Source organism: Ochrobactrum sp. RH2CCR150, from assembly GCA_014138095.1.
Taxonomy (GTDB): domain Bacteria; phylum Pseudomonadota; class Alphaproteobacteria; order Rhizobiales; family Rhizobiaceae; genus Brucella; species Brucella gambitense.
In genome coordinates this window covers 1-95,012 of the sequence record JACGXE010000017.1, presented here as the reverse complement: position 1 = coordinate 95,012, position 95,012 = coordinate 1, and the positions used below count along the sequence as shown (strand labels likewise).

The following is a 95,012-nucleotide window of genomic DNA, read 5'->3' as shown; positions in this document are numbered from 1 at the left end:
TAAAAAAACACACCCTGGCGCGGGGTGGAGCAGCCCGGTAGCTCGTCAGGCTCATAACCTGAAGGCCGCAGGTTCAAATCCTGCCCCCGCAACCACTGATACCGACAAACCCGTAGCATCTGCTGCGGGTTTTGTTATTTTTACAGACTTTCCAATAGCTTGCCGCTCCGTCCAATTGAGGATCGTGCCCAGTTCTCCATGCAGGGTCGCGTAAATCTCGCCCCGTTCAGGCCCCGGCGTCAGCGAAATCTTCTCAATCAGGCCGCGCAATGTCTCCGCCGCTTCCTGCCGCTCTTCCCTGCGATTGAGCGCTTTGACTAGGGCAGAAACCTTCTTCGCATAAATCGCCGAGGCGCTCGGCAGAATGTCCGGTGTGTCCTCTGGCGCGTCGGCAAGAAGCTCGGTCAGCTCGACCTTACGAGCCTCCAGCGTGTCCATCTCCGCCTTCATGCTCTCCTGGAACATGCCGGCCTTGATCGCCTCGATCATGCCGCGAATCTGCTTCTCGATTTTTACCAGTTCTGCTTTCCAGGTATCGCCGCTGGAGCGTCGCTCCCGGTTCAGACGGTTTGTCTCCTCGGCATAAGCGCGCATTGCCTCCTCGACGATCTCCGGCGCCATCATCCGGTCCTTCAGACCGGAGAGCACGCGGGATTCCAACTCTTCACGGGGGATGGTGCGGCTATTGCTGCATGCGCCCTTGCTGATGTGGTTCGAGCAGGCAAATCGATCAGCGCCGCGCAGCGAGTAGGGGCCTCTACAGCAACCACAGAACACCAGGCCGGACAGAAGGGACTTCGGCCGACGTGTGCCGTTCAGGCGGTTCTTTTTGTGGTGCTTCCGCACGGCTTCTGTGACGTTGGCAAACTTCTCGGCGATCTCGCCTTGTCGGACACGAACTGAATGCCAGAGTTCCTCATCAACAATGCGCAGCTCCGGCACATCCTTGATGATCCATTCGGATTCCGGGTTCAGGCGTGACACGCGCTTTCCGGTCGATGGATCTTTGATGTAGCGAAGCCGGTTCCATATCAGGCGACCGATATAGAGTTCATTATTCACCAGCCCCGTGCCGCGCTTCACATGGCCACGGATGGTGGTGTCGCTCCAGAGCTTGCCAGCCGGACCGGGGACACCTTCCTCGTTTAATGTGCGGGCGATTGTGCGCGGACCTACGCCCGCGGCGAACTCGCGGAAGATGCGCCGGATAACATTCGCCTCGGCTTCGTTGATTTCCCGGTCGCCGCGAATGGAATCACCGCGCGCATCGAGCTGCTTGACGACATTATAGCCAAAGCACAGTCCACCTCCTGACTTGCCGTCCTCGACGCGGCCACGAATGCCGCGATGGGTTTTGGCTGCGAGGTCTTTGAGAAATAGCGCATTCATCGTGCCCTTGAGGCCGACATGCAGTTCGCTGATCTCACCTTCCGATAGCGTGACAATCGGAACACCTGCGAATTTTAGGTGCTTATAGAAGGTGGCGACGTCAGCCTGGTCGCGACTGATGCGATCCAGTGCCTCAGTAAGCACGATGTCGAACTGTCCAGCCTGCGCATCCTGAAGAAGCGCCTGAATGCCGGGGCGCAGGATCATGCTTGCGCCTGAGATGCCAGCATCCTTGTAGGTTCCGACGATCTTCCACTTCTCGCGCTTCGCCTGTTCGCGGCAGATGCGCAACTGGTCCTCGATCGACGCCTCGCGCTGATTGTCGGAAGAATATCGGGCATAAAGCGCAACGCCGGTCATCAGCGGTCTCTCCTAAGCTACTTTATCCATCCGGCTTGGCCGGATTAGCACCTCGGCCGAGATGCCGAGGCGGATATGCAATTGCCGGATCATGTCGATCGATAGGCTGCGCTTGCGGTTGAGCACGTCTGCAACCCGATTGCGGGGGCCGATCATCGGCTCCAGATCTTTGCGGGTCAATCCCTGTTGCTCCATGCGGAAGCGGATCGCCTCTATCGGATCAGGCGGATCTATAGGATAGTGCTTCGCCTCATAGACGTCGATCAGCGTTGCCAAGACATCCAAGCGGTCGCCTTCTGGTGTGCCGCTCTTGGCGCCCCATAGCCGTTCGACATCGGCTAACGCTTCATCGTAATCCGATTCCGTGCGGATCGGTTTCAGATCAGTTGCCATGGTCGGTCTCCTTCACGTCGATCCTGTCGTAAGCCTTGTGCGTGCCGAGCCACTTGATCCAGACGATACCCTTCTCGAAGTCCGCCGACACGATGAGGCGAAAGTCATTGCCCTTGATGTTGAAGACGATCCGCTCGGCGCTGACGAGGCTCGCCGTCGCATAAAGTCGCTTCACATCGGCGGTGCTCGCCCACTCCGCCTTGCTGACTTCGTCGAACCAGGCATCGAGCGCGGCCTTTACGGCCGGCTGCTCTTTCTGCCCCGCGAGGCTTTCGACAAATTCGCGCAAAGTACGGCGGGCAATAATCCTCATCTGTAACCTATAGCATGGGACCAAAACGGTCTCAAGGGAAGGTTGCAAAAACCCGAAACGGGAAGCCCGCACCGGGTGAAACTCGCGCAAATGTCGTGTGCACGGCGAGGTCGGCTATTAGATCATCAGGGCGAGGGGAGAGTTTTGGTGTGATGCTGTTTCTGCACCTTTCGTTCCATCGCGATCTTGCGCTCGAACTGCTCGCGGGCGATCTGGCGGCCGATCAACCTGGCGAGGGATCGGACCGCTGCATCGGCACGTACAGGATCGTTCCGGTCCGTTTCCAGTCCGGTCGAGGGCGATATAACCTCGATGCTGATCCTGTCCCGTTTAAGCGCCATCGTCTACGACAATCCTGTGCCCAGAAGGGGCAGGGGATATGGAAGCGTGGAATGCCATGGTCGGGAAGAGCGCACGGCTCTCCGTGCGGTGAATAGGATGCCTTGGCGTACGAAAGGGATAGGTCACTCAGAGGCCGGGAGAGGGTAGTTGAACGGCAGATATAAATTGGCCGATCGAAATCCCAAATTTTTGCTGTTGGCCACCCGTGATGCAAATATGCCATCTTTGGAGACCAGCGTTTCAACTCTCCTTAGTTCCGTTCCAGACCATTCTATCGACCTCAGTGAAACGTCTGGCCCGCGTCGCCAGCGACGCCGGAAGGCTTTGGGGCCAGAAGTCGACGCTTTAAGGTCGATCAGCGAATAGCTGTTCCGGACGAAGAAATGTTCTCTTGCCTCCGGCGGGGTCGAACAAAGGGTTAGGAGATGTGCTAAGCTCGGACCGCAGCGAGGAATTGTTGTTCTGAGAGTAGGGAGACCGCGAACTCGCCCTTTTTCATCATCGGCATTATCGAACTGCAGGATCTGCTAGTTGCCAGATACATTACCGTATTCCGGTAGCTTAGGAAAACGTGCTCACCGGAGCGCTTCCACTTCTCAATCCACTGGCTGCTGCGGCCCACCCAGCGCATTATGTGAAATTGCCTCCCGCTGCATTCAACCGGTCTGCTCTTGAAATCCAGTGACATTCCAAAATTGATCTCGCGAAAAGAGCTTTCGTCCGCAAGATCGAGCAGCCAGAACATACGGTGTTTTCGACCATAAAATGTCTCTCTTGCCCCGCGTTCCTCTTCCGATATGGAAGAATGTTGTAACTCAACGATGGTACGATAATGGTGTCCGTTGCATAGAATGTCAGCACGGTGCCTTTCACCAGTGTGATCATCCGAAAGCGTAACCTCACATTCATCTAGGCTGAAAAAAGACTTCCAGCGCAGATGCCATTCTCCTTCGGGTTCACTCCAGGGATCACAATCGCCCTGCTTATGGCGCCAGTGCGCGACGTTCTGGATTGGTAAAACTGCGATAAGTTCACCGCCGCAGTCCCTGCAGATTGTCCATTCGCCCTTTATGAGGGGGCGACGTTTTTGAGCGCCAGTCCAAGCGAGAAGCATCAGGCCGCCTCGCCAGTATTTTCCGGAGGTGGGACAACCATAGCCGCTGCCGGCTCATTCCTTATCGTGCGAACCTGTTCACTCAGATGGACCATAAGGGGCCTTCGCGAACGAGAGGCCTTGCCTACAAGTAGGCAATGCCGTGGCTTAAGATTTGGCAAGGCGCGTACATGGTACGGTCCCATGTAGTTTCGCAGAAAATCAAAGCCTGTTTCGTCGAATGCCTGAAACGACACAATGGTGTTGCATTGGTTCAGAACGCTTTTGGTAACATTGGCGGTTCGTTGAGAGACGATGAGAAAGCCAAGGCCATACTTGCGAGCCTGCAAGACAATCTGTGCAGTTTTATTTACAGATGCCTGTAGATTTTGTTGCGGATTGAAGTTCCACTCGGGCACGAGGAGATGCGCTTCTTCCAGCACAATCATGACTCGGGGAACGGGAGTAAGAACTTGTTCTGGTGATCTTGTCTCTTTGCACCAGGTAAGGCAGACTTGCGCCGTTGTATGCGCTAGGTCAACCGCCGCTACCTGGCCAGATGAAGTTTCGACGATACCGATCATGTGATCGGGTGACTGCAGAAACGCTTTTATCGCCGCTTTATCAGCAAGTATTACTGCGTGATGCAGATATCTTTGATAGTCGCCAGTGGGATCCACGCAGACTACCTTAATGCCTTTTGCGCAGCACTCTTCGATCATCGCGAAGGTCAGAAAGGACTTTCCGGCACCCGTCACGCCGAGAATAGCCGAATGGTAGAGCACGAAATCGTGGACATCAACATTCACAGGGTAAGTGGCCTGGGGGATCGTACCGATAGTCGCCTCGCTGCCCTTAAGGACATATTCTGGTCCGGCAGTTTCCTCATCTACAAGAAAAACGGGCGCACGTTCGCGAGCAACCCAGTCATGGCTTTCGAAGCCGCCCCTTGCATTATCCCATCTCCCGATCTGTTCGGCATCTCCCTCAACGAAGGCGCGTGAGCTCTCGCTTAATGTTTTTTCCTCACTTATTATCCCATCGAAGACTTGGTAAAACACCGGCTTGGACTGTTCGCCGACTTGTAACATTGACCCGGCACGAACCGATGGCGAGCCGAACAGCTCGAATTTTAGCTGCGCAATTCCGGAACCCTTAGAAACAGTACCGATGACTTTCGCAAGTCGCTGAAGCTCCTCATCATCAATCGCGGGTTCGTAAAGAGATAGTTCTTCGGTACTCATCGTCACGAGCAGAGAGTTTTCGTTAAGCTGGGACTCTGAGATCGACATCTCAATCAAGGCAACCGCAATCCTTGTTTCGTTCGCAGATGAGCGTTCGCCAATAACGATCCCAACGCAGTGACACGCTCCCACACTACTTTGGCAAAAGCCGACAAGTTCATGTAGTTTTGGCTTGGCCTCAGCCGTATGCGTGCAGAAAACGATCGAAGGCGCGTTAAAGGAGTGCGCTACGCCAATGATTTTCCGGTCCGGATAATCGCGGCTGCGGCGGATAACTTTTCCGATAGCAGGTAGATTGATGTTTGAAACTAGGAGGATCAGTCCCCATGCCACTACAAAGACAGTCGTATTCGTGGTTCCCAGCTCGAAATAGCTGAGCAACGCTAGCACAAACACAATCGAGAACAGGACGTCAGCCCGGCCAAGACCAATGGCAATCTGATAGAAAAACGAACGCCACGGCCGCTTTTCACGGCGAAGATCCGCTCCACGGTCCCATGACAACGCAACCGCCGTGCCTGCCAGAAGTATTGAGCCCCAACGCAATATCTCCCACCAAATGGCGAGGGGAGGACTAGAGAGGGTTGATGTCGCAACGAACACAGTTAAGCAATTAAGCAGGACATCGTTTGGCTTCGTAAAGCGGTACTCAGTGATGAACCTGCCAACGAACAAAGTGAACAGGCCGGCGTGAAACCAGATGGAATCGCCGCCGGACGGAGGAACGAAAGAGCCGGTGTGAAACCATACAAGCCCCAGAAGCGCAATCATCCCGATACAGAATGCGACAAGCGCATAATTTTTAGTCAAAGTTCCCCCAATACGTCTTTAGTCCTTTTGCAGAATCCGCGCGATGAGTTCATTCATTGCGGACCCATTTTTAAAGTAGTCGAGCAGATAGTTTCTTGCCTGCTTGTCCATCGCGACAGAGCCCACAGCAGACGCCCATGCCAGCCAATCTGAGCGACCTTCACGGAGAAAGCCTTCCCGCATTTCCGGGAGACCAAATCTCAGATCCTGTATCTCTAATATCTTGGCCCTAGTGATATCCGTGGCGCAAGGGTGATTATAAAGCGCGTTTATTATGAGCGGAGCGTTTTTGGTGTTCATGAGATAAGTATCGAGCATGACACCAAACCAGAAAAGTTTATACTCGCTCAGGTACTCGCCCTCACTGGCGATCTCCAGAACGATTCCTGCCACCGCGTCCTTGTCTTCCGCGTCAGTACAAAGCCCATAGAGGTTCTTGGCGAGATGGGAAATCCCCTCGCAAAAAGCCCTAGATGCTCTTCGATCTGATCGACGTGATCGCGCATAACAACAAGAATGAGTTCGGCATCGTCCTCGGAGAGGTTTCCTGCGGTTAGCAGGGATAAGATGAACTCGATTTCATCATCATCAAGCTCCGCTACGCCCTCATCGTCAATTAAGTCGACGTCATCATCAAATGGATCTTCGTAATGTGAAAGAATGAGGTAGCGTCTCCTTTTCAGGAGGCGCTTCTTAAGTTGGCCAATCTGCTCGTCTGCTTCGTCCGTCGAAGGCACGCCGCCTGTGCGCGTCTTACTCGCGTTCACCGACAGACCCTTTAGGCCTAGCAGGCGCTGCGCCTCAGCAAAGTCTGACTGCAACACCCGTGCGTCGTTATCGAATAAATATACATCGTCCATAAACCGGACGATGCGATCTGCACGGATCATAGAGGACTCTTCAATGAAACGAAGGAAATCGTTTCCGATCATCTTGGCGGGGTAGAGGCCTTGAGGGAGGCAGTCCAGTGATCGGCCGGCATTGATCTCCCGAAAGAATTTGCCAAAGGCAATAGTGTCTTGGGGATCTTCGGGCCTCAGCGCGGCGAACCAGGCGTGCAAGTCATGATGGTACACGCCGTTGAAGTACGCTGACACGTCAAAGCTCGTGAATTCTTCAGTCTCGAAGGTGCCGGTCCAAACTGCAGCTTTGAAATCTGAATAGCTTCGAGAGGGCGAGATTGGCTTGCCGTCTTCGAACCTGTAGCCGAAGTGCTGCCGCTTCTTTGCGTGTGGTTTTCTGAAGCGCGTCCTATTCCTGTATACTAGGTCATAAAGAAAGAATTCTGCCACGGCATCGAGTTTTACGGTCCGTCTCAGGTGTAATGCGTCTTTATTGGCATAGACCCGACGTTGCGGAAGGAATGAGCCTTTACCACTCACGAGATCGTCGGTGTACGCGATGATCTCAGCCGCGCCACGCTCGATGAGGATCTTGTTGGTATCAAGCGGGAATAGGGTGCGAGGAAAGTCGTCAAGAAAAAATTCCCGGCTGCTATACGTCGCTTGTTTGGATTTCTTTTTCAAAATATACGATCACATCTTAAGGTTGTTTGCATCCTATATCTTGCGAGCGACCAAGTGAAGAGCCTTTTGAATGGTGAGCAGAACACTTATGGATCATAATAATTGCTGAACCAATGGACTTAATCGTCCATCCGATCATCCGGCGGTTTCGGACGATCATGCTCTTAGCTTCGGAGATCTTCCGCGTGGCGATATTCTAATGTACCGCGCCAAAAGCCCAAGTTTATTTGCTAGAGGAATATCCGTTGTAACCGGCAGTCCTTATAGTCATGCCCGGATTGTTCTTGGAAACGGCATGGTCGCGGACCGAATTTTCCCGCAGGGAACGCAAAAAATATATCTAGAAGAATTTATGGCGGGAGCAAGGGCCGAAGCCGACCTGAGGAGTCAGCTTGGCTTCGGCAAAGACCGGGTAGGGAAGCTTAGCAAATTCGTATCAAATGCAATAGAAAATGCCAAATATTATGACGCTGTCGCCGCGGTGAAATTTTAGTGGAATAGCGATAAATACTTCGCAAACAAATTTGAGTTCATTGAGAAAAACTACATAAAAGCAAATACTGTCGATAAATTTTCACAGAAAATCTTCTTCTGCTCGGCCTTCGTAATCGCATGCTACTCGGTCGTTGAAATTATTGATACTAGTGCGCAGATTGCATCTCAGCCGGAGCATTTCTCTCCGGGCCATTTCTTTAACGATCCCACGTTTCTATAGCTGGCCGGATGATGCGGTATTCTATGAAACTATGCATTGGGCAGACGCCGCGGATGCCAAGTGGTAGTAATCCTGCTGTTAGAACTGCACGACTTCGCTGCGGTGATACATCTGCTTAATTTCCTTGTGCCGAATCCGGAACTGACTTCTGCGTTTGATTGCAGGTGCTGTTGATGACGCTTTCTCCATTTTGATGGCAGGATCGTAGTAGACCACGCCGCTCGTGAAACCCTTCAAAAACAGCAGGAAGTCGGTCTGCTCACAAAGATGAATGCGGGGTCCATAAGAATATTCCGGCGGCGGTGTCCGGAAGAGGGATGGCACATACGCCGCTTGAGCATGCTTCCGGTTCCAGTGTGCCATCATGCCTTTCAAAGACCAGCTTGCCGCAACGTCGTCATCGCTGTTGATAAGGGCAATACTCCCGTCGATGTTGGTAATGGTGCCGCTCGCGTTATCAAAGCCATCGACAACGATTTTCAGGCCGGTGTCGGCATGATAGGTCTTCGCACAGGTGTAGATGCCGCCAAAGTTCAGACGATCAGGCCTGCCCATCTTGTCCGCATAGCCGAAGCACCTCAGAAACTCTGCAACTCCGTGATCTCTGTAAATTCCGCCGGTCGGTTCAGGCGTCATGAGCGTGACGGGTGTTTTTGGCAGGAAGGCCGTGAAATTGTTCACGCCGTACTGCTTTACTTCCCACCCCATGAAGTCAGGCTCGGAAACACCGTTTGGCGTTATGCCGAGCTCGGCTTCAAGTGTGTATCCGCCGCCATTCTGGGCAAGATAGGGGAGCTTGCGCCCATCGGCGGCCAGCTTCTGCGACATTATCCATTCCAGCTCGTAGATGCGACGCAACTCGGCAAGGAGAATTTCTTTCGGGCTTCTCTTGCTTTCAGGGGTAGTCGGGAGTTCGAGGAACACTCCCACCGATTGCCACTGGCCTGCATTGATTTCATTCGCGATGGCGTGGTCCGGCCCGACGACGTAACCGAGAACATCATTCTGCCGGGTGATACCGAAGAAAAGGATGCGCCCCTCAGTCCTGACCGTCATAAGATCAGACGGAGCCTGCTTACAACCGAGCAGGAAGCCTGACATCCGCACCTCCGGATAATCAGGATAGAGGATTAGCTGCGCGTTGGGCGCGAGATGCTGCCCGTTCTCATCAAGCCAGAAAAAGCGAACCGATGCTTTGGGACGATCCTGCTTGCTTCCCGCCATTGGCCGCGTGTCTGTGTAGATTTCGCCGTGCGGGATGATGTTCAGCGCACCGAAGCCGCCACCGAGATAAATCTGGTTCTTCGAATTATCATTGGAAGCCAGCTTCTTCGCATAGATGCGATCTGCGCCGTGATCGACGAAAAGTCGGAGCAGTTCGGATAAAGATGAAGCCAAATTATTCCCCCCTGATTGTAAGCATAGATTCTCCGGATTTTACCCAGTCGGCCAGCTTTTGCATAGCACTGGTAAAATCCAGTCTGGTGCGACCCTTGAGGGCGCATTCCCATACTGTGGCAATCCGCCAGCCATTTTCCCGCAGTTTTGACATCGAGAGATCATCGTTGAGAACATTGCGCGAGATTTTTTCCGCCCAGAACTCCGGGCGGGTGGATGGCCATTTGAATAGGTGGCAGTCATGCCGGTGCCAGAAGCATCCATGCACAAACACGACCGCGCGGTACTTCGGGAATACCAGGTCTGGCTTTCCAGGCAGGTCTTTGGAGTGCAGCTTGTAACGGAGCCCTTTCGCGTGGAGGGCATGGCGGACCATAAGCTCGGGCTTTGTATGACTGCCTTTGATAGCAGCCATGTTGCGGCTTCGCGTTTGCGGATTGTGGACATCCGCCACGACTATGCTGCCTTTCGCTGGCTCCGCTCGCTGATGAGCGCCTGTATGTGCGGCAGCATTATCCGTGCAACTTCGCAGAAGACAGGCACTGCAACCGAATTGCCAAACTGCTTGTAGGCCTGTGTGTCAGAAACAGGAATCCTGAAGTCATCCGGATAGCCCATGAGACGCGCGCACTCACGAGGTGTAAGGCGGCGTGGGTTCTTCTTCTTTCCACGGCTCACAAGGATTTCCGAACCATCTTTGTAGTATCGGGCAGACAGCGTTCGGGCCACGTCATCCGGTGTGACGAGGCCAAAGCCGAAGCCATTGCCCTTTGCCTTATGCTTGGCAGAATAGTCCTGAAGGTACTGCCACAGCTTGTCTGTCAGCGTGTACTTGGGATTCACAAGGCTTTTCGGGCCAGTCGTGTAAGGTTCTTCCAGCTCTTCAAAGCCATCTTCGGGATGCAGGATGTCACGAAGGCGTACAGAGCCTTTTTCCGGCAAGACCAGATAATCCCACGAGAATTCGACGGCATCGCGGAAGCCGACGATCACAATGCGCTCCCGATGCTGGGGGACAAAGTGTTTGGCGTCGATGATTTTGTAATAGACGTGGTAGCCAAGCTCTTCGCGCAAAGTTTTGATGATGACATCGAATGTCCGGCCACGGTCATGGCTCTGGAGGTTCTTAACATTCTCCAGCAGGAAAGCGGCGGGTCGCTTGGCTTGCAAAATACGGGCGACGTCAAAAAACAGCGTGCCCTGAGCCTCGTCCGCAAAGCCGTGGCTGCGCCCGAGAGAGTTCTTCTTTGATACGCCTGCGATAGAGAAGGGCTGGCATGGAAAGCCAGCGACCAACACATCGTGATCCGGAATCTCGTCCGTGGAGACTTTTGTTATGTCGCCTTCAATAGGGCGGTTGTCCCGAAAGTTGGCGGCATAGGTCTGCTGCGCAAACTTGTTCCATTCGGAGGTGAAAACGCAGTGGCCCCCGATAGCATCGAAGCCGCGTCGAAGGCCCCCGATGCCAGCGAAAAGGTCGATGAATGTAAAGCGGGTCTGGGCCGGCTCGGGTCTTCCCATAATTCGCAGCATATCTAGGACATGTTTCCGAGGCTCTGCTTCGCCCGTCTCGAAGCGATAAATCTGCCGCTCCGTATAGCCAAGCTGTTGTGCTGCATCGCGAATTGTCAGGCCAGCCTGGAGGCGGAGGTCGGAAAACGTAGACATGAAGGCCTTTCTTGATCGCGAATCGCTGGGTCGATTTTTGACATGATGTCATGCGAACAAAAATGGAACAACGGGCAACAGTAAAAATCCACATATAAGGCGTGGTTTTCGATCTGTCTGACCAAACACGGCGGCAGCGGTGGCATCTCAAGGAAATCTCGTCAGGCAATGGTCACGTCGCGATTGACCTTCGAAGGCGGGATGTAGTTAATTGAAGCTGCCGGTTGTTCTTTAGAAAATTGGCAAACAACAACAAGTCTTTGCATGGAGGGCGGGGCAGTGATGTCTGCCGCGCAAAGGTGAGGATGATCTTTCGATTCTCTCTCCGCGTAAGGGTCCGGTAATGGACGCAAGCGCTGGGTTCACTGTTACAGATTGGGACGCCTCGCAGCGCGCTGTGATCGGTGCCGGTGAGACACGCCGTCTTATTGTCGATGCCGGCCCTGGTACAGGCAAGACTGCTGTCGCCTGCGCACGCCTCAACTACCTGGTGTCGGAGTGTGATGTTCAGCCTTCCAGAACATGGATGATCAGCTTCACGAGAACGGCTGTCGCCGAAATTCGTGCACGGCTTTATGCGTATCTTGGACAGGACGCAGCTGCTGTGCGAATAGCCACACTCGACTCTCACGCATGGTCAATACATTCAGGTTTTGAGGCGAATGCCAAATTGACTGGCACCTATGAAGCCAACATCGAGCATGTACTTGAGCTTGTGAGAAGCAGCGATGAAGTCGCCGAGCATCTTGATGATGCCGAGCACGTCATCGTTGACGAAGCACAGGACCTTGTCGGCATTCGCGCCGACCTTGTTGAGGCAATCATCACAAAGCTTCGGCCAAGCTGCGGTGTCACTGTTTTTGCTGATGCTGCGCAGGCTATCTACGGATTTTCGGAAGACGAAAAATTAGAGATAGATTCAGCTGATAAGCCGTTGCTGGAGCGCATCGGCCCTGGTTCCTCGTTGAAGTTCGAGTCCATTGCTCTCGACACAATTCACAGAACGAAGTCACCTGGTCTGATCTCGATCTTCTCTGGTGTTCGCTCGACCGTTCTTGGAAAAGGTAGTGGGCTTTTTGGCAAGGTTCGCGAGGCTATTGAGAAACATGCCAGTGCCAATGATGTCGACGTCAAGAGTCTCGGGCTTGAGACTCTTGCACGGGGCTCTCTTGTGCTGTTTCGCAGTCGGGCGGAGGCTCTGATCGCCTCGCAGTTTTGTACCGTGCCGCATAGCCTTCGCCTGTCTGGATTTGGCGTAAGCCTCCCTCCCTGGCTTGCGATCTGCTTTCATGATTTCACAGTAAGCCACATGGGTAAGGATGAGTTTGTGCGGCGCTGGCTTAGCCGCGTCGAAAACTCTTGTCCGCCTGATTATTGTGCCGAGGAAGCGTGGCGGCTTTTGACACGCTTTGGCGGCGCGGCAGATGGCTCGCTTGAGATGATCCGCCTTCGCCGGCGACTTGGCAGAACCGCGCCGCCAGTCGAACTTGCCACAAGAGAATTTGGTCTGCCAGGGCCGATCATCGGTACCATTCATGCAAGCAAGGGGCGGGAGGCGGATGATGTTATTCTGCTTTTGCCGGAAGAGTCTGAGTTTGAAAATACAGCTGACGAGGAAGAGGAATCTCGTGTTCTCTTTGTTGGCTCGACGCGTGCGCGACAGTCTCTGCGCGTTGGGAAGGCCGCAGGAACGAACAATTTTGGCTCGAAAGGTCAACGGGCATATCGCGGCATTGCCGCGAAAGGAAAGGATGGCTCTCCGTCCGCGATGATCGAGATTGGACGCGGTGAAGATATCAGCGCAACCGGGCTCGTTGGAACTGCATCCTTAAGTCTTGAAGAGTGTACTGCTGCACAGGCGTGGCTTATCGATCATGCATGTAGGCTGGCGCCGCTTAAGCTTCAGCTCTCGGCCAGCCATGGATGGAAATATCAAGTAGTAGAACCAGAGACTTCAGCGCCTCTTGGCCTGCTTTCAAACGCCTTTGTCAATGACATGTGGGATATTGCCAAGACGATGGGCGCGTGGGGCAAAGGGCGTAAGCTCAACATCCCGTACTCTATCAGATACGTCCGTAGCTTTGGTGCGCGCACCATGGTGTTGCCGCCTGATGATCCGCAGCTAGAAAATCTGCATGCACCGTGGCAGCAATCCGGCTTCATTCTGGCACCGCGGATTGCCGCCTATACGAAAGGGTTCTTCAATGTCGCAGGAGCCTGACAGCTCGATTGATCGTACAAGCCTCGCTCAGCGCCTGGCCGAGGACCTGATTGGTCCGCGCAGCGACGAAGAAGTGTTGATTAAAGATCGTCCTACAGACGTCTACCTGACCGGCATTCTCTGGCCACAGAGAACGCAGATGGCGGGTGAGGATGACGACACGCTGGCAACCGGCAGCGCAGCCAACTCTTCCGACAGCGATGATTCAGGAGAGGCCGAGGCTGTTCCAGCGGCGTCATCGCAAAAGCCATCCGTTGCCGGTTTATCGTTCTCGGTATCGCTAAGTGGAAATCCGAAGATTTCTGCACGCATAAGGTTCGCGCGATATCGTCTGGTGCCTCCCAAAACTTCTGAGGATGAAAAATCGTGGGTACGCGAACCAGTTGATGTTGTCAGGGAAATCCAGCTTTCATCTCCGAACCCGTGGATTGATCTCGCTAAAGGTTCGCCTGAGGCAGACGGAGCTAAGCTTCATATTCGCTGTGTAAAGGCATCGGACAGACTACTTGTTACGCTCTCGCTTGTGAATGTCGCGCCCGCTGGCGAAGGGCGTGATGAAATGGAAATGGCCTGTTTGTTTCAGACATCCATTAATGTTGAGCCTATGGGTGAAACAACTCTCTTGCCAAAGCCGGCATGGCGCGGCGAGCAGGCAAAAACGCCGGGTGATCCTGACGAGCGCTCGAATCTCCTGCTCTTCCGGAACGTGTATGAATTCGCAGCCGGTCACATTTGCTCGGCAAAATGGGGCGCGGTTACGGCGGTCAACGAAGGAGAGCTTCCAACAGTTTCTTGGGTGGCAACCAGCTGGCTTCCTGCTGCGACGGTGCCTGGTGTCGATGCCGCAGGCCACGATGTCTTCAAGAAACTTCCTGCCGCTGCGCTGTCAGCAAAAGCACTTGCCTTCGCCGATGAGTCTTCGCTTGCCTCATCCCTCATGGCGCTCAGTAATGCCTATGGTGAGTGGCTTGATGACCAGAAAAAGCTGGTGAAGGGTTTGTCCGCGGCGAACGCAAAGACGGCCGAAGAAAATCTCAAACAGTGCGAAGACGTGCTTTCGCGCATGCAGATATCAGCGGGACAGATTTGCTCTGATCCTGCTCTGCGCAGAGCATTCCAGCTTGCCAATCTTGCGATGCATATTCAGCATGAATGGGATAAGGAGAAAGCCGCTTTTGGCGATCTTCAGTGGAGACCATTCCAGCTCGGCTTTCTGCTCTTGAGTGCTGTCTCCTCGGCGCGGCGCGACGATGATCACCGTCGCACGATGGACCTGCTCTGGTTTCCAACGGGCGGCGGCAAGACAGAAGCCTATCTCGCGCTCATTGCCTTCGTTGCCTTCTTCCGTCGCTTGTCTGATGATCCGGCTGACCGGGCCGGCGTTGCGGCGCTTATGCGCTACACGCTTCGACTGTTGACCACTCAGCAATTTGCACGCTCGGCCGCCATGATGCTGGCTTGCGAGCTGATTCGGACCGACAAGGTGGATGTGCCCAAGGGGATGGCGCTTCTTGGCGATGAGCCTTTTTCTATTGGTCTTTGGGTCGGCGGCGATGCAACGCCCAACCGTCTCGCCGAGGCGTTTATGTCGCTGCAGGGATCGCGCGAGGTATCCTCACCAAAACAGCTGGCTTTATGCCCGATCTGCCACAACAAGATTTCTTGGAACCAGGCGTCCGTTGTCTCTCCAGTTATTGCCAGCTGCACTACCGGCGACTGCGTTGCACGAGGCCATATTCAGGTCTGGACCGTAGATGATGATGTTTATCGTGTCCGCCCGACACTCATAGTGGGAACCGTCGACAAATTTGCCCAGATCGTGCGCCGTCCCGAGACCAACGATCTTTTTGGTATCTCGCGTAACGCGCCGCCTGACCTCATTATACAGGACGAACTGCATCTGATCTCCGGGCCGCTCGGCACCGTTACCGGCACCTACGAGGCGGCCTTCGATCTACTTTTTTCGAACGGACAGCGTTCACCGAAGGTGATCGGATCAACGGCGACGATCAGGCGCGCCTTGGAGCAGGTAAAGGACCTCTTCGATAGAACCGCCTGTCAGTTTCCGCCGCCGGCCATTAATCACAACGATTCCGGCTTTGCTGTGCTTGATCCGAAGTCAACTGGCCGGCGATATATTGGCGTTAGCACTGCGGGCCGATCGGCAAAGTTTACGCTTCAAGCAGTTTCGGCCTCCCTTCTTCAGTCTGCTGCGGCTGCTTTCTCCACGAAGAAGCAGCGTGATCCATACTCGACGCTGGTTGGGTATTTTAACTCGCTCCGAGAACTCGGCGGCGCACTCGTCCTGATGCAGGACGACGTTGCTGACAGTATCGATATTTATCGCAAGGCCAGGTACGAGAAGCCACGTGTCGTTAAGGAGGTCGAAGAACTCACATCACGTCGCACCCAAGAAGATATCTTGGCGATGCTCGGCAAGCTTGCCATCGAGGCGGACGATCCGGGATCGCTTGATGTTGTTCTGGCCACAAACATGGTCAGCGTTGGAGTTGACATCCCGCGCCTTGGTCTGATGATCGTCAACGGTCAGCCAAAGACCACGGCCGAGTATATCCAGGCAACGAGCCGTGTTGGCCGCGGCAAGGTGAGCGGACTCGTCGTTGCGATCTTGAACAATGCCAAGGCTCGCGACCGCTCTCACTTTGAAACCTTTCCAGGATGGCATCAGGCGCTGTACCGCGACGTCGAGGCGACAAGCGTCACGCCGTTTGCATCCCGGGCGCGTGACCGGGCCCTACACGCAGCGCTGGTGGCGGCCGTCCGGCATCTGGCGCCGGGTATGCTGGATCGTCCCGGCCTCGACGATCCAGCAATTGCAAAGGCGCGCGAGTTGATCGATCTGATCGTCGCGCGGGCAGCGCGCATTGATCCAGAGGAGCGGGATGTCCGTGCCGAACTCGAGCGAAAGTTCGAGCAATGGAGTGATCGGGCGCCAGCTTACTACTGGCAGGACTACAAGGTGAATGCATCACTGTTGCAAAGTGCTGAGCGCGTTGCATGGAAAAAAGCACTCGGGCGTACACCCGGGTCTGCCTGGTCAACTCTTAATTCAATGAGAAACGTGGAAGCCGGAACACCCTTCCGCATGGCAAAGCGGCTTAGGGCGAAAGAGAAAAAAGATGTCGAATAACGATTTGCAGGAGCTGAGACGCAGCGCTGTTGCCTCGCTTTTTGGCCCGGGGGCCATTGTCGACTTCAGAACCGAGAAGGCTCCCGTTTCCGGGATGGCAGCTGGGCTGGAGGCCTGGGATGAATCTTTTTGGCCGGCAGGCCTTGCGAATTCCCAGACCATCCGGGAGACTCGCCTTGAGAAAAAGCTGGGAGTGCACGGATTTCGTCTCCCGCCGGTTATTGAACAGCGTCCTAAGGGAGAAGACCCGGACCGTCGTCGTCTCGTAGCGGTGCGGTTCCCCCAGTGGCTGCAATGCCCAGTGTGTGAAGAAATCGGGCCTGAACGCACATGGTCCTTTGATGATGGCGAGGCCTACCGCTTTTGCGCGCGTTGTACGGACAAAAATCCTGGGCAGCACAAGATTTATACGATCCCTGTTCGCTTTGTCTTTGCCTGCACCAGGGGACATGTCGACGAGTTTCCATGGGATTACTGGCTTGGACATTTGCCCACTTGCGAACGAAAAAAAAGAATGACCCTCAAGGCTGAGGGGGCGGGTCTTGCTGGCTTGGTCCTTCGCTGTCCTGACTGCCATCAGTCGCGATCAATGGATGGAATTTTTTCGAAGGGTACTTGGGAACATCTGCACTGCAACGGCAAAAGGCCGTGGCTTCCAGATGCTGATGAGATCTGCACGGAACACCCAGTAGGGGTCCAGCGTGGTGCTTCAAACCTTTATTTCCCAATCACGCAATCGGCTCTCAGTATCCCCCCATGGTCAGACCAGCTCCAGGTTGTGCTTGGGGATTTCTGGGCTACGCTTGTTAATGTCGTCGACCCGGCGAAGCGTGTCATCTTTATCGAGATACATGCCGAAGGTGAGCTGGGTCCGCATTTGAAAGAATTGAAGATGACGCCGGAGCAACTAGCCGATGTCATCGAGCGTCGACTGCAAAGCTATAAGGAGATCGCGACCGATGATCTTCGCCCGGCCGAGTTCAGACAGTTTGTGGAGGAGCCTGGCGATCACGTTGATAAGGACCTCGAATTTGAAATCAGGCGCGAGGATGTGCCAAGCGATATCAGCGAGAAGGTATCGACCGTCGTTCGTGCGGTCAGGCTCCGCGAGGTTCGGGCGCTGACCGGCTTCACGCGCATCAACCCGCCCGGCGATCCTGATGCACCCGAAGTTGCAAAGCTTTCTGTGACGAAGCTCCCCTGGCTGCCGGCGATTGAAGTGCGCGGTGAGGGTATATTCCTTGCTCTTAATGAAAAGACGCTCGGGGCTTGGGAAGGGCGCGATGATGTCCGTGCTCGTGCTGCCGAATGCCACGAGATGTACCGGGCAGACTGGCAGTCGCGATATGGCTCCGCTGCCGAACCCGACAAGACTATCACAGCGAGATACATGCTGTGTCATACACTTGCGCATGCCCTGATGCGCCAACTGACGCTGGAGTGCGGATACTCAAGTGCATCTCTGCAGGAGCGCATCTATGCTGACTCCGGCGATGAGAAGATGGCAGGCATTCTTATCTACACGGCAACGACTGACTCCGATGGCACACTCGGCGGTCTGCAGCGTCAGGGCCAGGCAAAAAGAATTGCCGGCATTCTGAGTCGTGCAATCGCCGCTATGGAGTGGTGTTCTTCTGATCCGCTCTGCATCACGGAAGCAATGGGTTCGCACACGAGCTTCTCTCATGCCGCCTGTCATTCGTGTGTTCTGTCACCGGAGACTTCCTGCGAGAGCTTTAACTGCTTCCTTGATCGTGCGCTTTTGGTTGGTACGCCGGAAAATTCAGATATCGGCTACTTCGCCGACTTGCCAAGTGGTGTGTGATGGCAACGCTCTGGCCGAGAACCCTACCACTATCGATAAGGAGAGACCGTCGCCGCAAGGCCGAGGTCCGGGTCTATGACCGGCTCGCGAGTGAGCTTTCTGATGATTTTCATGTCTTCTATTCCAGTCCTTGGCTTGGCATTGACCAGCTCGGACACGAGAGGGACGGCGAGTGCGATTTTCTCGTTGCTCACCCGGTGCACGGGTATCTGGCTATTGAGGTTAAGGGCGGTGGTATCGACTACAATCCGGCAACCAAGCAATGGACCAGCACCGATGAGAATCACATCGAGCATTCAATTAAGGACCCTGTCGAGCAGGCCCGCAGCGCTAAGCACGAGATACTGAAAAAGCTGAAGAGGTCGCGACTCTGGAGAGAGCGCTATATACACATCGCCCATGGCGTGGTGTTTCCAGGCGCCTCGAAGATACCAAAAGACCTCGGTGCCGATCGGCCATCGCGGATTTTTTGCACATCGGGTGAATTCACAAACGGATTTCGCAATTGGATTGCCGCACGCCTCCAGGAAGGCAATGCGCCTGCCGACATCAAGCCGCTTGGAACGGACGGGATCGCTGCCCTAGAAGGTTTTCTAGCGGTGCCGTTTTCTCTTAGCTTCTCTATTGGCGCCTTTATGGCAGAGTCAACGGAAGAGCTGGGGGTACTCGAACCGCGCCAATACCAGATACTTGAGAACATCGCTGACCTTCCGCGCGCTGAAATGAGAGGCGCTGCAGGTACAGGTAAGACTGTTGTTGCAATGGAAGAGGCGAGTCGCTCTGCAGCTTTGGGCAACAGGACGCTTCTCACCTGTCATAACGGACCGCTGGCGAGAGAGCTCGGGAGAAGGCTCGGGCCTCGGGACAATCTCCTCGTTCAAGGTTTTCAGGATTTTTGCCTTACTTGCGCGAAAGATGCTGGGCTTTCGCTTCCTGTTACAGAGGAGACGATGCGCTTTCAGGAAGAAACGCTTCCTGAGCTCCTCATTGATGCAATAACGGCGAAGCCGGATCTGAAGTTCTCTATGGTCGTCGTTGATGAGGGGCAGGACTTTCCACAGAGCTGGTGGATTGCGCTTGATGCCGCGATAAGGAAGGACGGAAGGCTTCGCGTCTTTTCTGACAGCAACCAGCGTGTCTACGATGGCCGGCGTGTCCCGAGAGAAGATCTTCACCTTTCCCCGATCAGACTTTCACGCAATCTGCGCAACACCAAAGCCATCCACACAGCTGCCTCAGTTCACTACGAGGGTCACGAGATTATCGCGGAGGGCCCCGATGGAAAAGCTGTCACCTGGATTGAGGCCTTGACGCACGAGGAAATGATAAAGGCGGCCTACGCCGAGCTTCGTCGGCTCGTCTACAAGGAGGAGGTGGCACCTTCAGATATCACGGTTCTGCTGCCTGGGGTGCAGTGGATTGAGAGGTTTCGACTGGCAGCAGCGCAATCGCAGCTGGAGTTTACCACGTGTGATAATCTTATGAGCGAGCACGTGATCCTTGACACTCCAAGAAGGTTCAAGGGTCTAGAAAGACCCGCAATCATAGCCGTCTTGGACGATACCAGCCTTGAGGGGAGTGAACTGCCTTACGTCTGCCTTTCGCGCGGGCGAGTTTACCTCGCAGTGGTTGCTTCCTCAGCTGGGTTCAAGAAACTTTCTGCGGTTACAGCCGGCTGAAAGTAGGAGGACATGCAGAGATGTCGAGGTTTTCGACAGGCTTTGTCGCTAACATGATCCGAACCCGGTTCGACGCAAAAATCATGCCGGCACCGCGCATGCCCGCGAGAAGGCCGCGCTTTCGCTGCGCCGGAACCACGCAATCGCGCGTTTCCGCCATTCGGCTTCAATCACTGACACGGAAATGTCGTCAGAGCATCTCTCACACGACGCACAACGATGATAGCGAGAGAGTGTTGAATGGATTTATCGGGTTAGGCGATCCACTTATCGCATTAGGCACGCTACCGCAAAACCATTCAATACCGCAGCCTTTTCAGGTCGGACGTGGCCTTGTGCCGTCCGGCTTTGGGAGGACGCGCCATGCAGAGCATAGATTGGCGTACTCCGGCGGCCTATAAACACGTCAAAGACCTTCCTGCCGCCGGTTTCGCCTGGGAATATCTTCGTCGTAACGAAGACTACCGCAAAGATGTAGAGCGGCTCACCCGTACGGGAGGAGGTGCCGTAGAAGAACTGGACGCCTTTGCTTCCCGCTGGGGGGTGCGATTTTGCACACGACCCCGACGCGCAGCCTGACGGCGCACCGCTTTTCTGGTCGCCGCATTTCAATCCGCAGGCCATTATTCTGTCTCCAGTGGAGCGGAACGATGCCGATGGCGGGCGGCTTGTCGCTCTTGCGCATCTCGATGGCCTGATCCTGCGCCGCGCGCCGGATGGCTGGCACGCAATCTGGCGTATCGGTGGGATGGAGCATCAATTCTGGCTGCCGCAGGGCGCGATCGATGCGGCAGCTTTCTATGCTGCAATCCTGCCTATGGACGAGTTCATGGAATTACGCGCCCATGCGGCGCGCCGCCTCTGGCGGTGCCTGACCGGTCGCTCTCCGGGGCCGGATACTCGCGCCATGCCAGCGCAGCTTCGGCAATGGCACCTTCTGTCGTTGCGCGCCCTGGACGCACGGCTACACGGCGAAAGCTATCGCGCCGTTGCCGAAGTCCTGCTCGGCTTCCGTGGCAACAAGGAAGATTTCGAGACTGATCCGCGCAAGAACAAGGCACGTCGTCTTGTTGCCCACGGCATCAGGATGATGCGCGGAGGCTATCGGCTGCTTTTGCATTATCCGGTCAAGCCTATTCCACGATCAAAACGCAAATGAGGCAATCTCACCGATTCCTGTTTGCCGCAGCCTGTTCCAGTATTTGCCTGTAACCTTCCCGCGCCAGCCATTCGGCGCGCTCCAGATGGCTTTGCCAGCATCTACGAGTTCGTACTTCGTCTGATGCTGGATCGCGATGCAGAACGATCTGCGCTACTTCCTTCCAGTCCGCATCTTCAGCCTCGGCGTCGAGAATGCGCAGATAGGTCACAAAGTGCTGCTCGTCATAGGCGGTTATGACATCGCCGGACGGCGCCAGATCATCCACATCGGGATCAAGTTCGACGGGTGGTTTCACGGTTATTCCCCTTCTTTCAGAAGAGTTTCTGCGGTTCGCCCCCGCAATAAAACTCTCTGACTCCTGGTGATCGGGGAGTTAGTAACCGTGTTGAACGGCCCCATGGCCTTTAGCTGGAAAGCCTGTTGCATACGCCACAGGCTCCCCGACCATAGGGTCAAGGAGTGTGGTGCCGTCACGGCCGACACCAACCGTCAACAGGGGTTACTAAGCCCCGGAGCAGTGCGTCTGCTCCATCTCTATTCATAGCCGAACTGCGTGAGGATGTCTTGAGAGAATCCGCGTCGGCCACCTTGAGTTGCCGAAATCTCACGTCTTTTCGCGCTGACCCAGCCCCTATCAGGGGTGCCGTCTGCGCATAGGTGCAAATGCGGCACGCTACACGCCGCCGATCACTTCCCATGGTTCGCCATAGCGCACTGCCGTCTCCGGCAGCCGCATCAACCTGACGAACCGGAGGTGATCTCATGGCCGAGCGCCGCAACACGGAAATGCCACCGCGCATGCTGCGCACTCAGGAAGCTGCACGTTTCCTCGGTATTTCTCTTCGCACACTGGAAAAGCACCGGACCTACGGGACCGGTCCGACCTATCGCAAAATCGGTGGCCGCGTCCTCTATACCGTCGAGGATCTCCAGTCCTGGGCCGACATCGGCGCGCGCAAATCCACCAGTGACGAGGGTGCCGGCACGGTCTTTCCGGCGCGCCCCCTGACGCCTGAAGAGCGGAGCAAGCTCTGAATGCGGCGCGTCGATCACCCTGACGGCTTGCGGAGAGAAGGCGGCAGCGAGCGCAACCACCTCGATCCGTTCGTGGTCGCAACTGGCGATGCCAGTCCGCGCGACCAGCGCGATCTGATGGAACGGCCTTTCTTCTCGCTGGCAAAGACGCCGCGCACGAAGCCCATCCTCTACAAGACCGCCGATGTCGAGGTGCATGTGTTCGGGATGCCCGAACATGGAATGGCGACGATCTGGGATGCTGATGTGCTGATCTGGGCTGCAAGCCAGGTCGTTGCCGCAGAAAACAACGGCATCAAGACATCCCGCTTCTTCCGCTTCACGCCTTATCATCTGCTGCGCGCCATCGGGCGCGACACAGGAAACCGGCAATATCTTCTGTTGAAGGCAGCGCTTGCCCGGCTGCAATCCACGGTCGTCGCCACGACGATCCGTAACGGCAAGCACTGGCGCCGCCGCCAGTTTTCCTGGATCAACGAATGGGAAGAGATGACTACGCGCGACGGTCGCGTCGAGGGCATGGAGTTTGTCCTGCCCGAGTGGTTCTACAACAGCGTCCTTGACCGTTCTCTGGTCCTCACCATCGACCCGGATTATTTCCGGCTGACAGGCGGTATCGAGCGCTGGCTCTACCGTGTCGCCCGTAAACATGCCGGACATCAGCCGCATGGCTGGCTGTTCGAGGTTGCCCACCTCCACCAGAAATCCGGCAGCATGGCCCGGCCATCGGACTTTGCGCTGGACCTGCGTCGCATTGCTGCTCGCCAGCCGCTGCCGGGCTACAAGCTCAAGATCCTGCGCGAAGATCGCCGCGAACTGCTGCGAATCCGCCCTGAAAATCTATCCACAGTGCCTGTGGATAACATTGTGGATGCCCTCGGTACATCAGGCGCAAAGCGTATCGGTACATCAGGCGCAGCACTATCGGCACATCAGGCGCACGAACCCCAGTTAAGTCTCTGGAACGAAAAACAGAATCCGACTGCTAACTTAGAATATAACATAGAATCTAACTTTTCTTCTTTGACGCGCACGCACGAAAGGCACGGTGCCAGTGCCACTTTCCGCCGACCTGGGCGGGGTACGCCATGATCGTCGCGCTCCTCAATCAGAAAGGCGGCGTGGGCAAGACCACGCTGGCGCTGCATCTTGCTGGAGCTTGGGCTGCGCAAGGCAAGCGCGTCATCCTGATCGATGCCGATCCGCAAGGCTCCGCACTCGATTGGTCGCAGCGACGTAGCCATGAAGGGTTGCCGAGGCTGTTCAGCGTCATCGGCCTTGCCCGTGATACCCTTCACAGGGAAGCGCCGGAACTGGCGCGTGACGCCGATCATGTCGTCATTGATGGTCCGCCCCGTGTCGCTGGTCTGATGCGCTCAGCGCTGCTTGCAGCCGATCTGGTGCTGATCCCGGTGCAGCCATCTCCTTTCGACGGCTGGGCCTCGGCCGAGATGCTGGCGCTTCTGAACGAAGCGCGAATCTATCAACCGGAGCTGTCCGCCCGCTTTCTGCTGAACCGATGCGGTGCGCGTACCATCATAGCCCGCGAAACGGCCGAGACACTGGCGGACCATGATCCGCACTTGCTGGCCACGACGATCGGCCAGCGTGTCGCCTTCGCCGAAGCCGCACAGACCGGGCGACTGGTCTCCGAGACTGATGGCGGCGAAAGGGCCGCACAAGAGGTCACAGCGCTGGCGGCCGAAATCGATGGCCTCGGTATCGGGAGGATCGTGCAATGACACGGCCGCCCGTCAAATCCGGCTTCGCATCGCGTCCAGGCAATCCCGATAGCTGGGTCAGAGCCGCCGATGCGCCGATAACCGGCAAGACGGCGACGGAGGCGTTCACCGCCCGCCTGACCATCGACATCACGCCCGAACTGCGCGGGCGCATCAAGGTTGCCGCTTTCCGGCGTGGCGTCACCGTCGCCGTGATGTTGCGCGAGCTGCTGGTCCGCGAGTTTCCATCCATTGAAGGAGATCAGCCATGACCGGCAAAACCGTGCGCGCTGCGCGTGAACATCCGCAGGCGGACGGGCCTGCACCGTTCACAACATTGGTCGAACTGACCTTCCAGAAGAAGAAGGTCGAGCACTGGATACGCTTCGGCCGCAAGAGCTTTGAGCAGATCATCGACCGCCGCCGCAGTCGGATCGGTTTTGCGCCCGAAAGCATCTTCGCCTTCGTCCGTTGGGCCTCCAACGATTACGGCACCATCGTTTCGCAGCTCGACATCCTGCGCGCTGTCGGGCGTGGCGAACCGTACCAGACCGTGCCCTTCGTTCGTCCTGGCGGCGAGATCCTGCTGCGTATCGACGGCTGGCCAAAGGTCCAGCGGGTGTTTGCCCTGATCGACGCAGTGGACGCGCTTGGCGTCGATCCGGCCGATGTTGCGCCGGAGCATTGGCGACACGTCCACAATCGCTTGAGTGCTGGTCAGGAACCCAATCCCTACACGCCGGAGCGCCATGCCGCGTGGGTCAACCGCCGGAGGATTGCGCCATGAGCCGCCGTCATATCCTCGTCGTGTCCATGCTGGCCGTCGGCACGCTTGTCGCCACGGCTTTTGCCGATCTGCCAACCCGGCTGGTCTGGAATGCGACTGCCAGCGCGCCCATCGGCCTCTACACGGTTGCTCCCGCCGATGGGCTACAAGTTCCCGAACTGGTCGCCATCACGCCGTCTGAGCCGCTGGAACGGTTCATGGTCGAGCGCGGCTATATCGGACGCGGTGTGCTGCTGCTGAAGCGCGTCCTCGGCCTACCGGGACAGCGCGTCTGCCGCAACGGTGCGACCATTACCGTCGATAATGTCGAGATGGGGGACGCGTTGGAGCGCGACCGCATGAGCCGCGATCTGCCGGTCTGGCAGGGCTGCCGCATCATCCGCGAGGGTGAACTCTTCCTCATGAATTGGGACATCCGGGACAGCCTCGACGGCCGTTACTTCGGACCTGTTCCCGCCAGTTCCGTCATCGGCCGGGCGCTCCCGCTCTGGACCGATGAGGAAGGCGATGGCCGCTACGAATGGCGGGCGGCCACGCATTGATCTGACGCCAAATCCACCAACACAGGAGATGTATCATGCCACAGATCGGTCAATTCGCGCGTGACGCATCCGGCTTCGCCGGTCAGCTCGTCACGCTCACCATGAAGCGCGATCTTGTTATCGTGCCCACTGAGCATTCCGATACGGAGAATGCGCCGGACTATCGCGTCCATTACATTGAACATGACGGGCCGGAGGTCGGTGCAGCATGGAAACGCACCGGCGAAAAGGCTGGCGAATATCTCTCGGTGCTGCTCGACGATCCCGCCTTGCCGCAGCCGATCCGCGCCAACCTGTTCCGCGACGACGATGCAGGAGCGTCATGGTCGCTGCACTGGAGCCGCCCGCGGCCCCGCGAAGATCGGGACTGAGATCATGCGATCCCGCGCCCTTCTTCTCTTCACGGCCCTTCTGTCGGCTGGCAGCGGATTGACGCCTGCATTTACGCAGGTCACGCCGCAACCCGCGCCTGTTACCGCGCATCCCCATGCCGCTTTCATTGCCGCGGCGTCACAGCGTTTCGGCATTCCAGAGCACTGGATTCGGGCTGTGTTGCGTGTGGAAAGCGCGGGCGATGTGCGCGCCATCTCATCGGCGGGTGCAATGGGACTGATGCAGGTCATGCCCGATACCTGGGCGGGCCTGCGAAGCCGCCATGGTTTCGGGCGCGATCCTTACGATCCGCGCGACAACATCCTCGCAGGCACAGCGTATCTGCGCGAGATGTGGGACCGCTATGGCAATGTCGCCGCCATGCTGGCGGCCTACAATGCCGGTCCCGGTCGCTATGACGAGCATCTGGCGACCGGCCGCACTTTGCCCGCAGAAACACGCGCCTATGTCGCTACGCTCGCACCGCTTCTCGGCGGTGCGACTGCGCCTGATGTGCCGATGATCGTGCCGCCGCCATCGCCGGATTGGCGCGAAGCTCCGCTTTTCGTTGCGCAATCCAGCGGCAATTCGGCAGCGGCCAATCAGCCGTCGAGCGACGTCCGCGCAACCGTTCCGATGCGCGTTTCCGTCGATCAGGAACCGCGGGACGGCGGCATAATCGTGGCCCGTGCAAGCGATGGAGATGGGCCATGAGCATGGCGTCTCCACGCACCTTCGGTCCGCTTCCGGTGTGCAGTCAGGCAAGGGGTCGCCTGGCTGCATTCCCCACAGGAAGGGCAAAAAGGGCAGGGAAGGCGGAGGGCAAGATAAAGGAAACCGGCACCCTGTCGGGCCGGTTTCTGGGCAAGTCCTTGTCTGCACACTGTTTTGGGGCGCGGCGCACGGCACCCTGTTTTAGGGTCTCGCGTGCCGCGATATGGCGCAAAGCACCGGCTTTGCTGGGTTTTGACCGGCACTATAGCCGAATATCTGCCGTTTGCGTGCCTAAACGGCATGGAATGCGCTCATGAGCGCCGACGACGAGAACCGCTTTCGCCCCAGGCCAGGTCGGATCAAATCCGACGTGCCGAAAGCGGGCAGGGCGAAGAGTTTTCTGACGGAGGCGAAGAAGCTGGCGCGTCAGCATAGCAACAGCCCCGGCAGATCATCATCATTCGTATCACAGACGTCCTCGTCGTCTTCATCTGGTTCGGCCGGAAAGAGCGGGAAGGCATCGCGCGGTGGCAAAGGTCCGGGCCTCAAGCGTGGCCGTGGTGCGGCATTTGTCCGTGCGCGAACCCTGTCGGGCGGGTGGCGGCACAGTGCGGCCGGAGTGCGCCGCGTCGTCGTCAAAACCCGGTACGTTCAGAGCGCGGGGAAGAACGGCAAAGGGGCGGCCCATCTGCGCTACATCCAGCGCGACGGCACCTCGCGCGATGGCGAACGTGGCCAGCTCTATTCGGCGACCGACGATCGCGCTGATGGAGATGCCTTCCTTGATCGCGGCAAGGATGATCGCCACCAGTTCCGCTTTATCGTTTCGCCCAAAGATGCCGCCGATCTTTCTGACCTCACCGAACACACCCGCGATCTGATGAGCCGTATAGAGGCTGACCTTGGCACGAAACTCGATTGGGTCGCGGTCAATCACCACAATACCGGCCATCCCCATGTCCATGTCATCGTTCGGGGCAAGGACGATCTGGGCGAGAACCTGGTCATCAATGGCGACTATCTCGCCAATGGTATTCGTGAGCGGGCGAGCGAACTGACCACGCTGGAACTCGGCCCCGTGACCGAGATCGAACACAGCCGCAAGCTGTCTGCCGAAATCGATCAGGATCGCTTCACGCGCATCGACCGCGCCATGACCGAGGAGGCCGATGAAAGGTTCCTCGATCTGCGCCATGAACCGACCGATGCACGCCGCCAGTTCAACCGCACGCTTCGCCTGCGCCGTCTCGCCAAACTCGAAAAGATGGGGCTGGCCACCGAACACGCGCAGGGCGTCTGGGAGCTTGGCGCGAAGATGGAGCCGGCGTTGCGTGAACTGGGTGAACGCGGCGACATCATCCGCAACATGCACAAGGCGCTGAAAGCCGATGGGCAGGAGCGTGATCCGATGACCTTCCAGCTTCACGATGCAGCACCTGCGGTCCCCATCACCGGCCGCGTCGTGGACAAATATCTCACCGAAGAGATTGGCGAGAAGCTGACGCTCGTGGTGGACGGCATCGACGGGCGAACACACCATATTCCCGGTATTGATCCGGCCCACGTCGAAGACGCCCGGATCGGCAGCATCGTGGAAGTTGGTCCCGCCGATACGGCGCAACGTCCCTCTGATCGCACCATCGCTGCGATCTCGGAGAATGGTATTTACCGACCGAGCCGCCAACTAGAACAGGCGAAGTTCGAGGGACGTGTGCCTGGCGGGGATTACGAAGGCTATGTTGATGCCCATGTCCGGCGACTGGAGGCGTTGCGCCGCGCCGGGATCGCTGAGCGGATCGAAGCCGATCAATGGCGCATCCCCGATGATTTCGAGAGCCGCGCCGCAGACTATGATGCCGGTCGCAACCCGCAGGCCAGAATCCGGGTGGTCTCGACCTTCGACCTCGAAAAGCAGATTGGCGCCGATGGTGCGACCTGGCTGGACCGGCGACTGATTACACCGGACGCTTCGGACCTTACCCCGGGAGGGTTCGGTCAACAGGTGCGCGAGGCTATGGACCAGCGGCTTGAGCATCATATCGCACAGGGCGATGCCACGCGGCAGCAGAACGGACGCATCCTCTACCGGCGCAACCTGCTCGCCAATCTGCGGGAACGGGAAGTGGCCCGCGTCGGTGCAGAAATGGTCAACAGCAAAGGCTTGCCGTTCCGTGCGGCTGCCGATGGCGAAAATGTCAGCGGCAAGTTCACCGGGACAGTTCAGTTATCGAGCGGCAAGTTCGCCATCGTGGAGCAGAGCCACGAGTTCACCCTGGTTCCATGGCGGCCGGTCATCGACCGCGAGTTCGGCCGCGAGGTTGCGGGCGTGGTGAAGGGTGGATCAATATCGTGGCAAATGGGTCGGCAGAGAGGGCTTACGCTATAAACGCTGTAAAACGTAACGAGATAGGGGCTTGAACCGCCAGCTTTTGTCGGGAGGGGGAGGAGTATTTCGCCCTGTCGGGCGCGCCATGAAATTCGGTAGACCTGAGTTCCCTTGCACAAGAAAGAGCCCCCCGAGCGCGACCTGTGCGAAGAGTTGAGCTTGGATCTTGTCTAACTGAACTTGCACTTGATGACACGGCACGGATGTTTGACGTCAGCAAGCACCGTGGCGATGTTCGGTTGCCCGTTCGTCAAGAAGATGCAGGATTTGCCAGCTTTAGAAGTTTTGCGCTTGGCATTGGACATAGCCCTATCGGCCCAGTCCGGTCTCCTCGTCAAACGGTAATTCATCCCAGCTATCGCCCCAGGGTGCGCCTTCGTCCCGAGAGATCAGTCGGTGCCCTTCTTCGCGGAAGACATCTCAGGATCGCGCGTTCTGAGAGACTTAGCCAATTTTCAATGCTGCCCGATATCCATGCGAGCCGTCGAGCCATCGCCGTAAATGATTGGAATTGGACTCTCATCACAGAACCGTATTGAGCTCCGTCGGCTTCCCTTCATGTTGGTAGCTCGGCTAATCGGCATTGGAAGCATCTAATCATGGCGCACTCAAACACCTGTGGACGAACGCGATCGACATAGCCCCTTCTCCGGCTGCAGATGCGACCCTCTTGATCGAATTATGCCGAACATCTCCAACCGCGAATGACCCAGGTATGCTTGTTTCAAGGAAAAAAGGCTCGCGTTCGAGCTGCCAACACTCAGGCGGCCTCCCGTTCGCATTGAACAGGTCGCGCCCGGTGATCAGATAGCCAGATTCATCGCGGGCGATTTTAGAATTTCTGGCCCATTCCGTGTTAGGTCTTCCACCGATGCAAACGAAAAGGCGGTTTGCTTTCAATACTTCTTTCGAACCCGACCCATGGGAGACAATTATCTCGTTCAGTTCGTCTTCGCCTTTCAATTCCGTCACAATTGTACCGGTTCTAACCTCGATGTTCGAGGTGTTTTGGACCTTTTCGACCAGGTATTGCGATAGGGTGTCAGCAAGTCGTTGTCCGCGGACCAGCATTACGACCCTCCTTGCATACGCAGAGAAATGCATCGCAGCTTGTCCTGCCGAGTTCCCGCCGCCAACAACATAGACGGTTTTTCCATCACAGAGCGGAGCTTCGCTCGCCCCGGCACCATAATACAGACCTCTGCCGAGCAGTTGCTGCTCACCGGGAAGACCTAACTTTCTCCATTCGACGCCCGTCGCACATACATTGGTCCTCGCGATCAGGCTGCCTCCATCCGCGAGATCTACATGGATGCGGCCCGTTCGAAATTCGGCGTTAACTCCCTCCCGCATTTGCAGGAACTCGGCTCCAAACTTCACTGCCTGTTCGCGGGCTCTCTCGGCAAGCTCGGATCCACTTATACCTTCGGGAAAACCCATGTAGTTTTCGATAAGCGATGAGGACCCGGCCTGCCCACCCACTGCGTGTCGTTCGATCACGACTGTCTTAAGACCTTCTGATGCAGCATACACCGCAGCCGACAGCCCGGCCGGACCAGCCCCGTAGATGGAAACATCATATTCCTGTTGGCGAGGCTGCTCAACGAAACCTAATTTCTCTGCGATGGATCTGACTGTTGCACTATAAATCCTTGTCCCATCGGCCAACTCGACCAGAGGCAGGCTTACATCTCCTAACCCGCTTATTCCCAGCAGCCGACGAGCTTCCTCGTCTGACGCCACTTCGTTCCATTGATAATTGATTACCGACCGCGAAAGGAAATCCCGGATTTCGTATGCCTCCGAGGAGCCTTTAGCTCCCCAGAAATTGATTATTCCGGTACGACCAGCTCGATTGATCATTGGCACACCACTTGCAATTCCCTGACGGGTAATCCGAGAGCTGGCTTGGTGTATTGGATGTACGTGCCCATCAGCGTCAATGCTGTAAGCAGTAGTCCAATTCCGACAAGCGCGTCAGTTCCAGTCATCGTATCCTTCCTTCACCGCTCCCACGAGTTCTGGTACACGGAGATGCCGGAACGGCTGGGAGGCGACTTTAGTCGCTTCCTTTGGCCCATTTCTTCCCGCGTTGACTCCCCCGCCATAGCGTCACCCCAAGGCTAACGGGGGATTAGCGCTGTCGAGGAACTCGACGGTGGTAAACACCAGTTCCGTGTCACCAATGTTCTCAAGATCATGGGTCATGAATTCGCCGCTTCCGAACTCGAAATGTTTTGTATCGCCGGCCGCGTAGGCCGTTTCTGCGGTCCGTCCGTCCGCATAGTGGGAAAGGGCTTTACCCGGCGTCAGAACCGTCCAGAAATAATCGAGGACATGCGTGTGAAACCCGATTCTTTCGCCGGGCTTGAGCGAAAGATACCAGACGCGCACGCGGTGCGACTGAGATACAAGCTTGCTTCCCACGTACCCGTTGCCCCGGTGAGCAAGATATTCGTCGCGCAGTTCAGGCGACCAGTTCTGGGGTGGAGCAGGATATTTGATAGAGGTGGCAATAGTCATTGATATCTCCTTTGCTGTGTTCAATGGCCTGTGAGATTAAGGCCCGTCTGAGCTTTGATCTGCTGTGCGTCAAAACCAGACCGCACGGTCTGCGCCGAAGGGGATCGATCTAGGGTGGAAACGAGCCACGTCGTCAGGAATGCGAGCGGGACTGAAAAAAGGGCTGGGTTGTCGTAGGGAAACGGCGCAGGACCGAGGTTCAGGGTCGAAGTCCAAACGCTTGGGCTTAAGAGAACCAGAACCAGCGATGATACCAGGCCGACCAGAGACCCGCTCACAGCACCGCGCGTCGTCAGGTTTCTCCATTGAACGGATAGGAGCAGGACCGGAAAGTTTGCGCTTGCTGCAATCGCGAATACCAGCCCGACGATAAAGGCGATGTTCTGATTTTCGAACAAAAGACCCAAGGCCATCGATGCCAGACTGATCACGACGGCCGAGACCTTGGAAACCTTAACTTCAGTTTCCTCGCTGACATTTCCGCGCTTGAACACTTTGGCATAGAGATCATGGCTTGCCGCAGAGGCCCCCGCAATCGTCAAGCCGGAGACGACGGCGAGGATCGTGGCGAAAGCTACGGCTGAGATGAAACCCAGCAGTACAGGGCCGCCCAGCGCGTTGGCGAGATGTAGCGCCACCATGTTGGAGCCTCCGATGATCTTTCCAGCCGCATCGACGAAAGCAGGATTTCCCGAGACCAACGCGATTGCACCGAAGCCTAGAACGAACAACAGAGAATAGAAGATCGTGATAAAGCCTGTGGCGACAAGTATTGACAGCCGCGCCTGCTTGCTGTCGGCCACGGTGAAGAAACGCATCAGGATATGCGGCAGGCCAGCCGTTCCGAAAATCAGGGCAAGCCCAAGGGATATCGCCGAGATCGGGTCCTTGATCAGTCCCCCCGGCGCCATGATCGCCGCGCCTTTCGCATGCAGTTGGATCGCCGACGAAAACAGCGTCTCGAAGCTGAACCCGAAATGGGCGAGGATCAGCAGTGACATGATGACCGAGCCGGAAAGGAGCAGGACAGCCTTGATGATCTGCACCCATGTCGTGGCCAGCATTCCGCCGAAGGTGACGTAGAGCATCATCAAAATGCCGACGAGGAGAACAGCAACCGAATAGGGAAGGCCAAACAGAAGTTCAATCAACTTCCCTGCACCCACCATCTGCGCGATCAGGTAGAGCAGCACGATGACGAGAGAATTAATCCCCGCCACGGCTCGGACGGGTCGTTCCGACAGGCGGCTGGCGGCGACGTCAGCGAATGTGAAGCGCCCCAGGTTACGCAATGGTTCGGCGATCAGGAAAAGGATCATAGGAAATCCGACGAGAAAGCCGATGGCATAGATGATCCCGTCATAACCCGAGGCGAAAATGAGCGCCGTCACGCCGAGAAAGGTTGCCGCGGATGTATAGTCGCCAGCAATCGCAAGTCCGTTCTTAAATCCGCTCAGTCCGCCGCCGGCTGTGTAGTAGCTGCTGGCGGTCTTCGTCCCCTTGCGCGCAGCCCAGAAAGTGATGCCGAGACTGACGGCTACGAAGGCGAGAAAGAGCCCGATTGCCAATGGGTTTACGTTCTGGCGAGTGACCGTGCCGGTCAAGGCGTCAGCGAAAGCCGTCGATGAGAGCAGCAGACAAAAGACAGCGCAAACCGCGGTCCTGGAAAGGAATCCGGTCATCAGCGAACCTCCTGTTCGAAGCGGTTCGTGAGGCTGTCCAGGCGGACATTGGCGAACACCACATAGATCGCTGTCAGCAGGAAGCCGAAGCATAGGATTCCGACCCCGACCAACACTCCCCAGGAAATGACCGAGCCTTGGTGTATGGGCGTCCCAAGCACTCCCGGTCGAAAAGCGACTGTCAGGATGAATGCAAAGTACGCGATTGCCATCAGTCCTGCCAATGACATGCCTGCGAGGTTTCGCTCGAAGCAGAGCCGACGAAACGTCGGACTGCTGGTGAGATGTTCTATGGTGGGCATTGTTTCCTCCCGAAATCCTGCCGTTGTATGTTTAGTCATGCGGCGATGCCGGTAGAAACAGCTGTTTCGGCCATGATCGCTTCCGGTCGACGATGCTGTTCGGCCATGATGCGTTCCTCGTCGGTCAGCGCCTGCGCTTGCATATACGCTCCAAGATGTCGGGCGCGCCGGATGACAGCGGCCCCGAATACCGTGCGCCGTGCGCTGAATTCATCGAGTGCAGCCGAGAGGTCGGCGGGATAAAGTTCAAGAGCGTCAACAAGCGCCTTCGCATCGCCAGCCGCCTTCGTAACTCCCATCCCGACATGGGGGCGTGCAACGAAAGCAGCATCGCCCAGCACCACAGTCCGTTCGCCCAACCGCATGCTTTCGACCTCGAGGTCCTGGATCGCCTGAATGAAAGGTTGCTCGGTTCGCTCCACGACCTCCGCGAACTGAGGCGCGAGAAGGGCTCGTGCGCTTTCGCGTATACTGGCAATAACCTCGAGACGGATCATATGCGGGGGAATGGAAAGAGGATGCGTGACGCCATCTGTATCGGTCAGCAGTTCAGATAGATGCGCGCCCTCCGACGCTGGCCTGTACCATACGAAATTGTACCTGCGCTTGCCGATCTCGACATTTCCCTCGGCTGAGGCGACGGGGTAACCCAGCATTTGCTCACCGGCTGGCAGCGAGAATGAAAAGTGATGAAAGAGCATGTCACGCGTCTCCTGCGTGAGTGCTGCTTCATCCACCAGTCCTCGCCAGGCGATGTAGCCGACGTAGTTTGGCAACGCCGCCGGACGAAACTGCCGGCGCACCGTGGAGAAAAGTCCGTCGGCGCCGACGAGCAGGTCACCCTCTATCGTTTCGCCGTTGGATAACGTCAAAACGACCGATTTCGCAGATTCTGTAAAACTGGCGACGTCGCAACCCTGTCGATAACAGCCGTCCGGTAGAGCCTCCCTTAGCAGTGCATACAGTGTGCCCCAGGATGTCAGAACCTGCGGCAGGTCCAGCTCCCCGACAATAGAGCCATCGGTGGCGAGTATCCGTCGCCCCGCGACGGTGACGCCAACGGAAGCCGCATGTCGATCTATTCCGGCAGCGTCGAGAACCTCGAAAAGTTCCGGATGAGTGACGATGCCTGCCCCTCGCTTCGAAAGATCGGCATCTACCCTTTCGTACACGTTCACGTCCCACCCGGACCTGTGGAGTAAAAGAGCAGCAAACATACCCCCAAGTGACCCCCCCGCAATAAGGGCGCGAGGGCGCGATTTCTGTATTCTCATGGGATCCTCCAACTCGGAACGCGCTCCACCGCGATGATTATCGATCGATAAATTAACCACGCAAAATGTGATGTCAATCATTATTTATCGATTGATAATTAATGTCTCTGGAAATGCATTTGGAGGAGGTGCCTCATCAGGTCTGGAAAGCCTGGGGGGCGCCTTTCAGGAACGCTCTGACCCGCAAAGAAATATCCGCATCGTGATCTTCGGGGATCGCCATGCCATAGATGAACTTGCGAACACCGAGATAGAAGATCGAGGCATGCAGGCTCCAGACAAGTTCTGCTTCCTCGTCGCTTGGCGGATCAGATCGCTTGATCTGATAGGCTTCGCGGATTTCATGCACGACGAGATCGAACGCGGCCTCTCTTAAAAAGCTTAAGTAACGGGCGTTGAAATCAAGCCCCTTCAGTCCGGCGAACATGAATAAACGGACCCATTCGTAACTGAGGATGACGCGGGAATATTGGCGATAGAAGCGGCAAAGACGGTCTTCGATCGGCAAACCTCGATCTCTCAGTTGATCTTCCCACGCCTTGTTCCAAGGGTTGACGAACACTTCTTCGTAAACGCGATCCAGCAAGGCGTCCTTGTTCGGGAAATATCGATACAGCAAGGGTTGTGTGATGCCGATGCTGTTCGCAAGCTCGCGTGTCGAACCATCAAAGCCATGTTGTGCAAAAAACGATATCGCGGCTTTTACAATAGCTTGCTCACGCTCCAGCGGATCAAGACGCGTTTTTTCGGAAGCTTTCGCCATAAACAATACTCACATGCTATTTATCTATCGATAAACGACTTTGTAACATGTGGCCAGTCAATAACGATTGAGACTGAGACGTCGACGAATCCCATCCATTCGATCACACCGGTGGAAATCCGCAACTACGCTGCACGTGTAGCCGCCCATGGGAGCATATCGATCTGGCGCAGAATCCGCCGTCAACATTCAGGCGTCAGGTACTTCGACGCACTACGGTCCGCACTGCTATTAAGTGCATTTGCACGACCCCTGTGACCAAAGCTGTATTCCGTCTACGGAGCTTGCGGTCTCAGGGGCAACGCTATGATCGAAGTAGATGCAGAATGTGCTCACCGGAGTTTCGCCCAAAGCCTGGCTCATTGCCGATTCGGGCGTGATCTAGAGGAACTGGTCCCTGTTCAACCGGGGGCACGCGAGAGAAGGTCACATCAGCCCTTTAGCTGATATGTGCGAGTGTCTCGTCCAACCAGTCAAACATCGTTTGGTTGGCAAGCCGCATCGCGCCCATGTGGCAATGGGTTGACGCCCCTACGGCCCGGGTCAGCGTGACCGTTTTATTTTCTGCTTTAAGACCGTCGGCAACCCGCGTGGCCTGACCTTTCAGAAACATATCCTCCTCCGCCTCAAGAATGAGCGTCGGGGCCTCGATCCGGTCGATGATGCCGTCGAGTGTATAGTCGGCGGTTTTGCGCAGATAGTCGGCGATCGAAGTCGCACCGGTCGTCCAGACGCCGTTGCGGAGCGCCCAACGGGCCGAAGTGCTTTGCTTCATGAAAAGGCGCAGCACCTGCTCGACTTCGTCGTCCTTGTCTCCCTGCTTTACCCATTCAATGAGGAAAGGGGGCAGCAGCGCGGCATTGGCGCCGAAGAAATCGAACATGCCGTCGTCGAGCAGAAGTGCGGCGGGACGGTTGTCAAAGGCGGCAGCGCGCGCAATCAACAGGGCTCCGAGGCTGTAGCCGAATGGCACCAGCTTGTCAGACGCGAACTCCGGGCTTCCCTCGGCATAGTCGAATACCGATGCCATCACCGTTTCCCAGTCGGGGCGGAAGACGAGCCCATCGTCACGAAGCGCGCTGCCCTGACCGGGTCCGTCAAAGGCAATGACATTGTAGCCGCGTGCAATCGCGGCAGCACCAATTACGAACCAAGCTTCCTCCCGCGTTGAATCGAAGCCATTGACATAGATGATGGTCGGGCGCGGCGCACCGCTATCGTCGACCAGAAAGACGTAGGCGGGCAGGCTGCGGTCGCCATAAGGGATGCGGACATCCTCGACGGGGGTCTCGAACAGCGTGGCCGCTTTCAGGAAGGTCGCACGTGATTTGGCCGTAAGCCCTTTCACTTCTGGATCATTGGCAGCATCGTCGCGGCGATAGAATTCTGCGACGCGATAATAGTTCGAAGAACGCAAGAAAGCCTCACGTGCGCTGACACTGTGATGGGCCGCAAGCGACGCTTCCCCTATAATCTCGATCCGTGCAGCAAGCGCCTTCCATTCACGGTGCCAAGTAGTCTCGTCACCCTCCGGTATCTTTTCTGCAGTCACAATGATCTCGCCGAGATCTGCGCCGCCATCGGCGGCAAAACCTGCTGCGCGGAGCGTTTCGAACGAGAATGATTCATCTTCAAACAGGAATTTCATGGGGCTGGTCCTTTCAGGGGGAAGTAGGTTGAGAGAAAGCGTGCGGCGGACCGCATTAGTCGGACGGGAAGACGGGCAGGACGTGTTCGGCGAGTTCGGCCATCACTTCACTGGCAGGTCGTTGTGAGTGGCGAAGATTGAACGTTACGTGGTGCACGCCGGCTCTAGCGAAGCCTTGCAGTTCTTCGATCAGACTGTTTCGCCCGAGGCGATAACCGAGGAAGATCGGTTCAGGTGCGGCGTTAGGCTCTTCGGCCAGATCAATAAACATCGACTGGGCGAAAGGGCGAAAAGCATCGGCGGCTTCTGTTTGTGCAACGCGCTGCCAGAGTTGGAGCCGTGGCATCTGCTCAGACAGGGGACGGAAATAGCTGACCCAGCCGTCCATGTTGCGAGCGATCCATTGCAAGCTCTGCCGCGCGCTGCCGACCGCAAGGAGAGGTAGATGCCGTCCGATGGGTTTTGGGAGAAGATCAAGCCCATGAAGAATGCCGAAATTTCCGTTAATCTCGGGATAGTCTTCTGAGGTGCTCCGACGGATCACATCGATGGCCTCTCGATACGCCTCACCACGTGAGGCATGATCGAGACCGAAGGCCGGGTACTCGGTCGCGCGGTCGCCAGATGCCGCGCCAAGCAGGAAGCGCCCGCCGCTTATAACATCGACAGAAGCTGCCGCCTTGGCGGTATGGAGCGGATGTCGTAGCGGCAGGACAATCCCGGCCGAACTGAGCGCGGCCCTTTTCGTGACTGTTGCCAGTTGACCGAGCCAGACCCATGGATCGTAGATCTGGCCGGCATCATTGAAAGCCGGATCAAACAGAGGCACGTCGCGCACCCATAGCGCGGCAAACCCCAACTGATCAGCGTGAGCGGCCAGATCGAGTTGACCCGCCATGTTCGGCACGCCGTTCACCAACGGCGCCATCGGAAGCATCATTCCGAGCGTCAGTTTGCTCGGCTGGAACATCCGGTTGAAGCCGGCGTGATTGATCGCTGGTGTTACCGACATGGTGGGTCTCCTTTTTGGAAACAAGCTCAGGCAACGGTGCAGACACCACCGGCACATTCACTGGCAAATGACGCATCTGCGGCGGCGCGCTCGACAGCGCGTCTAAGTGCCTCGTCAAAAACCTGCTGAGGCTGGGCACCGGAAATGATTTCTCCGTCGATGTTGAAGTTCGGCACACCTGAGACCTGCAATGACCGTTCAACATCCCGGATCGCGTCGCTTTGTTCATCGCTGGCGAGGAAAGCCGCGGCCCTCTCGCGGTCGAGGCCATGTTCGGCTGCAATATCCGTCAGTGTCGCGATATCACCGACATCCCGGCCAAGTTCGAAATAGGCCGATAGAAGTGCATTGCCCAAAGCGTTCGCAGCACCGAACTGCTCCGCAAAGCGCATCAGGCGATGCGCCTGGAAAGTGTTTGGGGTTTTCTCTATGGCGTCGTAAGCGAATGCCACATCGTCATCTTCTGCCGCAGCAACAGTCTGGGCGTCCAGCATTCGGCTGCGCTCCCAACTGCCGAATTTCATCGAGCGATAGATTTTGCGGTTCATACCCTCGGTTGGCATCGACGGGTTGAGCTCGAACGGCTGCCAGCGCAGTTCGACGGATGTGCCTTCCGGAAGCTCCTCGATTGTCTTGAGGAGGCGACGCTCGCCGATCAGGCACCAGGGGCAGATGAAATCGGAAGTAATCGTAACGGGAATGGACATGATGTGTCTCCTTTCGGAAACTAACTTCGCTCTTTCCGTGCGATGTGATAATCAGGCAAATATAGAGATGTTCATTGCGTCATGCGCAAAGGTGAAAGATGGATCGGTTCGCGGCGTTGAATGCCTTCGTAGCGGTGGTTGAACATGGTGGATTCGCTCCGGCGGCAAGGCGTCTGGGACAGGCGCCCTCATCACTGACTCGACAGTTGAACGTGCTGGAGGAAAGCCTCGGAACGCTTCTGATGAACCGATCGACCCGAAGTGTGACACTGACCGAGGCAGGCCAGCAATATTATGAAGAGGCCCGTCGCATTCTTGAGGATCTCGTGAATGCGGACCGGGCTGTCAGCGAATTATCTGGCCCGCCAAGCGGTTTGATCAAGGTGACGATGCCCGTGGCTTTTGGCCGCTTGCATGTTGCACCGGTGCTTCCTGCTTTTCTGCGACAATACCCGCAGATCCGGCTCGACCTGCATCTGAGCGATGCTGTGACCAATCTCGTCGAGGATCGGCTGGATATCGCGATTCGACTTGGAGCGCTCAGTTCCTCCAACTTGCTCGCGCGAAAACTGGCACCGCATCGGCGAATTATCTGTGGCAGTCCTGACTATCTTGGTGAGCATGGAACGCCGGCTGAACCGGGTGATCTGGCCCGACACAACTGCCTGCTTTTCGACTACCAGACAACGGAACACAGTTGGACGCTCGCTCGCGATGTCAAACGGACGAAGGTTGTTGTGACGGGAAATCTTCGTGCAAACAATTCCGAAGTTCTTAGGGAAGCGGCAATAGGGGGCGCAGGTCTGCTACTGATGCCCACCTGGCTGGTCGGCGGCGATATCGCCGCAGGCCGTTTGACGCCTGTGCTGCAGGACTGGACGCCATCGCCGGGCGCTGAGGAAGGTGCCATTTGGGCGGTTTACCAACCGAACCGCCGCGGCTCGCGAAAGGTGGCGAGCTTTCTCGATTTCCTCGCAAACCATTTCGGTGCCCATCCTTACTGGGAAATTAAATAGAATTATCAGAACGCCTTATGACAATCCATTGCTTCATCATTGCGCATGACGCAATGAACATCTCTATATTTGCCTGATTATCATCATAGATGCTTTGATGCAGTGTGGCCTTACAAACCAAGGAGGCTCACATGCAGACCACCCTTTCTTCCAACTCTACCCGTCGCAGGGCGCTGATTATCGGCGGTTCGCTCGGTGGATTATTTGCTGGCACCATGCTGCGCAGCATCGGATGGGACGTCGATATCTACGAACGCTCCGAGCACGATCTCGACAGCCGTGGCGGTGGTATCGTATTGCAGCCTGATGTCGTTGAGGTGTTCCGTCGCGCTGGCTTGAAGCTGAACCGCGACGAAATGGGTGTGCGATCTGGCTATCGGACGGTGTTCCGGCCGGATGGGTCGACCCAGTCTAAACAGTTCTTGCCGCAGACCCAGACATCGTGGTCGCTGATCTATTCAACATTGAAAGAAGCGTTCGGCGATGCGCGGTACCATTCCGGCAAACGCCTCGCCCGGATCGAACAGGATACTGAAGCAAGCAGCGTTACGGCATTTTTCGATGATGGGAGTGCTGAAATCGGTGATTTGCTGATTGGTGCCGATGGTGGAAATTCCACTGTGCGCTCCCTTATCTGGCCACAAGTGCAGCCGAGTTATGCAGGCTATCTCGCTTGGCGCGGACTTGTGCCGGAAGAGGACATGCCGCATTCGGCACGCGCTGACCTGCATGGCGATTTTGGCTTCGCGAACAACAAGGGCTCGCACATCCTCGGTTATCTTGTTCCGGGCGAAGGCAATGACATGCGGCCGGGCCACCGGTTCTATAACTGGGTCTGGTATCGGGTCGCCAACGACGATCAGTTGCAGCAGATCATGACGGATCGCGACGGACTGCAACGCGGTTATTCCATCCCGGAAGGAAAGTTGGCCGACGCGTGGGTCAAACATCTGCGTGCAGATGCCGCAAATCTGTTGCCTCCGCCGTTTCGCGAGGTCGTCGAGGCGACCGACCAACCTTTCGCGCAGGCAATCCGCGATCTTGCTTCAGACGAGATGGTAAAGGGGCGCGTCCTTATCTTAGGCGACGCCGCCTCGATACCCCGTCCACACACAGCCGCCAGCACGTCGAAAGCGGCAGCCAATGCGATCGCACTCGCCGATGAACTCGACGCGACACCGGATGATATCACAGCCGCCCTAGCCCAGTGGGAGCTACCACAGGTCATGTATGGCAAATATCTCGAAAAGCAGGGCACAGAAGCAGGCAATTATCTGCTGTTCCACTCCCTTCTCGGTTCAGCGGTCGGCTGAACCATGAAGAATTCACTTCGGGACGTACTGTCTTGAGGGAATGAAAACCCCACCAACCATCAATGTATAAAGGAGAACGACTATGAGCTACGTCACCACGCAGGATGGAACCCGCATTTTTTACAAGGATTGGGGCAACAAGGACGCCCAGCCCTTCGTCTTTTCGCATGGTTGGCCGCTCAGCGCCGACGCATGGGACGGACAGATGCTGTATCTCGTTCAGCAAGGCTTTCGCGTCGTCGCCCATGATCGGCGCGGTCACGGACGCTCGGATCAGCCAGCAACCGGTAATGACATGGACACATGGGCAGACGATCTGGCTACCGTCATGGACACGCTTGATCTGAAGAACGCTATCATGGTTGGCCATTCGACCGGTGGTGGCGAAGTCGCACGCTATATTGGTCGTCATGGTACGGCACGCGTAGCGAAGGCCGTTCTCGTTGGGGCTGTCCCGCCGATCATGATCTCGACGAAGGAATGGCCGGGCGGCCTGCCGCTCGACGTGTTCGACGGTATCCGTAAGAACGTGCTCGACAACCGTTCCGACTTCTATCGCAACCTTGCCATTCCCTTCTTCGGTTTCAACCGCGAAGGGGTCGCGATCAACGATGGTTTGCGCGAAAGCTTCTGGTTACAGGGCATGAATGGCGGCATTTTGGCCCAGTATGCCTCAGTTCAGGAGTTTTCGGAGGTTGACTACACCGAGGACCTGCGAAAGATTGACGTTCCGACGCTCATCATTCACGGTGACGACGATCAGATCGTTCCCATTGCCCACGCTGGTGAACTGACGGCCAAAATTGTGCCGAACGCGACACTGAAGATCTATGCGGGCGCTCCTCATGGTCTGGCTTCCACCCATCAGGACAAGCTCAACGCAGATCTTTTGGATTTCGCGCGAGGATAAGAACGCACCCTGCCGGTGACGTGGTTCACCTTCGCCGGCAGGTTGCTTTTCGAGTGCACGAATGGAGATTTCCGATGAGTTCCCGACCCAACGCTAACTCCGCATCGTGTGACAAGTACAATAAGGCTCGCATGAAGCCACTTTCACGGCTGGAACCTCGTGCACTTCCTTTTCCGAGGATGTAAGTTGATATGCGCCGACGTAGAATTAACGGCTCTCGCGATACGGGGAATGTCCCTTCGCTCTTAAGCGGCAGAATCCCAATGGCAGCACTGGTCCAAACCCTGGCAGTTGCTGAATATCTCAGTTTTTATCGCGCGGCCCAAGCACTTGGTACTAGCCAATCGAGTGTCAGTTCGCGGGTCAAGGCATTGGAAGATGATCTTGGCATTCTCCTGTTTGACCGAAACACTCGGGGTGTCCGCCTAACAAAAGCCGGACGCCGCTTCATTGAATACGTCAAGGAAGCCATGGAAATTCTTGATTATGCGATTAAAACGGCCCAAACGCATTCGCGTGGTGAGGAAGGTGAACTGCGTATAGGTGTCTATGCACTCACGACTGGTAGCTCTCTTGAGCGGTTGTTGGATCAGTTTCACATCAACTATCCTGGGGTTCGGCTACAAATCATTGAAAGCACAGCACGTCGCTCTCAATTCATGCTGCGCGAGGGCAGAATTGACGTCGCGTTCATGGCCAAAACCCATGACTTTCCTGACCTTAATTCGAAAATTGTATGGCATGATCGGTTGATGGTCATGCTGCCAGTACGGCATCCGCTGACCTCGCAGCAAGAAGTTGATTGGCGTCAGCTCGCTGAAGAAACCTTCCTCGTCCGCCAAGACGGCACCGGCCCACAGGTGCATGATCTGGTTGTGGCGCGATCGGCAGGGAAGTGGCAAACACCGAACATCCGTCGCTTTGCAGTCGGTCGTAGCTCGTTGTTATCAATGATCGCGGCCGGCCACGGTATTTCGCTCTTTGTCAAGGAGGGGGCATTAGCCGTTACTGGCAACGTGGCTTCCCTGCCAATCCGAGACGAACAACAACCCATCGCATTTTCGGCTGTCTGGTTGCCCTCGAACCACGATCCAGCACTTCTGAACCTGCTCTCGATGGCAACGAAAATGGCCCGCTCACTTCCAAGATCTGATCCGCGCTAACTCACCCTGACAGTGCCGGAATAGTTGCACAATTAACGTCGACATATCCTTGCGAAAAAAATATCTATGACACATGAATACGACAACAGAAGACACCATCGCGAACAAGATTAGCCGCGTTCTGGCTGACCGGATTGTCACCGGTGCTTTAGCGCCTGGCGCAAAGCTCAGGCAAGACCACATTGCCGAGGAATTCGGTGCTAGTCATGTTCCAGTCCGAGAGGCTTTTCGGCGTCTCGAAGCTCAGGGGCTCGCAGTAAGCGAAGCGCGTCGGGGCGTAAGAGTTGCATCGTTCACATTGGCAGAGGTCGAAGAAGTTGCGCGAATGCGTTCTGTGCTTGAGGGTCTAGCACTTCGTCATGCGGCTCCGCATTTGACGCCATTCCTCCTGGACGAGGCTGATGCCATTAATCGTACTGGTATTCATGCTAACGATATAACCGAGCGAGAAGAGGCAAATAGACAGTTCCACCGACTGCTGCTGACGCCGTGCGACATGCCAAGATTGCTTGCTGAAATTGATGATCTTCATTTGATCGGTTCGCGGTTTCTCTTCGTCGCAGGGCGTTCCGGTTGGGCGCAGCGTGTGGATTCAGACCATGAGAGCATTCTCCATTGCCTTAGAATGGGCAATGTGGGTGGAGCGGTTGGTACGCTTGAGCGCCATATTTTGAGGCTTGCCGAAAAACCTGTTGCGCGCGCGCATATGGTCCTCTCACGAACGACATAAAAAAGTCCTTCTCCAAACGCTTTCGCTGCGCGTACGATTACGTTCTTCTCAATGTAGCCGGCCGGTTGCCGCCGCCTTGAGCTGCCCCTGAACCGTTCGACCACCTCGGAGTCTGAGACGAAGTCTTCTAGGAATTCATTCCACGTCTGTTCGGTGGCGCGGGCGGTGGGGAGCATTTCCTTTAGCTCTAAGATGCCGTCATCGCGGCCGCCGTTCCAACCCAAGGACATCGCCGCGCATACTCACCCCCGCATAAGACACGTCACTAATGACGTCGTTAAGCACGTCCCGAGGCCGATCGACCCAAGTTCAGGCGGGCGGTGGCAATCGGCCGGTCACTTCTCAATGTGGCATCTTGCGTCTGCGCAGAATCATAGATAAAAAAAATATAAATCTACATTATGACGACGGAGAGCCCAAATTGTATCAAAAATCGATGCCATCAGTACGAGATAAGGATTTTTTTGGGTCAAAGGCAGGTCGAGTCTCGATCTCAGAGGCTATTTTTATCTATAATTTAGCTTTTAACGATCTGCTTTTCCAAGCCCAACAGGTGCATCGCCGTCATTTCGATGCCAATGCCATCCAGATGAGCAGGCTCCTGTCCATCAAAACGGGTGGATGCCCCGAGGATTGCAGTTACTGCAGCCAGTCCGCGCGCAACCCGACGGGTCTGAAGGCCTCCAAGCTCATGGAGGTGCAGCGGGTGCTGGCCGAGGCGCGCAAGGCGAAGGAAGGTGGGGCGACGCGTTATTGCATGGGCGCGGCCTGGCGCAATCCCAAGGAACGCGATATGGAGGCCGTGGTGGCGATGGTCGAGGGTGTCAAGGCGCTCGGTATGGAGACCTGCATGACACTCGGCATGCTGACACCGGAGCAATCCGAACGGCTCGCTGATGCGGGGCTCGATTATTACAATCATAACGTCGATACGTCCGAGCGCTTTTATTCGCAGATCATCACTACCCGCACTTTTGAAGATCGGCTGGAAACGCTCGCCAATGTCCGTGATGCGGGTATCAAGGTCTGTGCCGGCGGCATTCTCGGCATGGGGGAAACGGTCGAGGACCGCATTTCGATGCTGGTGACGCTCGCCAATCTGCCGGTTCCACCGGAAAGCGTGCCGATCAACATGCTGATCCCGATCCCCGGTTCCAAGCTCGCCGACGCCGATCCGGTCGACCCGATCGATTTCGTCCGCACCATCGCACTGGCGCGAATCCTGATGCCGCGTTCGCATGTGCGGCTTTCCGCCGGGCGCACCGAGATGAGCGACGAAACGCAGGCGCTCTGTTTTCTGGCCGGAGCCAATTCCATTTTCGTCGGTGAAACGCTGCTGACGGCCGATAATCCGGGTGAGGATCACGATACGGCACTGTTCCGGCGTCTGGGTCTTAAGCCGATGGAGTTGCAGCCTGCACAATCCGGAGAGGGCCGGTGAGCGCATCGGCACTCTCCGCTTACGAGGTGAAACTTGCCGGTCTGCACCGCAAATCGCGGCTACGGGCGCTCTCTCCCCAGCAGGGGATCGATTTCACCTCCAACGACTATCTCGGACTTGCCGATGCACCCCGGCTGAAGGCGGCGATGACCGAAGCAATCGAAAGGGGCGTGCCGGTCGGCGCTGGCGGCTCACGCTTGCTGCGCGGCAACCACCCGGAACATGAGGCGCTGGAGGCGGAGGCAGCCGCGTTTTTCGGTACGGAAAAAACGATCTATTTCGGTAGCGGTTTCGCCGCCAATGTCGCACTTTTTTCCACCTTTCCGCTGCGGGACGATCTTGTGCTCTACGATGCGCTGATCCATGCGAGCGTGCATGATGGTATAGCGGCCGGCAAGGCGCAGGCGCTCGCCGTGCCGCATAACGAGGTCGGGGCATTCGAGCGGGAAATAAGCCGCTGGCGTCAGGCTGGCGGTCGTGGACGGCCGTGGATCGCGGTTGAAAGCCTTTACTCCATGGATGGCGACCGGGCGCCGCTTGCGGCGCTTGCCGAACTTGCCGAACGGCATGGCGGTTTTCTTGTGGTCGATGAGGCGCATGCCACCGGCGTTTTCGGACCCGGTGGTCGTGGCCTTGCGGCAGAACTGGAAGGGCGGGGCAATGTGGTGGCGCTGCACACCTGCGGCAAGGCGCTTGGCCTTTCCGGCGCACTTCTGAGCGCGCCTGCGGTTCTTGCCGACTACCTCATCAACCGCGCCCGGGGTTTCATCTATTCCACCGCGCCTTCGCCGCTAATGGCGGCGGCGGTGCGGGAAGCCTTGTTGATCATCGCCGAGGAAGGTTGGCGGCAGTCGCGGCTGGCGGAACTGATAAATTTTGCCGGTGAAGAACTAAACTCCCGGCTCGGGGTCACACCCAGCGGTTCGCAGATCATGCCGGTGATAATCGGCGACAACGCCCGTTCGCTCGGCATAGCTGCGCACCTGCGTGAAAGCGGTTTTGACGTACGGGCGATCCGCCCGCCGACGGTGCCCGAGGGAACGGCGCGCCTGCGTCTTTCCATCACGCTGAATGTGGATGAAAGCCAGATTGCCGATATGGTCGGGCATCTTGCCTTCGCATTGAAGGAGGAACGGGCATGAGCCTTCGTTTCGTCATTTCCGGCACCGATACGGGCATCGGCAAGACGGTTTTTGCCGCAGCGCTTACCCACGCCCTGCAGGCTTCCTACTGGAAGCCGGTCCAATCCGGGCTGGAAGAGGAGACCGATAGCCAGACCGTGGAGCGGCTGGGTGGTGCGCCGCGCACCCGCATCCTGCCGGAAGCTTATCGCCTCAAAATGCCGGCCTCGCCGCATCTTTCGGCGCGTCTCGAGAATGTGACGATCGATCCCGCACTCCTGCAACCGCCGGAAACGGAGGGGCCGCTGGTAATTGAAGGGGCGGGCGGGCTTCTGGTGCCGTTGACCGACAAATTGCTGTTTGCCGATATCTTCGCCGGCTGGCAAATACCGCTGATCCTTTGCGCCAGAACTGCGCTCGGCACCATCAACCACACGCTGCTGTCGCTTGAGGCGCTGCGGTTACGGGCCATTCCGGTGCATGGCCTGGTTTTCATCGGCGACGAGCACGCGGAAAATGAGCGCATCATCACCGATATCGGCGGGGTTCGTGCACTCGGCCGTCTGCCGCGTTTGCCTCAGATGACCGCCGGGGCGCTGCATCAGGCTTTCGCCCGGCAATTTAATCCTGCCGATTTTCTGGAGGCTACGGCATGAGCCCTTCGCCCATCTGGCATCCCTTCACCCAGCACGGGCTGGAGCCGCCGATGAAACGCATCGTGTCGACGCAGGGTGCCTATCTCGTCGATGAGGATGGCACTCGGCTGTTCGATGCGATTTCATCCTGGTGGGTCATCACCCATGGTCACCGGCACCCGGCGATCATGGCCGCCATCCGTGCCGCGACGGAGGCCTTCGATCAGGTGATTTTTGCGGAATTTTCCCACGAGCCTGCCGAGGCGCTGGCAAGAGGGCTGATCGACATTGCCCCCGCCGGGCTGGAACACGTGTTTTATTCCGATAGCGGCTCGACCGCAGTGGAAGTGGCACTGAAAATGGCGCTCGGTTATTTCCATAACCGCGGAGAAAAACGCGATCGCATCGTGGTGATGGAACATGGCTATCATGGCGATACGATCGGCACCATGTCCACCGGCGAACGTGGCGTGTTCAATGCTGCTTACGAGCCGCTGCTCTTCGGCGTCGACCGTCTGGCTTTTCCGGAACAGGGCAGCGTGCAGGCCACCCTCGATATGCTTGAACATTTCTGCCGTTCAGGCCGTGTCGCCGCCCTGTTGATTGAGCCGCTGGTGCTCGGCGCCGGCGGCATGAAGATGTATGGCGCAGATGTTCTGGCCGGGCTGAAACAGATTACCGAACGCCATGGCTGCCTGTTCATTGCCGATGAGGTTATGACCGGCTGGGGCCGGACCGGAAGTCTTTTCGCATGCGAGCAAGCCGGAATTTCTCCGGATATCCTGTGCACGTCGAAGGGCCTGACCGGCGGTTCCCTGCCGCTGGCGGCCACGCTGTGCAGCGGCGATATCTTCGATGCGCATTTTTCGACCGACCGCCGCAAGACCTTTTTCCATTCGAGTTCCTATACCGCCAATCCGATTGCCTGCGCCACTGCCGTCGCGAATCTCCAGGTCTGGCGGGATGAGCCGGTGGCGCAGCGTATCGGGCAACTGGAACAGACGCTGGGGGACCATCTGCGGCGCTTTGCCGATGACAGACGTTTCACCAATCTCCGGCAGGTGGGCACCATAGCAGCACTCGATCTCGTGGTGCCTTCCGGCGGTTATCTGGCCGAAGTCGGGCCACGCATGCGGCGTCTGTTCCGCGAGCGCGGGTTTGTCATCCGGCCGCTCGGCAACGTAGTTTATCTGATGCCCCCCTATTGTTCGACATCAGACGATCTGGCCCGTGCCTTCGACGCCATCGATGAAGTCGCCTCGATCATTCTGGAGCGCGTGTGATGATCGCGGGTCGGTCATCGCGGCTGGCGGGCTTCGGGCACGCCGTGCCGGCGCGCTGCGTCGAGAATGCCGAAATCGAGACACGTTTGGGACTTGAAGCAGGCTGGATCGAACGTCGGACAGGGATACGGACACGTTATTGGGCGGAGGAGGGTGACACGCTGAGCGGCCTTGCCGCCGAAGCTGGCCGCATGGCGCTGGAAGATGCGGAAATCGCCCCTGACGATATCGCACTGACATTGCTGGCAACCTCCACGCCGGACTATCTTCTGCCACCTTCCGCACCGCTGCTTGCACATCGGCTGGGACTGTCACGATCGGGCGGGATTGATCTCGCCGGTGCCTGTTCCGGCTTTCTTTATGCACTCACTCTTGCCGATGGTTTTGTTCGCACCCAAGGTCGTGCCGTACTGGTGGCATCCGCAAATATCCTCAGCCGCCGTATCAATCCTGCCGAACGGGCAAGTGCCGTGCTCTTCGCCGATGCGGCAGGTGCTGTTGTGCTCGTGCCAGATCGGAATCCCCGGCGCGGTATTATCGCTACCGACCTATTATCGGATGGAAGTGGCTATGATTTGATCCAAATCCCGGCAGGCGGTAGCATACGCCCATTCTCATCGGAGATAGGGCCGGAAGAATTTATGATGACGATGCGGGACGGTCGTGAGGTTTTTTCTCGCGCGCTGGGCCTCATGACGCAGGCTTCGTGCCGTGTGCTGGATCAGGTGGGGATTGCTGGCGACGATGTCGATCGCTTCATTCCGCATCAGGGCAACGCGCGCATGTTCGGCGCGCTATGCAATAATATCGGCATAGATCAGGCAAAGACGGTTCAGACGATTGAAACTTATGGAAATTCATCTGCCGCCACCATCCCACTTTCATTATCCATTTCAAACAGCAAAAAGAGGTTTGCTGACGGTGAATTTCTGCTTCTGACTGCTGCCGGGGCAGGGCTGACCGGCGGAGCTGTCGTTGTTCGAAGTTGATATCCGGGCCTAACGAAAGCCATACGGTACTGAGAAACAATGGTGAGGCGGCAGGAGGCTTTGATAATGGGTTGGGTAGCCCCTCCTGACGGCACTTGTGTGCCACAGTGATCCAGAAAGGATCAGAAGGAATTGCCATGAAGGAAATCTCGGTTATCGGCGTGACCTGGCGAAGCAGGTTTCTCAGTTGCATGGGGCCACAGCGGGCGGCAAGGTCTTGTTTCGCAAGAAGCTGTCGCGCAAGCAGTTTGTCGTGTCACGCTGGGTGCATCGTTGTAATGGAAGCTTGCGCGACCGCCTAGCATTGGGCGCGGAAGCTGACCGCCATCGGGCATGAGGTGCGCCTGTTCGCCCCGAAGTTGGTGAAGTCGTAGAGATCAGGGTAATCGGTCCCGAATTTGATTTGCCCCAAGTCGTCCGATTTGCCGCCAATAGTATCCGATAGCCCTACAGCTACGTATGTTTTGTTGCTCCGCTTAAAATACTCCATTCTCTGATCGGTTCCGGCACTTTTGCTGATTGGAGTCACTATGCGCGGAGGCCGAATACTCTGGGGGCAGATTGCCGCCGTTTTCACCATTGTCATGGTGATGACCTGGGCAGCGACGCAATGGGTAGCGTTCCGGCTCGGGTTTCAACCCCAGCTAGGAAGCCCCTGGTTCGATCTGGCCGGTTGGCCATTCTACCATCCGCCCGCCTTCTTCTGGTGGTGGTTCTCATTCGACGCCTATGCGCCCGTGATTTTCATGGAGGGTGCGGCCATCGCCACCTCGGGCGGCATCCTCGCGATTGCTGCCGCCATCCTCATGTCGATCATCCGGGCGCGCGAGGCGCGCGGCGTAGCCACCTACGGTTCGGCGCGATGGGCGGAAGATAAGGAGATCCGCAACGCCGGGCTACTCGGCCCCGATGGCGTCCTGCTCGGCCGATACGACCGCGACTATCTGCGCCATGACGGGCCGGAGCACATCTTATGTTTCGCCCCTACGAGGTCCGGCAAAGGCGTCGGCCTTGTGGTTCCGACACTGCTGACCTGGCCGGGAAGCTGCATTGTCCACGACATCAAGGGCGAGAACTGGACCCTGACGGCCGGCTTTCGGAGCAAGCACGGCCGCGTCCTGCTTTTCGATCCGACCAACGCCAAGTCCTCCGCCTATAACCCGTTACTGGAGGTGCGGCAGGGCGAATGGGAAGTCCGCGATGTGCAGAACATCGCGGACATATTGGTCGATCCAGAAGGCAGCCTCGACAAGCGCAACCATTGGGAAAAGACCAGCCATAGCCTGCTGGTCGGCGCAATCCTGCACATCCTCTATGCCGAGAAGGATAAAACCCTGTCCGGTGTCGCCAACTTCCTGTCCGATCCGCGCCGCCCCGTCGAGGCGACGTTGCGCGCGATGATGGACACGCCGCATCTGGGCGAGGCAGGCGTCCATCCCGTCATCGCGTCGTCGGCGCGCGAGTTGCTGAACAAGAGCGAGAACGAACGGTCGGGGGTGCTGTCCACCGCCATGTCGTTTCTCGGCCTCTATCGCGATCCTGTCGTGGCACGCGTCACAGACCGCTGCGATTGGCGGATTGCCGATCTTGTCGGCAGACGGGAGCCGGTCACGCTCTACCTTGTCGTTCCGCCCTCCGACATCAACCGGACGAAGCCGCTGATCCGGCTCATCCTCAACCAGATCGGCCGCAGGCTGACCGAGGAACTGACCCTATCCGGCAAGCGGCATCGTCTGCTCATGATGCTGGACGAGTTTCCCGCATTGGGCAGGTTGGATTTTTTCGAGTCCGCGCTCGCCTTCATGGCGGGCTACGGCCTCAAATCCTTCCTGATCGCCCAATCGCTCAACCAGATCGAGCGCGCCTACGGGCCGAACAACAGCATTCTCGACAACTGCCATGTTCGCGTTGCCTTCGCCACCAATGACGAGCGCACCGCCAAGCGTGTGTCGGACTCCCTCGGCACCGCGACCGAAATGCGCGATTCTACCAACTATGCCGGCCATCGCCTCGCGCCCTGGCTCGGGCATCTGATGGTGTCGCGGCAGGAAACGGCGCGACCGCTGCTCACGCCCGGCGAGATCATGCAGCTTCCGCCCGCCGACGAGATCGTCATGGTTGCTGGCACGCCGCCGATCCGGGCGAAGAAGGCCCGCTATTTCGAGGATGCGCGATTGCAGGAGCGCATCCTGCAGCCGCCCAAGCTGCCATCCGTTCCCGCGACTAAGCCGGCAACCGACGACTGGACGAGCCGCATCATCGTAACGGCGGAAAGATCAGCGCCGGCCGCTCCCAGCGGCGCGGAGGGCGACCCCGACAATGCCGGCATCCGCCGCGAGCCGGAGTTACCAAGCCAAGAGGAAATTATCCCGCCGCCAACACCGCCAGCCCAGGAGTTCGACATTCTGGACGACGAGCCGGACGTGGACGCCGCCAAGGCCCGCGCGCTGCGCTCGCGGATGCGGATGATCGCCCGGCAGGCGTCCATGAACCCCGATGACGGCATCGAGCTTTGAGGGGGAGCCAATGACGACCCGCACCCGCATGAATGTCTATTTCGACCCGGAACTGCTCAAGCAGGTCGAGGCGCTGTCGCTGCGCCGGCAGGTATCGAAGTCCGCCATCATCGAGGCGGCGGTCGCATCCTTTCTGTCGGGCGACACATCGGATCGGCTGGAAGCGGCCATGTCGCGCCGCCTGGACAAGATCGGCAGGCAGATCGGCACGCTGGACGAAGATCTCGCCGTCCTCGGCGAGACCCTTTCCCTGTTCGTCCAGTTTTGGCTGACCATGACCCCACCATTGCCGGACAGCGCCAAACAGTCCGCACGCATCAAGGGGAATGAGCGTTTCGAGGGCTTCATGCAGAACCTCGGCCGCAGGCTGGCAACTGGAGACAGGTTCCTGAAAGAGCTTTCGCGTGACATCGAACCTTCCCATCAGGCTCCGGCAGGAGCGACCAAAGAAGAACTGTCGGTCGACGCGCCCTTTTCTGGTGTTCGGCCTGAATGATGAGGGCTTACAATCTCACCTCGTCGTAAGCACGGCGATGCTCTCGGATGGAATGCAGGTTGTCATGGACCCAGAAGTTAAACCCCTCAAGGGCGCGCAAGGCTCCGATGCCTATATCGGTCAACTCATACTCTACCCGCGGTGGCACTTCCGGGAAATAATGGCGGGTAACCAGCCCATCGCGTTCAAGGTTGCGAAGTGTAAGTGTCAGCATGCGCTGCGTGATGCCGTCCACCTCCTTTTTGAGCTTTGAGAAGCGGAGCCGATTTTCCTCGGCGAGTGAAAGCCGCCAAAGGACTGGAATGGTCCACTTGTCGCTCAACAGGGCGCAGACACCGTTTGATGGAATGGGCGTGAACACCTGGCTGTCCTCAGATCTTTGTGGGGCCTCGGCATGTATTTGTTTATCCAAGGGTATCATCCTTGTGCCTGATGCTGAAAAATGTGCCGTCTTCCGGCAGGTTTATATTGGTATATATGGATAGCCCTTGTTCCATGCGAGGGTATCCAATGACTGATGACAAGAGACCCATTCTGGTTTTCGGCGGCACAGGCCGGCAGGGAGGGTCTGTCGCCAAAACCTTGCTGAAAGCGGGATGGCCCGTTCGCGCGCTTGTATTGGACGCCGCCGGGCCCACATCCCTGACGCTCCAGAATGCTGGCGCCGAGCTTTTTCAAGGCTCTTTCGAAGACAGGGACGTCATCCGCGCAGCCATGAAAGAGGCTTATGGCGTCTTCAGCGTATTGCCGGGGAACCTGACTACCGAGGATGAAGAGCGCCATGGGTTCGCGATCGCGGATATCGCAGCCGAGCGCGGTATCGAGCATTTCGTCTATTCTTCGGGTGCGAGCGCGGGGGATGAATTGACTGGTGTGCCGCGCTTCGACGCCAAGCCCCGCATCGAGGCGCATGTCCGCAACCTTTCCATCACGGCCACCATCATTCGGCCGATGATCTTCATAGAGATGCTGGTGCGGCCGGGCTTCGGCCTGGATCAGGGGCGGTTGGTGTCGCTTATCCGCCGGGATCAAGCGATTCACCTGACTGCCGTGGAAGATATCGGCAAATTTGCTGCGGCCGTATTTGCCGATAAGGTCCGTTTCGGCGGGAAGATCCTGAAGATTGCTAGCGACCGTGTGACAGGGCGCGAGCTGGAGGCGGCGTTTACTGAAGCTGCTGGTCGTCAGATCACCTATGAACGCTTTCCCGATGATGTTCTCTCATCAAATGCGGACCTCGCGCATATGGCAAAGAGCCTGGAAGACGGGCCGCTTTCGGAGAGGGTCGACCTCGATGCTATGCGTGAGATCAACCCGGAGCTACTGAGTCTGCGCACCTGGCTTGCGGGCAGCGGGCGTGCGGCGCTTGAGGAAGCCCTGGGAACAACGGGTCCCGTGAGATAACACCAGTATCGATCCTGAATTGAGCTGCGACATTGCTCGGGCATGACCCGTGCCAAGGCGTTACCCATCCTATTTACCGCCGATAGTCGCAGATCACCGCATCCACTTAGATACTTGTTGAATCGGCCTGATTTCAGGCTCTTTTAATCGACCCCGATGCGGGGACCGTCTGTCGCGCCCCGCCGGAATCGGGGCCGGCATGACTGCATACCACCAAAAACCGGAGGCAATCGCACGCGGCGCGCGGATGCTGCGCACGGCGCTCGGGCCTTCCATCGCCCGGTTTCTCGAAGACCCCGGCGTCATCGAGGTGATGCTGAACCCCGACGGTCGCATCTGGATCGACCGACTTTCCGATGGGCTGGCCGATACGGGCGAAACACTGTCCGCCGCCGATGGCGAACGGATCGTGCGGCTGGTCGCCCATCATGTCGGCGCGGAAGTTCACGCTCGCGCACCCCGCGTCTCGGCGGAGCTTCCCGAAACCGGCGAGCGGTTCGAGGGGCTTTTGCCGCCCGTCGTCGCCGCACCCGCCTTCGCCATTCGCAAGCCCGCCGTCGCGGTGTTCACTCTCGACGACTATGTGGCGAGCGGCATCATGTCCGCCGATCAGGCCGCGACTCTTCGCGAAGCCGTAGCCGCACGCGCCAACATCCTCGTCGCCGGCGGCACATCCACCGGCAAGACCACGCTGACCAATGCGTTGCTGGCGGAAGTCGCCAAGACTTCCGATCGCGTCGTCATCATTGAGGATACGCGCGAGTTGCAATGCGCCGCGCCGAACCTTGTCGCCATGCGGACGAAAGATGGCGTGGCGACGCTCTCCGATCTGGTCCGCTCATCGTTGCGGCTTCGCCCTGATCGCATCCCGGTCGGGGAGGTGCGTGGTTCCGAAGCGCTTGATCTGCTCAAGGCCTGGGGAACGGGACATCCCGGCGGCATCGGCACCATACATGCTGGTTCCGGCATCGGTGCGTTGCGCCGCCTCGAACAGCTTATCCAGGAAGCCGTCATCACCGTCCCGCGCGCGCTGATTGCCGAGACGATTGACCTTGTTGCTGTCCTTGCCGGGCGCGGATCGTCGCGCCGGTTGGTTGAACTCGCCCGCGTCGATGGGCTGGGGCCGGACGGCGACTACGCCATTACCCCCGCTACCACCTCGAAAGGAGATCCTTCATGATCCGCACGATTTCGCGCGGCTGCCGTATCATGGCAACCGCTGCCGCCACTGTTTCCATCAGCCTGATGCTGGCGCCCGCCGCACACGCCTCCGGCTCTTCCATGCCGTGGGAGGCGCCGCTTCAGTCGATCCTCCAGTCGATTGAGGGGCCGGTCGCCAAGATCATCGCGGTGATCGTCATCATCGCCACCGGTCTCGCGCTGGCCTTCGGTGATACATCGGGCGGTTTCCGCCGCCTGATCCAGATCGTCTTCGGTCTGTCTATCGCCTTCGCCGCCAGTTCGTTTTTCCTGTCGTTCTTCTCATTCGGCGGCGGGGCGCTCATCTGATGGCAGGCAGTTTTGAGCAACTTGATGCGGTGCCGGGATTTTCTGTCCCGGTTCATCGGGCGCTGACCGAGCACATCCTGGTCGGCGGCGCACCGCGCTCCATCGCCATTGTCAACGGCACGCTGGCCGGGGCCGTCGGCCTCGGCCTTCGTCTCTGGCTGGTTGGCATCGCCATCTGGGCGGTCGGACACTTCCTCGCGGTATGGGCAGCCAAACGCGATCCGCTCTTCGTCGAAGTCGGGCGCAGGCATCTGCGCATCCCCGGTTATCTGTCGGTGTGAGGGCGGAACCATGATGAACCTCACCGAATATCGCCGTACCGCAACCCGCCTCGCGGATTTCCTGCCATGGGCAGCCCTGGTCGGTCCCGGCATTGTGCTGAACAAAGATGGCAGCTTCCAGAGGACCGCGAAGTTTCGCGGGCCGGATCTGGATTCCGCCGTGGCAGCCGAACTGGTGGCGGTCGCGGGCCGGATCAACAACGCTGTGCGCCGTCTTGGCTCCGGCTGGTCGATCTTCGTCGAGGCACAACGCTCCGGGGCTGCGACCTATCCCGACAGCAAGTTTCCTGATGCAGCCTCGGCACTGGTCGATGCGGAGCGCAAGGCCGGGTTCGAGGAAGCTGGCACGCATTTCGTGTCCGGCTATTTCCTGACCTTACTCTGGCTGCCGCCCGCCGAGGACGCCGCCCGTGCCGAAACCTGGCTCTATGAAGGCCGTGAGCAATCCGGCGTCAATCCGCATGAACTGATGCGCGGCTTCATCGACCGCACGGACCGCGTGTTGGCGCTGCTCGACGGCTTCATGCCGGAATGCCGCTGGCTGGATGATGGTGGCACGCTGACCTATCTGCATTCCACCATCTCGACCAACCGGCATCGCGTGCGCGTACCTGAAGTACCCATGCACCTCGATGCGCTGCTGGCCGACCAGCCCCTGACCGGCGGACTGGAGCCGCGCTTGGGCGATCAGCATCTGCGCGTCCTGACCATCATCGGTTTCCCGACCGCGACCACGCCTGGCCTGCTCGACGAAATGAACCGGCTCGCGTTCCCTTATCGCTGGTCCACCCGCGCCATCCTGATGGACAAGACGGACGCAGTGAGGCTCCTCACCAAAATCCGCCGCCAGTGGTTCGCCAAGCGTAAGAGCATTGCCGCGATCCTCAAGGAGGTGATGACCAACGAACAATCGGCGCTGGTGGACACCGATGCGTCCAACAAGGCGCTCGATGCCGACATGGCCTTGCAGGAACTGGGCGCTGACGTCGCCGGCATGGCCTATGTCACAGCAACCGTCACGGTCTGGGACATTGATCCGCGGATTGCCGACGAGAAGCTGCGGCTGGTCGAGAAGATCATACAGGGCCGTGATTTCACGGCCATGCCCGAAACCGTCAACGCCGTCGATGCCTGGCTCGGCTCGATCCCCGGACATGTCTACGCCAATGTCCGGCAACCGCCGGTCTCGACGCTTAACCTTGCCCACATGATCCCGCTATCGGCCGTGTGGGCGGGCGCGGCGTGGAACGAACATCTCGGAGCGCCACCCTTGCTGTATGGCAAGACCGAAGGTTCGACGCCGTTCCGGCTTTCCCTTCATGTCGGCGATGTCGGCCATACCCTCGTCGTCGGCCCGACCGGCGCAGGCAAGTCCGTGCTGCTGGCGCTGATGGCGCTGCAATTCCGCCGCTATGAACGCAGCCAGATCTTCGCCTTCGATTTCGGGGGATCGATCCGGGCATCCGCGCTCGCCATGGGCGGCGACTGGCATGATCTTGGCGGCGGGTTGACCGAGGGATCGGAGGTTTCCGTCTCCCTGCAACCGCTCGCGCGAATTGATGACGCTTATGAGCGGTCATGGGCGGCTGACTGGATCGCCGCCATTCTGATGCGCGAGGGCATGACCATCACGCCGGAGGTGAAGGAGCATATCTGGACGGCGCTGACCTCGCTGGCATCTGCACCCGTTAGCGAGCGCACCATCACCGGTCTCGCGGTCCTCTTGCAATCCAATGATCTCAAGCAGGCGCTGCGGCCCTATTGCATCGGTGGCGCTTATGGCCGGTTGCTCGATGCGGAGACCGAACAACTCGGCTCAGCGGATGTGCAGGCGTTCGAGATCGAGGGACTGGTCGGAACTGGCGCGGCCCCGGCCGTGCTCGCCTATCTGTTCCACCGGATCGGCGACCGGCTCGACGGTCGGCCGACGCTGCTCATCATCGACGAAGGCTGGTTGGCGCTGGACGACGAGGGATTCGCCAACCAACTGCGCGAATGGCTGAAGACGCTCCGTAAGAAAAACGCTTCCGTCATCTTCGCCACACAGTCTCTCTCGGACATCGACGGTAGCAATATCGCGCCTGCCATCATCGAAAGCTGCCCGACACGGCTGCTGCTGCCGAACGAACGCGCGATTGAGCCGCAGATCACCGCGATCTATCGGCGGTTCGGCCTTAATGACCGGCAGATCGAGATATTGGCGCGGGCGACACCCAAGCGGGATTATTACTGCCAGTCGCGCCGCGGCAATCGCCTGTTTGAGCTGGGCCTGTCCGAAGTCGGCCTCGCGCTCTGCGCCGCATCATCCAAAACCGATCAGACCCGCATCGCCGATCTTTTCGCCGAGCATGGGCAGGAGGGCTTTCTCGCCGCCTGGTTGCGCGAGCGCGGCGTCGAATGGGCGGCGGAGCTGATCCCCGATCTCACCAATCTTGCCGAACGGCCCGAGCCCGCTCAGCCGGTCAGGCCAGATTCAATCCACCCCGACGACATCCAGGAAGAGGAGACCTTGCCATGATCCGTATCCCTATTGGCCGTTTTGCCAGTGCATCCATGCTGGCGTTGGCCCTCGCCATGCCGGTTGCATTGTCACCAATGCTGACAAGCCCGGCTCACGCTTTTGGCTTTGGTCGCATCGTCTATGACCCGACCAACTATGCGCAGAACCTGCTGACGGCCGCGCGCACGCTGGAGCAGATCAACCATCAGATCACCTCGCTTCAGAACGAAGCGCAGATGCTCATCAATCAGGCGAAGAACCTCGCCAGCCTGCCATATTCCTCGCTCCAGACCTTGCAGCAGAATGTGCAGCGCACTCAGCAGCTCCTCGCCCAGGCCCAGAACATCGCTTTCGACGTGCAGAACGTCGACCAGATGTTCCAACAGAAATACGGCAATGTCTCGCTGTCGGCCACCGACACCCAGCTTGTCGCCGACGCGCGGTCTCGCTGGCAGAACACGGTTGGTGGTTTGCAGGACGCCATGCGTGTGCAGGCCGGTGTTGTCGGCAATATCGATACCAACCGCGCCGAGATGTCCGCTCTGGTCGGGCAGAGCCAGAATGCCACCGGCGCCTTGCAGGCAACGCAGGCGGGCAATCAGCTCCTCGCTCTCCAGTCGCAGCAGCTTTCCGACCTGATCGCGCTGATGTCGGCCAATGGCCGCTCGGAAGCGCTGATCGAGGCCGAGCGTGCCACTGCCGCCGAACAGGGCCGCGTCCAGCGTGAACGCTTCCTGACGCCGGGATCAGGCTACCAGCCCGGCAATGCCCGGATGTTCGGCAACGGCAACAACTGACCGGACAGGAGGGGCGCGATATGGGCGGCAAGATACTGGCACGGCTGGGCGCGATCATATTCGTGGCTATCGCCATCACTGCCATGGTGATCGAAATGACCCGCGACGATGAACCGGTGCAGACTCGCTCGGCACCGTCACTTCAGCCCACTGCCGATCCGCTGCGCCAGAGCCTGCGCCATTGCCAACAGTTAGGCGAGGCCGCCGTGAACGATCCCGGATGCCTCGCCACCTGGGCCGAGAACCGCGATCGCTTTCTAGGCCGGACGCCGGTGCCCGCCGCCCCGCATCAGAACGGGGGAGAGTGAACCATGGGCGGCACCGGCGTTATCGATAATTTCCTCGGCGTATTCACCAGCTACATCGACAGCGGCTTTGGCCTGCTCGGCGGGGAAGTCGCCTTCATCGCCACCACGCTGATCGTCATTGACGTGACGCTGGCGGCACTGTTCTGGTCTTGGGGTGCGGATGACGACATCATCGCCCGGCTGGTCAAGAAGACGCTGTTCGTGGGCGTTTTCGCCTATCTGATCGGCAACTGGAACAATCTCGCACAGATCATCTTCGACAGCTTTGCCGGTCTGGGCCTGAAAGGGTCAGGCACCGGTTTCTCCGCCGCTGATCTGCTGCGCCCCGGCAAGGTCGCACAGACCGGCCTCGATGCCGGCCGCCCTCTGCTCGAATCCATCTCCGACATGATGGGCTACTGGTCCTTCTTCGAAAACTTCATCCAGATCGCCTGCCTGATGTTCGCCTGGGTGCTGGTGCTGCTCGCCTTCTTCATTCTTGCTGTGCAGCTCTTCGTCACCCTGATCGAATTCAAGCTGACTACGCTGGCTGGCTTCGTGCTGATCCCGTTCGGCCTCTTCGGCAAAACCGCCTTCATGGCAGAGCGGGTGCTGGGCAATGTCGTCTCAAGCGGTATCAAAGTTCTGGTGCTGGCCGTCATCATCGGCATCGGCTCGACGCTGTTTTCACAATTCACCGCCGGTTTCGGCGGCGTGACGCCGACCATCGACGATGCCATGGCAATCGTTCTTGCTGCACTATCCCTGCTTGGCCTGGGCATATTCGGTCCCGGTATTGCTTCGGGTCTGGTTTCCGGCGGCCCGCAGCTTGGTGCGGGTGCTGCCGTTGGAACCGGCCTTGCCGCAGGCGGCATGATGCTTGCCGGCGGTGCCGCCGCCGGCATGGCCGCAAAGGGAGGAGCAGCCGCGCGCTCCGGTGGAGCCGCTGCCGTCCGGGGTGGTGCAGCCGCCGCAGGTGCGGCGAGCGCTGCCTACAGCGTCGGTTCGCTTGGTCAGTCAGGCGCCGCAGGTTCCGCCTCTGGTCTGGGCGGCGTTGCCCGTGCCGCAGGTTCCGCAGCCGTCTCGCCGTTAAAGCGTGCCGCATCGAAAGCAGCAGAAAGTGTCAAAAGCAGCTTCTCCGATGGTGCCCGCGCCGGGCTCGGCGTCACCGGAGGATCGACGACGCAGGGAAGTATTGGCGGCGCGAGTGCCGCCGCATCCACAGCACCTGCTGCTCCGGCGGGAGGCCCGCCGGCATGGGCGCAGCAGATGCACCGCCGTCAGGCTCTCAATCACGGCACCACCATGGCCGCCCATGCCGTCCGCGCCGGCGACAGTCACGGCAGTGGCTCTTCCGTCAACATCTCCGAAAGTGATCGCTCATGAACATCTTCAGACGCCCGTCAACCCATTACGGCAAATCGCCTGAACCCGAGACCCCGTACCAGAAAGCCGCCCAGGCGTGGGACGAGCGCATCGGTTCGGCGCGTGTGCAGGCGAAGAACTGGCGCATCATGGCCTTCGGCTCACTGATCCTGTCAGCGGGCTTCGCCTCCGCCCTTGTCTGGCAATCGGCGCGCGGGACGGTCGTGCCTTGGGTGGTACAGGTCGACAATCTCGGGCAATCGCAAACCGTTGCCCCGGCTGTCGCCGACTATCGCCCGACCGATCCCCAGATCGCTTTTCATCTCGGCCGCTTCATCGAGCAGACGCGCTCGATCCCCGCCGACGCCATCATCGTGCGGCAAAACTGGCTCCGTGCCTACGAGTTCACGACGGACCGGGGTGCGGCAACGCTCAATGATTATGCCCGCGCCAACGATCCGTTCACAAAGGTTGGGCGCCAGCAGGTTGCTGTTGAGGTATCGTCGGTGATCCGCGCCTCAACTGACAGTTTTCGAGTCGCCTGGACGGAGCGCCATTACGAAAACGGCCAGCTCTCCAGCACCGAACGCTGGACCGCCATCCTGACCATCGTGATCCAGACGCCGCGCGACGCTGAACGGCTGCGCGCCAATCCGCTGGGTATCTATGTCAATGCCATCTCATGGTCGCGGGAGATGAGCCAATGACCCGCACGAATATCCGCACGGCCGCTTCTCCGGCTTTTTGCAAACCCGCGTTCGCTGCTTTGTTGTTGTCGGCGACCATGCTGGCCGGTTGCGCAACCAACCGCACGCCACAGTTCAGCTATGATACCGATGTGCCGGCGCTGCCTGTCGTGCCTGCCGCCGTCACCGATGACCGGCCCCGGCCGCTGCATACGCCGCCGACTTGGACCGTGGCGCGCGGCGGGACCGTCGCCACGACGCCGACCGGCCGCGTGGAGAATGCCAATGCCGCCGCCCGTGTCGAACCGCGCCGCGAGGGATATTACAACGCCATCCAGATTTATCCCTGGTCGGAAGGCGCACTCTATCAAGTCTACGCCGCGCCGGGCCAGATCACCAATATCGCGCTGGAGCCGGGCGAGAGCCTGACGGGCGCTGGACCGATTGCCGCTGGCGATACCGCCCGCTGGACCATCGGGGACACCGAGAGCGGATCGGGAACAACACGCCGCGTCCACATTCTGGTCAAGCCGACCCGGCCCGATATCTCGACCAATCTCGTGGTGACGACCGACCGGCGCACCTACATGATCGAATTGCGGGCCCGTGAGGCGCTCTACATGCCGTCTGTGTCCTGGTCCTATCCTGCGCCGCCTGCCGGTCAACGCCAGACCGTTCCCGCCGCGCCGATCATTCCGGCCGAGGCCGCACGCAACTATCGCTATGGCCTGACGGGCGACACCCCACCATGGCGCCCCATTTCCATCTTCGATGATGGCCGCCGCGTCTATGTCGTTTTCCCGCGTGGGATCGTGCAAGGCGAGATGCCACCGATCTTCGTGCTTGGCTCCGATGGTGAGCCGCAGATCGTCAACAGCCGCATCCACCAGAATATCCTCATCGTGGATCGCCTATTCGGCGCGGCCGAACTGCGTCTCGGCAGTGGTGACCGACAGCAGACGGTCAGAATTATCCGCACAGAGCAACGGCAGGCGGCCCAGTCCACGCAAATCGGGGAGAATCCGTCATGAGTGAAGAGGCAACCACTACCGCAGCACCGATGCGACTGCGCGCCGAACCGCCCCGCGTCACCCGTCTCTCGCGCAAGATGCTGGCCGGTGCTGGTGCTGTCGCGCTGCTCGGTATTGGCGGCGCATTGATCTACGCACTCCAGACCCGCGACATGAGCGGAAATGCCGAAGAACTCTATTCAACCGAGAACCGCCCTACAGCGGACGGGCTGGCCGGTCTGCCGCGCGATTACACCGGCCCGGTTCTGGGGCCAGCTTTGCCAGGCGACCTCGGCGGGCCGATCCTCGACGCTCAGAACAGGGGGCAACCCGTTATGCCGCCCGCTATGGCAACACCGGCCCGTGATCCCGCCGAGGAGCGCCGTTTGGCCGAGGAAGAAGCAGCACGTCTCAGCACCGTGTTTTTTCAGTCGGACCAAAGGACGACGACGACACCTGGCTCCAACTTGCCGGGCCTTTCTGGCCTTGACCTTGGCGGTCAGCCTGCCACGCAGGACCGACACACGGCATTTCTGAATGGTCCGGCAGATCGCCAGACCGTTGCCACGGATCGGATCATGGCGCCCGCATCGCCTTACATTCTCCAGGCTGGAGCCGTGATTCCGGCGGCGATGATTACCGGAATTCGTTCCGATCTGCCGGGCCAGATCACCGCACAGGTAACAGAAAACGTCTATGACAGCCCGACCGGCGCGCTGCTCTTGATCCCGCAGGGAACGCGCATCATCGGCCAGTACGACGCCGGTGTGACCTTCGGCCAGCGCCGCGTCCTGCTCGTCTGGAATCGTCTGATCCTGCCCAATGGCCGCTCCATCGTGCTGGAGCGACAGCCTGGCGCGGACGCTTCCGGCTATGCCGGACTTGAGGATGGCGTCGATTATCACTGGTGGGATTTGATGAAGGCCGCAGGCCTGTCCACGCTGCTCGGCATTGGCACAGAGCTTGCAGCCGATGACGAAGACCGCCTGATCCGCGCCATCCGCGATGGGGCGCAGGACACTATCAATCAGGCCGGACAGCAGATCGTCCAGCGCCAGTTGCAGGTCGCGCCGACGCTGACCATCCGGCCCGGTTATCCCGTCAGGGTCATCGTCACCCGCGACCTCGTGCTCGAACCTTACAGGAATTGACCATGGCAAAGCTGAAACTTGGACCGCTCACCAAGGACAAGCCCGTGAAAGTGACGGTGGAACTGCCCGGGCAACTGCACCGTGATCTCACCGCTTATGCAGAGGTTCTGGCCCGCGAAAGTGGTGAGCCCGCAGTTGATCCCGTCAGACTCATCGTGCCGATGTTGGAGCGTTTCATTGCTACAGATCGCGGGTTCGCAAAGGCGCGGCGGCAAGGGTAGACCGTCAGTGACCGACATGCAGTATAGGGTATTTCGGCTCTTAGCCGACATTCGCATTGTACCTGAAGCTGCATCAGGTGCACCGCAGCGCGTAGGTGATGGCACGCGTTCGACTTCATGATCTTCATCAAAGCCTTCTCACGTTCTGCGTGAAAAGAAAGCTTCCCAGTCGCGTCCTTTCGAAGTAGTTTCAAATTCACCTAGGCTATTTTGACAATAATGTTAGAAGAATGATCTCTAGATTGTTGAAAGATTGCGAGAAAGCCGCTTGATCGACGAAAATTACCTTGAGGAGATCAAGCCAAAGCCCCCAACGCACTCGGTATCACCGGAGCATGTGGTAAGCGGTGTGCCGATCCCCAAGGTCATGCGCATCCGCATCTTTAGTCCCGACGATTGGGAATACTTCATCGAAGAATGGTCAACGAGCCTGACAAGCTCATACATCAAGGTCAGACGGTTCGGTGGATCAGGTGATCTGGGAGTCGACATCGCCGGGTTCACGTCCGATGATGGTTTTCGTGACGTATGGGACAACTATCAATGCAAGCGATATGACCACCCTCTGCGACCAAGTGATATCTGGGTCGAGATAGGGAAAATCGTCTACTACTCGTTCAAAGGCGAATACCTTCCGCCGAGGAAGCACTTTTTCGTGGCCTCGCAGGGTATCGGTACGTCGCTCGAACAACTTCTCAACAAGCCAGATACGCTTAAAGCTAAAGCACGGGAGCACTGGGAAAAGCACTGCGCGAAGGGGATTACCTCGACCGAAGAGATTCCCCTGACCGGCGCTCTTGGAGCTTACTTCGACACCTTTGAATTCAGCATCTTTTCTTCAAAGTCACATGTCGAGTTGATCGAAGGCCACAGCACCACTGGCTATCATGCCATCCGGTTTGGTGGAGGGTTGCCGCCGCGTCCGGACCCCGACAAACCGCCGGAGACCCCTGCGGAAACAGAAAGCCGCTATATCAGACAACTCCTTGACGCCTACGGCGACCAGTTGGGGACGCCCATGAACGACCCGGTTGCACTTGACGCCTATGCTCCGATAAAGCGCGACTTTCTTAGGCAACGAGAGCGCTTCTACCACGCCGAGTCGCTGCGCAATTTCGCGCGTGACACAGTGCCGCAGGGGACGTTCGCAGCGCTACAAGATGAGGTTTGTCACGGGGTTATCGATATCTGCGAGGGGCATCATCCAGACGGGTTCGAGAGGATGCGCGCAACGCTGATACAGGCTGCAGCGCTCTCGATCACAGCAAACTCACTCTCGTCAGTGACCAAAAAGCAAGACTGCCAGGGGATTTGTCATCAGTTAGCCAACGACGACCGACTGACATGGATGCCGGACGATGGATAGCGATCACAAACCTACACCATTCAATAGCCCGCTGGAGACCGGTGTGCGATCGCTGGCCATCCTGCATGCCGCCTTTCCCGCGGCGTTCGATCTTCAGCGCTTGGTTGAGATGGACTATCTAGTGGTGCATTCGGGAGACGCCGGAGGTCCGGAAAGCCTGCACGCTCCGTCGCCGCTTCGTGCCGGGGAATTGCTCGTTCGCCGAGGTCTGATTGAGAAGGGCTTGATTTTGATGATGAGCCGAGGCCTCGTTCGAAGGTTGCCTGCACAGGAAGGGTTCACCTACATCGCAGATGAGGCCGCCGCTCCGTTCATCGCCTCTCTGAGCGACGAATATTCTGTAAATCTGAAAATGCGCGCTGTATGGGCCGTGGAATGCTTCGTCGACATGTCGACGGATGAGGTGCGCCAATTTACACATCAGTTCTTCGCGCGCTGGTCTAGCCAGTTCCAGTCCGCCCAGCAACTAGGAGATGGCGCGTGAGCGATAGCTATCTCCAGCTTCGAAGTATTTGCTTCCGCGGTCCAAAGGCCGAGGCGAAGCTTGATTTCCGCTCAGGCGTGAATGTGATTTGCGGTGCCTCTGATACCGGAAAATCGTTTCTGGCCGACTCGATTGACTTCATGTTGGGCGGTTCTTCACTAAAGGAGATCCCGGAAAGGGTAAAGTATGATCAACTCAGCCTTTGTCTGGCGGCAATCGGGCACGAAGACTTCAAGCTGCAACGCTCGATGTCGGGCGGAAATTTTCGGCTGTTTGATCTGAGAGAAGACGGTGACTTCGAGCTCACAACGCTTAAACAGAACCACGCGCATGATAAAACGGACAACCTGTCAGGATATCTCCTCGATAAAATCGGACTCTTGGGGAAGCGTATCCTCAAAAGCAAGGCCAAGGGTACAACCCAGAGTCTGAGCTTCAGAAATCTTGCGCGGCTCGTTATTGTACAGGAAGGTGAAATCCAGCGGACTGGATCGCCCTTCTGGAGCGGCCAATTCACGACCAAAACTTCCGAGATCGCCACTGTCAAACTGCTGCTGACCGGAGTCGACGACTCCTCGGTTGTGCCCGACGCCGATCAGTCTCCCGACAACACCCGCCAAATCGCACTTATCGACGAGCTTCTTTCTGACCTACAGACAGAGATTGAGGACCTTGGCGAAGATCGGGAAGAGCTGGAAGAACAGCTCCAAAGATTGGAAGGGTCAATTGAAACCCGACGCGAGGAACTTTCTGCTTCCCAGAAGAACCTTGACGAGCTTATGGGCAAGCGCCGGAAGCTATTCGAGCAGAAGCAGGAAACCTCGGACAGGCTCGATGAGATCAGTGATATTCTCGCCCGCTTCCGGTTGCTTTCGGACCATTACGACGTCGATCTCAAGAGGCTCACCTCAATTCAAGAAAGCGGCTCCATGTTTACCCACGTGGAGCGGGTGGCCTGTCCGCTTTGCGGTGCAAACCCGGATGCGCAGCACCTTGACGAGACGTGCGACGGTGACGTCGAGGCCATCGTCGCGGCGGCAACAGCTGAAATCAAAAAAATACTGCGCCTTCAGGCGGAACTCGGCTCGACTGTCTCGGATTTGACGGCAGAGTCCAAAGAACTATCTGAGGCTTTGAAGGGCGTCGAAGCCGAGTACAACGCGTTGAATGGAGAGATTCAGGAGTCCGTTGGGCCTGACGTCACTGAAGTTCGGGCTTCTTTTTCAGCACTCGTCGAGGAACGCTCTAGTGCCCAAAAGGCCGCTGATTTATTCGCGAGACACGACAAGCTCGTCGTCAGAAAGACCGGCTTGCTGGAAGACGACACCCCTGAATCCACAGGTTCGGAAGTGACGACCGGCATACCAGAATCAGTTGCACACGCGTTCTCTTCAAAGGTTTCCGAGATATTGAAGGCCTGGCATTTCCCCGGCGAATGTCATGTGTACTACGATAAAGAATCGTCCGACTTCGTTATCGACGGAAAACCAAGGTCGAGTCGCGGTAAAGGCCTTCGTGCCATCACCCATGCTGCAGTAAATATCGCCTTGCTTGAGTACTGCCAGTCGAACGGCCTATCTCACCCCGGCTTCGTCGTTCTCGACTCTCCGTTGCTTGCCTATTTTAAACCCGAAGGTGATGAAGAGATCGCGTTGAGAGGTACGGACCTGAAAGAGCGCTTTTATGATTATCTCATCGGTCACCACGGTCAGGATAGCCAAGTCATCATCATTGAAAACCAGCATCCGCCCGATCGCATTAAGGAGCAGGTGGCTTTGACCGTGTTTACAGGCAATCCTAGCGCCGGTCGTCACGGCCTTCTCTAGGGGCTTCCATGAAAAAGAGACTGAACGAAAAGGCATTGAAACGTGGGGATGTGATCCTGACGACTAGCGACGCGGGAATCAGTAAATTTATCCGCGCCACCACTATCAGCCCGATTTCACACGCCATGCTGTATGTCGACAACTGCTCAGTCATCGATGCGACGGGAGATGGGTATCTATCCGAGCAGGGCCGCCTTGTTTTGACGGCATGACGTGAAGATTGTGTCCTTGAATTTCATAAGAGACACAAGGAGCGTCACGTGAGTTCTCACAGGATAGATTTACCTAATAAGGGCGTTGTAAGCCGTCGCTGGCCGGCGGCATTGAAGGAAGAAATTGTTCTTGCGACGCTTGAGGCGGGCGCAAGCGTTGCATCGGTCGCCCGGCGTTACGAATTGGATTCGTCGCAGATTTATCAATGGCGCAAGGCTCTGAAGGTTTCTCGGTTGCCTCTGAGCGACACGGCAACGTTACCGGAATTTCTTTCTGTGGAGGTTTACGCAACGGAGCCAGATGTACGTGCACCGGTCGATAGCCTTAAAGAAGTTACATCTGTCTGTAATCGGCAATCGCCTTCATCGTCATCGACTGGGATGATAGAAATAGAGGTTGGTTCGCGGCATCGGGTTCGGGTTGGCGATGGTTTTTTATCCGATACGCTAGATCGTGTACTTGATGTTTTACGGCGCCACCGATGATTACGCTTCCTTCAGGTCAGGATGTGCGGGTGTGGATTGCGACGGGCCATACGGATATGCGATGTGGGTTTCCCTCATTATCGTTGCGCGTGCAGGAAGTTCTGAAACTTGATCCACTGGGTGGCCATTTGTTTTGCTTTCGGGGGCGGCGTGGTGATTTGTTAAAAGTGATCTGGCATGACGGCCAGGGGAGCTGTTTATTCACAAAAAGGCTCGAACGGGGCAAGTTTATCTGGCCATCTGCTGAAGGTGGCGCTGTTACAATATCACCGGCCCAGCTGAGTTATTTGCTCGCTGGAATTGACTGGCGCAATCCGCAGGAAACATGGCGTCCAACGCGGGTTGGGTAGCATTATTTGGTTGAAATTGCAGGAGAATATGATTGAATTGCTTCATGCGTTTGAAGCCATTCGATCTTCCTGCAGACCTTGAAAGTGCCTATTTGGCGCTGCTGGCTGAGCATACTATAATTGTGGCAGAACGTGACGTTGCTGTAGCGCAAGCCGCCAATGCGCAAGCCATGCTTTCTGACAATGATGCGTTGATCGCTGCTCTGGAATTAAAGATAGAGAAGCTCAGACGAGAATTGCGCGGTCAGCGTTCCGAGCGCACAGCGCGTCTGCTTGATCAACTGGAGTTGCAGCTTGAAGAACTCGTGATGTCTGCGAGCGAAGATGAGGCCGCCGCACAGGTGGCATCTGCCAAAGCGTCAAGCGTGCGTTCGTTTACGCGCAAACGTCCAGTTCGCAAGCCATGGCCGGAAGATATTGAACGTGAGCGCGTTGTGATTGCAGCCCCAACGGTTTGCGCGTGTTGCGGGGGATCACGCCTATCGAAACTGGGTGAAGACATTACTGAGACGCTGGAAGAAGTTCCGCGCCGCTTCAAGGTGATTGAGACGGTGCGAGAAAAGTTCACTTGTCGGGATTGCGAAGCAATCAGCCAGCCACCGGCGCCGTTCCATGCCACGCCACGCGGTTTTATTGGAGCCCAATTGCTGGCTACTATTTTATTCGACAAGTTTGGCATGCACATTCCGCTCAACCGTCAGAGCACGCGGTTCAAATCCGAAGGCATGGATCTGTCGACCTCGACGCTTGCGGATCAGGTGGGGCTTGGAACATCCGCGTTGATGCCACTCTTCAACCTGATCGAAAGTCATGTCTTTGCGGCTGAGCGACTTCACGGTGATGACACCACCATTCCCATCCGGGCGAAAGGCAAATGCACAACCGGACGCATCTGGACTTATGTGAGAGATGATCAACCATTCAATGGCCAGGCATCGCCCGCGGCAGTCTATTATGCTTCGGGTGATCGGCGCGGCGCGCACCCGCAGAAGCATCTGGCCAGATACGGCGGCATTCTGCAAACGGATTGCTACAACGGGTTTGAACCGATTGCGGTCGCGCAAATGAAAGAGATCCCGATTACATTCGCCTTTTGTCATACACATGCACGACGGAAATTCTTTGAACTGGCTGATATTGAGAAAAGCGCCCGGGATCGTAAGCGGAATGGCAGGCCAATATCGCCCATTGCGCTTGAAGCCGTTAGGCGTTTCGATGCACTGTTTGACATTGAGCGGCAGATCAATGGACTGAGCGCTGAAGAACGGGTCAAAGAGCGGCAGAAAAAGAGCAAGCTGCTGTTCGATGATATGCATGAATGGCTAATAAAAGAGCGTGCTACACTGTCCAGTTCATCCGATGTGGTCAAGGCCATGGATTACATGCGCCGGACCTAAGTACGATCGAACAGGCCATCTCCAAGATTAAACATTGGGTGAGAAATGCGCAAAAGCGCGCCATCGCCCACACATAGCGTCATATCGGCAGCTTGGTCGCAACCATCCAGCCCGCCGATTGCCAAAACTATCTCGATAATGCCTGATAAGATTCCGTCAAAAGATGAAACGCTCTAGATATCAATGACCAGTTTGCCCTTCGCACGCCCACCTTCCAGCTCGTCATAAGCATGCGGCGCTTGGTCCAGCGAAAAGCTGCGATCATCCACAATGGGACTGAGCTGACTCGCCTCGACTATCTTGGCTATGTTCCTCAGGATCTCGCCGTGCTTGGCTTTCTCGTGATTATGGAGCATCGGGATGAGCATGAAAATTCCATGCAATGTGAGGCCCTTGGCGTGGACAAGTCCGAGATCCAGGGTGGCCCTTGCCGCCGTCGTTGCGATGCGTCCGTCGAGGGAGGCCGCCTCGAAGGAATTTATGAGGTTCGGACCACCGACTGTATCGATGATAGCGGAGAAGCCTCGCCCCTCGGTCAGACGCTGCTTGTATTCGGCAGGGCTCTCTTGCTTGAACAAGATCGCTTCGCTGGCACCCAGCGAAAGTGCAACGCGTGCGTCATCCTCATTCTCGACAGTCACTGTGATCGAGTTGGTGATACGCTTCGCGAGTTGAAGCGCGATGTGCCCGACGCCGCCTACGCCGCCATGGATGAGAAGGTTGTCATCTTCACGCAGTTGTAGGCGCTCAAGCAGGTTTGTTGCGGTAATCGACACCAGAGGAAGCGCCGCACTCTCTTTCACTGAAATGTTCGATGGCCGTTTCGCGATCAACTCCTGGTCTGCGGCAATGTACTCGGCAAGAGCGCCACCGCGTCCCTTCACGCCGCCAGCGCAGCCGAATACCTCGTCTCCGACTGAAAAGCCTTCAACGCCATCCCCGATCGTCGCGATCACTCCAGCGAAGTCGCAGCCGATCACAGACGGAAGTTCTGGGCCGATAGGAAGACCTGCGCGGATTTTGTTATCGATCGGGTTGAGCGAAGCCGCTGCTATCCGGACAACCACCTGCCCCGGACCCGGGCGAGGAGTTTCGATGTCCTGGACCTCGAAATTGCTGGTCGGGCCGTGTTCTTTTAGGATTAGTGCTCTCATGACAAATCTCCCGTTTGTGTATCACTGACGGGTAAGCGATGTTCATAAATCAGACAAACGAATAATACTTCTTGACCCTATTAGCTTTACTAATGACGTGGCGCTTCGCTCATGTTAGATCGCGTTTCGATCTGAATGAATCAGATCGGCGCTCTACCCTTTCTATTTCAAGCATAATCTTATCGATCCTCGTTTCACTCCGGTCGGATTATGCTCTAGTAACCTTGCTATGAACAGGGACTTTCCAATGCGCGTTCCAGACCTCGAAATCGATTTGCTTCGCTCTTTCAGCGCCGTCGCTCTTTCAGGAAGCTTTACCACCGCAGCAGAGCTTGTAGGCCGCTCACAGTCGGCAATCAGCCAGAGGATATCGCGTTTGGAGGCGACCCTTGGCCAGAAGCTGTTCGAGCGAACAGCGAAGGCCGTGGTACTGACCCGAAATGGGGAGCGCCTTCTAGCCTCAGCCCGACGATTGCTCGATTTGAACGATGCCGTGGTACGCGATTTGATGCGACCGACAACAAGTGGGAATTTGCGACTGGGAATATGCGAAGACTTCATTCCTTCCCAACTGCCCCAATTGTTGTCCAGGTTTAGTCACGTCTATCCAGACGTCCACCTCGAGCTGATGACCGGACTGAGCGGCGAGCTCCACGCAGCCTACCGAGATGGCCAACTGGATGCTGTCATTGCAAAAAAGGATGGCGGGGCAAAGAAGGGCCGCGTGATCTGGCGGGAGCCTTTGGTCTGGACAGCGAGCAGCGACTACGAGGTCGACTTTTCTCAGCCGGCTCGGCTCGTTATGCTGCGCGCTCCCTGCGCGTACCGGGACATAATGATCACCGCATTGGATTCGGTTCGACAGGAGTGGATGTCAGTTTGCACTGCCTCAAGCCTGATGGGCGTACAAGCAGCCGTCGCGGGCGGTCTTGGCATCACCGTGCTTGGCGCGACATTCGTTCGCGGAAGCATGACGACCCTACAAGCACCCGACCATTGGCCTGCGCTCCCGATGACCGAAATTGCGGTCGTCTCCGAGGACGACTCCCCGACAAGTCCAATCGGAACACTTGTGACGTTTCTCACGGGCTACCTTGCGGCCTCGGAAAATCCATACCTTCAGGGCATTGGCAACATCTCAGGCAGAGTTTAAGGCGACTGCGGGATTGACTGGCTGCCGCCATGCGGCGAAACGATCATTCGCCAAATCGCGGCTTGACTCTTAGGAGGGCGTCAGGGGCGTTCAATAGTTGTCTATCCGCTACTCCGAGAGGTTGGCGAAAGCTGGCATAAAGCCTTCTGTCGGAAGCGTCGGCGACAGTTACGACAATGCACTCGCCGAAACGATCAACGGTCTCCATAAGCCCGAAGTCATTCATAGGTGCGGGCCATGGAAGAACTTAGAGGTGGTAGAATTCGCCACTCTGAAATGGGTCGACTGGTTCAACCACCGACGACTTCTGGAGCCAATCGGAAACATGCCGCCAGCCGAGGCTGAAGAGCGATACCACGCCATGCTGGATGAACCAGCTATGGCCGCATGACGCAAACCAAATGGCCTCCGGCAAACTCGGTGCGGTTCACCTGATCAAGATCGGCGTCCGATAGCAGCTCCCAGTTACTTGGCGGTCGCGGGCCACAACTCGGCGATGGGGAGGGAGGTGTTGTACTTTACCTGCTTTAGAGCGAAACTCGACCTGATGTTCGCAACACCCGCGGTCTTCGAGAGCTTGTCCAGGATAAAGTCTCTAAGCGCTACGGTATCCCGAGCGACGACCCTCAATAAATAGTCGGCATCGCCTGACATCAAATAGCACTCCATGACCTCCGGGAGCTGGCTGACGGTAGCCTCGAACAGCCCTAATACCTGCTCGGACTGACGCTCCAACGTCACATGGATGAAAATACTGATAGTGCCGCCGAGCTTCTCCGAGTCCAGTAAGGCAACATGTCCTTTGATTATACCGGTCGCCTCGAGGGCTTTGACGCGCGCGAGACAAGGCGACGGAGACAATCCGACGCGTGAGGCGAGCTCAACGTTGGTGAGCTTGCTCGATTTCTGAAGTTCCGCGAGTATCTTGCGATCAAAGTTATCAATCTTCATAAAGCACCCCATTTCTGCTGCTCCGCATGCATCTAGAAGCACGATATGCCGATTTCACCGCCGCAACGTCCATAATCAGCATAAACCACTCCTGTCTTTATGGTACAAGCGTTCTAAATCAGGAGGAATAAACCATGGACGAGATTTCCGGTCAAACGATAGCAAGCGCAGCTAACCCAACGGACAGTGATCCTGTAGAGACGCTGGATTGGCTGCAGTCGCTCGAAGCGGTAAACAAGGTGGAAGGCGGGCGTCGCGCGCGTTACTTGCTGGATGCACTCGATCGTCGAGCGAAGCAGCTTGGTGTCGTGGAGGAAAGCCTCCCATATTCGCCGTACAGAAACTCGATTGAGCTGAGCAAGCAGCCTCCCTTCCCAGGCGATCTAGCGATGGAGGAGCGTATTACGTCGATCATTCGATGGAATGCGCTCGCGATGGTCGTTCGCGCCAACCGAGCTTACGGCGAGCTGGGCGGTCACGTCGCAAGCTACGCTTCCGCAGCAGAAATCTTCGAAATCGGCTTCAATCACTTCTTCCAGGCAAAGAGTGAAGCCCACGGGGGTGACCTCGTATTCTTCCAGCCGCACTCGGCCCCCGGTGTCTATGCACGCGCGTTCCTCGAAGGTCGTCTCAACGAAGAGAACCTGGCTCACTATCGACAGGAAATCACGGGGGATGGCCTGTGCTCCTATCCTCATCCCTGGTTGATGCCCGATTTTTGGCAATTCCCCACCGGTTCGATGGGTATCGGCCCGATCAGCGCCATCTATCAAGCTCGCTTCATGCGCTACATCCGCGACAGAAAGCTGTATGACACCGACAAACAGCATGTCTGGGGCGTGTTCGGCGATGGAGAAATGGATGAGCCCGAGTCCATAGCCGCGCTCTCGCTCGCTGCCCGCGAAAAGCTGGATAACTTGACCTTTATCATCAACTGCAACCTGCAGCGCCTCGATGGCCCTGTTCGCGGCAATGGGCAAATCATCCAAGAGCTGGAAAGCCTTTTTAAGGGCGCTGGCTGGAATGTGATCAAGGTTCTCTGGGGTTCGGAATGGGATCCGATATTCGCCCGAGACGAAAATCATAATCTTCTGAAGCGCTTTGCTGAGACCGTCGACGGTAAATACCAGACGTTGGGCGCGAAAGACGGCGCCTATAACCTTGCGAATTTCTTCGACGAAGACCCCGAGGTGCGGAAGCTGGTTGCACATATGTCAGACAAAGACATCGACCAGCTGAAGCGCGGGGGCCACGACTTCCGCAAGCTCTACGCGGCATTCAAAGCCGCCAAGGAGACTAAGGGGCGCCCGACGGTGATCCTTGCAAAGACGAAGAAAGGCTACGGCATGGGTGGAGCGGGAGAATCCCGGATGACCGCTCATCAAGCGAAAAAGTTGGACATCGATGCGCTGATCGCCTTTCGGGATAAGTTCAATCTCCCTCTTACCAATCAACAGGTCGAAGACCTAGAATTCTTCAAGCCTGCCGAGGACTCAGCCGAGCTCGCCTACCTGCGAGCCCGTCGCGAGTCGCTCGGTGGATATTTACCTAAGCGCCAGAAGTCGGTCGAGCGAACGGAAGTTCCCGCCTTCGCGACTTACGCGGACTTCGCGGTACGAGCCGACAACAAGGAAATGTCGACAACAGTGGCAGCAGTCCGTCTCTTCAGCAACCTGCTGAAGAGCAAGGAACTGGGCCCCCGGATTGTACCCATCGTCGCTGACGAAGCTCGTACGTTCGGGATGGACAATCTCTTCAGGCAGGTCGGCATCTATTCACCAGTTGGGCAGCTTTACGAGCCCGAAGATGCTGGTTCGATGCTCTTCTACAAGGAGTCCGTCGACGGTCAATTGCTTGAGGAAGGCATCACAGAGGCTGGGGCGATCTCGTCGTGGGTCGCTGCGGCTACGTCATACAGCGTTCACGGCAAGGCAATGCTGCCGTTCTACATCTACTATTCCATGTTTGGGTTCCAGCGTATCGGGGATCTTATCTGGGCAGCAGCCGATCAGCGAGCTCGCGGTTTCCTGATCGGTGCCACTGCAGGCAAGACAACCCTTGGAGGCGAGGGACTTCAGCATCAGGATGGCAACAGCCACTTGATGGCCGCTATGGTTCCGAACTGCCGCGCATATGACCCAGCTTACGCCTACGAGATGGCGGTGATACTCGATCACGGCGCACGGAGGATGTTGCAGGATGGTGAGGACGAATTCTACTACATCACCGCCATGAACGAGAGTTACGCGCAGCCTTCGATACCAAAGGATGTTGAAGACGGCATAGTCAAAGGCATGTATCGTCTGAGCGGCCCCAAGGATGCCGCCGCTGTCAGGTTGGTCGGATCAGGCGCAATTCTTCCAGAGGTCGTCGCAGCCGCGGACGTTTTGAAACGGGATTGGGGCATCGAAGCCGAGGTCTTCAGTGCAACAAGCTTCAGCGAGCTCGCGCGAGATGCGCGTGAATGTGAGCGAAACAATATCTTCAATGCAGAGGCGCCTGTGCGCAAAAGCCATGTGGAGACACTGCTGGCGGGGTCTGCTCCTATTGTCGCGGCGACTGATTATGTAAGGGCTTATCCTCAGCTGATCGCATCTTACGTGTCCGCGCGTTTCCTGGCGCTGGGGACTGACGGCTTCGGTCGGAGTGACACTCGGCAGGCGCTGCGGTCGTTCTTCGAAGTCGACAGACAGCACATAGTTGTCGCCGTCCTGTCCTCGCTCGCCGCAGAAGGCGGGATCGATCGGAAGAAGGTTACTGACGCGATCAAGAAATACAATCTCGATGGCGAGCAACCCGCTCCGTGGTTGCGCTGATGTTCCACACTTCGCGCCTACGGGGTGCGAAATGGTGACATGCCGATGGGCGCAGTTACGCGCGCTCACTCCAATCATTTAGGGAGGATGCGCCCATGGGCGTTCAATATACAGTCGAACTGCCGGATATCGGCGACTACAAGGACGTGCCCGTCGTGGAGGTCCTGATTAAGCCCGGAGACGCGGTAGCGGCGGATCAGTCGTTAATCGTTCTCGAGTCCGACAAGGCGACGATCGAGGTACCGTCCCCCGTGGCCGGAAAGGTCGTCGAGCTGCTTGTTGAGGTTGGAAAGAAAGTCTCGAAGGGCGTCCCGGTAATCATCATCGAAGCAGTCGCAGAGACGGCGTCTGCTCCTTCTCGTGCTCCAAGTCCCGCTCCCGTATCCCAATCATCGTCCGTAGCGGAGCCCACGGCCGAACCCGCTGCGACTGTAAATACGGACGCTCGCACGGCTGCGATACAAGTTGAGCAGCAAAAGGCTACCACGGCCACCGCGGTTCCCGACATCGCAACGAACTCCCATGCTACTCCTTCCGTTCGAGCTTTTGCCCGACAGCTTGGCGTCGACCTGTCCGCTGTCAAAGCAACGGGTCCAAGTGGACGCATCCTCCGCGGGGACGTCCAGCTGTATGTCAAGGCGCAGCTAACAGGGGGCGCCCCGTCGGCTGCCCGGAACACTCGTGACACGTCGACTTCGGGAATACCACCGATGCCGTCGTTCGACTTTTCGAAGTACGGTGAAATCGAACGTCTGCCGCTCTCGCGCATCCAGCAGATTTCAGGTGCCAACCTGCACCGCAACTGGCTGAATATCCCGCACGTTACAAACTTTGATAATGCAGACGTGACAGACCTCGAGGCTTTCCGGCTCGCGGTCAATGGAGAGAAACGTCAGCCTCAGGTGAAGCTGACTATGGTCGCGTTCATGCTGAAGGCGTCCGCTCTTACGCTCGCAGCGTATCCGCGGTTCAATTCCTCGCTGGAGGGGAGTCAACTGATCCAGAAGCAGTACGTCCACGTGGGCTTTGCGGTCGATACACCCAAAGGACTGATGGTTCCGGTGATACGCGACTGCGACAAGAAAGGCTTGATCGAGATCGCGACGGAGATGTCCGCTCTGTCGGAAAAGGCGAGGCAGGGCAAGCTCCTGCCGTCCGACATGGAGGGAGGGTGCTTCTCTGTTTCGTCTCTCGGGGGCATCGGTGGAACGGGGTTCACTCCGATCATCAACGCGCCGGAAGTGGCTATCTTGGGAGCTGCCCGGTCACAGATGCAGGCCGTATGGGACGGCAAGGAATTCCAGCCCCGACTGATCATGCCGATGAGCTTGTCGTGGGACCACAGGGTTGTCGATGGCGTGGCCGCAGCCCGCTTCCTCGGCCACCTGGCTTCCCTCCTGGGCGACTTCCGACGCGCCCTCCTTTAATCCCGCGCCCGCAAATTCGAAAGTATCACAATGTCCACTGTAGAGATTCTTGTTCCCGATTTGGGTGACTTCAAAGACGTTCTGGTTGCGGAAATCTTTGTCAAGGATGGAGACCTCGTAGAGGTCGAGCAACCGATAGCGTCAGTCGAAAGTGACAAAGCCACGATGGACATTCCATCCCCTTGGGCAGGCGTCTTGAAAAGCGTGAAGGTCGCTCTCGGGGATAGAGTAAGCAAAGGGTCGCTGCTTGCGGTTTTAGAGACATCCAGTTCGGTAGAAGAAAACCCGTCGCCTGCAGATGGAGGGGAAGAGGAGGCGACGAGCCCGATGGCGACGACGATTGATACACCGTTGGAGGGGATCTACGATCTGGTCGTTATTGGCGGCGGGCCGGGTGGCTACTCAGCGGCGTTCCGCGCGGCTGACCTGGGCCTTAAAGTCGCCCTTGTGGAGCGGTATGATGCGTTGGGCGGCGTCTGCCTGAACGTAGGGTGCATACCCTCGAAGGCGCTGCTTCATCTTGCGGCGGTCAAAGAGGAAGCGGATCGGATCGGAGCTCACGGCGTTTCATTCTCCGATCCTTTGATAAACCTAGATAAAGTTCGCAATTTCAAGAACGCCACTATCAAAAAACTTACCGACGGACTGGCTCAAATGGCCAAGATCCGCAAGGTAGAGCGTATCACGGGGACTGCTCGTTTCGGTGGCGCTCACCAATTGGATGTCGCCGACGGAAACGATTTGCGACGGGTCGATTTCAGGAGCTGCATTATAGCAGCCGGTTCCTCGCCGATTTCTCTGCCGTTTCTTCCGGAAGATGCGCGCGTCGTCAACTCGACGGGAGCCCTCAAGCTGGATGCGTTCCCTGAGCGGATGCTTGTAATCGGAGGCGGGATCATTGGTCTCGAGATGGCGACGGTTTACAGCGCACTGGGCTCTTCGCGTATTGACGTGGTGGAACAGCTGGATGTTATTCTGACCGGCGTAGATAGAGACCTCGTATCGGTGTGGCAGAAGAAGAATGCCCACCGTTTCGATCGCATAATGACCTCAACCAGGCTCGATGCCGTGCATGCTTCAGATGGCGGCCTTACGGCAAGCTTCGGGGGATCGCAGGAAGCAGCATCATATGATCTCGTGCTTCAGGCAGCTGGCCGACGCCCCAACGGTGATCAAATTGGCTTGGAAGCAGCCGGTGTCACTCACGAAAGAGGCTTCATCAGTGTAGATAAGCAAATGCGGACGAACGTTCCTCACATTTTTGCAATAGGGGATATTGTTGGGCAGCCGATGCTCGCGCACAAAGCGGTACATGAAGGCCACGTCGCGGCCGAGGCGGCAGCCGGGCACAAAACGGCTTTCGAGGCGATGGTGATCCCGTCGGTAGCCTATCTGGATCCCGAAATAGCATGGGTGGGTGTCACTGAAGACACCGCCAAGGCGAGCGGCCAAGAGGTGAAAGTATCTCGTTTTCCTTGGGCTGCCTCGGGGCGAGCTATTGCCAACGGTGCAGAGCACGGAATGACGAAATTGATCTTCTCGAAGGAGAGCGGAAGGATTATCGGCGGTGCAATTGTCGGACCCAACGCCGGCGACATGATCGGAGAGATTTGCTTGGCGATCGAACTCGGTGCGGACGCAGTTGACATTGCCCGCACGATCCACCCGCATCCTACCCTAGGAGAAACAATCGGAATGGCGGCGGAGGTCGCCGAAGGCACCTGCACCGACCTCCCTCCCACAAGACGGTAGTCAGGCTGAAGCGCTAAGATGAATTTGCCGGCTGGGTTTACGATTGAGCCGAGCCAGCTTCCCTCAAGTGCTTATCGTTTGTACATCAAAAAGTCATGAAGCCCGGGTCGCTAGCGATCCGGGCTTCATGTTCTCAGGCTCAATCCGGTCAGAGAACGAGTGTCTAGAGCGGTTCCAGTTAAAACGGAGTCATTGGAACCTTTGGGGACCGCTCTATCTATTTGTTTTTACGTATTATCCTACGCATCGAGAGCCAAGATCAGAAATCAGTCCAGTGGACTGATTTCCCCGCGTAGGCGCTTCGCACTTTTGGCTCGAAAATGCTCTAAGCAGCACCACCGTCAATCTTGCGCAGCGGAAATACCTCAGCACTTTCGACGAGTGCGGGGATTTTCTCAAGAATTGCCCGGATATGCGGGCTAGCCGCATGCTTCTCCAGAAGATCGCGGCTTTCCCATTCTTCTGTCCATACAAAGCGGCGCGGCTGGTCAAGGTCACGGTTTAGCTGATAGCTGATGCAACCCTCCTCCTTCAACGTGGTGGCAATAACTGAACGAAACAGCGCTTCGAGCTCCTCTTCAACGCCGGCTTTCGACATGAATATCGCAACGGTAGGTGTGGTCATCCTGTCTCCAATCTTTTGCCTGTTGTTTTCGCTCAAGGTTTCCCGTAAGCGCCTTGATAGGTGCCTTCGCGGATAGATTTGATCATCTCGTCCTCGCGTACCATCTGAGCCTTCACCGCCTTCAGCAGGTCCGTTGCGACCGACAGTGGGAATGAGACAACCCCGTCTTGGTCGCCGGCGACAATATCGCCCGGCAAGATCACAGATCCTCCAGCCGATACAGGCACGTTGATCTCGCCCGGACCGCTTTTATACGGTCCTCGGTGGATAACGGAACGGGCGTAGCAGGGAAAATCAGACAAGGCGAATGCTGCCACATCCCTGATCGCTCCATCTATGACGAAGCCTTCAACGCCGCGAGATTCGGCGATCGTCTTCATGATCTCGCCGATCAAGGCACGCGACTCGTCTCCTCCGCCGTCTACGACGACCACATCACCAGCGCCAACCATTTCCAACGCTCTCAAAATCGCGAGATTGTCGCCGGGACGGGTCTTCACGGTGACCGCGGTGCCGATCATGTAACGCCCCTTGTGGAACGGTCTTAATCCGACACACCCAGGAAGCCGCCGAAGATTGTCCGATATGACCGAGGTCGGCGCGCCGCGGAATCCTTCGATAACGTCTTCGGGTACTTTCAGGATTTCGGTCGAAGCAATAGATACTGTCACGGTCTGTTTCCTCAGATATAAACTGGTCTAACAACGCCAGCGCGCACCGTTTGCCGCTACTTCGCGCCCGCAGCGTTGGCTCTGTTCCAGCCACGATGGTCGTCGCCAAAGCCTTCCCAGCCTGTTTCCGTAACGACAACAGTATCTTCGAGCTTGATGTACCCTCGCGTGGGATGCTTGATGGCTGTTTCAATGGATACCACCATGCCGGCTTGCAGCGGGCGGTGTTCATCATAACCGTCGTAAGGAACGGGACCGGTCCCAGTGAGGCGCGGGCCCTCATGGCTGACCAAACCCATTCCATGAGCCAGAAACTCCATGTAAGGCTTGTGAGGAGACTTTTCGATTATTGCCTCAGGCACCGTGAAGATGTCACCGCCGCGCGTTCCCGCTCGGATCGGCTTTCGGGCCACGTCCTGGATTTCCAAAACGAGGCCGAGCAGATCCTCGAGCTCGCTATCTGGCTCGCCCAGTATTCCCATGCGGCACAAATCGCCGATGTAGCCGTGATAATTACCTGCCGAATCCAGCGACAATATATCGCCTTGCTTGTAAACCAGGTTCGATGGCGACCTGTTTAGATCCGCTCCCGCGGTGGGCCAGCAATATTCAAACTTCAGGTCACGGTTGACTTCCTCACGACGGATTTTTGCCACGAGGTCATTCTTGGTCATCCCCGGCGCGCAGTAGTCGAAAGTAGCCTTCATGGACTCGACGACGCGCTCAGAGGCTTCCTTGAGAAATGCGAGTTCTTCCGGTGTCTTGATCAGCCGCAGCCGTTCAAGGACGAAATTCGCGTCCACAACGCGACAGTCATTGTCGTACAGCAGCTGGCCGCCGTCCATCGGCACGAAGGATTTTTCAACGCCTATGATGGAAGATAATGCGCCGATCTTCCTGATGTGGTCGACTGCGAGCTGCATTGCGTCAACGCTGGTCCACGTGACGGTTTGCGTAACTGGTGTCCAGAACTTGCCGAGAAGCTTCTCAAAGTTTTCCAGCGCGGCGCCGAAGTACGCGCTGTTTTCGGGCTTGCCTTTTTGGTAGACAAGGACGGGGAGATATCGGCTCAACGCGACGGCGTCCATGTAGTCGAAAAAGAAGAAGCGATAGCCACCTAGCAGATACTGGATGTTGTGCTTGGAGGTAACGATTAGGACGTCTATGCCGGCTTCATCGAGGAGTCGATCAAGAAGGGCGGCGTCGAAGGGCAGAGAGGTAAGTGCAAGAGGCGGTGAAGCGTTCATGGAATATCCCCTTATGAATGATTGGCCTGAGACACTTCGCGAGGGTGTCAGGCGGCTCTAAAAGGTCGCGGTGGAGTAAGCGCCGATCGGTGTCTAGACGGCGCTGTTGAGGGGGGAGAGCGATCCGTATGACCGAGACCAGTATACGAGCGGCTGCTCCTCACCGGAGACGATCTCTTCCACGCTGCCTATGAGAAGGACGTGCGACGCAATAGGACGGGTTTCAACCAATTCGCAATCGAAGGCGGCGACAACACCCTCGAGATAACGAGGCAGTTCTCCGGGTTTTCCTGCCCACCTGGCGGCGGTGAGGTCGTAAGGACGTCCTGTGCGCGGACGGCCCGAAAAGCGTTCGGAGTGTTCCACCTGCTCAGTCGACAATATGTTGATCGAAAAGCGGCTGTGAGCGGATACTGCCTTGCAGATGGGACTGGTGGCTTTAACAGAAACCAGCACCAAGGGTGGGTCAGCCGACACAGAGATGAAGGTACCCACCGTTAGAGCAATACGCTCCTCAGGGGCTCCCGCCACGACGACCGCGACGCTCAGCGGTACCCGGCTCATGGCTGCCAGATATTGATTGCGCAGGAGTTCTGGAGTGCTTGCTGCAGTTGATGTAAGAACTGTGGTTGTCATGGCGGTGAAGCCTTCTGAAAGTGTTTGTGGTGAGGCCCGCAAAGCGGCACGACTGCCGGACCACTAAAGCGTGGGGTTATCCAGCGGCAGTCCCAACGCGGTTCGGCCGTGCGAAATCGCACTGACATCCCAATTCTGGGTAATGTGCCGGTTTGCTGCGCTCATATCCGTGAAGTAACGCGACAGAGGGTTACGTTCGTAAATCGCACCACCGCCGGCAGCGTCCCACACTACGTTGACGGCGCGCGTCGCAAGCTGGCCTGCAAAGGTCGCCTCAGCACGGCAGCGAGCTCGCTCTTCGTCGGTAGGGAGCCGGTCAGATTCGAGGATATCCGTCATCTGCTCACACGCACCGTAAATCAGGAGACGGGCGGCCCGGAGACACGACAGAGCCTCCGCAACTTTTACATGTTGCGTACTGAAATCGATGACAGCCTTACCGGAGACACGCGAAATCCGCGTACGGGCCTGATCGAGGTAAATATTGACAGCGCCTTCTGCGATTCCAAGCGCCGTGCCTCCGATGTACACGCCAAACATGCAGTACAAAGGTGCGCGCATATTGATGGCTTCACCTTCGAACAGGGGTGCGCGGGCGCGCATGGTTTCACCAGTGGTGGTGCGGTGTTCCGGGACAAACACTTCCTCCAGCGTAACATCATGGCTCGCAGATCCCCGCAGGCCAACAGCGTGCCAAGTATCAAGGATCGTATAATCCTTCTTGGGAACGAGGAAGTGGCGATCCTCTTCTTCGCCATTGGGGCCTTCAGTAAACGCGGTGAAGATCGCCCAGTCCGCGAGGCTTACGCCGCTCACGAAAGGCCAGCGACCGGAAAGTATGTACCCGCCCTCAACGCGGCGCGCCTTGCCGAGGTTTGGGATCAAAATCCCTGAAAGAAGGGCTGAGGGATCGTCCAGCCAAACGTCCTCCTGCGCCTGCTCCGGCCAACGGCACATCATCGAGTTATGCGAGATATTCTGGACAATCGACCAAGCCGAGGAGCCGCAAGCCTCACCAAGAGGACGCATGACGTCGACAGCTGCCCGGAACGGCGCGTCAGCTCCGCCAAAACGCGCAGGCTGAAACAGTCGATGGATACCCGTGCGCTTGACGTCCAGGCGCGTCGCCTCGGGGGGCTGTCGCAGCGAGATCGTCTCGGCAGCCCGTTCGCGCAATGCAGGCGCGAGTTCTTGCGCCCGCTTGATAAGCTCGTCTGCGGTCCCGGCACGCTCGATCTGCGGTCGCGTTTCATTCTTCAGTGCGCTTTGAATAGTCACGTATCATGCTCCCATTTAATCTGATTTTTATGGAACATATGTTATATTAAAAACTAGCGCAACCCCATTATGGATCGTCGGAAGCCGCCGAAGAGCGCGGTTGCCGCGCTCAAACGTTGCTGATAAACTAAATCAAACGTTCGAACAGGAGTTTGCAATGCCGAAGTTAGGGATGGAGGCGATCCGCCGGCGCCAGGTGATGGATGCCGTTATCCACATCTTGTCTACGAATGGCTGGCGAGACTTGACAATCCGGGAGGTCAGCGATGTCGCTGGTATCTCGTCGGGTGTCGTCACTCACTATTTTAGCAACAAGCGGGCACTCACGCTTGATGCGATCAATGACGCGACGCTGCAGTTTGTGAAGGCTCTGACCAAGTTCGAGCATCGTCGCGGCGACGCTGTGGAGCGGCTCACGGCGCTCGTGGATTTCGTTAGCCAGCCATCGCCACCCGGTATGCCGGAGTGGCGATTTTGGCTGAGTTTGTTCGGGCGGATGCCATTCGACCGGGTTTTGCAGACCGAGGTTCAGAAAGTTCACAGGCTTTACGCGGAGGTCATTGTACGGCTCGTTGAGGCGGGGGTGGTTGAGAGGCATTTCCGCCCGGTCCGCACTCCCGAAGACATCGCGGTGAAATTCATCAGCGCTTCAATCGGATTGTGCACTCATATGGTGGCAGATCCTCAGGACATGCCTGCGGAGAGATCGCGGCGGATTCTTCTCGACCTTCTCGGTCAGGACCTTGGCATCTCTCTTGGAGAGTCAGTCTCCTCGAGACCTGTCCTGGTGAGCGGCGAGTGAAAAGGGTCGCCTGCCCAGGCTCGCGCTAGGGGTTGTTTCTCAAGGAGTATGCGTAGTTGACAATAATCTATCCGGACGACTTCAGGGGTAAACGCGTCTACAGTCAGGCCTTGATAAACGCGGCTCGTAATCTGATTCCAGTTTTGAGAGAGCGTGCGGAAGAGACTGAAAAGCTTCGCTCATTACCTCCGGAAACGAGCCAGGACTTGCGTCGAACGGGGATCGCGCGTCTGCTCCAGCCAGGGAGCTTTGGCGGCGCGGAAGCACCTCTCGAAAATCTCGTCGACATACTGATTCCTGTTGCAAGCGGTTGCCCATCGACGGCGTGGTGTCTCGCCCAGTACTTGTTCCATAATTACATGATTGCTCGGTGGCCGATCGAAGCGCAAAGAGAGGTATGGGAGGACCCGACATGTCTTGTCAGCGGCATTTTGGTGCCAAGGCTAGGGAAGGGGCGCCGCGTCGATGGTGGATACGAGCTGAAGGGTCAATGGCCTTTTGTCAGCGGTGTTGAGCCTTCGGACTGGTGCATTCTTTCAGGCATGGTCGAGCAGGAAGCCGCCCCGGACGAGGAGCGTTACTTCCTGGTTCCTACGTCGTCACTGACTATTCTGGATACCTGGGACCCAATCGGTCTCCATGGTTCCGGCAGCCATGACGTAAAAGTAGAAGATCTCTTCATTCCCGAACATCTCAGCCTTCCAATCCAAAACATGAAGGGAGGCGACTTCCCGGGAAAGACCGTAAATCGGGGCGCGGTTTATCGACCTCCTCTCCACATGATCAGCGGGATTTTGCCGGCGGCCTGTCTTATTGGGATGGCCGAGGCGATGTTTGAGAACTTTCTCCTGCAATCAAGAGGCCGGAAGGCTCTGCGAACAAGTGAAGATACCGCAAGTTATCCAACCCATCAGATGCGGGTAGGCGAGGTGTCTGCTTCCCTTCAGGCGGCTGAGATGCTTATTCGAGCAGACTGCCGCGAGATCATGGAATTCGCGGCCGCCGACTTCAGCTACTCAGCTGTAGAGCGTTCCAATTATCGATCAAATTCCGCCTATGCAGGCCAGCTGGCAAGGCGGGCGTCGGAGGTCGTCTGGGATTTGATTGGTGCGCGGGGCGCGTACGCGACCAATATGATTGCAAGCTACTACCGCGATATCGCGGTTGCTTCGCGACACACTGCGATTAACTGGGAAGTCAACGCAACGGAGCATGGTCGAGCCCGGCTAAGGCTCCCTCTCACCAACCCGTCTCTTTAAACCTGTTCGTAGCGTTTTGTGCCTCGCACAAAAAGTGAACTTACGAAATTGTACTCTAAATAAGCACTAAAATCCGGCCCTAATCCTTGACAATTTTTTTTATATAGGATGTTCTATATAAATCAGCTGCAAAGACAGACTGATGGGAACGACTGATTAGGGAAGAAGACCGCGAACGGTTCGCCGCTAGTCAGCAGGTTTATCTCCGGAGGTTTTCATGAGTGATTTATTTTCACTAGCTAAAATGCTGGCCGAGGGCCGCATTTCTCGTCGTGGCTTTATGAAGACGGCGGCGGCGTATGGTGCTGCCACGGCTACGTTGGGAGCCGGCGCGCTTTCCGTCCGTGCGGCAGATGGCCCCCTGGTCGGGTTCAGCTTTCCAAGCTTCGACGCTTTCCGTTGGCCGCACGATCGCCACTACTTTGAGATGCGCGCACAAGAACTTGGGCTGCGTTACATTATCCAGGGCGCAGACGAAGACGTCGCCACGCAAGATTCGCAGATCGACGCGATGCTCTCGCAGGGTATTCAGGCTCTCATCATCATCCCGGTCAACGTGGAGTCCGGTGCCAAAATCGTCGAGCGTGTAAAGAACGACTCGCCGGATATCCCCATTATCTCCTACAACTACGTCATACCGTCCGCCGCCATCGATTATTGGGCTGGCCGCGACAATTATCTGGTGGGTGAGCTTCAGGCTAAACAAGCTCTCAAGGAAGCCAGGAAAGGCAACTGGGCGATCGTCAGCGGCCCGGAAGGCATCGACGTCGCCCGTCAGAAGACCGAAGGTGCGCTTCGTATTCTTAAGCCCTATATCGACTCTGGCGAAATCAAAATTGTTTCTCACCAGTGGCATGACAACTGGCGTCCCGAGTCGGCTCTCAAGCAGATGGAAGACGCTCTCACCAAGAACAATAACGACATCCAGGCTGTCGTTGCGAATGAGGAAGGCCTCGCGCTTGGAGCTCTCAAGGCGCTAACTGAAGAGGGGCTCAACGGAAAAGTCTGGATCTGTGGTGAAGACGTTTGGCCTGAAGGCGCTCGCTCGATCGTCAAGGGCGACATGGCCATGAGCGCCTGGACGGATCTGATCCAAATGGGTCGCGTGGCAGCAGAAGCAGCGGACGCACTCATCAAAAGGCAGAAGCCTCAGAGCAATGACACAATAGATGTCGGCGGAAAGAAAATCCCCGGCATGCGAATTCAGTCGCGTGTCGTCAACCGCGAGACACTGCCCGAGTTCCTGAAAGTCACTGACTGGTTGAAACCGGAAGATATTGGCCTGAAGGTCGAGTAGGAGCGGGAGTGGTGGAAATGTCTGTAGCGCTTGCCTCCTCCAGCAAGCAGGGTGCCGCCGAGTTGTTAAAACTCGACGGCATTACCGTCGAGTTCGGTGCCACCCGTGCTTTGAATAATGTCAGCTTTAATGTCGCCGCCGGTGAGGTCGTCGGATTGATGGGTGCCAACGGCGCAGGCAAAAGCACTCTCGCGAAAGTCATCGTGGGAGAAATACCTTGCGGCGCTTATCGCGGCACCGTCACTTGTGACGGCAAGCTGGCGGCTTTTGCGGATGCGCGTGACGCGCACTCGGCGGGCGTAGCGCTCGTTCACCAGGAAGGCGCAGTCGTACCTCATCTCACGATTGGCGAAAACGTAATGCTCACGATCGAGCCGTCCCGCTTTGGCGTTATCGACTGGAAAGAGCTTTATTCCAGAGCCGATGCCGCCATGCGGAGGCTGGGTCTCGACATTGACACCAGGCGACCGCTCGCGGGGCAGGGTGGCGTCGCGCTGATGGAGCAAGTTGAGATTGCTCGCGCGATCGCCAGCGGCAGCCGCGTATTTGTGTTCGACGAATCGACTTCGGCGCTCGGCGCTGACGAGATCGGTCTTCTCTTGGACCGGATGCGCGAACTCGCATCACAGGGCGCGGGTATAATCTTTATATCCCATCGTACGGACGAGATCCTTAAAGTGTGTGATCGCGTCGTAATACTACGGGACGGTCGCGTAGCGCTTGAGGCCGCTCGTTCAGAACTCGATCAGGGGGCCATCGTTCGGGCGATGCTCGGTGGTGCATTGGCAGAATCCGAGCGTGCCAACGAGAATGGCCGTGCTATCCAGGGGAAAGCTGCCGTTCGGCTCCGCGATTGGCACCGCGCGCGCGCATTGGAATCACCGCGCGATGTCGGTCCGATTAGCCTCGACGTCCACGTAGGAGAAATCATTGCGGTTTATGGCCCTCTTGGCGCAGGTAAAACGGAGTTTGTCGAATCTCTCTACGGCTTGATGCCGGAGCTCACGAGCGGATCTGTGGAGCTAGCAGGGAGCGATTTTAGGCCACGGAATCCACGTGACTCGATTTCTCAGGGCATTGCCTACGTGTCCGCGGAGCGCCAGAAAGACGGTCTGGTTCCGCATCTTTCCGTTGTCGAAAACATGATGCTTGGATGGCACAAGGGAGCTCCCCGCAAAGGTTCAATCGTCAATCACGAGCAGTCAAAGGAACTCTGTCGGTCATTCATCTGCGACCTCGCAATTCGCACGCAGGGTCCGGACCAGCCGATCAGCAATCTAAGCGGCGGCAACCAGCAGAAAGTGTTGCTCGCGAGAGCGCTGATCAACGAGCCGCGGCTCGTTCTTCTGGACGAGCCAACACGTGGCATCGATCTTGGCGCGAAGCAGGATGTATATCGCCTTATCAGGAACGTCGCAGCAGCCGGGACGGCCGTGCTTTACGCCACGATGGAAGAGGATGAGGCTCTGGAGCTCTCGGACCGCATTCTTGTGCTGCGCGACGGCAAGATCGTCACACTCCTGAACACTAGAGACACAAACCGTCATGAGCTTCTGGCTCTGGCCGGCGGTACTGTAATTGAGAAAATGGTGGAACAGCAATGAAAACGAATGTAGCTAATCTGAAAGGTGACACGGTTATAATCACCTCTCCAGAGGTGAAAGCCTCAACCCCAAGCCGTGCCAATTCCGTCATATCGATCCTGCGTTCGGCCGCTGGCTTGCTCGTTGCCATCGCTCTTGTCTGGCTGGTCTTTTCCGTGCTGACCGACGGTGTGTTCGTCAGTGATCGAAATCTCAGCAATTTGATGCGCCAGACCGCGATCACCGCCATTGTCGCTCTTGGTATGCTGGTCGTAATCGCTCAGGGCGAGATCGATCTTTCCGTCGGTTCATTCATGAGTCTCTGTGTGACGATCGTCGCCATGATTGAGGCAAGTGGTACGGTCACCCCTTGGGTAACGATCTGTGCCGCGCTTGCAATGGGCGTGGCAGTTGGCCTTTGGAACGGCGCTTGGATCGCCAAACTCGGCCTGCCTTCTTTCGTGGCGACACTTGGCTCACTTATGTTGCTTCGCGGCTTGGCCCTCGCCCTGTCTGGCGGCAGAACGATTTCCGGCATCTCGGACGATATCCGCTTCTTCGGGGACGCTTTCGTAACCGGCCCTGCTCTTTGGGCGTTCATCGCTATAGCAGCGTTGGTATCCCTGTGGCCGCTCCGCTCAATCAAGAAAAGTGATCATCCGCGGAGTGTGATAGTTCGTGTTATGCTTGGCTTCGCTAGCGTCGTCTTGCTTGCCTGGGCAACGATTTCCTATCGCGGTCTTCCGATGCCTGTATTTATTACGCTCGCAGCTGCCGGTGTCCTCTCGTGGATGCTCAGCAACACGGTCTGGGGCCGTCATGTCTACGCGGTCGGTGGTAATCGTGCTGCCGCGAAGTCCGCAGGCATTCCGATTACCAAGCACCTGGTGACCTCCTTTATTCTGATCGGAGTTTTGACGGGCATCGCAACTCTGATGTTTGTAGGCCGATTGGGGTCCGCACCACCTGAGTCAGGTTTGTTTCTAGAGCTGAATGCCATTGCAGCTGTGGTTATCGGCGGGGCGAGCCTCTACGGCGGAACCGGCAAGGTGTCCGGCGTACTGTTGGGTGCACTGCTAATGCAGAGCTTGGGCAATGGTCTTTCACTCTTGAACGTTCCCACTGCCTATCAAAACATCACGAGTGGTATCGTCCTTATGCTCGCTGTATACATCGACGTTCTTTCCAAGCGCGGAGGCAAGCTATTCGCACGTCCCTGATTAAAGTGGCCGCAGTTTCCCTGTTGCCTGTGGCGCTCGTCGCTTACGGCACAGGATACGTGGTCAGCAGTGCGCGTAAAGGGTCGCGCGCGCTGCGACAACGGCTCAGGCGAGATTGGCGGACCGTATCATACGGGCCGCTGCAAGTCCGAACGCCTCCTACCTGGGGTGATTTCGAACCGACCGTCGACGGCATGCTTGTCCTCCACAATCGGCCAGCCAAGATGAGAGTCGACGGCGACCTTGTCTGGTACGGATCCACGATCGAGATACGATTCTACGCCGCCGGCGAGAAACGCGCAACGATCGACAATGCCTCTCGATCTTGGCGCCGGCAATTGGGAACGCCGGCTTCTTCGATCATTGCAGAGCTGATAGTCGCGAATGGTGTTCGGCCAATTAAAGAACGCGAGGCACTCGCTGTTTTTAAAACAGTCAGCCTCGCTGGCAGCTCGTCTTCGATCGTCTGGCCCAGGCCATGCGATGTCAACATTGCTCTAAGGAGCGTTATACCAAGGCACGATTCGAAGATAGCTCGGGATTTCGAGACATTTTAAATATTCGTTGCGGATTCTGCGGGTTTTGATCGGGTTCGGTTCGGGGCAAGGACGTGAGTCCGAGCGCTTTGAAGTCAGCGATCCAACGCGCCTCGTCGTATCCCAGCCAGTTGAGCGGAGTATCCCATGCAGGATCTTTGGCGTTTGTCGGCAACTGAGTTAGCCAAACTGATCAAGACGAAGCAAATTTCAGCGAAAGAGTCCGCAGAAGCGTCCCTTGACCGGCTTCATGCCGTCAACCCGATGATTAACGCAGTGGTGGATCACCGTCCTGACGACGTGATGAAACAGGCAGAGGCGATAGATGACGCTATCGCTCGGGGTGACCAGTTAGGTACTCTCGCGGGCGTTCCGGTGACGACGAAGATCGGCGCGGATCAGGAGGGTTATGCCACGAGCGACGGCATGCGGCTTCAGCGGGGCAATCTCGCGCCAGCAGATAATCCTGCCATTGCCAACCTGAGAAAGAGCGGCGCTATTCTGCTTGGCCGTACGAACTGTTCGGCAGTTTCCTATCGGTGGTTCAGCACGAACCTTCTTCACGGAGACACCAAGAATCCCCACGATCCAGACATCACACCTGGGGGGTCTTCGGGAGGGGCAGGGGCCGCCGTCGCCGCGGGGATTGGCCAAATTGCTCACGGCAGCGATATAGCGGGTTCGATACGATACCCTGCTTACGCATGCGGCGTGCACGGTCTAAGGCCTAGTCTCGGTCGGGTGCCGCATTTCAATCCATCGTTTGGCGGTCGGACGATCGGCGGCCAGATTGGGGCAGTCTCCGGACCTCTCGCAAGGACAATCGCGGACCTGCGTCTGGGGCTGGAAGCGATGTCGGTGCCGTGCCCTTACGATCCCTGGTATGCCCCTGTGCCGCTCGAAGGCCCGGCGCGTCCGAAACGCGTTGCGCTTAGTGTTGACCCGGACGGTCTTAATCCGAAGCCTGAAGTGGTCTCTGCGGTACTTAGAGCCGCGGATCACCTCAGTCGCGCGGGATGGATTGTCGAGGAGGTGCGCGATACGCCTCCTCTGCGAGAGCCCGCCGCCCTGCAAGCACGCCTTTGGTTGGGCGATTGCTATGAAGCCCAGTTGGAGGCTGCTGAGCGCGAGGGCGATCCAGGTGCGCTCGCATGCCTGGTTGGCATGCGGGAGAGGGTCTATCCGTTCGATCTTTCAGGGACTTTGATACGTCGTGACGAGATAATTCGGACTTGGTTTGCTTTCCTAGAAAAATATACCGTCGTTCTTATGCCTGTATCGGGTGAGCTGCCCTTCAAGGACAATCTTGATCTAAAAAGCCAGTCTGAGCTCGAGCGCGTTTGGCATGCCCAGATGCCGCAGGTAGGAATTCCATTCATGGGCTTGCCGGCCTTGAGTATGACAACGGGCTTCGTGGGTCGTATTCCAGTCGGCGTCCAGTTGGTGGCAGCCCGCTTCCGTGAGGACTTGTGCCTAGCAGCGGGAGAAACCATCGAGGCGGCAGGTGTAGAGATCGCTCCTGTTGATCCCGTACACTGAGAACGGAGTGATTGTCGATGGCAGCCCGCGGTGCGTTCAAAAGGTACCCGGTCCTCTCGATCGGTGATGCATGGAAAAAACCAAAAGTCGCTCCAGAAGAGATTGGTCAGCTCCTTGGTGATCATGGGCCGCGCGGACATAGTTCTTTCTCCCGAAGCCCGCGATATCGATGAAGTGCCATCGCGCCGAGGATCAGTTGGCTGCAAATGCGGTCGAAGAAAACGACAGGTGAAAGTTTGTCCGCATTAGATAGATTTTACGCAGGCCCGTTAGCTATGGTCGGCGCAACTGGTTGTTACGTCGCAAGCGACACGACGATGAAGCTTGCCACCGCGGGACTTCCCTTATATGAGACCCTGGCTTTACGAGGCGTATTCGCCACTGCGTGTGGGGTGCTGCTGGTCTTTGTAACAGGGCAGGTGCGCGCGATACCTGGCCTCATTGATAGGTGGGTTCTGACGCGTAACGCCTTGGAGCTGGCCGCAGTAATTTGTTACATTGATGCGCTGGTGAACCTGCCAATCGCGAATGTAATTGCGATACTCCAGATAACACCGCTTGTCGTCCTCTTGGGGGCGAGAATTGCATTCAAAGAGCGACTAGGTGCCGCTCCCATGGTATGCATTTTGCTTGGTTTTACTGGAGCTGTCATGATCGCCCACCCGACAGGCGAGGGCTTGTCGTCATACGCGCTTCTCGCAATTGGCACTGCATTTCTAGGTGGCGTCCGCGATATCGTGGGCCGGATGGTCCCGGTTAGAATCGCAGGGCTCGTCGTCGCACTCGGCGCTAGCATTATCGTCTTGATCGGTACTGCGGCAATGCATCTGATAATCGAACGCACCGTCGTGCCAAGCCTAAAACAGGTCAGTCTTCTGTCCGGCTCGGGATTCTTTTTGTTCAGCGGCCATTATCTGCTCTACAGTGCCTATAAATCAGGTCCGATAGCTGTCGTTGCTCCTCTGTACTACCTGGTAGCCCTCTGGGCGATATTCGCCGGTGCTCTCTTTTTCCGTACCGTACCAGATGCATTGGCGATCGCGGGAATGGTTCTGGTGGTGCTCACAGGGGCCGCCATCATAGTATTTGATCCGAAACACAAGGGCAAACGATCGGCGCGGGTCGATTGATCTCGTAAGTCGAAAGACGTTATTTCTGCGGTAGGATCAACACCGCGTACCTGGCGCATAGGCGTCGCATCATGCAAATCTCGTTGATAGTTCAATGGAAGGCCGAGATAATCATCTGACATCAGGATTGGGGCTGAGACTGCTTCTTTAGGGCTTCGCAGAAATCGCTGTCGAGAGCGGCATTATTGCATGGACCGGAATAAGCGGGGGGCGAGTTTCAAATGTTTGATTGTGCAGTTTCAACTTTCATACGGACGGATTTCGAGCTTGGTGTTTGTAGCATGCGATTACCGGCGCTGCATCCGATCTTAATTTCAGTTGTCTTATTTGGCAAACTTGCGTGATCGCAGCGATGTTGCACTAGGAAGCGGACCCCCATTAGCTGATGCAATCCATATCCTTGTCGCAGCGAGCTTGAGCTCGACAAGGTAGTTGTCAGCGCGTCGATCATATCGAGTGGCCAAGCCGCGCATCTGTTTGATACGATTGAAGAACCGCTCGACGAGATTACGCTGACGATAGACCCAACGGCTAAAGCTGAAGGTCTGTTTGCGATTGGCTTTTGCAGGAATGTTCGCCCAGCATTTGCGTTGCATGGCGAAGTTGCGAATTGCGTCGGTATCATATGCCTTATCGGCCAGGATCGTTGTGCCGTGCTGCAGATCACTGGGCAGCTTTTCAGCCATAGGCGCATCCGCAGCCTGACCTGCCGTGAGTTCCAGCTTAACCGGTCGGCCATCTGCATCAACGAGAGCATGGATTTTCGTCGTCAGGCCAACACGCGAACGTCCCATGCAAGGATCGGCAGGCCCCCTTCTTAGCATTGGCACCATGCTGGTGAACGCGAACGCAGGATGAATCGATCATCACGATAACTCCGTGGTAACGCTTTGAAACCGCGTCAAGAAGGCGATCCCAGACACCTGCTTTACGCCAGCGGGAGAACCGATCGTATAGCGTTGTGCGCGGGCCGTATCGTTCGGGCAAATCCCGCCACGATGAACCGGTCCGAAACCGCCAAAGGATGCGGTTTATCACTCGACGAACATCGACGCGTTCAATCCCACGGGTGTTGGTCGGCAGAAGTGGCGCGATGACCGCCATTCTTCGTCGCTCAATTCGTGACGGCGCATGGCAATCTCCTTTTACAGAGATTGGATCACATACCATTATGAATATGAACCCCGTTTATGGGGACACAACCTAGTAGATTTATAGCCGCCGATGGCATTTTCTACTCCGGTGCGTTTCCCATATCCGGTAAGGCTTTTCCATTCCATCCGACGGCGTTCAGCAATTTTCCAGCTATGCATATGCCAGTCATGTTGATCTGGTGGACCTATTCTCAATGCGATTACAGGTGATGGAATTTAACCAGGCGATCATAACGCTAAACATCGCTCGTAAATCCCGTATCGACCGGATCGTTTATCTTTCGGTATTTGCTGCCGATCGGGTTGTGAATATGTCACACTTTGCAGTTAAGTCAGGGGCCGAGAGGATGCTTAAACAGATGAACTTCAATACCACGATCCTTCGCCCGACTTATTTCATGGGCAATGAGCACATGATAAAGTACGTGATCCTCAACCATGGGGTTTGCCCTCTGTACTCCTATAGCAGTTTCGCATCTGAACTTATGTCTGCTCAGCAAGCGCCAGGGTATACTCACTTCAACTTGCAAGCTTGCCCGGATGGGGCTGCCACCAGATGGCGGCCTCATTTTCGCATTTCAATAAACCATTCCATGACAACGGCGTGATGTTCAGCTAGGCGCTAGGCATTTTGAGGGTGTTGGTGAATAGTGGGATGGATTTCTTACATCACTTGGTCACCAATTCGAACACGAGTTGACGAATCCAGCGATGAGCAGGATGTCCATGGGTACGTTCGTGCCATATAAGCTCGATTTGGAAGCGTTCGAATAGCCAAGGGACATCTATTGCATCAAGCGGAGGCATTTTGCCCCGCAGCAAGCGCCGCGGGACTAAAGCGACAAGATCACTCTTCGCGACGATCTCTGGAACTACGAGGAAGGAGGCAGCGGAGGCCACGATTTTACGTTGGCGCCCGAAGGAATCCAAGGCCGTATCGATTGGTGTTGAAAAGCCGCCGCCCGAGGGCGAGACTATAATCTGCTATAGCGCGACAATCAGGATGAGACGCTTGCGACAATCTGGATGAGATTCTTAGGTCGCGGTCGGGATCAAATTATCATGCTGATTGCCGGTGAC

Annotated in this window: 88 protein-coding genes, 1 tRNA gene and 5 pseudogenes; 62 read left to right on the top strand and 32 right to left on the bottom strand. The window is 57.2% G+C overall.

Features of this window, described 5'->3' with window-relative positions:
• Positions 1-18 precede the first annotated feature (18 nt).
• Positions 19-95 (top strand) — tRNA-Met (locus tag FHW03_RS22830).
• On the opposite strand, the gene FHW03_RS22825 is transcribed toward FHW03_RS22830, so the two are convergent.
• From FHW03_RS22825 to FHW03_RS22795, 8 genes are all read right to left on the bottom strand, one after another.
• Complete coding sequence (locus FHW03_RS22825) at positions 52-1,749, bottom strand: recombinase family protein (protein WP_182522734.1); 1,698 nt, start codon at positions 1,747-1,749, stop codon at positions 52-54. The genes FHW03_RS22830 and FHW03_RS22825 overlap by 44 nt on opposite strands.
• Positions 1,750-1,761: 12 nt before the next feature.
• A complete protein-coding gene (locus tag FHW03_RS22820; protein WP_182522726.1) occupies positions 1,762-2,142 on the bottom strand; it encodes a helix-turn-helix domain-containing protein in 381 nt (126 codons plus the stop codon).
• A complete protein-coding gene (locus tag FHW03_RS22815; protein ID WP_182522725.1) occupies positions 2,132-2,455 on the bottom strand; it encodes a type II toxin-antitoxin system HigB family toxin in 324 nt (107 codons plus the stop codon). Before FHW03_RS22815 ends, FHW03_RS22820 begins: the two co-directional genes overlap by 11 nt.
• 125 nt (positions 2,456-2,580) lie before the next feature.
• The gene (locus FHW03_RS22810) at positions 2,581-2,796 is read right to left on the bottom strand and encodes a hypothetical protein (protein WP_182522724.1); all 216 of its coding nucleotides are present in this window, start codon (positions 2,794-2,796) and stop codon (positions 2,581-2,583) included.
• Between the two features lie 431 nt (positions 2,797-3,227).
• Positions 3,228-3,911 carry a competence protein CoiA family protein gene (locus tag FHW03_RS22805; protein WP_182522723.1) on the bottom strand — a complete coding sequence of 228 codons (684 nt, stop codon included), beginning with the start codon at positions 3,909-3,911 and terminating at the stop codon, positions 3,228-3,230.
• The gene (locus tag FHW03_RS22800) at positions 3,911-5,944 is read right to left on the bottom strand and encodes a helicase HerA domain-containing protein (protein ID WP_182522722.1); all 2,034 of its coding nucleotides are present in this window, start codon (positions 5,942-5,944) and stop codon (positions 3,911-3,913) included. Before FHW03_RS22800 ends, FHW03_RS22805 begins: the two co-directional genes overlap by 1 nt.
• Before the next feature lie 18 nt (positions 5,945-5,962).
• The gene (locus FHW03_RS25990; RefSeq protein ID WP_210277390.1) at positions 5,963-6,337 is read right to left on the bottom strand and encodes a hypothetical protein; all 375 of its coding nucleotides are present in this window, start codon (positions 6,335-6,337) and stop codon (positions 5,963-5,965) included.
• A complete protein-coding gene (locus FHW03_RS22795; RefSeq protein ID WP_210277389.1) occupies positions 6,292-7,470 on the bottom strand; it encodes a hypothetical protein in 1,179 nt (392 codons plus the stop codon). Before FHW03_RS22795 ends, FHW03_RS25990 begins: the two co-directional genes overlap by 46 nt.
• Before the next feature lie 199 nt (positions 7,471-7,669).
• Here FHW03_RS22795 and FHW03_RS22790 point away from each other — a divergent pair, with 199 nt between their 5' ends.
• A complete protein-coding gene (locus tag FHW03_RS22790) occupies positions 7,670-7,963 on the top strand; it encodes a hypothetical protein (RefSeq protein ID WP_182522721.1) in 294 nt (97 codons plus the stop codon).
• A 300-nt stretch (positions 7,964-8,263) separates the two neighbouring features.
• On the opposite strand, the gene FHW03_RS22785 is transcribed toward FHW03_RS22790, so the two are convergent.
• The 3 genes from FHW03_RS22785 to dcm are packed head-to-tail and all read right to left on the bottom strand — an operon-like array spanning position 8,264 to position 11,251.
• Positions 8,264-9,583, bottom strand: a complete 1,320-nt coding sequence (locus tag FHW03_RS22785; RefSeq protein WP_182522720.1) for an MvaI/BcnI family restriction endonuclease — start codon at positions 9,581-9,583, stop codon at positions 8,264-8,266.
• Position 9,584: 1 nt separating this feature from the next.
• On the bottom strand, positions 9,585-10,037 hold the full coding sequence (locus tag FHW03_RS22780; protein ID WP_182522719.1) for a very short patch repair endonuclease: 453 nt from the start codon (positions 10,035-10,037) through the stop codon (positions 9,585-9,587).
• Positions 10,038-10,039: 2 nt separating this feature from the next.
• A complete protein-coding gene (dcm, locus tag FHW03_RS22775; protein WP_182522718.1) occupies positions 10,040-11,251 on the bottom strand; it encodes a DNA (cytosine-5-)-methyltransferase in 1,212 nt (403 codons plus the stop codon).
• A 343-nt stretch (positions 11,252-11,594) separates the two neighbouring features.
• Between dcm and FHW03_RS22770 the strand changes: the two genes are divergently transcribed.
• From FHW03_RS22770 to FHW03_RS22750, 6 genes are all read left to right on the top strand, one after another.
• Positions 11,595-13,472, top strand: coding sequence for a UvrD-helicase domain-containing protein (locus tag FHW03_RS22770; protein ID WP_182522717.1), 1,878 nt, complete (start codon positions 11,595-11,597; stop codon positions 13,470-13,472).
• Positions 13,456-16,623, top strand: coding sequence for a helicase-related protein (locus tag FHW03_RS22765; protein ID WP_182522716.1), 3,168 nt, complete (start codon positions 13,456-13,458; stop codon positions 16,621-16,623). Before FHW03_RS22770 ends, FHW03_RS22765 begins: the two co-directional genes overlap by 17 nt.
• Positions 16,613-18,448 carry a DUF1998 domain-containing protein gene (drmB, locus tag FHW03_RS22760; RefSeq protein ID WP_182522715.1) on the top strand — a complete coding sequence of 612 codons (1,836 nt, stop codon included), beginning with the start codon at positions 16,613-16,615 and terminating at the stop codon, positions 18,446-18,448. Before FHW03_RS22765 ends, drmB begins: the two co-directional genes overlap by 11 nt.
• Positions 18,448-20,127 (top strand): NERD domain-containing protein, encoded by a 1,680-nt coding sequence (locus FHW03_RS22755; protein ID WP_182522714.1) that lies wholly within the window; start codon positions 18,448-18,450, stop codon positions 20,125-20,127. The genes drmB and FHW03_RS22755 overlap by 1 nt, the downstream gene beginning before the upstream one ends.
• A 363-nt stretch (positions 20,128-20,490) precedes the next feature.
• Entirely contained in the window at positions 20,491-20,706 is a 216-nt protein-coding gene (locus FHW03_RS26155) for a transcriptional regulator domain-containing protein (protein WP_377515505.1), read from the top strand.
• A gap of 46 nt (positions 20,707-20,752) precedes the next feature.
• Positions 20,753-21,286: a DUF2285 domain-containing protein gene (locus tag FHW03_RS22750; RefSeq protein ID WP_182522733.1), complete on the top strand. Its 534-nt coding sequence runs from the start codon at positions 20,753-20,755 to the stop codon at positions 21,284-21,286.
• Positions 21,287-21,293: 7 nt separating this feature from the next.
• Here the strand turns inward: FHW03_RS22750 and FHW03_RS22745 are convergent, their stop codons facing one another.
• Complete coding sequence (locus FHW03_RS22745) at positions 21,294-21,584, bottom strand: DNA -binding domain-containing protein (RefSeq protein WP_182522713.1); 291 nt, start codon at positions 21,582-21,584, stop codon at positions 21,294-21,296.
• A gap of 467 nt (positions 21,585-22,051) precedes the next feature.
• On the opposite strand from FHW03_RS22745, the gene FHW03_RS22740 reads away from it, so the two are divergent.
• The 9 genes from FHW03_RS22740 to FHW03_RS22700 all read left to right on the top strand — a co-directional run bounded on the left by FHW03_RS22740 (position 22,052) and on the right by FHW03_RS22700 (position 28,846).
• Complete coding sequence (locus FHW03_RS22740) at positions 22,052-22,324, top strand: AlpA family transcriptional regulator (RefSeq protein WP_182522712.1); 273 nt, start codon at positions 22,052-22,054, stop codon at positions 22,322-22,324.
• Entirely contained in the window at positions 22,325-23,416 is a 1,092-nt protein-coding gene (locus FHW03_RS22735) for a replication initiator protein A (protein WP_182522711.1), read from the top strand.
• Entirely contained in the window at positions 23,413-24,066 is a 654-nt protein-coding gene (gene parA / locus FHW03_RS22730; protein WP_182522710.1) for a ParA family partition ATPase, read from the top strand. The genes FHW03_RS22735 and parA overlap by 4 nt, the downstream gene beginning before the upstream one ends.
• The gene (locus FHW03_RS22725) at positions 24,063-24,317 is read left to right on the top strand and encodes a hypothetical protein (protein WP_182522709.1); all 255 of its coding nucleotides are present in this window, start codon (positions 24,063-24,065) and stop codon (positions 24,315-24,317) included. Before parA ends, FHW03_RS22725 begins: the two co-directional genes overlap by 4 nt.
• Positions 24,314-24,832 (top strand): DUF2840 domain-containing protein, encoded by a 519-nt coding sequence (locus FHW03_RS22720; protein WP_182522708.1) that lies wholly within the window; start codon positions 24,314-24,316, stop codon positions 24,830-24,832. The genes FHW03_RS22725 and FHW03_RS22720 overlap by 4 nt, the downstream gene beginning before the upstream one ends.
• On the top strand, positions 24,829-25,374 hold the full coding sequence (locus tag FHW03_RS22715) for a S26 family signal peptidase (protein ID WP_182522707.1): 546 nt from the start codon (positions 24,829-24,831) through the stop codon (positions 25,372-25,374). The genes FHW03_RS22720 and FHW03_RS22715 overlap by 4 nt, the downstream gene beginning before the upstream one ends.
• Positions 25,375-25,409: 35 nt before the next feature.
• Entirely contained in the window at positions 25,410-25,745 is a 336-nt protein-coding gene (locus FHW03_RS22710) for a DUF736 domain-containing protein (protein WP_182522706.1), read from the top strand.
• A gap of 4 nt (positions 25,746-25,749) precedes the next feature.
• A complete protein-coding gene (locus FHW03_RS22705; protein WP_182522705.1) occupies positions 25,750-26,460 on the top strand; it encodes a lytic transglycosylase domain-containing protein in 711 nt (236 codons plus the stop codon).
• A gap of 313 nt (positions 26,461-26,773) precedes the next feature.
• Positions 26,774-28,846, top strand: coding sequence for a DUF3363 domain-containing protein (locus FHW03_RS22700; RefSeq protein ID WP_182522704.1), 2,073 nt, complete (start codon positions 26,774-26,776; stop codon positions 28,844-28,846).
• A 597-nt stretch (positions 28,847-29,443) separates the two neighbouring features.
• Here the strand turns inward: FHW03_RS22700 and FHW03_RS22695 are convergent.
• From FHW03_RS22695 to FHW03_RS22655, 9 genes are all read right to left on the bottom strand, one after another.
• Complete coding sequence (locus FHW03_RS22695) at positions 29,444-30,709, bottom strand: FAD-dependent oxidoreductase (protein WP_182522703.1); 1,266 nt, start codon at positions 30,707-30,709, stop codon at positions 29,444-29,446.
• Between the two features lie 249 nt (positions 30,710-30,958).
• The gene (locus FHW03_RS22690) at positions 30,959-31,369 is read right to left on the bottom strand and encodes a hypothetical protein (RefSeq protein WP_182522702.1); all 411 of its coding nucleotides are present in this window, start codon (positions 31,367-31,369) and stop codon (positions 30,959-30,961) included.
• A 20-nt stretch (positions 31,370-31,389) separates the two neighbouring features.
• On the bottom strand, positions 31,390-33,051 hold the full coding sequence (gene actP, locus FHW03_RS22685) for a cation/acetate symporter ActP (RefSeq protein ID WP_182522701.1): 1,662 nt from the start codon (positions 33,049-33,051) through the stop codon (positions 31,390-31,392).
• Complete coding sequence (locus tag FHW03_RS22680; protein ID WP_182522700.1) at positions 33,051-33,353, bottom strand: DUF485 domain-containing protein; 303 nt, start codon at positions 33,351-33,353, stop codon at positions 33,051-33,053. The genes actP and FHW03_RS22680 overlap by 1 nt, the downstream gene beginning before the upstream one ends.
• 35 nt (positions 33,354-33,388) lie before the next feature.
• Positions 33,389-34,627, bottom strand: coding sequence for an FAD binding domain-containing protein (locus tag FHW03_RS22675; RefSeq protein ID WP_182522699.1), 1,239 nt, complete (start codon positions 34,625-34,627; stop codon positions 33,389-33,391).
• Positions 34,628-34,763: 136 nt separating this feature from the next.
• Positions 34,764-35,390 carry a TetR/AcrR family transcriptional regulator gene (locus FHW03_RS22670; RefSeq protein ID WP_182522698.1) on the bottom strand — a complete coding sequence of 209 codons (627 nt, stop codon included), beginning with the start codon at positions 35,388-35,390 and terminating at the stop codon, positions 34,764-34,766.
• A gap of 439 nt (positions 35,391-35,829) precedes the next feature.
• A complete protein-coding gene (locus FHW03_RS22665; RefSeq protein WP_182522697.1) occupies positions 35,830-37,038 on the bottom strand; it encodes an alpha/beta fold hydrolase in 1,209 nt (402 codons plus the stop codon).
• A gap of 55 nt (positions 37,039-37,093) precedes the next feature.
• Positions 37,094-38,050 (bottom strand): LLM class oxidoreductase, encoded by a 957-nt coding sequence (locus FHW03_RS22660; RefSeq protein WP_210277387.1) that lies wholly within the window; start codon positions 38,048-38,050, stop codon positions 37,094-37,096.
• A 26-nt stretch (positions 38,051-38,076) separates the two neighbouring features.
• On the bottom strand, positions 38,077-38,757 hold the full coding sequence (locus tag FHW03_RS22655) for a DsbA family oxidoreductase (RefSeq protein WP_182522696.1): 681 nt from the start codon (positions 38,755-38,757) through the stop codon (positions 38,077-38,079).
• A 98-nt stretch (positions 38,758-38,855) separates the two neighbouring features.
• Between FHW03_RS22655 and FHW03_RS22650 the strand changes: the two genes are divergently transcribed.
• The 12 genes from FHW03_RS22650 (at position 38,856) to FHW03_RS22595 (ending at position 52,370) form a co-directional block, all read left to right on the top strand.
• Positions 38,856-39,773, top strand: coding sequence for a LysR family transcriptional regulator (locus tag FHW03_RS22650; RefSeq protein WP_182522695.1), 918 nt, complete (start codon positions 38,856-38,858; stop codon positions 39,771-39,773).
• A 131-nt stretch (positions 39,774-39,904) separates the two neighbouring features.
• Positions 39,905-41,086 carry an FAD binding domain-containing protein gene (locus tag FHW03_RS22645; protein ID WP_182522694.1) on the top strand — a complete coding sequence of 394 codons (1,182 nt, stop codon included), beginning with the start codon at positions 39,905-39,907 and terminating at the stop codon, positions 41,084-41,086.
• Between the two features lie 82 nt (positions 41,087-41,168).
• Positions 41,169-41,996 carry an alpha/beta fold hydrolase gene (locus tag FHW03_RS22640; RefSeq protein ID WP_182522693.1) on the top strand — a complete coding sequence of 276 codons (828 nt, stop codon included), beginning with the start codon at positions 41,169-41,171 and terminating at the stop codon, positions 41,994-41,996.
• A 263-nt stretch (positions 41,997-42,259) separates the two neighbouring features.
• Positions 42,260-43,159: a LysR family transcriptional regulator gene (locus FHW03_RS22635; RefSeq protein WP_182522692.1), complete on the top strand. Its 900-nt coding sequence runs from the start codon at positions 42,260-42,262 to the stop codon at positions 43,157-43,159.
• A gap of 73 nt (positions 43,160-43,232) precedes the next feature.
• Positions 43,233-43,889 (top strand): GntR family transcriptional regulator, encoded by a 657-nt coding sequence (locus tag FHW03_RS22630; RefSeq protein ID WP_182522691.1) that lies wholly within the window; start codon positions 43,233-43,235, stop codon positions 43,887-43,889.
• Positions 43,890-44,325: 436 nt separating this feature from the next.
• Complete coding sequence (bioB, locus tag FHW03_RS22625) at positions 44,326-45,330, top strand: biotin synthase BioB (protein ID WP_182522731.1); 1,005 nt, start codon at positions 44,326-44,328, stop codon at positions 45,328-45,330.
• On the top strand, positions 45,327-46,472 hold the full coding sequence (locus FHW03_RS22620) for an 8-amino-7-oxononanoate synthase (protein WP_182522690.1): 1,146 nt from the start codon (positions 45,327-45,329) through the stop codon (positions 46,470-46,472). Before bioB ends, FHW03_RS22620 begins: the two co-directional genes overlap by 4 nt.
• On the top strand, positions 46,469-47,107 hold the full coding sequence (gene bioD, locus FHW03_RS22615) for a dethiobiotin synthase (RefSeq protein WP_182522689.1): 639 nt from the start codon (positions 46,469-46,471) through the stop codon (positions 47,105-47,107). The genes FHW03_RS22620 and bioD overlap by 4 nt, the downstream gene beginning before the upstream one ends.
• The gene (locus FHW03_RS22610; protein WP_182522688.1) at positions 47,104-48,369 is read left to right on the top strand and encodes an adenosylmethionine--8-amino-7-oxononanoate transaminase; all 1,266 of its coding nucleotides are present in this window, start codon (positions 47,104-47,106) and stop codon (positions 48,367-48,369) included. The genes bioD and FHW03_RS22610 overlap by 4 nt, the downstream gene beginning before the upstream one ends.
• Positions 48,369-49,358 (top strand): beta-ketoacyl-ACP synthase III, encoded by a 990-nt coding sequence (locus FHW03_RS22605; RefSeq protein ID WP_210277386.1) that lies wholly within the window; start codon positions 48,369-48,371, stop codon positions 49,356-49,358. The genes FHW03_RS22610 and FHW03_RS22605 overlap by 1 nt, the downstream gene beginning before the upstream one ends.
• A 530-nt stretch (positions 49,359-49,888) precedes the next feature.
• Complete coding sequence (locus FHW03_RS22600; RefSeq protein WP_182522687.1) at positions 49,889-51,874, top strand: conjugal transfer protein TraG; 1,986 nt, start codon at positions 49,889-49,891, stop codon at positions 51,872-51,874.
• A gap of 10 nt (positions 51,875-51,884) precedes the next feature.
• Entirely contained in the window at positions 51,885-52,370 is a 486-nt protein-coding gene (locus tag FHW03_RS22595; protein WP_182522686.1) for a CopG family transcriptional regulator, read from the top strand.
• Positions 52,371-52,377: 7 nt separating this feature from the next.
• Here FHW03_RS22595 and FHW03_RS22590 read toward each other — a convergent pair whose 3' ends face one another.
• Positions 52,378-52,791, bottom strand: coding sequence for a helix-turn-helix domain-containing protein (locus tag FHW03_RS22590; RefSeq protein ID WP_182522685.1), 414 nt, complete (start codon positions 52,789-52,791; stop codon positions 52,378-52,380).
• 89 nt (positions 52,792-52,880) lie between these two features.
• On the opposite strand from FHW03_RS22590, the gene FHW03_RS22585 reads away from it, so the two are divergent.
• The 20 genes and pseudogenes from FHW03_RS22585 to FHW03_RS26150 all read left to right on the top strand — a co-directional run.
• On the top strand, positions 52,881-53,774 hold the full coding sequence (locus tag FHW03_RS22585) for an NmrA/HSCARG family protein (RefSeq protein ID WP_182522684.1): 894 nt from the start codon (positions 52,881-52,883) through the stop codon (positions 53,772-53,774).
• Between the two features lie 199 nt (positions 53,775-53,973).
• Positions 53,974-54,954: a P-type conjugative transfer ATPase TrbB gene (gene trbB, locus FHW03_RS22580; protein WP_182522683.1), complete on the top strand. Its 981-nt coding sequence runs from the start codon at positions 53,974-53,976 to the stop codon at positions 54,952-54,954.
• Positions 54,951-55,283, top strand: coding sequence for a TrbC/VirB2 family protein (locus tag FHW03_RS22575; protein ID WP_009450539.1), 333 nt, complete (start codon positions 54,951-54,953; stop codon positions 55,281-55,283). The genes trbB and FHW03_RS22575 overlap by 4 nt, the downstream gene beginning before the upstream one ends.
• On the top strand, positions 55,283-55,564 hold the full coding sequence (locus FHW03_RS22570; protein WP_182522682.1) for a VirB3 family type IV secretion system protein: 282 nt from the start codon (positions 55,283-55,285) through the stop codon (positions 55,562-55,564). The genes FHW03_RS22575 and FHW03_RS22570 overlap by 1 nt, the downstream gene beginning before the upstream one ends.
• A gap of 10 nt (positions 55,565-55,574) precedes the next feature.
• The gene (gene trbE / locus FHW03_RS22565; protein ID WP_182522729.1) at positions 55,575-58,082 is read left to right on the top strand and encodes a conjugal transfer protein TrbE; all 2,508 of its coding nucleotides are present in this window, start codon (positions 55,575-55,577) and stop codon (positions 58,080-58,082) included.
• Positions 58,079-58,861: a P-type conjugative transfer protein TrbJ gene (trbJ, locus tag FHW03_RS22560; RefSeq protein WP_182522681.1), complete on the top strand. Its 783-nt coding sequence runs from the start codon at positions 58,079-58,081 to the stop codon at positions 58,859-58,861. The genes trbE and trbJ overlap by 4 nt, the downstream gene beginning before the upstream one ends.
• 20 nt (positions 58,862-58,881) lie before the next feature.
• Positions 58,882-59,169 (top strand): putative entry exclusion protein TrbK-alt, encoded by a 288-nt coding sequence (gene trbK-alt, locus FHW03_RS22555; RefSeq protein WP_182522680.1) that lies wholly within the window; start codon positions 58,882-58,884, stop codon positions 59,167-59,169.
• Positions 59,170-59,172: 3 nt separating this feature from the next.
• Positions 59,173-60,534, top strand: a complete 1,362-nt coding sequence (gene trbL / locus FHW03_RS22550) for a P-type conjugative transfer protein TrbL (RefSeq protein ID WP_182522679.1) — start codon at positions 59,173-59,175, stop codon at positions 60,532-60,534.
• Positions 60,531-61,220 (top strand): conjugal transfer protein TrbF, encoded by a 690-nt coding sequence (gene trbF, locus FHW03_RS22545; protein ID WP_182522678.1) that lies wholly within the window; start codon positions 60,531-60,533, stop codon positions 61,218-61,220. The genes trbL and trbF overlap by 4 nt, the downstream gene beginning before the upstream one ends.
• Positions 61,217-62,230, top strand: coding sequence for a P-type conjugative transfer protein TrbG (trbG, locus tag FHW03_RS22540; protein ID WP_182522677.1), 1,014 nt, complete (start codon positions 61,217-61,219; stop codon positions 62,228-62,230). Before trbF ends, trbG begins: the two co-directional genes overlap by 4 nt.
• Positions 62,227-63,360 carry a TrbI/VirB10 family protein gene (locus FHW03_RS22535; RefSeq protein WP_182522676.1) on the top strand — a complete coding sequence of 378 codons (1,134 nt, stop codon included), beginning with the start codon at positions 62,227-62,229 and terminating at the stop codon, positions 63,358-63,360. The genes trbG and FHW03_RS22535 overlap by 4 nt, the downstream gene beginning before the upstream one ends.
• 2 nt (positions 63,361-63,362) lie before the next feature.
• Positions 63,363-63,581: a DUF2274 domain-containing protein gene (locus FHW03_RS22530; protein WP_182522675.1), complete on the top strand. Its 219-nt coding sequence runs from the start codon at positions 63,363-63,365 to the stop codon at positions 63,579-63,581.
• Positions 63,582-63,849: 268 nt separating this feature from the next.
• Positions 63,850-64,947, top strand: a complete 1,098-nt coding sequence (locus FHW03_RS22525) for an ABC-three component system protein (RefSeq protein WP_182522674.1) — start codon at positions 63,850-63,852, stop codon at positions 64,945-64,947.
• Positions 64,940-65,431, top strand: coding sequence for an ABC-three component system middle component 2 (locus FHW03_RS22520; RefSeq protein ID WP_182522673.1), 492 nt, complete (start codon positions 64,940-64,942; stop codon positions 65,429-65,431). Before FHW03_RS22525 ends, FHW03_RS22520 begins: the two co-directional genes overlap by 8 nt.
• Positions 65,428-67,257, top strand: coding sequence for an AAA family ATPase (locus FHW03_RS22515; RefSeq protein ID WP_182522672.1), 1,830 nt, complete (start codon positions 65,428-65,430; stop codon positions 67,255-67,257). Before FHW03_RS22520 ends, FHW03_RS22515 begins: the two co-directional genes overlap by 4 nt.
• Before the next feature lie 8 nt (positions 67,258-67,265).
• Positions 67,266-67,469: a hypothetical protein gene (locus FHW03_RS22510; RefSeq protein WP_182522671.1), complete on the top strand. Its 204-nt coding sequence runs from the start codon at positions 67,266-67,268 to the stop codon at positions 67,467-67,469.
• A gap of 48 nt (positions 67,470-67,517) precedes the next feature.
• Positions 67,518-67,955 carry an IS66-like element accessory protein TnpA gene (locus tag FHW03_RS22505; protein WP_182522670.1) on the top strand — a complete coding sequence of 146 codons (438 nt, stop codon included), beginning with the start codon at positions 67,518-67,520 and terminating at the stop codon, positions 67,953-67,955.
• Entirely contained in the window at positions 67,952-68,305 is a 354-nt protein-coding gene (gene tnpB, locus FHW03_RS22500; protein ID WP_094543092.1) for an IS66 family insertion sequence element accessory protein TnpB, read from the top strand. Before FHW03_RS22505 ends, tnpB begins: the two co-directional genes overlap by 4 nt.
• 44 nt (positions 68,306-68,349) lie before the next feature.
• Positions 68,350-69,690: pseudogene (locus tag FHW03_RS22495) on the top strand (IS66 family transposase); the annotation flags it as partial.
• A pseudogene (locus FHW03_RS26150) lies at positions 69,687-69,848 on the top strand (IS630 family transposase); the annotation flags it as partial. The pseudogenes FHW03_RS22495 and FHW03_RS26150, both read left to right, overlap by 4 nt.
• Before the next feature lie 27 nt (positions 69,849-69,875).
• On the opposite strand, the gene FHW03_RS22490 reads toward FHW03_RS26150, so the two are convergent.
• Positions 69,876-70,856: a zinc-binding dehydrogenase gene (locus tag FHW03_RS22490; protein ID WP_182522669.1), complete on the bottom strand. Its 981-nt coding sequence runs from the start codon at positions 70,854-70,856 to the stop codon at positions 69,876-69,878.
• A gap of 247 nt (positions 70,857-71,103) precedes the next feature.
• On the opposite strand from FHW03_RS22490, the gene FHW03_RS22485 reads away from it, so the two are divergent.
• Both FHW03_RS22485 and FHW03_RS22480 read left to right on the top strand, forming a co-directional pair.
• The gene (locus FHW03_RS22485) at positions 71,104-72,009 is read left to right on the top strand and encodes a LysR substrate-binding domain-containing protein (protein WP_182522668.1); all 906 of its coding nucleotides are present in this window, start codon (positions 71,104-71,106) and stop codon (positions 72,007-72,009) included.
• Positions 72,010-72,106: 97 nt separating this feature from the next.
• Positions 72,107-72,400 (top strand): annotated as a pseudogene (locus FHW03_RS22480) (integrase core domain-containing protein); the annotation flags it as partial.
• A gap of 74 nt (positions 72,401-72,474) precedes the next feature.
• On the opposite strand, the gene FHW03_RS22475 reads toward FHW03_RS22480, so the two are convergent.
• Positions 72,475-72,960: an Lrp/AsnC family transcriptional regulator gene (locus tag FHW03_RS22475; RefSeq protein ID WP_182522667.1), complete on the bottom strand. Its 486-nt coding sequence runs from the start codon at positions 72,958-72,960 to the stop codon at positions 72,475-72,477.
• Positions 72,961-73,094: 134 nt separating this feature from the next.
• On the opposite strand from FHW03_RS22475, the gene mdeB reads away from it, so the two are divergent.
• The 3 genes from mdeB (at position 73,095) to lpdA (ending at position 78,955) form a co-directional block, all read left to right on the top strand.
• Positions 73,095-75,776: an alpha-ketoglutarate dehydrogenase gene (gene mdeB / locus FHW03_RS22470; RefSeq protein ID WP_182522666.1), complete on the top strand. Its 2,682-nt coding sequence runs from the start codon at positions 73,095-73,097 to the stop codon at positions 75,774-75,776.
• A gap of 95 nt (positions 75,777-75,871) precedes the next feature.
• The gene (gene aceF / locus FHW03_RS22465; RefSeq protein ID WP_182522665.1) at positions 75,872-77,203 is read left to right on the top strand and encodes a dihydrolipoyllysine-residue acetyltransferase; all 1,332 of its coding nucleotides are present in this window, start codon (positions 75,872-75,874) and stop codon (positions 77,201-77,203) included.
• Positions 77,204-77,233: 30 nt separating this feature from the next.
• Positions 77,234-78,955, top strand: coding sequence for a dihydrolipoyl dehydrogenase (gene lpdA, locus FHW03_RS22460; RefSeq protein WP_182522664.1), 1,722 nt, complete (start codon positions 77,234-77,236; stop codon positions 78,953-78,955).
• Between the two features lie 325 nt (positions 78,956-79,280).
• On the opposite strand, the gene FHW03_RS22455 is transcribed toward lpdA, so the two are convergent.
• From FHW03_RS22455 to FHW03_RS22435, 5 genes are all read right to left on the bottom strand, one after another.
• Entirely contained in the window at positions 79,281-79,553 is a 273-nt protein-coding gene (locus FHW03_RS22455) for a putative quinol monooxygenase (protein ID WP_377515513.1), read from the bottom strand.
• 59 nt (positions 79,554-79,612) lie between these two features.
• Positions 79,613-80,251, bottom strand: coding sequence for an RraA family protein (locus FHW03_RS22450; RefSeq protein ID WP_182522662.1), 639 nt, complete (start codon positions 80,249-80,251; stop codon positions 79,613-79,615).
• Between the two features lie 56 nt (positions 80,252-80,307).
• Complete coding sequence (locus tag FHW03_RS22445) at positions 80,308-81,498, bottom strand: Xaa-Pro peptidase family protein (protein ID WP_182522661.1); 1,191 nt, start codon at positions 81,496-81,498, stop codon at positions 80,308-80,310.
• A gap of 93 nt (positions 81,499-81,591) precedes the next feature.
• Complete coding sequence (locus tag FHW03_RS22440; protein ID WP_182522660.1) at positions 81,592-82,134, bottom strand: flavin reductase family protein; 543 nt, start codon at positions 82,132-82,134, stop codon at positions 81,592-81,594.
• A 63-nt stretch (positions 82,135-82,197) separates the two neighbouring features.
• Entirely contained in the window at positions 82,198-83,412 is a 1,215-nt protein-coding gene (locus FHW03_RS22435) for an acyl-CoA dehydrogenase family protein (RefSeq protein WP_210277385.1), read from the bottom strand.
• Between the two features lie 157 nt (positions 83,413-83,569).
• On the opposite strand from FHW03_RS22435, the gene FHW03_RS22430 reads away from it, so the two are divergent.
• The 7 genes from FHW03_RS22430 (at position 83,570) to FHW03_RS22400 (ending at position 92,778) form a co-directional block, all read left to right on the top strand.
• Positions 83,570-84,214: a TetR/AcrR family transcriptional regulator gene (locus FHW03_RS22430; protein WP_182522659.1), complete on the top strand. Its 645-nt coding sequence runs from the start codon at positions 83,570-83,572 to the stop codon at positions 84,212-84,214.
• Positions 84,215-84,270: 56 nt separating this feature from the next.
• Positions 84,271-85,473 (top strand): acyl-CoA dehydrogenase, encoded by a 1,203-nt coding sequence (locus tag FHW03_RS22425; RefSeq protein WP_182522658.1) that lies wholly within the window; start codon positions 84,271-84,273, stop codon positions 85,471-85,473.
• A 217-nt stretch (positions 85,474-85,690) separates the two neighbouring features.
• Entirely contained in the window at positions 85,691-86,770 is a 1,080-nt protein-coding gene (locus FHW03_RS22420; RefSeq protein WP_182522657.1) for a substrate-binding domain-containing protein, read from the top strand.
• A gap of 17 nt (positions 86,771-86,787) precedes the next feature.
• Positions 86,788-88,374, top strand: coding sequence for a sugar ABC transporter ATP-binding protein (locus FHW03_RS22415; RefSeq protein ID WP_182522656.1), 1,587 nt, complete (start codon positions 86,788-86,790; stop codon positions 88,372-88,374).
• Complete coding sequence (locus FHW03_RS22410) at positions 88,371-89,573, top strand: ATPase (RefSeq protein ID WP_182522655.1); 1,203 nt, start codon at positions 88,371-88,373, stop codon at positions 89,571-89,573. The genes FHW03_RS22415 and FHW03_RS22410 overlap by 4 nt, the downstream gene beginning before the upstream one ends.
• A 683-nt stretch (positions 89,574-90,256) precedes the next feature.
• Complete coding sequence (locus FHW03_RS22405) at positions 90,257-91,648, top strand: amidase family protein (RefSeq protein WP_182522654.1); 1,392 nt, start codon at positions 90,257-90,259, stop codon at positions 91,646-91,648.
• A 206-nt stretch (positions 91,649-91,854) separates the two neighbouring features.
• Positions 91,855-92,778, top strand: coding sequence for a DMT family transporter (locus tag FHW03_RS22400; RefSeq protein WP_210277384.1), 924 nt, complete (start codon positions 91,855-91,857; stop codon positions 92,776-92,778).
• Between the two features lie 323 nt (positions 92,779-93,101).
• On the opposite strand, the pseudogene FHW03_RS22395 reads toward FHW03_RS22400, so the two are convergent.
• Both FHW03_RS22395 and FHW03_RS22390 read right to left on the bottom strand, forming a co-directional pair.
• Positions 93,102-93,917, bottom strand: a pseudogene (locus FHW03_RS22395) (IS5 family transposase).
• Positions 93,918-93,983: 66 nt separating this feature from the next.
• Positions 93,984-94,118 (bottom strand): annotated as a pseudogene (locus tag FHW03_RS22390) (IS5/IS1182 family transposase); the annotation flags it as partial.
• A gap of 8 nt (positions 94,119-94,126) precedes the next feature.
• Between FHW03_RS22390 and FHW03_RS22385 the strand changes: the two are divergent.
• The gene (locus FHW03_RS22385; RefSeq protein ID WP_210277383.1) at positions 94,127-94,540 is read left to right on the top strand and encodes an NmrA family NAD(P)-binding protein; all 414 of its coding nucleotides are present in this window, start codon (positions 94,127-94,129) and stop codon (positions 94,538-94,540) included.
• A gap of 61 nt (positions 94,541-94,601) precedes the next feature.
• On the opposite strand, the gene FHW03_RS22380 is transcribed toward FHW03_RS22385, so the two are convergent.
• Positions 94,602-94,910 (bottom strand): LysR substrate-binding domain-containing protein, encoded by a 309-nt coding sequence (locus FHW03_RS22380; RefSeq protein WP_377515511.1) that lies wholly within the window; start codon positions 94,908-94,910, stop codon positions 94,602-94,604.
• Between the last annotated feature and the right edge of the window lie 102 nt (positions 94,911-95,012).

What these genes read in the sequence shown, in the direction of transcription:
- FHW03_RS22810 (WP_182522724.1), bottom strand. Translation starts at nt 2,796, where the DNA reads ATGGCGCTTAAACGGGACAGGATCAGCATCGAGGTTATATCGCCCTCG.
- FHW03_RS22590 (WP_182522685.1), bottom strand. Translation starts at nt 52,791, where the DNA reads ATGATACCCTTGGATAAACAAATACATGCCGAGGCCCCACAAAGATCT.
- trbK-alt (WP_182522680.1), top strand. Translation starts at nt 58,882, where the DNA reads ATGGGCGGCAAGATACTGGCACGGCTGGGCGCGATCATATTCGTGGCT.
- FHW03_RS22445 (WP_182522661.1), bottom strand. Translation starts at nt 81,498, where the DNA reads ATGAACGCTTCACCGCCTCTTGCACTTACCTCTCTGCCCTTCGACGCC.
- FHW03_RS22510 (WP_182522671.1), top strand. Translation starts at nt 67,266, where the DNA reads ATGAAAAAGAGACTGAACGAAAAGGCATTGAAACGTGGGGATGTGATC.
- FHW03_RS22670 (WP_182522698.1), bottom strand. Translation starts at nt 35,390, where the DNA reads ATGGCGAAAGCTTCCGAAAAAACGCGTCTTGATCCGCTGGAGCGTGAG.
- drmB (WP_182522715.1), top strand. Translation starts at nt 16,613, where the DNA reads ATGTCGAATAACGATTTGCAGGAGCTGAGACGCAGCGCTGTTGCCTCG.
- FHW03_RS22640 (WP_182522693.1), top strand. Translation starts at nt 41,169, where the DNA reads ATGAGCTACGTCACCACGCAGGATGGAACCCGCATTTTTTACAAGGAT.
- tnpB (WP_094543092.1), top strand. Translation starts at nt 67,952, where the DNA reads ATGATTACGCTTCCTTCAGGTCAGGATGTGCGGGTGTGGATTGCGACG.
- trbL (WP_182522679.1), top strand. Translation starts at nt 59,173, where the DNA reads ATGGGCGGCACCGGCGTTATCGATAATTTCCTCGGCGTATTCACCAGC.
- trbE (WP_182522729.1), top strand. Translation starts at nt 55,575, where the DNA reads ATGATGAACCTCACCGAATATCGCCGTACCGCAACCCGCCTCGCGGAT.
- FHW03_RS22735 (WP_182522711.1), top strand. Translation starts at nt 22,325, where the DNA reads ATGCGGCGCGTCGATCACCCTGACGGCTTGCGGAGAGAAGGCGGCAGC.
- FHW03_RS22630 (WP_182522691.1), top strand. Translation starts at nt 43,233, where the DNA reads ATGAATACGACAACAGAAGACACCATCGCGAACAAGATTAGCCGCGTT.
- FHW03_RS22635 (WP_182522692.1), top strand. Translation starts at nt 42,260, where the DNA reads ATGGCAGCACTGGTCCAAACCCTGGCAGTTGCTGAATATCTCAGTTTT.
- trbB (WP_182522683.1), top strand. Translation starts at nt 53,974, where the DNA reads ATGACTGCATACCACCAAAAACCGGAGGCAATCGCACGCGGCGCGCGG.
- FHW03_RS22705 (WP_182522705.1), top strand. Translation starts at nt 25,750, where the DNA reads ATGCGATCCCGCGCCCTTCTTCTCTTCACGGCCCTTCTGTCGGCTGGC.
- FHW03_RS22475 (WP_182522667.1), bottom strand. Translation starts at nt 72,960, where the DNA reads ATGAAGATTGATAACTTTGATCGCAAGATACTCGCGGAACTTCAGAAA.
- aceF (WP_182522665.1), top strand. Translation starts at nt 75,872, where the DNA reads ATGGGCGTTCAATATACAGTCGAACTGCCGGATATCGGCGACTACAAG.
- mdeB (WP_182522666.1), top strand. Translation starts at nt 73,095, where the DNA reads ATGGACGAGATTTCCGGTCAAACGATAGCAAGCGCAGCTAACCCAACG.
- FHW03_RS22530 (WP_182522675.1), top strand. Translation starts at nt 63,363, where the DNA reads ATGGCAAAGCTGAAACTTGGACCGCTCACCAAGGACAAGCCCGTGAAA.
- FHW03_RS22400 (WP_210277384.1), top strand. Translation starts at nt 91,855, where the DNA reads ATGCGGTCGAAGAAAACGACAGGTGAAAGTTTGTCCGCATTAGATAGA.
- lpdA (WP_182522664.1), top strand. Translation starts at nt 77,234, where the DNA reads ATGTCCACTGTAGAGATTCTTGTTCCCGATTTGGGTGACTTCAAAGAC.
- FHW03_RS22690 (WP_182522702.1), bottom strand. Translation starts at nt 31,369, where the DNA reads ATGACTATTGCCACCTCTATCAAATATCCTGCTCCACCCCAGAACTGG.
- FHW03_RS22680 (WP_182522700.1), bottom strand. Translation starts at nt 33,353, where the DNA reads ATGCCCACCATAGAACATCTCACCAGCAGTCCGACGTTTCGTCGGCTC.
- FHW03_RS22520 (WP_182522673.1), top strand. Translation starts at nt 64,940, where the DNA reads ATGGATAGCGATCACAAACCTACACCATTCAATAGCCCGCTGGAGACC.
- FHW03_RS26155 (WP_377515505.1), top strand. Translation starts at nt 20,491, where the DNA reads ATGCAGAGCATAGATTGGCGTACTCCGGCGGCCTATAAACACGTCAAA.
- trbF (WP_182522678.1), top strand. Translation starts at nt 60,531, where the DNA reads ATGAACATCTTCAGACGCCCGTCAACCCATTACGGCAAATCGCCTGAA.
- FHW03_RS22755 (WP_182522714.1), top strand. Translation starts at nt 18,448, where the DNA reads ATGGCAACGCTCTGGCCGAGAACCCTACCACTATCGATAAGGAGAGAC.
- FHW03_RS22420 (WP_182522657.1), top strand. Translation starts at nt 85,691, where the DNA reads ATGAGTGATTTATTTTCACTAGCTAAAATGCTGGCCGAGGGCCGCATT.
- FHW03_RS22815 (WP_182522725.1), bottom strand. Translation starts at nt 2,455, where the DNA reads ATGAGGATTATTGCCCGCCGTACTTTGCGCGAATTTGTCGAAAGCCTC.
- FHW03_RS22410 (WP_182522655.1), top strand. Translation starts at nt 88,371, where the DNA reads ATGAAAACGAATGTAGCTAATCTGAAAGGTGACACGGTTATAATCACC.
- trbG (WP_182522677.1), top strand. Translation starts at nt 61,217, where the DNA reads ATGACCCGCACGAATATCCGCACGGCCGCTTCTCCGGCTTTTTGCAAA.
- FHW03_RS22645 (WP_182522694.1), top strand. Translation starts at nt 39,905, where the DNA reads ATGCAGACCACCCTTTCTTCCAACTCTACCCGTCGCAGGGCGCTGATT.
- FHW03_RS22725 (WP_182522709.1), top strand. Translation starts at nt 24,063, where the DNA reads ATGACACGGCCGCCCGTCAAATCCGGCTTCGCATCGCGTCCAGGCAAT.
- FHW03_RS22700 (WP_182522704.1), top strand. Translation starts at nt 26,774, where the DNA reads ATGAGCGCCGACGACGAGAACCGCTTTCGCCCCAGGCCAGGTCGGATC.
- FHW03_RS22605 (WP_210277386.1), top strand. Translation starts at nt 48,369, where the DNA reads ATGATCGCGGGTCGGTCATCGCGGCTGGCGGGCTTCGGGCACGCCGTG.
- FHW03_RS22665 (WP_182522697.1), bottom strand. Translation starts at nt 37,038, where the DNA reads ATGAAATTCCTGTTTGAAGATGAATCATTCTCGTTCGAAACGCTCCGC.
- FHW03_RS22720 (WP_182522708.1), top strand. Translation starts at nt 24,314, where the DNA reads ATGACCGGCAAAACCGTGCGCGCTGCGCGTGAACATCCGCAGGCGGAC.
- FHW03_RS22675 (WP_182522699.1), bottom strand. Translation starts at nt 34,627, where the DNA reads ATGAGAATACAGAAATCGCGCCCTCGCGCCCTTATTGCGGGGGGGTCA.
- FHW03_RS22535 (WP_182522676.1), top strand. Translation starts at nt 62,227, where the DNA reads ATGAGTGAAGAGGCAACCACTACCGCAGCACCGATGCGACTGCGCGCC.
- FHW03_RS22820 (WP_182522726.1), bottom strand. Translation starts at nt 2,142, where the DNA reads ATGGCAACTGATCTGAAACCGATCCGCACGGAATCGGATTACGATGAA.
- bioB (WP_182522731.1), top strand. Translation starts at nt 44,326, where the DNA reads ATGCCATCAGTACGAGATAAGGATTTTTTTGGGTCAAAGGCAGGTCGA.
- FHW03_RS22770 (WP_182522717.1), top strand. Translation starts at nt 11,595, where the DNA reads ATGGACGCAAGCGCTGGGTTCACTGTTACAGATTGGGACGCCTCGCAG.
- FHW03_RS22610 (WP_182522688.1), top strand. Translation starts at nt 47,104, where the DNA reads ATGAGCCCTTCGCCCATCTGGCATCCCTTCACCCAGCACGGGCTGGAG.
- FHW03_RS22790 (WP_182522721.1), top strand. Translation starts at nt 7,670, where the DNA reads ATGTACCGCGCCAAAAGCCCAAGTTTATTTGCTAGAGGAATATCCGTT.
- FHW03_RS22430 (WP_182522659.1), top strand. Translation starts at nt 83,570, where the DNA reads ATGCCGAAGTTAGGGATGGAGGCGATCCGCCGGCGCCAGGTGATGGAT.
- FHW03_RS22385 (WP_210277383.1), top strand. Translation starts at nt 94,127, where the DNA reads ATGCGATTACAGGTGATGGAATTTAACCAGGCGATCATAACGCTAAAC.
- actP (WP_182522701.1), bottom strand. Translation starts at nt 33,051, where the DNA reads ATGACCGGATTCCTTTCCAGGACCGCGGTTTGCGCTGTCTTTTGTCTG.
- FHW03_RS22715 (WP_182522707.1), top strand. Translation starts at nt 24,829, where the DNA reads ATGAGCCGCCGTCATATCCTCGTCGTGTCCATGCTGGCCGTCGGCACG.
- trbJ (WP_182522681.1), top strand. Translation starts at nt 58,079, where the DNA reads ATGATCCGTATCCCTATTGGCCGTTTTGCCAGTGCATCCATGCTGGCG.
- FHW03_RS22485 (WP_182522668.1), top strand. Translation starts at nt 71,104, where the DNA reads ATGCGCGTTCCAGACCTCGAAATCGATTTGCTTCGCTCTTTCAGCGCC.
- FHW03_RS22405 (WP_182522654.1), top strand. Translation starts at nt 90,257, where the DNA reads ATGCAGGATCTTTGGCGTTTGTCGGCAACTGAGTTAGCCAAACTGATC.
- FHW03_RS22765 (WP_182522716.1), top strand. Translation starts at nt 13,456, where the DNA reads ATGTCGCAGGAGCCTGACAGCTCGATTGATCGTACAAGCCTCGCTCAG.
- FHW03_RS22585 (WP_182522684.1), top strand. Translation starts at nt 52,881, where the DNA reads ATGACTGATGACAAGAGACCCATTCTGGTTTTCGGCGGCACAGGCCGG.
- parA (WP_182522710.1), top strand. Translation starts at nt 23,413, where the DNA reads ATGATCGTCGCGCTCCTCAATCAGAAAGGCGGCGTGGGCAAGACCACG.
- FHW03_RS22740 (WP_182522712.1), top strand. Translation starts at nt 22,052, where the DNA reads ATGGCCGAGCGCCGCAACACGGAAATGCCACCGCGCATGCTGCGCACT.
- FHW03_RS22660 (WP_210277387.1), bottom strand. Translation starts at nt 38,050, where the DNA reads ATGTCGGTAACACCAGCGATCAATCACGCCGGCTTCAACCGGATGTTC.
- FHW03_RS22600 (WP_182522687.1), top strand. Translation starts at nt 49,889, where the DNA reads ATGCGCGGAGGCCGAATACTCTGGGGGCAGATTGCCGCCGTTTTCACC.
- FHW03_RS22710 (WP_182522706.1), top strand. Translation starts at nt 25,410, where the DNA reads ATGCCACAGATCGGTCAATTCGCGCGTGACGCATCCGGCTTCGCCGGT.
- FHW03_RS22570 (WP_182522682.1), top strand. Translation starts at nt 55,283, where the DNA reads ATGGCAGGCAGTTTTGAGCAACTTGATGCGGTGCCGGGATTTTCTGTC.
- FHW03_RS22695 (WP_182522703.1), bottom strand. Translation starts at nt 30,709, where the DNA reads ATGATCAATCGAGCTGGTCGTACCGGAATAATCAATTTCTGGGGAGCT.
- FHW03_RS22655 (WP_182522696.1), bottom strand. Translation starts at nt 38,757, where the DNA reads ATGTCCATTCCCGTTACGATTACTTCCGATTTCATCTGCCCCTGGTGC.
- FHW03_RS22575 (WP_009450539.1), top strand. Translation starts at nt 54,951, where the DNA reads ATGATCCGCACGATTTCGCGCGGCTGCCGTATCATGGCAACCGCTGCC.
- bioD (WP_182522689.1), top strand. Translation starts at nt 46,469, where the DNA reads ATGAGCCTTCGTTTCGTCATTTCCGGCACCGATACGGGCATCGGCAAG.
- FHW03_RS22455 (WP_377515513.1), bottom strand. Translation starts at nt 79,553, where the DNA reads ATGTCGAAAGCCGGCGTTGAAGAGGAGCTCGAAGCGCTGTTTCGTTCA.
- FHW03_RS22595 (WP_182522686.1), top strand. Translation starts at nt 51,885, where the DNA reads ATGACGACCCGCACCCGCATGAATGTCTATTTCGACCCGGAACTGCTC.
- FHW03_RS22440 (WP_182522660.1), bottom strand. Translation starts at nt 82,134, where the DNA reads ATGACAACCACAGTTCTTACATCAACTGCAGCAAGCACTCCAGAACTC.
- FHW03_RS22805 (WP_182522723.1), bottom strand. Translation starts at nt 3,911, where the DNA reads ATGCTTCTCGCTTGGACTGGCGCTCAAAAACGTCGCCCCCTCATAAAG.
- dcm (WP_182522718.1), bottom strand. Translation starts at nt 11,251, where the DNA reads ATGTCTACGTTTTCCGACCTCCGCCTCCAGGCTGGCCTGACAATTCGC.
- FHW03_RS22650 (WP_182522695.1), top strand. Translation starts at nt 38,856, where the DNA reads ATGGATCGGTTCGCGGCGTTGAATGCCTTCGTAGCGGTGGTTGAACAT.
- FHW03_RS22415 (WP_182522656.1), top strand. Translation starts at nt 86,788, where the DNA reads ATGTCTGTAGCGCTTGCCTCCTCCAGCAAGCAGGGTGCCGCCGAGTTG.
- FHW03_RS22490 (WP_182522669.1), bottom strand. Translation starts at nt 70,856, where the DNA reads ATGAGAGCACTAATCCTAAAAGAACACGGCCCGACCAGCAATTTCGAG.
- FHW03_RS22825 (WP_182522734.1), bottom strand. Translation starts at nt 1,749, where the DNA reads ATGACCGGCGTTGCGCTTTATGCCCGATATTCTTCCGACAATCAGCGC.